Source organism: Shewanella sp. 10N.286.51.B7, assembly GCF_002873615.1.
GTDB classification, from domain to species: Bacteria; Pseudomonadota; Gammaproteobacteria; order Enterobacterales; family Shewanellaceae; genus Shewanella; species Shewanella electrodiphila.
Window position 1 is genome coordinate 57,672 of sequence record NZ_MCUF01000023.1, and the last position, 101,935, is coordinate 159,606.

Consider the following 101,935-nt stretch of genomic DNA (forward strand, 5'->3'; position numbering starts at 1 on the left):
CATCATGACCACAGGTCGTATCCACTCTATTGAATCTTTTGGCACCGTTGATGGTCCTGGTATCCGCTATGTCGCGTTTATGCAGGGATGTTTAATGAAATGCCAATACTGCCATAATCGCGACACTTGGGATTTAGACGGCGGTAAGGAAGTCACTGTTGATGAGCTCATGGGGCAAATCATCAGTTACAAACCTTTTCTACAATCTGGTGGCGTCACAGCAACAGGTGGAGAAGCCATTCTCCAAGCTGAATTTGTGACAGAACTTTTCAAAGCCTGCAAAGAAAATGATCTCCATACTTGCCTTGATACTAATGGTTTTGTACGTAAATACACTCCGGTGATTGACGAGTTACTCGATAATACCGATTTAGTGTTACTGGACATTAAACAAATGGATGATGCCAAGCACATCGATTTAACCAAGGTCAGCAATCAGCGTACGTTGCAATTCGCAGAATATTTAGCCAAACGTAACCAAAAGACCTGGGTAAGATATGTCGTTGTAGATGGCTTTACTGAAGATCTCGTTTCTGCGAAAGCATTAGCCGACTTTATTGAACCAATGAAGAATGTTGAAAAGGTAGAGTTACTGCCATACCACCAACTCGGCACCCACAAATGGGAAGCATTTGGTGAGACTTACTCATTAGCTGATACCAAACCACCTAGTAAAGAAACCATGGAAGCCATAAAGGCTGTATTCACTGAGCGCGGTATAAAAGCTGACTATTGATAAATTAACCGAAACAGCGATTAAAGCTGTTCCCAGTAACTTTTATCTAAACGTTCAAACGCCGTTTTTAAAATAAGCGCCATATCTAAATAACACGCTTTAGCCCCTAAAGGTTGGCAAGTTATGCCCATGGAACTCATTTTGGTGGTTAATTGGTTGGTCCAATCAAACAGTGTTATTGGTAATGGGTGTTTAGCTCGTAAACCTAACCATAACAAGCCTTGAATAGGCAAACTGATAAAGAATAACAGTATCGCAATCGCCTGAGGCAGAAACGCCCAGCCATTGACATACACTTGGCTAATTGCAGCCAAGATAGCGAAAAATGGCATCAACATAATGCCAAGATGGGTTGCCCTAACAACGCGGTATTCAGGGAAATAAAACCCAAGTTGTCGAACCATAGGCCAAGCTTTCATATAACGACGGCCGTCACCTATGATTTTGAACACTTTTACGCTCAACGTTACGCCCTATAAGATTTGAAATATATATGCACCATAGCACACAGCGATAATTAGCCCCAAATTTACGGTAAATTTATCGGTTGTTTAGTCATTAATTAACTATGATTGATAGTTGAAATAACACATTTCACGTCAATTTAAACTTTGCACGACTCAGACGAAAAGGTCTCAACATGTCACAAAAACTCGTACTAGTACTCAACTGCGGTAGCTCATCTTTAAAATTCGCTGTAATTGATGCTGTTTCAGGTGATGATCACATATCAGGACTTGCTGAATGCTTCGGTTTAGAAGATTCACGCATCAAATGGAAAGTTAACGGCGCAAAAAATGAAGCCAAACTTGGCGCATTTACCGCTCACCGTGAAGCTGTTGAATACATAGTTAACAATATTCTTGCTGACCAGCCAGAATTAGCGGCTCAAATTGAAGCAATCGGTCACCGTATCGTTCACGGTGGCGAGAAGTACTCTCGTTCTGTGATCATTAACGAAGACGTCATTACAGGTATTGAAGATTGTGCTTCATTAGCGCCACTTCATAACCCTGCGCATTTAATCGGTATTCGTGCTGCAATGGCTTCGTTCCCAGCTCTGCCGCAGGTCGCCGTGTTTGATACCGCATTCCACCAAACCATGCCTGAACATGCATACATTTATGCATTGCCATATAAGCTATACCGTGAACATGGTATTCGTCGCTACGGTATGCACGGTACAAGCCATTTATTTGTTAGCCGTGAAGCGGCTAAAGTACTTAACCAAGACACAGCTGATACTAATGTAATTGTTGCCCATTTAGGTAATGGCGCTTCTGTTACTGCAGTTAAAGGCGGTAAGAGTGTTGATACTTCTATGGGATTAACCCCACTAGAGGGTTTGGTTATGGGCACACGTTGTGGTGACATGGACCCTTCAATTATCTATCACTTAGTTAACCAACTCGGTTACACCATTGATGAAGTAAACAACCTATTAAACAAACAAAGTGGTTTGTTAGGTATATCTGAACTGACTAATGATTGTCGCGGCATTGAAGACGGCTATAAAGATGGCCATAAAGGCGCAACCTTAGCATTAGAAATCTTCTGCTACCGTTTAGCGAAATACATTGCTTCTTATACTGTGCCTTTAGGACGTTTAGATGCTGTGGTATTTACTGGTGGTATCGGTGAAAACTCTGACATTATTCGTGCAAAAGTATTAGAAATGCTAGCTATCTTTAACTTCAACGTGAACGAAGAGAAAAACCTAGCAGCACGTTTCGGTAAAGACGGCATTATTACAGAAGAAGGCAGCACAGTCGCGATGGTTATCCCAACTAATGAAGAGTGGGTTATCGCGGAAGATGCTATTAAGCTGATCACTGCTTAATCACCATTGCCAATTCGTAACAGCCTGCCAAGCAGGCTTTACTTACGCTAAATTTAGAGGTCTTTATGTCTCGTAATATTATGTTAATCCCAATTGGGACCGGTGTTGGTTTGACTTCACTGAGCCTTGGGATGGTGCGCGCGCTTGAACGCAAAGGTGTTAAAGTTCAGTTCTTCAAACCAATTGCACAAATTCGCAATGGTGATAACGGCCCAGAACGTTCAACCACTATTTTAAGCCATTCACCGACTGTTAATCCGCTTGAGCCATTTTCAATGGAACATGCTGAGAACTTAATTCGTTCTGAGCAAATCGACGTATTAATGGAGCAAATTATTGCTCGAGCAAGCGAATGTGCAGCCAACACTGAAACGATTGTGATTGAAGGTTTAGTACCGACTCGCACTCACCCTTTCTCTGACGATATCAATTTTGAAATAGCTAAAGCACTTGATGCCGATGTGATTTTCATTGCCACACCAGGTAACGACTCTCCTAACGGGCTAATGAACCGATTAGAGATCGCTTACAACTCATGGGGTGGTCACAAAAACAAACGTCTTATTGGTTCAATTATCAATAAAATTGGCGCACCTGTTGACGATGAAGGACGTGCTCGTCCTGATCTTTCTGAAGTCTTTGATCACGCTGAAGCATCAACTAATGATACGTCTGCAATGTTCCAGCTTCCAGGTAAAAGCCCACTGCGTATTCTAGGTAGTGTGCCATATAACCTCGATTTGGTTTCACCTCGCGCATCTGATTTAGCTAAGCATTTAAATGCTAAAATCATCAATGCTGGTGAAATGAATACTCGTCGTCTGCGTAAAGTGACCTTCTGTGCTCGTAGTATTCCAAACATGGTCACGCACATTCGAACAAACTCTTTACTGGTTACCTCTGGTGATCGTTCTGATGTGATTGTGTCAGCTTGTCTTGCTGCAATGAATGGCGTGAAAATTGGCGCTCTTTTATTAACCGGTGGTTACGAGCCTGAGCCTGAAATCATGGCCTTATGTGAACGCGCTTTTGAAACAGGTTTACCTGTATTCTTAATCGACAGTAACACTTGGCAAACCTCGCTTAATATTCAACGTTTTGATCATGAAGTACCTGTCGATGATGCTGTTCGCATTGATAGCGTTCAAGAATATGTCGCAAGTCATATTGACCAAAGCTGGATTGAAAGCGTGACTCAAAACTCACCACGCGAGCACCGTTTATCACCACCAGCATTTAGATATAAGTTAACTGAGCTTGCTCGCGCAGCAAAGAAAACCATTGTATTGCCTGAAGGTGAAGAACCTAGAACCATTAAAGCTGCATCTATTTGTGCTGAACGTGGCATTGCCCGTTGTGTACTGTTAGGTAACGTTGAAGAAATTTTACGTATCGCTTCATCTCAAGATGTCGTGTTAGGTGAAGGCGTACAAATTATCGATCCTCTAGAGGCTCGAGGTCGTTACGTTGAAGGTATGTTGGAGTTACGTCGCCACAAAGGGCTGACTGAAGTTGTTGCTAAAGAGCAATTAGAAGACAACATGGTACTAGGTACTATGATGCTTGCTCAAGACGAAGTTGATGGCATTGTCTCTGGCGCGGTAAACACCACGGCCAACACGATTCGTCCACCACTACAACTGATTAAAACCGCACCAGGTTCAAGCTTAGTATCATCAATTTTCTTCATGCTAATGCCTGATCAAGTTTTGGTTTACGGTGACTGTGCAATTAACCCAGATCCAAACCCAGATCAACTAGCCGATATTGCGATTCAATCAGCAGAATCTGCAGCGGCATTTGGTATTGAACCACGTGTTGCTATGATCAGTTACTCAACGGGTACTTCTGGTACGGGTTCTGATGTTGATAAAGTACGTGAAGCCACTCGAATCGCGAAAGAGAAGCGTCCTGACTTAATCATCGACGGCCCTTTGCAATACGATGCAGCTGTAATGGAGAATGTCGCTCGCTCTAAAGCACCAGACAGTCCTGTAGCAGGTAAAGCCACAGTATTTGTATTCCCAGACTTAAACACGGGTAACACAACTTACAAAGCGGTTCAGCGTAGTGCAGATCTCATCAGTATTGGCCCAATGCTGCAAGGTATGCGCAAGCCAGTAAACGATTTATCACGTGGCGCTTTAGTCGATGATATCGTTTATACGATTGCATTGACGGCTATTCAAGCCGCTCAAAATGAGCAATAAAAGCTAGTTAACTACCCAGCGCCATAAAATGGAAGCCTGGGAAGACAAAAAAGCACTCTCGTTAACACGTGAGTGCTTTTTTATTGTCTTTGATTCAAGCTGATTATAAAGAAGCTAAACCTAACAAGTTAAAGGCCAAAAACGAGAGTTAACAACTAGAGATTAGAGATTAGAGAATAGAGAATAGAGAATAGAGAGCTAACCTATTATGCAATTCACCAAATTGATTCTCATCTTAATAAACCACTTTCAATTCAAAAGAACACTTCTCATTCCTACAAACCAACAGTCATTTCAATAAGCTTTTATCAACAAATAGGCATTCAGCCGCAGAGTTTGGGTCAAAAAAGTTTCATCATACTTGGGATAAATATCACGTTATTAAACTGAGTTAATAATGGTATTTCAGTAAGTAGTTTTAATATAATTGCAAGGGAAAAAGAGGATAAAAAAGAAGAAATATTGAGATAATCTTAAAAACTTACACAAGTAAACTGAAGGGTGTTATTTTTTAACCACCCCTTAAAATTGTTAAATATTATAACCTTACAAACACGGCTAATAGTATTCAACAAAGTTGTCCACAGATTTTGTGGATAACCCAAAGTTATCCACCAAACTTTATCAGCAAGTCAGGAATGGATAATAATACTTATTTTATAACTACTCTTAAGGTATGACATGTCTCCTTTTATCAGTCAAGATATTTATACAAAATTTGCAAAATCTAGTTTGAAACTTGTTTCTAGCTTCTGAAATAGCGATACTGGCTTATCACGTAGAAACAGCAATAAAATCATGCATAAATATTTTGTCATCTTCAGCTTATTACTCATAACGGCTTGCTCTCCAGCAGAAGACAGTCAACAAGGCAGATTAGAAAAAGCCTTAAGTCCTGAACAGGTCTCCATTGGTTTTTTTACTGCAATCTATGTTGAGCGTGATATAGAGAAAGCCAAAGTCTATGTAAGCCAAGAACTCAAAGATATCATGTCTCATTACCATATCGCTTCTGCGGTACAGCGGCATGTACTCGGTTTGTCTATGACTGACGTCAATATGAGTATTGATGATATCGACATCGACTTCTTTCGAAAATTCACCGACGAGGTTGATGTAAAGGTAAAGATGGAGGGTTTACGTGGTGGTAGCCCTTGGGTAGATGACCGCACCATTAAGCTGGTAAAAAATGGCAAACGTTGGACGATAGTTGAAGTATTAACTGAGAAAGGTCGTATAGACCTATAACATGCACTAGCTTTCATATCGCGTTACTGTGACAACAAGAAGCATTAATAAATGTCATTATTTAGAAATCGTCACAGATAGAACACCGAAGGTTTTAACTGTAAATAATCAAATTTTAAGCATAAAAAAAGCAGCTAGGCTGCTTTTTTTATGCTTGAGAAAGAGCTAATAGTATTAGTTCAATCTACTTATTCTTCATCAGTAGGTAGTGACTCTAGAACGTCATCTTTTACTTGATAATAAGCATTTTCGTATTCATGAACTTCCATAGTAACTCCTATCAACCTAAGGTCGTTTTGTAGGGGGCAAGGAATGTCTATTATTTAGGGGGTGACATTTTCCTTTACAGAGAAGCAGTAGCCATCATTACTTCTTGGTTCTGATTATACCAAGCATATAGTTCCAATCCCACCAATAATTACAAAAAGCTTTCAGAAATGTATGTTCAATTTGTAAATAACTCGTTTTATAGTGCTTTTTAGTAGGGTGAAACTGTAAGTCTTACAAGAAAGATCACGAAAGCAGTATACTTATGTCACATTCAATCATCTCACCACACAATCTACTAACAACAGGTCTTTTTGTTTAAGATAATAAAAAGCGAATAATAGCGTACAGACTATTACTCGCTTAATTATCATTTAGGTGATAAATCTCTGAGTCGTTAAACTTGATTTATGTGCATCACAATCCGTTTTTCTGAAATAGGATAAGCAGTGCCAAGGACTTGGGCGAAACAAGATACGCGGTACTCTTCTATCATCCAACGAGCTTCTAATAAAGACTCAGGAATTGGCTGCATTTTAGGTACTTTAGCCAGCTGCGCTTTAAGCAAGTCGTCCACTTTAGCAATGCTTTGCATGTGCAATCTGTCACGAGTAGGATCAACGGGTAACTTATCTAAGCGGTTTTCAATCGCCTTTAAGTAACGAGCGACATCGGCTAATCGACTCCAGCCACAGTGCTCAACAAAGCCTTTAAATACCAATTTATCCAGCTGGTTATTAATATCACTCATTGCAAAAGCAATATCTAAACTGATCTTGCCTTTTAAACGCTTTTTAATCCGCTGATAAATCGTCAATACTTGCTCAACTTGCAGTGAAATTTGCTCTGCATAGCCGTTTAGCTCTTGTCTAACCCAATCTTTAGCTTGTTCAAATTGAGCTTCATTTCGAACATCTAATTTTTTCTCATCAAGTAGCTGCTGCACCGATGCAGAAATAATGTCGTCAATCAGCAATTGCACTTGCCCGAATGGATTGAAATACATCGCAAGTTTAGCTTTATTTGGCAGCGCCTTTTGTAAATGCTTAACAGGAGACGGTATATTGATCAGTAATAAGCGGCGTAAACCAATACGATGTTGACGCTCAGCTTCAAATTCATCATCAAACAACTTAATTGATACTTGGCTTTTCTCGTCAATTAAAGCCGGATAAGCTTTAACTTCATAATTACCTTTACGTTTTTGATATTGCTTAGGTAAATCACCAAATGACCAAGTGGTTATCTCTTTCTTTTCAATACCATCTTCAGCCACGTTACGAATCGCTTTTGCCACAACGCCTTGTAATTTATCTTTAAGGCTGTCTAAATCGCGCCCTTGATCCACAAGGCGATGCTTATCATCCTCAACTTTGAAGTTAACGGCTAAATGAGCGCTTAACTGAGTTAAATCGAAATCATCACCGCTGATACGAGTACCTGTCATACGAAGTAACTGCTTACACATCGCATCAAGCAAAGGCATCGAAAACGGCTCCATTGCTTGTACACATGCGCGGGCATAATCTGGCGCGGGTACGAAATTACGGCGTAGATTTTTCGGTAGTGACTTAATCAATGCGACAACTTTTTCTTCTCTAAGCCCTGGTACTAACCAATCAAAATCATCAGTGTCGATTTGGTTGATTAACGCCACCGGAATATGCACTGACACACCGTCATCAACAGCTGCTGGCTCAAAGTGATAACTCACTTGTAGCCCTAAATTGGCTTTGTGCCACACTTCAGGGAAATCCAATGCTGAAATATGATCTGCACTGCGCTGCATTAATAAATCTTGATTGAAATCTAATAACTCAGGGTTTTGCTTACGGGCTTCTTTCCACCACTTAAAGAATAATGGCGCGTTATAAATACCCTGCGGGACTAATGGATCATAAAAGTCCACCAACACTTGCTCATCAACCAAGATATCGCGGCGACGAGACTTATGCTCTAGAGACTCGATATCATTCAGCAGTTGCTGATTCTTGATAAAGAAAGGTTCTTTAGTCTGTAATTGCCCTTCAGCTAATGCACTGCGAATAAATATTTCACGTGATTCCACAGGATCGATTGGGCCATATTGCACTCTGCGGCGATTCACCACTGTCAGCCCATAAAGCACTTGATTTTCAAAGGCGATAACACTGGCTGGTTTGGCCTCAAAATGAGGTTCTAAATGGTTTTTCTTAATGAGATGCGCCGCTAATGGTTCTAACCATTCTGGCTGAATTTTGGCGCAGCAACGAGCGAAAAGACGAGACGTTTCGGTCATTTCAGCCGCCATAATCCACTTTGGCCCTTTTTTCGCCAAAGGAGAACCAGGGAATACAAAGAACTTACGATTACGCGCGCCTAAATATTCGTTATTCGCATCTTTAAAACCAATGTGGCTTAACAAACCTGATAATAAGGCTTTGTGCAGGTCGTCATAGCTAGCAGGAGTATCATTTAAACGCCACTTTAAATCATGAACCGCTTGTTTTATTTGAGTGTATAAATCCTGCCATTCACGTACACGCAAATAGGCTAGGTACTCTTCACGACATTGTTTTCTAAACTGGCTTGCTGATAGCTCGTGTTTTTGATCTTTAATATGATCCCAAAGGTTCACCCAACTGACAAAATCTGAGTCCTTGTCGGCATAACGGCGATGACACTCATCGGCGGCTTGCTTCTTTTCAATCGGTCTTTCGCGCGGATCTTGAATCGATAAACCTGAAGCAATCACCATTACCTCATGTAAACAATTCATATCTTTAGCTTCAAGCACCATACGTGCTAAGCGAGGATCTAACGGTATTTTCGCTAAATTACGCCCCAGATTAGTCAATACTAAATCTTTGCGCTTTTGCTTAACGGCTTGCAACTCTTCTAGAAGTAAAAAACCATCACGAATATGTTTTTGTTCTGGCGGCTGAATAAATGGGAAACCAGCAATATCTCCTAAGCCAATCGCGAGCATTTGCAAAATAACTGAAGCAAGATTGGTTCGCAAAATTTCAGGATCGGTAAATTCAGGACGTTGAATAAAGTCAGTTTCATCGTACAGACGAATACAAATACCTGGACCAACACGACCACAACGCCCCTGTCGCTGATTAGCACTGGCTTGTGAAATCGGCTCAATTGGTAAACGTTGTACCTTGGTGCGATAGCTATAACGGCTAATTCGGGCGGTACCTAGGTCAATCACATAGCGAATACCCGGCACGGTTAATGACGTTTCGGCGACGTTAGTTGCTAATACAATACGACGGCCTATGTGACTCTTAAAGACTTTTGATTGCTCGCCATAAGACAGACGCGCATAGAGCGGTAAAATTTCAGTATCGCGATATTTCTGCTTACGCAGCATTTCAGTGGTGTCACGAATTTCTCGCTCACCATTCATGAAAATCAAAATATCGCCTGGGCCTTCAGCAATCAACTCGTCAACCGCTGAGAAAATGCCATCACTGACATCTAAGTCAGCATCGGTATCGCGCACCAATGGACGATATCGGGTTTCTACAGGGAATGTACGGCCCGAGACTTCAATGACGGGCGCATTATTGAAGTGTTTTGAAAAACGTTCGACATCAATAGTTGCCGAAGTAATAATCACTTTTAAGTCGGGACGTTTTTTAAGAACTTGTTTTAGATACCCTAAAATAAAATCAATGTTTAAGCTACGCTCATGGGCTTCATCGATAATAATCGCATCGTACTGATTTAAGAATTTATCTGAGGTCAATTCTGCAAGCAAAATACCGTCAGTCATCAGTTTAACGTAGCTATCTTGACTAATAGAATCAGCAAAACGCACCTTAAAGCCAACAACCTCACCTAGCGGACTATTAATTTCTTCAGCAACGCGATTAGCGACGCTGCGGGCAGCAAGACGCCTAGGTTGGGTATGACCAATTAATCCACGGGTACCTAAGCCCAGCTCTAAACATATTTTTGGTAACTGGGTTGTTTTACCTGAGCCTGTTTCACCCGCAACAATCACCACTTGGTTATTGGCTATCGCATCGGCAATATCGCCGCGTTTTTGTGAAACAGGTAACGCATCTGGATAGGTCACTGCAGGGCTATTTTTAAGCCTTAACTGCGCCTTTTCATAAGCTTGAGTCGCTTGCTCGGTTAACTTTGCTAAGACTTGATCTTTCTTTTCAGACTGAGGCTCTTTATTTAATTGATACAAACGACGACGAATTCTTGCTGCATCGGTTTGATAACAAGAGTTTAGGTATGCTTTAGAGAGCGGGTGTTGGTCCGAATTCAAATCTAATTCCTAGCAAGTATTTCAAAAACTGCGATCCTAGCAAGGAACTAGACTGAATGGTATTAGTTTAAAAAAAACAGCGGCGTAAATACTTAGATTATGCAGGCGTTAAGTAACATTGCTGCATATAGATATTCATTGCTTTGAGTACATCGGTACGATTAATGGTACCGATAACTTTCGAGCCTTGTACTACAGGATAAATTTTCGGTTTAGCACCAAGCATTTGTTCTGCTAACTGTAAAATACTGCCATCAGGTGATGCGGTTAATACATCTGTCTTCATACAATCTTTCACTGTTTCTGTCATATCGCAGTGATAGCTACTTTTAAGCATCACAGATAAACAATCTTGCTGTGATAAAAAGCCCACCAAGGCGCCGTCATTATCAACCACTGCAGCACCTGCTTTATTCTTGCCTAATAAATGTTCCACCGCCGTAGCCAGTGACATATTGGCTTTTAATAAAACTGGCTGACGATCCATATATTCTGAGATTTTGATTGAATCCATAGTGATACCCCTTAAACCTTTACTTGCGCAAGCTACATGAGTTAACAACAAAAGCTAACAACACGCTCTAGTATTATTTTTAGTCTTCATATTGATTGTAGTCAAAATCCTAATAAAGCGATGATTGAATTAATAGATTGTGATATTCGATTAAACCTTTCTTTAACTAAAGCATCTTTGAATGGACAATAAAAAAGCACCAGATAATCTGATGCTTTTTCATTTAGCTAAGCCCAATCCATTCTAACCATTAACGACAGTATGAGCTCATTACTGGTCACGCCAAATCATAATGTTAGCTTGTTCGCCACTTTTTCGAGTCGCGCGGTACATGCCTTCGGTATTGAATGGCGTGGCAATATTACCGCGATGGTCAATAGCAATAACCCCGCCTGTTCCACCAGCTGTGATTAAGCGTTGGTTTATGACTTCATCAGCGGCTTGAATAATCGATTTTTGTTGGTATTTCACTTTAGCGCAAATATCACCTGCCACTTGGTAACGGATGAAATATTCACCATGTCCTGTGGCTGATACTGCACAAACACCATTTTCAGCATAGGTGCCAGCACCAATAACAGGGGCATCACCAATTCGGCCATAGCGTTTGTTTGTCATTCCCCCTGTTGAGGTACCTGCGCTAATGTTGCCTTGTTTATCTAATGCCACAGCGCCCACGGTGCCCACTTTGTATTCTGTGTCTAATTGTTGGTGCGCCGCTTGGTAATCAGCACTACTCTTGGCTTCGGCCATTTTAGCTTTAGCTCGCTGTAATCCTTCATAGCGTTTTTGAGTATTAAAGGTTTCATTAGCAACTAATGGCACTCCTTGGGTTAAAGCAAACTCTTCAGCACCTTGGCCGTACAACATAACGTGCACAGATTCATCCATAACTAATCTTGCCAAATCAATAGGATTTTTTATGTGCTTAACGCCCGCAACTGCGCCTGCATTCATGGTATTACCGTCCATGATAGACGCATCCATTTCATGCTCTTCATTATGGGTATAAACCGCACCTTTACCTGCATTGAAATACGGTGAATCTTCAAGCACATTAATGGCTGTTGTGACTGCTGTAAGGCTTGAACCACCCTTTTCTAGTACCGTGTAGCCAGCATCTACTGCCTCTTTTAATTTGGCACGATAGGCTTGTTCTTGTTCTGGCGTAAAACTGGATTTTTTGATCGTACCAGCCCCACCATGAATGGCTAATGCAAATGGCTTGTCATTATTAGCAAAAGATATACTGGAAAAAAGTGTCATTGAAATAGCGAAAGCGAGCGTTATTGTTTTCATTTTAAGCAAGTCCTTGATCGGTTTGTATCTTTGTAACCATTTCAGGCGGTAATTTCAATCATAACCTTGCCTGTTAGCAGTATTCTGGCGACAATAGGTTATAAGTAATTGGCCGTTGATAAGCATTCATTCATTGTTATCCAAATCGTTTAAGTATTGCCTAGTCATTTGCGTTGCTCTCGTTTCGATAGCATCGAATTTCGCTTGGGCAAAAGATGATTGGCTAAATATCAAATTAACAGGTGCCTCTGACAAGCTTAACAAGAATATTCGAGCTCATCTGGGTGAAAGTCCCAACTCTGCAGTACAACGCCGTGCCTTCTTATTTACCGTCGAAGACAATGTTAATGCCGCTTTAGAATCGATGGGGCATTATCACGCAAAAGTCGATATTGAAGTAACCGAAGCAGAAAAAGGCCCGTGGACATTAAATGTGTCGATTGATGAGGGCAAACCTACCATCATTGAATGGATAGACATAAAGTTCAGTGATGAGATGCTCGATGACAGCAGTTTTAATCGATGGATGAACCTGCTGACAATCAAACCTGGCGATGTATTAAATCATGGTGTTTACTCTGAGCTTAAATCTCAACTGGTTACCTTAGCGCTAGCTCGCGGCTATTTTGATGGTTCATTCACACGCTCAGACATTGAAGTCAATCGAGATTTGAATACCGCACGGATCCACCTCTATTTTGAATCTGGTAAACGCTATTCAATTGGTAATGTCGAATTTTCAGGTCAAACCGTTAACGACGATATTTTAGAAAACCTTATCCCGTTTGATCCCCATGCCAAATATTCAACTCAGCGGCTAAATCGTTTAAATCGAAACCTGATTGATACAGGGTATTTCGCTGGCATTAAAGTCTTACCGCAACTTGATGGAATGTCGAATACTGAAATACCCATTAAAGTAGAATTAGGCCCGCGCCCGACACATTCATTTGAAGTGGGTTTAGGTGCTGACATTGGTAATAACGCCGAGAAATCTTCGATTGATCCAAGAGTACGACTCACTTGGCGTATGCCGCAGATTAACAGCTATGGACATACTCAAGAAACCACCATGGAGTGGTCACCGGATAAACCTAAATTCTTAACCACCTACACTATTCCATTGACTCATCCTTTAGATGACCAACTGAAATTTCGAGTGGGTTTATTACGAGATAAATACGGGGTAACACAGGACTATAATCCTGATGACCGTAGTTACGATTACACGGGCCAGCTTGAGTCAGAAAAACGTTTAATAGGGGTGATCAGACAACAGAGGTTAGATAATGATTGGTTGTTTGGCTACTCGGTAGAATTTAACCAAGAGTTTTATAACCAGTCCGACACCGATTATGATCCAAAGTTTTTATTATTTGGCATCGGGATTGGTAAAACCACTCGAGGCGATAATACACTCGACCCTAAATCTGGTTTCAGGCAGGTCTACAGTATTGAATACGGTAACTCAAGTTTAGGCTCAGAAATTAATTTGACTAAAATTGAAGCTAAATTTAAGTGGATTGACACTTTTTTTGACCGTCACCGCATTGTCACTCGACTCGATATGGGTGCAAATATCGCTGATTCTGATGAGATTGCTCAAATTTCACCTTCTTTGCGATATTTTGCAGGTGGCGACCAAACCATTCGTGGTTATGGTTACCAAGAACTTGGTCCTTACATCGAATATATCAACTCTGAAGGCGGTGTATCACGTCAGGTTGTAGGTGGACGTTATCTCGTGGTGGGTAGTTTAGAATACCAGTACTATTTAACAGATACATGGCGAGTCGGCACTTTTGTTGATGCGGGTAATGCATTTGATACAGAGCAGTTTGAACCTGTTGTGTCAGTCGGCGGCGGGATCCATTGGATTTCACCTATTGGTCCGATCAAATTGGACGTCGGTGTCGGCCTAAAAGAAACCACCACGATTGATCGTTCTTGGCGAATTCACTTAACAATGGGGACAGATCTATAATGACTGAAAAATCTTCCCCAACGGCAGACAATACACGTTCAACGAATGGGACAATTCCTGCGGCGACACCGCCAAAGTCAGCTTTAAAAAGATGCTGGAGTGCTTTTAAACTGTCCACGCGTCTTTTTATCTACATTCCTTTACTGATACTTATCATTGTAGCCGTCTTACTTGGCACCCCTATCGGCGCTCGGATTAGTGTTTTGCTTGCCAATCAATTTGTTCCTAATCTTGAATTGGATATTCGTTCGGGCACCATTAACAAACACCTCGAGTTTGATTATGCCAGTTGGTCAATGAATGGGGTATCCGTTGAAGTTGAAGATTTATCTTTATCCTGGGTACCTACTTGTTTGTTCAATAAACAAATTTGTGTCGACAGCTTAACAGCGAACAAGGTCAATGTACGTGTTGCAACCGATGAATTTGATGAAGCACCTGAAGCACCTGAAGCACCTGAAGCACAATCAATTGATGCTGAACGTCTTAATGCTGTCAACATTACACAAGACGATAATCAGCAAAGCGTAAATGTACAAAACTTGGATGCAAATGTAATTGATGCAGCACTTAATACTGATGAAACTGATGAGCCCTCACCTCTTATTTTGCCAGTGATCATCGGACTTAACCATTTGGACTTGAATAACGTCAAAGTCAGTGTCAATGATATGCGTTACAACGCTGGACGTCTGCAGGGCAAAGCACTGTGGAATAAAAGTGGCCTTCGTGTCAGTTACCTTCACAGCAAAGATTTATTGGTAGATATTCCACTTGGCTCTGATGAGACTGATATTGATGCCAAATCTGAGCAAAGTAATGCGACAGACAAGCAGGATATAGAAGAATGGGCAATGGCAAATTTGCCGGCTGTTTACATGACCTTCCCTATCTATGTTGATGAATTAACGACCACAGATAGTGTGATGCTTTTAGGCGAACGTGAAGATACTTTTGCTCATATTGCTTTAAAAGGTAGCTACGTAGAATACTTAATCGATATTCAAGAGTTAGCAGTTACTCACCAATATGGCGATGCAACACTGATTGGCGATATCAGTTTAAATGATGATTACCCGATGACAATTGATGCTCAGTTCTCACTCAACAATGTCACAGAGCTTCCTGAGTTATCCAATCAAACCTTAAGCATTCAAGCTGAAAATGGCTTCGATGATTTAGCCGTAAAAGTCTCAGCATCTGGTGATATCAATATCGACTTTGAGGGTACTATTGCCTTAAGTCGTCCTGAAATGAATTATCAATTAGAAATAGCAAAGGCAGATCTGCAGTGGCCATTGGATATGCCTGACTATTTTGCCAAGATTGATAAGTTAACCAGTAAAGGCGATATCAACAGTCAATCAGCCATATTTGACGCCGAATTATTAAGCCCTTTTCATCCACTACTGGATGTGAACGCCAACATTAGTTTTGAAAGTGAACAACTCATTATCTCAAGCATTAATATCCTATCTGATGCAGGTAACATCAAAGGTAATGGTTTACTTAACTTCAAAGATGAATTTAGCTGGCAAGCAGAACTTGAAACTGAAACCTTACAATTAGAGAAAATCAGTTATTTATACGAACTCACCGAGTTGACCAGTAACATCAATGGTCAATTATCATCTGCCGGCACCATTGGCGATGAAACATGGCACATTGAAATCGCTGATGCCGCGCTCGATGGCTCGTTAAATGCGTTTCCATTAACTGTCAGTGGCAATATTGAGTTAAATGAGCAACTGGCGGTCAATGCCGATAACTTACATGCAACCGCACTAGGTGCTGAGCTTATTATTAATGGTCAAGCCAATAAAATTTGGGATGTCGACGCAGAGCTTACTGTGCCCGACCTTAGCCAGTGGTTGCCCCAATCTACTGGCGGCATTTACGCAAAAATTGATGTGACTGGTGATGATCAACAACCGATTGTCGATATCACAGGTAAGGTGTTTGATTTTGAATACCTAGATATGGAAGTTGAACTGTTAAATCTTAATGCTCACTACTTACCGTTAAGCCAGCATCAATTTAAACTTAATATCACTAATGACCAGTTTACTTGGCAAGAAATCGATTTATCACAGCTGTTAATCAACGCATCAGGAAACCTAAATCAACAACACCTTGAGTTTTCTACCGCTGGTGAATTCGCTATCAATACCATTATCGATAATAAATTCGATGAGAATAGCCAAGTATTTGATGCACAGATAAAGTCTTTATCAGTCACTCACTTTTTAGGTACATGGGCCACTGATAGAATTGTGGAGGTTATGTGGGATCAAAAAAATGGCCAAGGTAGCGTCAATCCTTTTTGTATTAACCACCCCAACAATCACTTATGCATAGAAACTCCTGCGACGTTTGGCAAAATCGGGGATATTCAATTAACTGCTCAAGGTACGCCAGGATTACTATTAAAGCCTATATTGCCCACTAAATTCTCTTGGACTGGGGATTCAGATATTTCAGTCTCAGCAACTTGGTCTGAGACAGAAAAGCTTCAAGCAAATGCTGATATCAATTTTTCAAAAGGTCAACTTGAACTTAGGCGCACCAGCAAAGATTTTATCAATTTACACTACGATATTATACAACTCACCGCAGCGCTAAACGAACAAGTACTGCAAGCAAAACTTACTGTAGAGGCTGAAGAAATTGCCACTATCAACAGCCAAGTTACCGTCAACACAGATCCAAGTCGGGCATTAAAAGGCAATATTAATGTTGATGCATTAAACCTATCTCACTTACAAGGTTTTTTCCCAAAACTTGAAACACTCGAAGGGATATTTGCCGCTGACTTAGCACTTGAAGGCAACCTTGAAAAGCCAATGGCTAAAGGCAGTATTTCATTATCTAAAGGTGCTATTGCAACCACCAGTAACCCAACGCTTATCAATGATATAAATCTCGCCATGGCGTTAAAGGGGCAAAAAGGCTTGCTTGATGGCAGTGTAGCGATGGGAGACGGCCAGGCACAAATCAATGGCACTTTATCTTGGCCTCAAGGCCGTTTCAGCGGTGACATTGATATTAACGGCGACAAACTGGCTGTTATCGAGCCGCCTATTGCTATTTTACAAGTATCCCCAGATATCAATCTCAAATTCAATAAAGAACAACTTGCTGTAACCGGTAAAGTTGACATTCCAACGGGTGAAATCGCCGTTGTGCAGCTTGCTGAAGGTGGTGTGGCGGTGTCATCTGACGTCGTATTTAAAGACTCTATCTCTGAACAAGAGCAAAGGGTTAGCCCTTATGCCATCGTCTCAGATTTAAACATTAACCTTGGCCCAGAAGTATCCATTGACGGTATGGGGCTTAGTGGAAAACTAAACGGAACCATACTGTTGCAACAACAAGCTTTTAAACCACCTTTACTGTTTGGGGACATTAGAGTTAGCCGAGGTACTTATAAGTTTATGGGGCAAACCTTAACCATAAGCACAGGTGATGTGCAGTTCTCAGGCCCTACTGAAGTGCCTAACTTAAATATTGAAGCGGTTCGTGAAATAAAAGAGGAAGATCTCACTGCAGGTGTCAGAGTCACAGGTACTGCAATGCGCCCTATCGTGACGTTATTTTCGAGCCCAGCTAAAGAACAAGCGGAAATTTTATCTTACATCGTGACTGGCGCTGGGTTTGGCAGTTCTACTAATGAACAAAACAGTGCTTTGATGATGGGAGCAGCACTGACATTAGGTTCGCAGTTTGGTGGTGGAGCAATCAATAACATTGGCTCTACTGCGACAGGCTTAATTGAAAAGTTTGGTTTTTCTAATGTTCAGCTCGATGCAAACGATGAGGGCCGCGTTGCAATTAGTGGTTATATTGGCGAAGACTTAATGGTGAAGTATGGTATCGGGGTATTTAACCCAGGTTACGAAATGACCGTACGATATTACATATTGTCGCAATTGTACTTAGAAACGGTATCGGGCACATTGAACCAATCACTCGATATTTATTATAGCTTCAACGTCGATTAGCGTCAGTTTGCTATTCTCTATTCTCATAATTAGAACTTTAATATTTAATCCCTTTACCTTTAATTTTCTCAGTAAAATTCAGACATAAAAAAAGCGCCGTTAGGCGCTTATTTCATTCAAATTAACGATTAAGCAAATTTGAAGTCAATATGTTCAACTAAAGTTTTGAACGCGTGGCGTTGCATAGCTTGAACACGTACTTTAACTTCTTTACCATCGATAACTAGAGTTAAATCTGTGTTGTAGAAATCGTCATTCAATTGAATGTTTACGATATCTTTTTGAGCCATTTTGATTGAGATAGGCTCTTTACCTGGACCGTAGATTACAGCAGGAACTAAATTCGCATGACGTAGGCGGCGGCTCGAACCTTTCCCGATTTCAGTACGGATTTCAGCTTGGATAGTGTAAGACATGTGTTTCTCACTTAATAAAAATAAATAAATTGATGTTGTTATTTTCGACCAATAACAACTCGTGCTTGTTTAATACATATGCTGGTTACACAAAAGTTGGTATTTGAACCAAATCGATTGATTAAACTAAAGCTAATTAAACCAAAGCGCGCGGATTCTAACACAGCTCATTAAGCTCAACAAGTTATTAGCATTGATTTCATACCATTCGCTCTGTTCACTAAGCCTAAAAAACGCATAGTTGCATGACTAATAGGTACTTTACTTAATACTTGAACCAATACTTTGATTATTAATGACAGAAATGAAATTTTACCAACTTCTGACCGGGCCACAATCCACATGGATAAAACCAGAACGTGGATAATAACCTACACCGCCGAGTTCTAAAGAGCGTGCAGCATCACGTAATGTTTTAAGCTCTACTCCAGGGATGGCAAGATCCATCGCCATGCCTTTCATATGATAGCTTTTTTTAGCCACTCCGTTACTTTTCGAAGCTAACATATTGTTAGTCACCGGAGAACGATAGCCTGAGATAACATGCACTTCATCAGTGTTGCCAATGGCTTGTTGTAAATTATAAACAAACTCATAAAGACGTTTATCCATAGGAGCTGATTGGTTTTGTCGATGATCACGAAGTACTTTACTAAATAAAGATAAAGTCTCCTGGTTGTATTCGCCTTCAGCCCAGAACTGTCCTTGTTCGCGCTCGCCAGTGTGACGATTATAAAAACTCAACTCCCTAAAACCTTGGGTTGAACGACTTGCTTGAGCTGGGGTTGAAAACATTGATGCGACTGCAACACCACTTAAACCTAATAATACTTGCCGACGGGCAGGACAAACTAAAGACATTAACTCACCACTTTCTAATAATATAAACCTGTGTGTTTTTTACACAACTGAAAGGGAAGTTAAACGGAAAGGAAGGCAATAGCAAGCGATCAAGTCGACAAAATCAGCTTAAATTTTGTACATGTTAGTAAGTTATAATCAGGTCAATCACTTATCGAGAGGCACTTTGAAGTCTAGATGTAGAATTATTCGCCACTATTGTTTGTTTGGTGTTGTTCAAATGATAAATATCATTACGGTACTGAGCGAGGTTAGCGTCATCTACCCAAGCATTCCAATAAACAAAATGAATCGGAACTGTTTGAGATAAAGAAAACCACTGGGTTTTGCTGGCATCTGTTTGCATGCGCTGCCAAGTTCGTTTATCGATAACGACGTTGCTTGCAAACCACTCCGCAAGCTCTTGGATTTTTTCAATCCTGACACAACCAGATGAAAGCGCTCTATCATCTTCTGCGAATAAATTTTTATCGGGCGTATCATGCAAATAGATATTCAAATCATTCTTGAAATGAAACTTATAGCGACCTAAAGCATTAATCTCCCCAGGTCGCTGCACTAAACGATAAGGAAATGGTTCAGTCCTTACAACTTCTTGCCATTCTTGTGGGGTTTTATTCACCTTAGTACCAGTGACATCAAATACATCAAACTGCCTATCGCTGATATAACTGCCGTCTTCGGCGACCTTAGGCAAGATGTCACGGCGCATGAGTTTTTTGGGTACTGTCCAAGTCGGGTTAATGACAATGTTCGATATCTGCCCTTTCATTACTGGGGTTCTTCGATACGAACGCCCCACTATGACTTTTGAAGTTAAGGCAACTTGACTGTCACTAACAAGTATCATTTCAAATGCAGGAATGTTGACTAATAGGTATTGCTCGCCTAAGTCACTTTGATAACTGGTTTTATCGACAAAATTAGCGGCAAGTAATTCAGCTCGTTGCATTGGTGTTTGATTCAACCAGTGCAAGGTTTGTGGGCCAATAACAGAATCAGGCTTTAGACCGTGACGCGACTGAAACTTTGCGACAGCTAGGGCAATAGTATTATCGAAAATATATTGCGTTTCTGAGCGAGAAGACAAATCGCCTAAAAGCCAAAGTCGCTGGGAAATAGCGCTAATCGTTTTATGGCTGTCACCTGGGCGCAATAACCCTCCGGGTTGGATGCTGGCCCATTCGTGCCTAGTATTAAGCCACATCAATCGTCGGATATGATTAAGCACACTTAAATAGTCTTCAGCATTGGGTTCCAAAGCAAAGGTTTTACGTTTTAACGAGGCATTATTCGTTAATTTATCATAAGAAAGAACAACCCCACGCTGATGCCAGAATTCAGCAATGTCAGCTTGAATAGCATCAATATACTCAAACTTCTCGGCCTCACTATGACCTTTTAAAATAGCCAAATACTGCTGTCTGTCAGCGGTAGGTTCAACTAACGAAATTAACATCACATGTTGGGCGAGTGTTTTATAGGTAGCTTGATTTTCAGAAGAGGCTTTAGCAGGCAAACTCAACAGAAGTGACATCATAAACAACATGGCGAAACCTAAACGCCAACAACGCAATACTTTCATTCAGCCCCTCCTCCTTCAAACTAATATATTCAGTATGGCAAAAAATTATCAACCTTGTGTTACAGACAGTGTTAAGTCGTTACAAGTTACTACGAAAGGTGGAGGAATTTAGCGCAACTACATAAACAAGGAGCCACTAAACATATAATTGTCCTTAAGAAACTAGGAATGCTTTAGCAGAACTGATATAAACGTGCCCCGCAAAAATATTTTATCTATTTATCGCAGTAGTTTTATGAATAAGAAACAACTTGTACAAACCATGGCATCTGACATGGGCATTTCACAATCTATAGCTAAACCACAATTAGAGCAGATCCTATTACAGCTTCATAAAGCCTTAACAGAAGGTGAGAAAGTGTATTTACCACAATTTGGCACCTTTGAACTTCGTTACCATTTAGCAAAAAATGGACGTAATCCAAAAACAGGTGAGAGCATAGAAATTCCAGGCTTCAATCAACCTAGCTTTAAACCTGCTCCTGCATTTAAAAAACACATCAACAGCTAATTTATTTTTATGTAAGCCTAAACAATTAAAACGTCGGGGCTTTTAGTTAAATCAGCTAAAAGCTTTGACAATTCAATGTTGTTTCAAATCTAAGTTCAACGAATAAAAGTTGAAAAAAGAAAGAGACTCAACTCCCACGACACTATAATATTACTTTAAAAACGGTTGTTAATTACACACAAGCTACATTAGTTAACCTCTTATTTAATGCTTAACCAAGTCAACAACCTCCTCTCGAGAACTTATCTTAAAATATTTTTTACTGGCTACTATCCGAAGTTTAAGCTGGATCTGCACACAAAAATTATAATGTTATTTATGTTACCATCGAGTAAACAAATGATTAAAAATCAAATTTATCTCATATATAATTGAGCAGAATAGAGAATATAATTAAAGGAGCTAAGTTTGAGTATTATTGAACAATATTTAAGCCAGGCAGAGTCACTATTCCAATCAAAAAATTTTTCATCTGCAAGAATTTATGCTCGCAAAGTGATAAAGCGCAATGATAAACATGTGGAAGCCACTGCATTACTTGGCCACATTCATTTGCAACAACAGCAATTCAATGAAGCAGAAAAATATTTTGCGAATGCTTCAGCTATTGAACCAAACTCTATCTCTACCTTAAACGGATTGTTAGCTATTGCCGAAATAAAAGAAGATTTCTTTCTTGCCAAAGCATATTTAGAACAATTGATTAATGTTCAGCCTTTGATGACAAAACACCATTATAAGATGGGGCTAATCGCATCGAAAACTGGCGACATGAGATTAGCTGAACAGAGTTTTAATTGGTGTAGAGAAAATGGGTTTTCTGAACCCGCTTTACAACTTAATTTAGGCCATATTTATAAAGCTAAAGGTGAAACGCTTCGTGCTGCAGATTTTTATCAGCTATATATTACACTTCGCCCACAACAAGCCGGAGTGGGTTATTGGAGTCTAGCTGACTTAAAGAAATATCGATTTAATCATATTGATATGGCTGAGTTACAAAAATTAGCAGTTGACAGCTCACTCAATGAACAAAATCAGGCTTTAGTGCATTTTGCTCTTTGTAAAGCATATGAACAAGCTCACCAAATTGATAAAGCAACTGAATCCATGTTGTTAGCTAACCACATCATGTCGACATATCGACCATTTAAACAACCTTTCCTCGCAAAAATAGTGCTGTCTTTACTTAAGCATACCCCTTCTCACCATATTGAAGAGTTGCCAACGACTAATCAAACCCCGATATTTATTGTAGGTATGCCTCGTTCTGGTACAACACTGATTGAACAGATATTAGCATGTCATACCGATGTTGGAGCTACAGATGAGCTGCCGTTCATGGAGCGGTTTGCTCTTAAAATGGACATTTCAGGCGGATATCAAGATAAACTAAGCCATCTTACTGCCAATGAAATAATTCAGTTGCGTCAACAGTATTTAAATGAAGTGAACAATTATTTTGTTGATATACCGACTTATTTTATTGATAAAAACCCAAACAACTTCTTACATATTGGATTGATTAAAACCCTATTTCCCCAAGCAAAAATCATCAATGTGGTTCGGAATACCGTCGATAATGGTTTGAGTGTGTTTAAACAGTTTTTCAGTTTTGGGCATGATTATTCATATACCTTTAATGGAATAAATAGTTATTGGCAATATTATTTAGATATCATGGAGTATTGGGATAAACTCTATCCAAATGAGATTCGTCATATTTGTTTTGAAAAATTAGTACTAGAACCTGAATCACAGATCCAAAAACTGCTTAACTACTGTGAATTACCGACTGAAGCACAATGCTTTACCTTTTATAACTCAGATCGTGTGGTATTGACACCTAGTGCAAGTCAGGTCAGACAACCTATGGATCCTAAAGCTATCGGGCAATCAGAGAAATATAAACCTTTTATTGCTAAAGAAATTGCTAAACTCGATGCCATTACGAAAAAAGCATCAAGGCTATTTTTTGGAAAATAATAGACGCCTATATGAAACCTATTTATTTTAATTAAAAGTGACATACATTTAGTTAAATAATGTTAATTCATTTTTCCATGGCATGTTTTATAACGCTTGCCACTGCCACATGGGCATGGGCTGTTTCTAGAATGTGGTACAACTAATGCCTTAACAGCACCTTTAGTGCCACCTTTAATTTTAGTTGCCAATTTATCAGTTTGAGGAACCCCATTACTCGCAATGCTAGGCGCCGAGAATGGCGTCTTTTTATTAGCAACTTGATTCAGTTCACTTAACTCAATATTCATACAAGAAATAATCACTAACTGTTCGAAAGCTTTTAAGGCCGATCCTGAGTGCAATAATTGCAGAGACTTACCGCAATTAATTGCTTTGAGCATCGTCTTTTCTCGTAGTGAATGATAGTGCGGCCAACCAGATTTAGTTGTTTCAAACTGTAGCCAAAGTATTCGCCAGTCAGCAATAAACTCACTTAATACCTGCGTAAACTCTGTCACCTCTTCTGAGACATTTTGCAAATTTAACTTTATTTCATTTAATAGCTCATTGGATAAATACTCTACTTCTGCAATTGACATTATTACTGGTGCATTAAACTTTTCAGTTTTTATAGATGTTGTTAAATTATCTGTAAAACTAATAAATTGACATTCAAGTTCCTTAGATTTGTCATCTAAAATTGAGCGAGAACGTTGGAAAATAGTTCGCCAAAACTCACTAGAACCTGCAAGATCTACCACTAAATGAACACGGTATTCGTCACTATTATTTTCAACTTTATGTTGTTTCCATGAATCGAAAATCCAACACTCTCCTGCTGCCATATGAACTTGCTTGTTATGGCAAAAAAAGTGGACATTTTCCGTTGTCGTTATAGGTATATGGACTCTCACACGTTTATACCAATGATAATTAATGTCTGTATGTAAAGGAACTTGAGCCCCCGGAGCTAGACGCATCAACCGCGAACGACTTAGTACTTCATTAAATGATGCTAGTACTTGCTTCATATATGGGCTTTTTTGTAATGCTGGAGTTGGCTTCATTACCCCCTTAAATTCATTATTAAAACCACCATCAACAGATATTAAAGGGATTGCCGAATTACCTTGAAAGCCTTCATGGTGGCTAACCCAGTCAGCTTCTTCAAACTGTTCAACTTCTTTGATTAATTGTCTTACATCAAAACTAAGCGGTAATTGATAAAACTCATGAGGTAACTTCATAATTTGATTTTCCTGTTCTTAATTCAATGCCCCATGGCATTGTTTGTACCGCTTACCAGAACCACATGGACAAGGACTGTTTCGAGCTACACTGTTATAGCTTGTGCCAGTTGTAGACGCTGATGATACTTCAGGCTTCTGAATATCAAACTTTTGCCAAGTTGTTTTAAATATTGGACATCCATGTGCACCTAAATGACGATTAACCTTATTCAGTGTCCCGGTTATATTAGGCCAAATTGTTTCAATACTGTGATAGTTTTCAAGCCATTTATTGGTACTAGGTGCTGAAATGGTATAACGAGAGTAAGGCAAAGGTTCGCGGCATACCGCAGCTAAAGAAGTATCAAACTCAGTTTCTGTAAATTTGCACAAGCGACTAATGGTTATTTCAGGTTCATTAATTAATTGCTCATAAGACAAAATACACCAACGAGAGCTATCGACTTTTTGTAAAGAGTTCATAATAGCCTCATTAGCCGATAACCATTGAAATGCAGCTATGGAATGCAAAGGTTTTTCATTCAATTTTTGCCAATCATCAGGTAACAATAGAGACCAATTACGATTATTCCATCCCGGTAAATTAGGATAAGTTACAAACTTATTTGAACGCCACGCCTGCATAATACTACTGATGTTATCTTTAGGGTCTCTAACCAAGTAAATGAATAAAGCATCAGGGAATAGTTCATTTAAAAACTCAACCCTTAAGCTATTCTTAGGGGTTTTTTCTAATAGCCGAATTGGTGCATTATCATTTTTATTCGGCTTGTTAGAGCGGTAATCTTGTAGTTTATCACTAAAACGTTGTAATAATTGTTGACGTAAACCGTCATCAAGATCCTGTTTATACAAAGCGTTAGAACTAAAATTACGATATGCAATATTGAGACTTGGAATCGTTTCAATTAAAGCATGGCTCTCACCACCGATAGTGTAAATTGCTTCACTTTTTGATAACACCTCAAACAACAAAGTACTCCCTGAACGAGGTGCTGATAAAATAATGATAGGACGGTCAAATGAGTGCATAGCAATATGATTGTTATTGTTTTTTAACATAATACGCACACTAGCCTGTTATGGCTATATTGATGTAAACTTATTGATTTAGATTTCCTTGATATTCAAACCAACAATACTAATGCTTATTTGCAAGAACATGATGACTCCAATGAATTAAAGCCTTCTCTGTTCTATTCATACTCACCGAAAAATTCAATGATGTCACCAACACAGAAATTATTTATTGTTGGCGTTAATCAATGCAATGAGCTAGGAGTATTTATTGTATATTCTTGATCTGACAATGAACTTTTAGTGTATTGAACTTTCTTTATCATCTCCGAGAAGTCGAGTAATGGTTCCAGTTCCTAATATCTGTATATCAGTTTGTTAGTTCGAAAAAGTCTTCTGCGGACGTTATTAATCTGCCAATATCAAAAGCCGGATAACTCACTAAAAGTGAATGTAAATACCAAATACGATTTCATTCACATCACTCCATTACATTGATAAGCATTGTATTCTTATTGCCAATGACTTTGGCTTGTTAAGCTGTGCGCTTAACCTTGGCTAAATAGCCCAAGAATACAATCACAAAAATAGAATCCAACGTGATAGTTAATAAAGATTTATCAATATATTGAGCGCCAAACAAAACGATTAGAGAAATAAATGCGACTTTACTTGTGCTAGCAAGCACTAACGCTAAATTTCGATATATGGGTCGAAATGCGCCATAAATGAGCAAGGCTCCGATCATAAAAATAAGAAAGCCCCAACTTCTAACAACAACCTGAGCTAAAGGTTCTGTTAGCGATTCTCCAAACATACTGATAAGCGCTTCTTGGGGAGCAAATACTGCAAAGATCATTGAACAAGTCAGCCCACCAGCAACAATCATTATCCATTTCATATAATCAATCGAGGTCAAATTAACTCCTTACAATCCATGTTAGTTAACGTTAACGCTTACTAAGAATATCAGCTTAAAGTCGATGCACGGTTATACCGTATCAACAATGCATAACCTGAGTCGCTGATAATACTCATGTAAATTATTTTTGATGTACATCAAAATGATGAGTTACTAGACTTCCTCAATGCGTATTTATCTCTACGCGTAACGTTATTATCAGTATTTATCTGCCTATGTTAATAAAAATGATAAAACCACTGAGTAACGTCTATGAGTTACGTCTAAATCAGCCTTAAATTCATATCTGGGTAATTTACGGGTTTTTCTTTAGCTCATTTGTTAGAATCCCCCATTATTTTGGCAACCGCATTGTTGCTACACTTTGAGTGACTACGCTAAACGCCCCTCAAAGCATGAAAGTTTGACTAAATTAAAGGCAGGATATGACCGTTCTTCTAATGACTCCACCGATGACTCAGCTAAATACGCCCTACCCGGCAACCGCGTATTTAACTGGTTTTTTACGTTCACGTGGCTATGAGGCGGTGCAGAGAGATCCTGCGATTGAACTTTTTTTAGAGATGATGACAGCTCCAGCCCTTGATATCATCCGCCAGCATGTAGAAGAAAACTACCAGCACTTTGAAGACGATGAACTGCCTGAAGTTATTTTTAATTTCCTCGCTGAATTTGACCGCTACCACTTAGCTGTTGAACCTGCGATTCGCTTTTTACAGGGTAAAGATCCAAGCCTTGCTATGCGGATTAATTCACGTCGATTTTTACCTGAAGGACCAGCTTTTGATACGATTGCACAGATGGAAGCCGTGTCTGGTGATGTATTACAAGCCGCTTTTGGTAACCTAGGGGTACAAGATAAAGCAAAGTATTTAGCCACGCTATTTATCAATGACTTATCAAACGTCATTACTCAAGGGGTAGATCCTTATTTTGAAGTCAGCCGTTATGGTGAGCAATTAGCCGCAGCTAACCCAAGTTTCGATAACCTCTACGATACTTTGATGGGTGAATCGAGCTTCAGCTCAGATATATTAGAACAATTAGTCGAGCAGTACTTAGAAGAAACTCAGCCTAGCGTTGTCGCGCTGACAGTGCCTTTCCCCGGCAATATGCTCGGCGCATTACGTATTGCGCAAACCTGTAAAAGTATTAACCCAAGTATTCCTATCGTCATTGGCGGCGGCTTTATCAACACAGAACTTCGCGCGCTAAAAGATCCTCGAGTATTTGAATTCATCGACTTTATCTGTCTTGATGATGGCGAGCGACCGTTAATCACCTTATTGGAATACTTCCAAGGGGAACGAGAGATTGACGACTTAGTGCGTACTTATTTCCTTGCTGAAGATGAAAATGGTACTCCCTACGTTCACTTTAATGAAAACAAAGAGCTGCACGATATACCGCAAACTGATGTTGGCGCGCCAATATACGATGGTTTGCCATTAGGCGAGTACTTATCTTTGTGTGAAATGCTTAACCCTATGCATCGCATTTGGAGTGATGGCCGTTGGAATAAACTCACTATCGCTCACGGTTGTTACTGGCGAAAATGCAGCTTCTGCGATGTCAGCTTAGATTATATCGACCGTTACGACGCCGCAGGCGCTGACGTTCTCGTTGACAGAATTGAGCAACTCATCGAAGAAACGGGGGAAACTGGTTTTCACTTTGTTGATGAAGCCCTGCCACCAAAAGTGTTGTTCTCATTGGCTAAGCGATTAATTGAACGTAATGTAGTGATTAGTTGGTGGGGTAATATTCGTTTTGAAAGAACCTTCAGCCAAGCGCGCTGTCAATTACTTGCAGACTCTGGTTGTATCGCTGTCAGCGGTGGCCTTGAGGTTGCATCCGATCGCTTATTAAAACTGATGAAAAAAGGCGTGAGCGTTGAGCGTGTGGCTCATGTGACTAAAGCCTTTAGTGATGCAGGTATTTTGGTACATGCTTACTTGATGTATGGTTTTCCAACGCAAACCGAGCAAGAAACCATTGATTCCCTTGAAATGGTACGCCAGATGATGGCTCAAGGCTGTTTCCAATCAGCTTACTGGCATCGCTTTGTTGCCACAGTACATAGTCCTATAGGCATGAACCCTGAACAGTTCGGTATTACTCTTGCTGAACGTCCTGACATTCTTTTCGCTGAAAACGATGTCGACTTTACCGATCCAACGGGTACCGACCACCCAATGCTTGGTGAAGGCCTTCGCAAAGCCATTTATAACTATATGCACGGCATTGGTTTTGAACAGCCGATGAGCTTTTGGTTTGATCAGCCAGTTAAACCGACACAAATGAATAAAGACCTAATACTAACTGCTATCAATAATTTCATTGCCAGTAATGAAGAGTAGCCACTTTTTAAGCCATCATTGACAGCTGCAGCACGCAAAGTGCTGCAATCTTCCTAGTTAATTTCTATACCTAAAAATCTACTTGTAATTTTATTCTTAAGATTCTCAAATTCCAAACATAAAAAGCCCCGACTAATGTTGAGGCTTATTACTCTCTTAATAAAAGCATGATAGTACCCGAGACCAGAATTGAACTGCCACGCCTGATTTTAAAACGACGAGGGGTTTTATCTTTCTTCAGTTACTCAAATTTTGGACACAAATAGCTCTGTTAACATCAAGAGTGTTGAGGCTTTTTCGCACCATACTCTTTAATAATAAAAGTCGTATGTAAGTTTCTTATAAAAGAATAATGCTACCCGAGGCCAGACTTGAACTGGCACGCCCTATTTTAAAACGACGAGGGATTTTTTCTTTCTTCAATTACTCAAATTTCAGATATAAAAAAGCCCCGACTAATGTCGAGGCTGTTTTATAATGGTACCCGAGGCCAGACTTGAACTGGCACGCCCGATTTTAAAACGACGAGGGATTTTTTCTTTCTTCAATTACTCAAATTTCAGATATAAAAAAGCCCCGACTAATGTCGAGGCTGTTTTATGATGGTACCCGAGGCCAGACTTGAACTGGCACGCCTATTAAGCGAGGGATTTTAAATCCCTTGTGTCTACCGATTCCACCACTCGGGCAAACTCTGGTAACTCGTCGTAACGCGTTACAAAATTTGATATTCAACGAAGCAATCGGTTGCCGCCGCTGATGTGGTGCATACTTTACTGATTTTTCAGATAGGATCAATAAAAAAATGAAACTTATTGTTTGAATGCCCATTTTACAATCAAATAGCACGAAAACACGGCATTAAAACACCATTTAACGCCAAGTCTTTATAACTAATCCTTTAAGGCGTCGTTAACTCGGCATTTAAGCTCAGGCAGTAATTGCTCCGAAAACCATGGATTTTTTGCTAACCAAATATTATTTCTCGGACTCGGATGCGGTAATGGTATCAATGACCGAGGATAATCAGCCCAGTTTCTAACGGTTTGCGTTAATGATTGTGTAGCTGTGCCTAAATGATAGTCTTGCGCATACTTTCCAATCACTATCGTAAGCTGTACTTGCTTAAGTTCGGCAAGCAGGCGTTCACGCCAAGTTGCGGCACAAATTTTTAATGGCGGCAAATCTCCACTTTTACCTTTTCCAGGGTAGCAAAAACCCATGGGAAGAATGGCCACTTGCTCAGGATTGTAAAAAACCGTTTTATCTATCCCAAGCCACTGTCTTAGGCGCTCACCACTGGCGTCATCAAATGGCACACCTGACTGATGGACCGCAAGACCAGGAGCTTGACCAGCTATCAGCAACTTAGCATTAGCGTGCAACTGTACAACAGGATTAACACCATGGTTAAGCGAAGACTGGCATAACTGGCATTGTTTAACCTTTGCAATTAAGACGTTCAATTCCGCTTGGCTCATTCGCTCTCCTTGTCCCAGTAAATTGCTCAGTGCTATTAGCTCAGTGCTATTTACACATTGCTTCTTTACAGGGTTCTATGTGCGCAGTACTTTCAGACAGTATTTTTACAGAGAACTATTTGCTAAGTACTATGCTTAAGCTTACTGACTCAGACTCTCTTCTAGTGCCTTTAACTGCTGATATATTAGGTCAAATCTTGGTCTTAATGCGCTGTTGTGTTCCAAGCATTGCTGAGACAATACAGAGAGTGCTTTAAAGCAATCTGACGCCGATGATTTACCAAGCTCAATTTGTTGGCCTAACAAGTCATCTAGCATATTACCAAAGGCTCTGACTTCAATACTTTGCATCATATTTGCTTGCCTAGAACTGAGCAACGACAAGTCAGTTGCTGCGCCAAAGTCACCAAATAGCATATTTCCTTCTATATCAATCATAGTGTTATGGGCATATATATCCCCATGACTGACTTTATTTTGATGTAAATGAGACAATGCTGCAGCCATGCTCCGCATCACTTTTACAATGTGTTCGAGCGATATGTCCATACCATCTGAAAAAGTATCTCTAGTACAAGTCACTAACGAAGGCGGTAAGCCTAGATTATAGAAATATGCCGGTATAAGCTCCATGACGAGACCCAAATGATCTGGCTCTGAGATTTGCGCTAGTACTTTAATCAAATTCGGGTGATGCCCCGCACTCAAACAGCAATGTAACTCGTCTTTTGGGTAGCCATCTGACGTCACATCCCCTCTGAACATTTTAACTGCGACGCTTGAATACTCTTTATCAATACTCTTTTTGTTTTCTATAACCTGCTGTTGTGTCGTTTGTTGCCAATTAGCTTGATAGATAACACCTGACGCCCCTTGCCCAAGCTGTTCACCTAGTTGCAGTTCAGTCATTTGGGCATATGGGAACGTATCATGAGACACATGACTATCGGTAACTGGGTTGCCACTAAAAGCTAGCCACGCTAAATTAGGTAGCGATAACAGCCAATCAGGAATTACGCTTAAATTATTGGCTGAAATTCGTAATAATTCTAGCTCTTTACAATTAGCCATTGTGGCAGGTAAAGCGTTAATTTTATTCCCAGCTAAGGCACATTTCTTTAAGCGATGTAAATCACCAATTGAGCTAGGTAACTGAGAAATCTTATTATCAGTTAAAATTAGCCAACGTGTATCAATCGGCAAACAGTTTTCGGCAACTGTATTGATCTGGTTAGCTTTAAAGCCAATCATCTCAAGTTTTGGGCACTGGGCAATGATTGCAGGCACTTCAGTAAAACAGTTAAACGAAAGAAATAAAATCTTCAATTCAGACAATTGTGCAAACTCATCTGGTAAACAACTTAAGCGGTTGTTAGAAAGGTCGAGCACTTCAAGGGTATCTGCAAAAGCCAACACTTCTAAAGGAAACTCGGTTAATTGTTCAGCTATTTGTATTCTTTTGAGTTGTGTATCGTTTAATTCGCCTGATGTTAGCTGTGCCAGTGTGTGCAAATGACCTTCCTGAATAGTTATTTGATGTAAATTTCGCACATGATAAGTCATCGCCAAGCACAAGTTAAGACAACATATTAACGCAAACCAAAAACTGACCTGTCGGCGTAAACAAAATCAACGTCATACTGTCATTTAAGCCAATCTTAGCGCAAAATATTATTATGAAGATCAAACGAACACCAAAGGCCATCAATGAGTGAATTAACCCCTATAAGCTTTTTCAGCCGCTTTGAAGACGATATTTTATCTGGCGCTAAAACAATTACTTTACGAGATGAATCAGAGTCTCATTTCAAAGTGGGTGAAACCTTGTCAGTTTCAACCTTTGAAGATGAGCGTTGGTTCTGCAATATCAAGGTCTTATCAGTCACTAAAGTCGCGTTTCATCACTTAACTGAAGACCATGCTGAACAAGAAAACATGTCATTGGAGTTTCTGAAATCATTGATTCAAGAAGTTTACCCAGGCGTCGAAGAGTTATTTGAAATCAAGTTCCAGTTGCTAAACTGATCTTAACATTGAGTTTCGTTTTTATTTGCTGATGAAACTACGGTTCAATTAGGATATAACTATCAGTAATTAAAAGAAAAGTAATTTAACGGAAAGGATTGCCGACATTGCATTATTTAAGCTTAATTTTTTTATGGCCAATTTACTTACTCCAGGCTATTTGGGTAAAAAAAACCACACTAAAACTGCCTGAACCTAAAGGGTTACGTGAAGGTATTGTCCGGCTAAATAATGCTGATGATTCACAATTAAGCATAGATACTGAAGTCGTTTCCAGTTCAGAGCCCAATACATTATCGATATTGGTTATTGGTGATTCTGCGGCCGCCGGGGTTGGGGTTGAAACTCAGCAACAAGCCCTAACAGGCCAAACGGTTCAATCCCTTACCGCGTTAACGAGTCAACAAACCACAATGACTAGTCTACAAACAGAGCCTGCAACGCAAGCTAGCTATCACAAACTCAAATGGCGATTAATTGCTAAAAGCGGATACAGCACTAAGAATTGCTTAAACAAGCTCAACCACATATTAAGTCAAGCTCATCAAATTAGCGCCGATACTGTGATTATTTCTTTAGGTGTGAACGACGTTTTAAGCCCGATTTCAGCCAAAACTTGGATTAGCCAACAGCAGCAATTATGTGAGCTGCTTTATATATCATTAGGCTGCAGCCAAATTATTATCACCAGTGTTCCACCTATGTCAGCCTTCCCCGCTTTACCTCAGCCTTTTAGGTGGTTTCTTGGTAGTAGAGCCAATGAGTTTAATCATGCTTTAACCCAGTGGATTGACCATAGCTCACTCCCATGTGAGCAATTAGATATGCGGGAATCATTGTCTAACGCAACCATGGCTGAAGATGGATTTCACCCCAGTGCAGAAATTTATCAACACTGGGGGAAAATGGCTGCCAGGTTAATTCAGTTGAATACACAAGCTATAGCTAATCAGACCTCAGCGAATACCGTTCAGAATAAAACTAGCGACCGATAAAGCGGCCTGTTTTTATCTAACCAATTACTCTATACAAGAGTTATTCTAGGCGACTGTTATTCTAAACAAGAGTTATTCTAGGCGACTGTTATTCTAAACAAGAGTTATTCTAAACAACAGTGAGTACAATCTTGCCTACATGATGCTTTTCCTGAAACACTTGCTGGGCAGTGGCAATGTCAGCTAAGGAAAATGTGTCAGCCACAATTGGTTTTATTTTTCCAGACTCAATCGTTGCCACTAAGTTCGAAAATACTTCAGGCTCTAAAACCGTGCATCCAAAGAAGCTCAAATCCTTTAAATAAAGGGTTCTTACATCAAGTTCAACTAGTGCGCCGCCAATGGCACCTGAAACAGCGTAGCGGCCACCAGGCTTTTAACACATCAATTAACAGCGGCCATTGCTTACCAGCAACTAAATAAATCACCACATTAACGCTATTTCCCCCAAAGGTTCCAACTAAGTTCGCATCTATTGGCAATACTTTGTTGGATGGGTAAATAAGTTGTGATTTGAGTCAAACTTCATTTGTATTATTATACGTCAAATGTAATATTTAGCGTTATATTGTCCATAAGCAATAACGATAATCACAGGTATTATTCATATAAGTGCACAGGTGCTCATAAGTGAAATGCCGACACCATTTACTAAAACTCTCACAGATAATAAGAAGTAGGAATGTAGTTACCATGAAAAAATTATCAGTAATTCCTTTAACGATCCTTGTGTCAGGCTTTTTGACGGCATGTGCATCGACCACTGAACCATCGATTAATCCATATCCTGACGCTACAGGCGAACGAACCCCACCAGCAGATTACGCACAATTCTCAAACATTCTGTCAGCATCAAAATTGCAAATTTCAACGCCTAACTCAAAACCTGGCAGCAAGTATGAACTTGCTAGAGACAGTAATTTTAGCGGTATCGTTAACGAACACTTCTATGTTGATAAAGGTTCTAGTGCACTCGTGATGAACATGGAAGGTTATAAATTACGTAATGAACTTCGCGTTATTGAAAACTTCAAATCTGATAGTCCAAACACTTTCTATCATCTTTCAGCTGAATTGATGCCAATTAACCCACGTGATTCTGTAAAAGACAGCCCATCTAAAAATGATGCTATGACCTTTTTACAAGTACACAATAAAGGCACATTTGATGACGGTAAGCACGGCGTTGGGTACATCCCTCACCCACTATTACGTTTAGTATATGAAGCTGATCGCAAAGGTGTTAAAGATCATTATTGGGCCATCATTAAAAACAATAATGTAAACTGCAGTAAAGATAGCGGTAACCGTGAATCTTCAGCCTGTAAAAATGCTTACGTTCGCTTTGATTTAGGCGCTTACGATCCTAACGCCCCAACCAAGTTCGATATTATTGTCGGTGATTCAAAATTAGTGATTAACAGAGACGGTGAAAATCAAGTCACACATGACATCACTTACTGGAAAGAAATGCTTAATTACTTCAAAGCGGGCGTTTATAACCAATTTGAGAATGGTAAGAGTGAGGCTCATTTCTATCAATTAGATTATAAAATTGAGACTAAATAACTTACAGGTTTCTATCTAGACTTTTATCAAAACTAGAACTTAATTAACGGGCGTTGATGGATTAAACCATCAACGCCCGTTTTTAAAACGACGAGGGATTTTATCTTTCTTCAATTACTCAAATTTTGGACACAAAAAAGCCCCAACTTTCGTTGAGGCTTTTATGCACCATACTTACGTATGTAAGTTTCTTGTAACAAGAATATGGTACCCGAGGCCAGACTTGAACTGGCACGCCTATTAAGCGAGGGATTTTAAATCCCTTGTGTCTACCGATTCCACCACTCGGGCATAAGTGTTGTTTTAACCGTCTAGTTTAAAGCACTAAACAATTAAACAAAAATTGTGGAGGCGCGACCCGGAGTCGAACCGAGGTCGACGGATTTGCAATCCGCAGCATAGCCATTCTGCCATCGCGCCGTATAGATAATGATTGGAGCGACATATCGGGTTCGAACCGATGACCTATACCTTGGCAAGGTATCGCTCTACCAACTGAGCTAATGTCGCATCTTTATGCTTAATTAATTCACTTAACAAGGTATCGTCTGATACAAGGCCAACTGAGCTAATGTCACATCTTTTATGCTTAACTAATTTAATTAACAATGTATCGTCTGATACAAAGCCAACTAAGCTAATCTTGCAATCATTTGCCTATCTTCGCAGATTAGGCCTCGATGTCATCAAGTTGCAACCTTTCGGTTATACGCTGAAGCATCACTGTCTACGGGGGTGCATTCTACCGATTTCAGTGTCGGTGTCAATTGCTGTTTTCAATAAAAATGACTGAATGCGCACTAAATAAACTCATTGAACTTTTATTGCACTACTCGGCAGTTAAGTCTTTCCAAGCTGCTGAAATATAACTCATCATTGACCAGAAAGTCAGCACTGCAGCAATATAGAATAGACCATAAGACACATTGGTCAAAAATTCATTCGGTTGCCAAATCAAACCTACTATCGCCACCATTTGTGCTGCGGTTTTATATTTGCCAATCCATGATACGGCGACAACCCCACGTTTACCTATTTCAGCCATCCATTCACGTAGCGCAGAAATGACGATTTCACGACCAATCATAAACAATGCAGCTAGAGTCAGGTAAATATTATCATTTTGCTGAACCAACAACACCAAAGCCGTAGTCACCATAATCTTGTCAGCAACGGGGTCTAAAAATGCGCCAAAACGCGTGGACTGTTTGAGTTTTCTTGCTGCATATCCATCTAATGCGTCTGTCACAGCCGCAAGCCAGAATATTAATGCCGACGCAAAAGGCGCCCAAGAATAAGGAAGATAAAAAACCACGACAAAAACCGGCAAAAGCAACAACCGGAATAATGTTAGCGCTATAGGTAAATTAAAAGGCATGAAAGAAACCAAATAGTCAGAAACAGCGCCAATCTTGCCTTAATTTTATCCCCCTCGCAATGCATCATGGATTGTTTGTGCCATTTCTAGGCTAATTCCGGGCACTTTTGTTAATTCTGCTACACTCGCCCCCTTTACTTCCTGTATTCCACCGAGATGTTGTAACAATAGTTTGCGACGTTTAGGGCCAACACCAGCAATTGATTCTAATGTCGAGGTGTTACGTGTCTTCTGTCGCTTATTCCTATGTCCTGTAATCGCAAATCGATGTGACTCATCACGTATGTGTAAAATTAAATGGAATGCAGGAGAGTCACTGGCAAGTTCAAAGGTTTGTTCATTGCCACCAAATACAAAGGTTTCTAAGCCGGCTTTGCGGCCTTCACCTTTTGTTACGCCAATTAGTAGAGGCGGCTTGTCTAAATGAACGCACTTTTCATCAACAATTTTTTGCGAAATACGTAGTTGACCAATACCGCCATCAATAAAGACGATATCAGGCACTTTGCCATTATTATCGATTTTATCGAATCGACGCTTTAATGCCTGCTCCATTGCCGCATAATCATCACCGCCGGTAATGCCATTGATGTTATAACGTCGGTAGTCAGCTTTGTGTGGGCCTTCTCGGTTGAATACCACACAAGAAGCCACGGTACTTTCGCCCATGGTATGACTGATATCAAAACATTCCATACGTGTAATTGGATGCCCTAACTCTAAGGCTTCTTCTAATAGCTGAAAACGTTGCTCAACGGTGTTTTTATGAGATAAACGGGTATTGACTGCATTTGTTGCATTAGTCAGTGCTAAGCGCAAGAAGTTAGCCCGCTCGCCTCGCACTTGAGTCTTAATTTCAAATTTACGATCTAACGCCTGTGAAATTGTATTTTCAAGTACTTTCTGTTCGCTAAAAGATTCGCTGATCAGCACTTCTTTCGGGATCGTTCTTTGAATGTCGGCATTTAAATAGAATTGGCCAATGAACGAGACTAACACTTCTTCAAGTTCAGTTTGTGGCGGCACTGTAGGGTAATAGCTACGGCTACCAAATATTTTACCATCTCGGATAAACAATAAGTGAAAACAGACGATACCAGAGGCGTAATGCACACCTATGACATCCATATCGCCTTTGTGGTTCGATACCTCTTGCTGCTCCGCCACTCGTCTTAATGCGGTAATTTGGTCACGAAATTGCGCAGCTGACTCATATTCCATCTCATTAGCTGCAGTGTCCATTTTAGCCACTAACTCAGTGATCACTTGCTTATCTTTGCCTTTTAAAAACAAGCTAGCTAATTTAACTTGCTCGGTATAATCGTCATCAGAAATCCGCCCAACACAGGGAGCACTGCAACGTTCTAACTGATATTGCAAACACGGACGAGAGCGAGACTTATAATACAAGTCATCACACTGGCGAATAGGAAATAGCTTTTGCATCAAGTTTAAGCTTTCACGCACCGCCCCACCATTTGGGTAAGGTCCAAAATAATGACCTTTCTCTCGCTTAGGGCCGCGATGGTAAGCTAAACGCGGATGCTTGTGACCGCTAAGTAATATATAGGGATAAGATTTATCATCACGAAGCAATACATTGTATTTCGGCATGTATTGCTTGATGTAATCATTTTCAAGCAAAAGCGCATCGGTCTCGCTGTGAGTCAGGGTGACATCAATATTGGCAATACGGGCAACAAGCGCTTGTGTTTTTACATTAGGCAGGTTCGCCCGAAAATAAGATGACAGGCGTTTTTTAAGATCTTTAGCTTTACCGACATAAATGACCTCGCCTTTTTCATCGTACATACGATAAACACCTGGCGAAGATGAGACGGTTTTTAAAAACAATTTTGAATTAAAGCAAGCAGGCATCAACTATCCTAAAAGTAGGCGTCAATACCTTTGTATGAACACCTAATGTCTAAAAAGAACTGGCATCGAGCATTTTGTAGCGAATAGCGAGACGGGTCAACTCAACATCGCCACCAATATCTAATTTGGCAAATAAACGATAGCGATAACTGTTCACTGTTTTTGGACTTAAGTTTAGCTTTTCTGAAATATCATTCACCTTCTCACCATTGGTGATCATTAGCATGATTTGCAGTTCTCGCTCAGATAAGCTGCTAAATGGATTTTCATCAGAATGACTAAATTGGCTCAACGCCATTTGCTGGGCAATTTCAGGGGATAAATAACGCTGTCCACGTGATACTTGCTGAATAGCACGTAATACTTCTGGCGAGGTCGAACCTTTGGTTAAATAACCTGACGCTCCTGCTTGCATTACTTTTGTAGGAAAAGGGTCTTCTGTTTGTACTGTAAGCACAATGATTTTAGCTTCTGGCTGATAGCGAAGTATTTTACGCGTGGCTTCTAATCCACCCATACCTGGCATATTCATGTCCATGAGAATGACATCGGCTTCGCTTTGTCGTGACCATTGTACAGCTGTTTCGCCGTCGGGCGCTTCGCCAACCACCTTAATACCCCGCTCGTCTTCTAACAAACGACGAATGCCGGTTCGTACTAATTCATGGTCATCAACTAAATATACTGAAATCAACTTCTATCCACCTTAAAAACACATTCATCCTGAACTTTATTCTTATGCTTACATGAGTAATTTAGCTTATTGCGCGACTGACTGAAAGAGAAATAAGCGTTTAAGCTTGTAGGAATGACTTAGTTAATGGTTTCTTTTGATAAAAGTGCCCAACAAATTTAATTATGATTAAAAAACAATCTTCTAACTTTATATGGCGTGATACGAATCAAACTATTTTTTATCACGAAATCAGCATAATCCACTAAAATACACGCTCAAAACTCAAATATAGAAATGTCAGTTTCAGATTACACATACCATCTGAATAACTAATAAAAAAACTTAATTGATTAAAAATTAGCAACTTGCCCTCCATTAAGGAGTGAAATTAGTCCATCATAAAAATAAAAAACCGCAATCGAATAATCAATTGCGGTTTACTATCTCATCTGATTTTAAGCTATCAATCTCATAGCTTAAAACCTTATAGCCTAAAAACGATTGAAAACACCGTTCTATTATTCGTCGTTTTCTACGAAGTCATCAGAAAAATCTGTTTCCCAATATTTATAACCTTGAACAGTTGCCTGAGCTGCAGCTCCCATTAGGTTAACTTGATAGGTTTTTACGCCACTGACATCTACAGACTGATTAGCAGAAGCCTGGTCACCGCTATCTTCATATTTAGCACTGGCTTCAGCTTGTGCTTGGCCTTCATAGCCAGACTCTTTAAATCGTGTCATGGCATCGTTATCCATAAAGGCTTGAACAAAAGCCATTTGTTTCCATCCGATACCAGCACCGACTCCACCTGTAGCGAAGCGATAATATGAGTTTCGTCCATTTGCAGTCAGTACACACACTCCGCCGCCAGTAGATAAAGCAAATAAGTAGCTGTTACTGCCAGTACAAACAACATAGCCTACTGATTGCGCCACAGCAGTTTTAGCCCCACTATGTTCAGCATAAATTTCTTGCAACGCTGATTGAGTTTCTTTACGTGCATTGGCTTTTTTAGACTCTGGGTTATCACCTGTCGCACAGCCTGTTAGTAAAGCTGGCACCATCACTGCTGCTAAAAGTAATTTTTTACTGATTAAAGTCTTAGACATGTAAGTTTCCTCTGTCAAAGTGGATATAAATTGGCCTTTATTGGCAAGTTACACAGATATATCATTCACTCATCAATATGAGTGGGTAATGCTTTCAGAAATAAGCCACCTAGTGGGCCACTGTGTCACTTAACCGCTTCTGAATACGCTCTATAGGTTATGCGCTCAACTCGATATAGGGCTATTATAATTGAACACCACCACATTAGTTACCATTTTACGCCACAAGCAACTATGCTTAATTACTGTCTTTAAATTTAGCCTTTATTTGTAAAATTTCATCTAATTTATCAATAAATAACGGCACTAATTTAGGATCAAAATAACTGCCTGCTTCACGCTCGATTAGTGCAAGAGCGTCTTCAACTGTCCAGGCTTTTTTATAGGGGCGTTCACTGGTAAGTGCGTCAAATACATCAGCAATGGCAACAATCCTGCCGTATAACGGAATACTTTCACCACTTAAGCCATTAGGGTAACCACTGCCATCCCATTTCTCATGGTGCGTAAGTGCCACTTCTTTAGCGACGGTCATTAACTCCGAATCTTTATCACCAAGGATTTCAGCACCAATTTCACAATGCTTCTTCATCTCTTCAAACTCTTCAAATTCAAGCTTGCCTGGTTTCTTTAAAATGGCGTCTGAGATACCAATTTTACCCACATCATGCATGGGCGCTGCATTCATCAATACTTCGGCATCTGCTTCATTAATCCCAGCAGCAAGCGCTAAAACATGAGTGTAATAACTCATGCGGATAACATGCATCCCTGTTTCATTATCTTTATATTCAGCTGCACGCCCCAAGCGACGAATAACATTCAATTGGTTTTGGGCAATTTCTGCAGTTTTTTGCTGTACTTTAATGGCAAGTAATCGGTTTTGATCGGTTAAAGCGAGTTGGGTATGAACACGTCGTTGCACAATGGGTGGATTGAATGGTTTAGTAATATAATCAGCAGCGCCTAACTCTAAGCCTTTTAACTCATCAGCAGCAGAGATTTTAGCCGTCACAAATATGACTGGGATATGACGAGTTCTTTCGTCTAGTTTTAACTGTCTACACACTTCAAAACCATCGATACCTGGCATCATAATATCTAATAAGATTAAATCCAGCTTGATACTACGGGCAATTTTTAACGCAAGCTCACCATTTTTAGCAATCTTAATATGATATTCAGACTTTAAAACACCAGCTAAAACATCAATGTTCTCAGGAGTATCATCCACGACTAAAATAGTCTGCTTTTCCATCGGTATTCCTTATCGTTGCTGAGCTTACTCGCATATTTTCGTAACGTATTTAATCAGAATTAATTAAGCGCCTTTAATTGCTCAATCATTTGCTTAGCTATTTCCATTGCTGTGTCCAGTTCATACTCGCTTAATTGTTTTTCAAGTAGCTTATAGTTATGTATTAATGGATCTATATTCAAACATTCGCCATGGGTGTCGAGGTATTCCGTGGCCTCCATGTCGAAACTTTCTAACATAGTCACTAATACTTCTAACGTCCTGATTGCTAATGGCTTATCTAATAATAGCTGAGTTTGTTGAATTTGTTCTTTTGGCGTCAGCAAGGTGATCTCTTCGCAAACGTGTGTTAGTTCAGCACCTACTTCAGATAATAGGTTAAGGTCACTCTCAGTTAATCCGTGCTCAAGTTGCGCAGCTAATTCAGCTAACTTCTCAGCACCGATGCTGCCCGCAACGCCTTTAAGGGTATGCACTAAACGTGCTGCCAATGACTCATCGTTAACAGCTGTTGCACGTGAAAACGCGCCAACAAATCCTGACTGACCGCTAACAAATTTAACCAATAATTTAAGGTATAACCCTTCATTACCTTGGGTGCGCATTAACCCCAGAGCTTTATTGATATGAACAGTATTGATAAATGTCCCGTTCTGAGCTTCACTGCGTCCTCCATCAGCGCTGATATTGTCAACTCGCGAAGATGTAGTATTAGATGTGTCAGCAGGAGTGGCCACTGGCGTTATTGGCTTGGCAGGTGTTATCCACTTTGCCATCGTAATAAACATCGCCTCGACATCAATCGGTTTTGGAATATGGTCATTCATGCCAGCATTTAACGCTTTCTCTCGGTCTCCCGCCATCGCATTCGCCGTCATCGCTAAAATTGGCAAATCGCTATTTTCTGGTATGCCACGTAATACTGATGTAGCGGTATATCCATCCATAACTGGCATTTGGCAGTCCATAAGAACGCCATCAAAATGTTCAAGGGCAAGCTTCTCTATTGCTTCCTGTCCATTATTAGCAATCGTTGTCTGAATATGTTTACTGTTAAGTAACTCTTCAACCAACTCTTGATTTAAATCATTATCTTCTGCAATCAAAATGTTTGCGCCAGCTAATTTGACTAACGCCTTGGAGAGTTCCGATTCATCACGTAAATGACTCAATGGATTGATAGACTCAGACATCACAAAAGACAGCGCTTTCATCAAACTCGATTGCGTCTGGGGCTTAGTTAAAATACTGTCAAAATGTACATCCGCTGCGCTAAAGAGTAAGTCCTCTTTGCCGTATGCAGTTATCATAATGAGCTTTGGTTTACGGTTAGCAGGGAGCTTGCCAATAAATCGAGCAACGTCAACACCAGTAACGTCAGGCATTTGCCAGTCAACAATAGCAACATCAGGACTGTCACCTTCCGCTAGAATATCTATCGCTTGTTGACCTCGTTCCAGCGCGTTAACTTTCATTCCGATACGACTGAGTAAATTCGATAAGATCTCTCTTGCGACCTGGTTATCATCAACCAGTAATACACTTTTGCCTTTAAGATCAGTTATATCTTCGTGATATATAGTCGAAGACGTAATTGGGCTTAAATCAAATGGTAAGTTGAAACTAAAGGTACTGCCCACGCCAGGTTCACTGGTTAAGCTAATTTGACCACCCATTAACTCTGCAAGGTTTTTACAAATCGCTAGGCCTAATCCCGTACCACCGTACTTACGAGTCGTTGAGGCGTCAGCTTGTGAGAACGCATTAAATAGTCGAGACTGCTGCTCCTCTGTCATACCTATTCCAGAGTCCGTCACTGAGAACGTAATGAACGCTTGCTCTGTGGTCAGTTTATCCAGTTTGACAGAAATGATGATGTTGCCTTTTTCGGTAAATTTAACCGCATTATTGGCTAAATTTATCAATACCTGACTAACTCGAAGTGAATCACCGAGTAAATTTTCAGGTATGGCATCGTCAATATCAAACAGCAGTTCAAGCCCTTTTTCGGACACCTTTATGCCAATTAGATTACTGACATTATTAAGCAGCTCATCAATACTGATGTCTATATTTTCAATATCTAACTTGCCCGCTTCAATTTTTGAAAAGTCGAGAATGTCATTAATAATCCCTAATAATGATTGCGCGGAAGCATTGGTTTTTTCGATATAGTTACGTTGCTGACGATTAAGGTCTGTTTCTAAGGCAAGATGAGACATGCCGATAATGGCATTCATTGGAGTGCGTATTTCATGACTCATATTGGCTAAAAAGTCACCTTTAGCCTTATTGGCACTATCAGCTTCTGAGATGGCTTTTGCTAGTTCACGTTCTAACTCTTTCGCCGCGTTCACATTGATATGAACACCACTGATCCGTTCCGGGGTGCCATCTTCGCGATACTGATAGGTTTGGCCAATGCTAAGGATCCAATCATAACCGCCATCTTTTCGCAGCATTCTGAATTCTTGGCGTAAAACTTTATTCTCACCTGTTGAAGCGGTCAACTGTTCATTGAGGAGCTCAGCTTTATCGTCAGGGTGGATCAAATTGGCAAATGTTTCAGCCCCATTGATAAGAGCAGACCATTTATCTGCGTTGATACATATATCAAGGCGGTCATAACCTAACATTTGATTGTACATTCGATTAACGACAACGCGGTTCTCATGGGGGTAGAAATCCCACATGCCCATTTGCGCACTTTTGGCGGCCACTTCGAGTTTTTCTTCCGAATCAAGCAATAAGTTTTCGGCTAACTTTTGTTCAGTGACATCAAATATAGTGCCATCAAAGTGGCCTTCGCCGTGATTCTCTCCTGCTTCAAATTGCGCCATAATTTGCACATATCGCAACTCACCGAATCGATTCAGAATGCGCATGTCTACAAGCACTTTTTCGCGATTTAATACGGCATTACGCACAACTTGAAAAAACTTATCCCCGTCACCACCAATAGCTAAATCAACAAACCGTCTTGAGGCACTTTTACCAATAAAATCACTTACAGGATAACCAGTAATATGCTCAAAATTAGGGCTTATATAGAATATAGTGAAATTATTAGTGTCTATATCAACATAATTACACCGAAATACAGCTCCCTGTATGTTCTCTACCAAGGTTTGATATTGTTGCTGATTTTTCAACATTTCAGCTCTAACAATTTCTTGATCGTTAATATCAAGCAGTGACAAGCGAATTTCAGTTAACTTGCCCTCTTCTGTAAACTCTGTGCGCACGGTTAACGAAACTGCCAATACTTTTCCTGATTGAGAGATTAAATCTAGTCGAGCATCAGAAGTATCAATACCTTTTATTGCAGCATCAAAAATCTGCTGACCTTCACCATCTTTGGCCCCTAACACATCATGCCAAGTTAAATCGGTAAAAGCGGTTCGGTCATAGCCAGTAATATCAGCAAATTGTTTATTATGTTTAGTAAATTTACCGTTAATATCTAAAGTGGCATAGGCCACTGCAGAGTTCTCGTATAAATCCCATAATCGATGCTCACGCTCTTGCAAATCTTTGGTGCGAATGGATATGGTTTTTTCTAACCTTTCATTACTCACTTGTAATCGAAGCAGCACGTGGCGACTCAGCCATAAAGTCGCCAAGGTAATTAAGATGCAGGACACAGCAATAACGCTTATCAGGATAAGAATAATCGCTTTAAAGTACTGATAATTACTGCTTGCTTCTTTAATAGACATTTCAGTGACAATGCCAAAACCATAACGGTTATCCCATTTCCAAGCGCCAATGACATCAACGCCTAAATAGTTTCTATAACGCTCGTTACTATTGCCATTCAACTGTAGAGTTACCTGCTTAGCGGCATAGGTCAGTGTCTTATCATCATGATTTTCATCTGCTGGTGACGCTAAGGTCAATTTTTTTAAGGGGTCTGTGACGCGAAAGTTTAATACTGACAATTGGCCTTGTTCAAGCAAGCCAAGGGGTACTAAGTCTTCCTCAAAACGGCTATGAGATAACATTCGGCCTTTAGAATCGACAAAATAAGATTCGCCCGTCTCCCCTACTATAGCGCTCTGAGTAAGTGTAGAAAACTCTAAATAAGGGTCAATTCTTAAAGCTAGTACTGCGCTGATAGAGCCATCATCTTGGGCAATAGGACTGAGTACAAACATGGTAGGTGTATCTTCACGCTCAACTCCATACGGGTTTTTTAATATAATGTCTGAACGCATTGGCGGTGTAATTACGATATTTCCGCTGACAGCTTCGGCAAACAAATTAGGATGTTCGCGCTTAACAATATTAGTTACGCCAAGGTTGCTATCTCGACTTGAAGCAATATTGTCTCCCTCTAGCGTGATGATAAAAAAACCTAACGAGCCAAAAGACAAGCTATAACGGTTATAAGCATCACGAGACCATTGGAGGTGCTCACTATTCAACAATAATTCGGAATCGGTACCAATTTCTATAAGTTCCTTTGTTCGTAATTGCAGCAAAGGATTTGTAGCAACCGTTCTGACTCTGTCTTCCCAGCCTTTAACCCAAGATGACAACGCGGCATCTGTCGTCAAGGCAACTGACTTTAATGCAAGTCCACTCCTTTGCAAATCTTGTTTATAAGCCACATTTAGCCCAATCGCAGAAATAGAGGATATCAATGCTAGAAAACAGAACACAATAGAACCGATATAAACTCGATTACGACCATTTTCAAAAAAACGAGAAATATCTTCATTCGCTTCAGAACGTAATCGAACGAATAACCAGAACAAGTAAAACAAGAGTCCCAGTGACAAAAATAATAACGTGCTATTCATATCCATCTGCAATCCTAAACCTGCTCATTCGACTTAACCCTATAAAATAAAATCAACTTGGTTAATGCGGTAAAAAAACTGAAATATTAGTGGTATTGTTTTCATCATCGACGCTCAGCGACACTTTACCTCGCTGAGCTTCTGCAAGGAGTTTAGCTGAGTAAGTACCTATGCCTGTGCCATTATCCTTTCCAGCTGAGGTATATTTTTGCCAAAAGGTGTCACGGATCTCTTTATCAACAACACCAAGGTTTTGAATGCTTATTCGCAGCATAGGTGCAGCGTTATCTTCATCTTCTGAGCGAGATAGAGAAATTGATACTCGAGTTTTATTTGGCGCAGCCTCGCAGGCATTTTTAAGCAAGTTAAATAACATCGAATAACTGAGGCTCTCATCCCCCATCACTTGATAATCTTCATCACCATTTTCTTCGCAATCTAGGTATATCAGTAGATGTTTTACTTGGAAGGTTTTCTTCAACACTGCAATCATTTTTTGCAGCAAGTTGATGATTGAAAATGGCTTTGCCTGCAAGTTAAATCGACCGGTTTCAATCTTGTAAAGCTCACTAGACATATTGATCATATTCAGTAATTGAAATGACATGTCTTCAGCAATATCAGCATTTTCATGGTTGCTTTTAGAAATATGGGGGTCATGTTTGATTTGCTCTATCAGTGCCATCAATCCAGCTATTGGACCTTTTAAATCATGCTGTAACACCTGTTGAACCTCTTGTTTCAACTTTTCGGTGGCCACCATATTGTCAAAGTCGGATTGCAGATTCTTATGCATCTGCACATAAGCCATGAGGTTTCTAACCCTCAATCTTAATAACTCTGGTTGTATCGGCTTACTAATAAAATCTACAGCGCCACCATCAAGTCCTTGCACTTGATACTTATCTTCTGTCAGTGCTGTTACAAAGATAACAGGAGTATGGGTGGATTGAGGGTGCTCACGAAGCCGTTTTAATACTTCGAAGCCGTCCATCTCTGGCATCATAATATCTAGTAAAATTAAATCAGGCGGATTATCAGATTGAGCAATCTCAATGGCTTTTTGACCATTTTTTGCCAGTTTAACTTGATAGTCATCTTTTAGTAGGCCGCCAATTAAAGTGAGGTTTTCAGTGGTATCGTCCACCACCAACACTGAAGACTTTTTGATTTTATTTGTCGGTGAGATGTCTTGTAGATGCTCATCTTGTTGTAAGCTGTCTAGCGGATTAGCAACTAACTCTTTTGCAGTAATTGAAGAAACTTTATTACTGATTTGACCTTGTAAGCATTGCAACACTCTTTGCTGCAAGGTAGCAGTAGTAAAAGGTTTAATCACAAGATCAGTAACCCCTTTACTAATGGCGGCGCTAACCCTTTCTCTTGCAGCTTCGGCCGTTATCATTAAAAAAGGCAGGTGTTGCCACTTAGGAGTCTGCCTTACTTCACAGAGCAATTCGATACCTGTCATCACCGGCATATTCCAATCAGAAATGATCAGGTCGATATGATAGTTTTGCAGTATTTTTAGTGCCTTGGCACCATTCTCTGCTTGATAAACATGACCAATACCAAAACGTTTGAGCTGATCGGAGCTGATTTTTCGGATGGCATCCATATCATCAACAATTAACACATTTTTCTTTGATAACTCCATGTGACCTCTTCTAAGCAGATTCAATCACTTTACTCAACGAAAGGTAAAGTTTGAGTCACTTATTATTCTTTTTCATTCTGAGACATTTTGGCACCCACTAAACTTGCAACAATAATCGCCATATAGAACTGGCCAAATATGGCTTCAAAGAATGCAAAAAAACGGGCTATTGGTATTGCAGGGGTTATCTCTCCATACCCCACGGTAGAAAGCGTGATATAGCTGTAATAAATCACCAAAGATAAATTATCAGTCCACTTTTTCACTTCTACGCCATTAAAGGCGACACCAAATATTTCAATAATCAGTAGGTAAATAAATGCCCAAATAAGCCCTAAAAGTAAAAATATACAGATAGAGCCAATAATTTGGTTTGATGAAATTTTGCCGCTAAAAATAACTTGTTTGGCCGCGCGCCAAGTTGCTGCAATTAAGAAAGATAATATGGTGAGTAAACCAAGAATATCGAGGTTTAATAATTCAAAAACTGAACCAATGCTGGCAAATAATAAGGTTGTTATCATTAAGCCAAAAGTTGAGCGTATCCATTTTTTGTTGGCGCCTAAGCCAATAACTGAAATGGATAAACTCATTACCGTTGTAGCAACAACGATCATTTGCCCCGAATCAAAAAACTGCTCGACTAGTGCCGCACTTAATAACACTAAAACTAAAGACCCCAGTAAATAACTAAAGTTGTCTTCTTGCGACATAGGGGTACCCATCAACTATTATCCTTCGGTTTTTTCAATTTCTGGAAGTAATGCTTCAGTATCCACTTCGGCAGTTTCGACCACTAACCATGCAGTAAATAACTTGTAACTCAATGCCAGTACAACAGCACCAACAAACAAGCCAACAATCCCTGACAAAATCATTCCGCCAATGGCACCTAATAAGATGACTAACATTGGAATATCAACACCACGCCCCATGAGCATAGGTTTCAAGAAGGCATCACTTGCGCTCACAAGAATACTCCAAATCATAAACAGAATTGCCGTTGTTGAAGACTCAACACTGAATACATAAGCAATGATAGGACCTAAAATTAAAATTGGCGGCAATTGAATAATGGCTAAAATAAGTACCATAAGCATCCAGATCCCAGTACCAGGGACACCTGCTAGCCCTAAGCCCACTCCCGCGAGAATAGATTGAATAAAGGCAACACCAATGACCCCTTGCACCACACTTCTGACTGTCGCAACAGCAAGAGCTGAAAACTCTTCGCCGTGTTCTCCAGCAAGGCGCACTGACACTTTGTGGAACATTTGATTTGAGCCTTCAGCTTTGCCCATAAATACGCCAGCAATAATAATGGATATTAAAAACTGTAATACGGTCATGCCAAAGCTACCAAAAGCACCCGCGGCCTTGGTTGAAAAAGCTTTTATCTCGTCAGCATAGGTTTTTACCAGCATCTCAATATCTGAATTGGCAGAAGACCAAAAGTTATATAACTTGTCACCGATTAACGGTAAGTCTGCGACAGACTCTTTTGGCGCTGGGATCTCCAAAGTGCCATCATGCACTTCAGCGACAAAATCTTGTGTACTTGACACTATTGCGCCAGAAAACAGTACAGTGGGTGCAATTAAAGAAGCTAAACATAGCAGCGTGATTAATAAACTAGACTTAACCACTGTCAGTTTAAGCTTGCGGCTAATAAGCTTAACGACTGGATATAAGGCAATCGCAATAATACCGCCCCACAGAATAGGCATAATAAAAGGCTGAACAATTTTAAAACACCACACCACCATGATAAAAATTAGTACAATTTTTATCGCGGCATCTACAGCTGCATGAGTAAACTCTGCAGAGGTCGAAATTGGTTTATCACTCATATATGTCTATCCCTGGTTTAGTGTCATTCCATTTAAAAGTAAATTTAACAACTCAAGATGTCAGCACTGCGTTGCTAAGCTATTTAAACAAAAGTAATTTCGAAACAATTCTGATTAAAAATATAGCGCAACTGAGGCAATAAAACATCCGCAACAACACAAAAACATTTCATTATCCATCAGTAGTTTAATAAAAGAACATTAAAATCTGCATATGTGTATTTTTACGATATAAAACGATGAGTTAATCCACTTAATTAAAGCGTTTAAATAAGGCGCCTTAGATCGCTATTGATCTATTGAGATGTTTTGACGAAACACTCTAGGAGAGTGCCCAGACATTCGCTTAAATGCCCTTGAGAAGTGAGCGACATCAGAATAACCTAATGTCGCAGAGATTTGAGTCACTGAAATGGCACCATCAGACAGCATTTCTTTTGCCTGTTTAAAACAGATGCCATCTACCATTTGCCTGTAACTCATTCCTTCTTCGCTTAATCTTCTTTGAAGTGTGCGGACACTGAGCCCAAGTAAATCGGCAGCCGTTGTAACGGGAATGCGCCCCAAAGACAAATAAGGCAATAAAGCAAATTGCAGGCTTTCAACAAAACCTTTAGGGCCTTCAACAACCGGGCTCATCACCTGTTGCCAGCCATTTTTCAGTTTCACTTTTCCAGCAAGTACCGAGTCAGAAATGCTCAATGCGGTAACTTGCCTACCATAAAACACCTGTGGCTGATTAAGTTTAAGGACGTTGAGGTAATCGACTTCAGTTGCTGACTGCAAAGCAATATCAGCAGGTTGCCATTGAGCCTGAGTGAGTGAACGTACAAGCTCCACCATCATGGTAAGCGCAAATTGCTCAGCCACACTACTTTCAATAGGATCATTTTTTAAGCGATGCCTAACAAACCAGACTTTACCCAAGCCTGTTTTAAGATGAACATTGGTTTGCTTTGACTCTAAATTAACCACATGGGTAAAATCGACAATAGCTTGTTTAACAGTGCCATTCAGCGTGATCTTAGCTAAGTGCTGAGGAACAAAAATAGTGCGAGCGACTTGAAATAACCACTCAGAAAAGCGCTTACTGCCAAGTTTAGCAGAGATTAATTTAAGTAAATTGAGTACAGCTTGTTCAGAAACATAATCATGATTAGAAGTTAATAAACTAGCAGGTAAACCAGCTTGCTCAATGAGTGGATAGACATTGTTATCAAAGTCTTTAAGTCTAGCGACAAAGGGCGCAATATACTCAGCTCTTAATAGCGGAATAAAAGCGCCTTCTAATCCCGCATCGACAGCAGCGATTGAAGTCTCAACTTTGTTTGAGCTCATAACGCCTGTTGAAGAGGTAAGCTTTTTAGCATGACGTTTTGACTGCACTTTTATGACCTCTCACTTAGCTGCGTTTACAACAAGGTTAAGCTTCCTTATTTCCATATTTATTTACTTATACAGCGCTTCTTTTAGTCAAAAACTTCCAATTACGAGTTTCTAAAAAGAAAGATGCAACAACCATATAAACTCCCACCATAAACAATTGCGCTATACGAATATAAAAGTTTGTCGCAACATCCGCATCGGTGGAGGATGCAGTCGAACCAACGACCACAAGCAACGCAGAAAATATACCGGCAAAGATAGGCGCTTTAGCGGGGTCGGAATATATTTTTTGACTGAAAAAAAGTGCGCATATCATCGCTAAGCCAACATAAAAAACTAACTCAGGCACGATAACAAGCAAGTTATAAAACACCACTGCCAATGCACCGCCAATGCCATTAGTTATCAATAAAAATAGGCTGACTTTTACACTTTTACTTCCAGCTGATTGCAACGATAAAATCGCAATAAAAATCATCGTTAACAGTGCACCTGTGATTTCAAAAAAATAGAAAAAGGTGATAACTGGAAATGCGATGATTAACGCCCTAACAGACTCATAAAGGCGTTGGTCATTGGTCAAACCTGCGGCAATATGCGTTTCACGATTGGGAGATAAATCAGGTAATAAAATATGCAGCAGAGTAAAAATCAATACCGACACTACACCAGAAAAACTCAACCCGACTCCAACAACAATCGCTGCACCTGGGTGCAATATACCTAAGTAAGGTAAAACCAAAGTTGAAACAATCAAAATAGTGGCAAAGAAATTCCACTTAGGATCAGAAAATAAGTAGTAAGCCCACAGCATCAATAACGCTAATAAAGGTAGCAAGACTAATGGATACTGCACCGGCCCAAAACTGACCAACCAAGCAATGGCAATCGTGACCACCATTGATATTAATAATTCATAGACTGTTTGTACCGTAGGCTCGGTTCTATCCACTAAAAACTTAGCCACAAGCACGGGAACAATAAAAGCCAGTTGCCAAGCAAATATCGCTGAAATAGTCACAGCTAAACCGATACCCAGAGTGAAGCGAAGCACTCGACGTGTAAAAATCGCTTCTTCTAGGACAGGATCAATTGTAGCTGCTGTACTATCTGACATAAGAGAACCAACTGACTAGACGGATCCAAAATTTGCCAAATAAATTCATCATTGAGCTTTCTTGGGTATATACCATTACATCAACTTGACCACCAACACGACGTAGCCCTTTGGCTTCATCTTCATCAAATACAATGGTCACAGGAAAACGTTGTGATTGTCTTAACCAGCCTGTTTGCCCTGTAGTTTGTGCAAGTTTACCTGTTTGTTCGTTCTGGCCCCAATCAACACCATAGTCAATATATGCCACTTTACCGCTAAATATTTTTCCTGGCGCATAGTCGAGTGCAAACTCAACTTTGTCGCCTGTTTTCATGTTACCTAGACTGTTTTCTCTAAAGTTGGCTTCAATCCACACATCTTCTGAAGATATAAAGGTCATCACAGGTTGACCAGCACTGGCATAAAACCCTTCTTTTAAACGAAAATTGGAAGCTACGCCATTAGTTGGCGCTTTGATTTCTGTCCGTGCAAGGTTAAGTTCTGCTTGCTCAAGTGCCAGTAACGCTGATTTGACTGCGGTATTATTTTCACCTTCTGAACCTAAACGTTCTTCTGCTTTAGCAAGGTCAGCATTTGCTGCAGCAACGCCTGCCTCTGCGCTAGCTAATTCAGCTCGGGCATTATCGGCATCCGCTTTTGACATAACATTTTGTTCAACCATGGTAAAAATACGTTTGGACTGAACTTTCGCATTTGTTAGGTTGGCCTCAGCATTGGCAACCTTGGCTTTTGCGGCTGTCACATTAGCCGTTAACGCCCCCATATTTTGCCCAGCTTGAGTTACATTTTGCTCAGCGGTATAAAGTGCAATTTCGTAATCCCTTGGGTTAATCCGTGCGAGGACTTCTCCTTCTAAAATGAGGGTATTTGGCGTTGTCAGAATTTCAATCACTTCACCTGAAACTTGCGGCGTAATCGGTACCACATAGCCACGCATACGTCCTAAATCGGTTGAAGGAATATAACGGTCTGCAAAAAGATGAAACACAAACAAAAAAGCAACCACAAGAAGGATCATGTTAGTCACTTTTCTAATTTTTTGATTTTTGGCTTTTTCAGCAGGCGTATCGGCCTCGGGAGCATTGTCGACTTGAGGCTGAGCTTCTTCTGCCTTAACAGCCACCTCAGTTGAAGAAACTTCTTTATTCTTATCAGTCATAACCTTCCCTTGAATCCATGCATTGAACGCAGCTAAATAACGTGACTAGCTCATCAAAATGTTAACAACAAATTGGTGAGTTGTTACTGTTAATGCAGTATAGAATTATTTCGATGTAGAACTCAAATATAACTATAAAATTAGCCAGTTATATTCATTGTCAATTGGGCTAATATGTTTCGCTAGTTGCGAAATGAATCAATAGCTATGTTAAGAAAGGTGATGACTAATCAGGGATGCTCTTTACTAAGCAGAAAAATTAAGCAGCAAACTCTTTTAATGCTTGCATGGCTAATGACGCTTTATCAGCTGGTACAAATATATGGTCATGATAGTAAGCCGCGATGACATTAGCGCTAATGCCATAATCCGTTAACTTGTGAGAAATTGCTGCTGTTAAGCCCACGGCCTCAAGGCTCGAATGTACGCTTAACGTAATTTGTTTAAACCGAACGTCAAATGCCAGATAGCCCTGAATAGCAGCTTCTACAGTTAATACTAACGTTAAGCCTTCTTGTTCTTTAAAACAGCAAAGCGGTTCTAAATGTGCATAATCTGCAATTTGTCCATTCACACTGCAAAACACAAACTCGCCAGCTTGTAACTCTGGCGACATGTCTGCCAGAAGTTGTGATAATTCTGTAATGCCCGATGTCATTGCATTCCCCTTAATTTCATACAATACCTTTAATCAGGTAACCAACAAACTTTAATCAGCTAACCAACAACTTCTATGATTTATTATTGGCTGTAATGTCTAATCACAGACACTTTTCCGTTTTCAATTTCAAGCACTTCGAACGATGAATTATCGTGCTGAAATACTTTGCCATTATCTGGATGTGTTCCTTTAGCAACGGTATCAAACTCAATCATAATGACATTGTGACCAAAAGCTGAGTTAGTCAGTGTGGCGGAATACTCATCGTGTGACGCAAGGTAATAGGTCATTCCTTTGCGAAGTGCAGCTTTGCCATCTGGCTGACGGCTATCATCATCACTCCACGGTAAATGTTGATAACCAATATCATCGGTTAATAGCGATAAGTAGTTTTCTAAGTCTTGCGCGGTAGCATTTGGCTGTTGTGTCCCCTTCCAAGCCTCAAAGTAAACTTGGGTAAATGCAGCGTAATCAAAATCAGATTTTTGCTTCACTTCATCTGCGATAGTAGACAATGGCATCAATATTATTACTGATAAAAAGCCTAATAAGACTCGGGTTGAAATCCTTGTTTTCATAACACTTCCTTTTACGTTATTCACAAATGATTGCACTAGTGACTCAACTAGCGACTTAATACTTAATACTTAATACTTAATACTTAATACTTAATACTTAATACTTAATACATTGGTAAATACACTTAACACATAAGCAATCACTAATTAAACATGTAACCTACTGAATTAAAGTTCAAATCGCAACTCATCAGGTCATATTCATTTTTGATTTACAGCCAAACTCCAATTACATAGTCTTCTGATATTCAAACAACCAAAAAGGCTCATTAATATCAGGCTGCACTTCACCCACTTTGACATAGCCGAGTTTTTCATAGAAATGGTGATTTCGAAATGCTTTAAAGGGAGTAACCAGTGACCAACAAGTCACTCTTGGGTAGTGACTCTCAAGTTGTTTAACCACTTGAGAACCAATGCGCTTATCTTGAAAATCTGGCGTAATAAAGAAGTATTTTATTTCAATTTCTTGATGGTTTTTAATCACAGCAAGAATGCCACCAGCAACTTCATCACCATATTTAATCAGGTAGTAATGCCCCGCTTCCACACTTTGTAAATGCCACGCTGTTGACTCAATATGCGGAGGGAAACTGCCATATTGTTCAAAATCGGCTTGAAAAGCATCTACAGCTAAATTCTTTAACTGTAACGCATCTTCAGCACTTGCTAACACTAACCTTGATTTGGGCATGCTTTCACTCATTTATATAAGAGAAACTCAACGGCAGCGATCAAAAAAACAATTAACCTCAAAGACCGCAGACGGATAAGCCTCTTACGTTGCCAAAGCTAAGTGATAAAATCAATGTTTGTAGTGGTCAATACCGTTTATAAATAGCTTATAAAGCGGGGAAATTTGAAATTAAATATCCCCGAGCCAAAAGATGACAACAGTTCAATATAAAGGGAGTAAAGAGAAAAACCAGAAGGAGTATAGAGGGTTTGTAATAGTCAATTAACCCCGTTCAACACTTGGGATAAGCACACAAATCCGCGCGGCCAGTCCTTATTAACTAAGAGATTTTTCTCGACATGTAAAAGAACCTATCTTCTTCTTTATTGACCTCAAAGTTATTCCTAATGTATAGATGATATGCAGGACTAATTTTAAGAACTCGTAACCTAAGTTGATTTACACCAGCTTTGATTGCTAACCGTTCACACTCTGCCAGGGCAGCTGCGCCAATACCTTTATTTTGAAATGTTTCACTAACCTGTAGATCTCGGATATAGCAGCCATCAGTATCAAAGGCTAAACGAATTGCACCCACCACCGATCCGTTGAAAAGAATGTCCCAGTTTTCTAGGTCAACAATTTGCTCATGTATCGTAGACTGTTCCCAATTTACAGAATGGTGTTCATAGTATGAACGCATGTTTTTAAATGTAATATCTGCCGATGCATAAAGATCGGCTGTTGATTGATATGAAATCATCACAAATCTCCTAATGCCGCAATAAGCCAACTAAAGCAGCGGGTTAACATGTGGAGTAAATCGCACCTTAAGCCACAGTTTCAGCTAAGTTAAACGACCTTTCCATGCTTTTAGGCTTATACGGAGTTAAGTCGGCTTTTCTTCTTTAACAAGCATGTCCATGAATTTTTTAAACCGCCTTTGTCTAGTCTCTGGTTTCTTCGCACTTGTTAAGCCGTAAGCGATAACATAGCGACTCGACTTATTGAGCTTTTCAAAAAACAATTTTGCCTTAGGCTGATTTTCCACAGCAGTTAAGAAATCTGCTGGGACTTCCATTTTACTCACTGTATAGGCATTCTCCCAACGACCATCCGCTTTCGCTGCATGAACATGCACAAACCCAGCTTCTTTCATTCGGTTTTCGCTTATTAAACGGTCAACATGTTCTGTGTTCCTTTTAGACCAGTTGCTTCGTACCGTCCTAGGAGTTATGCGCTGCAGATAAGCTTGCTCATCAATTGACTTTTTTATGCCATCAATCCAGCCATAGCATAAAACCTCTATCACTACATCATTCCAAGTAACACTCTGGGTTCCAGAATTTTTCTTGAATATTTTTACCCATAATTCACTTTCAGTTGCATGATGCTCAGCGAGCCACTCACTGAGGTCTTTTGATGTTACAAATGTCTTGATTCTCGACAAATCTGCTTCAGGCATCTAATTAGGTTCTCTTTGGCATAATATGCACTTAAACACCACTATACCCCATAAACTTTAGCCAAGAATTCCTCTCTGTTTTTAATTGTGCAGAAAGAAAACTATATGCCCATGCTCGTTTAGTGTTATTGGTATCTGAAAAATTTAAGTCTTCGCAAACCGCATTTCTTATTAACTCATGTAGTGCTTTATTACCATTTTGGTAATACTTATCTAAAAGGATAAGTGCTAATTTCGTCTGTTCCAGTGAGCTTGAGTCAATCTGGTTCTGCGTAAATTGAACAAAGACATCTACCTCAAAAGAAAGTAAACCATCTTGCTGGTTGAATTTATCTGTAACTTCAGGAAAGAATTTTTTAACCTCGTTCAAAAATTCGCTTCGATGCAGATTACTCATGCTTCTCCGTGCATATAACGCTCAATTCAGCTGCACCGTAGGCGTCAGTCGGAATTGTTTGTTCTGCCTAATTTTTTACACCCTTTACCATTGCTGTTTCTGAGATCGATTGACCATCAATTCTGTATTGATCTTGGAACTCGCCAACAACGGTAAAGCCTAATTTTAAATAAAGGTTTTTAGCAGGAGTATTTTCAGAAAGCACACACAAATCAAGCCAGTCAATAGCTGGAGCCTCATGACAAAAAGCAACCACTGTATCAATCAGTTTTTTGCCAACTCCCTGCTTACGGCAAGTGCTATCAACACCCATACCGAGTAAAACTCTATGCGTTATGTTTTCATCACTATGATTACGCAGATCAATATGACCTTTAATTGAACCGTCTTGACCTTTTGCAAGCCAGAGTTTTCTCCAACCAGACTCACCAAAACTCACATCAAAGCCTTTTTTGAACTTTTCTCTACTGGTTTTTGAAAGCTCATTTTCATATTTTGATATAGGCTGAAAAAGTGGATTTTCTCTACAACCATTTTCTGAGATCTGATTCTCAAGATACGAAAAGAATAACTCTAAATCTTCTTTTTCTGCTGGAACTACTTTCATACTCTGAACTCGATTAAATTGTTGGCTAAAATTAAGTGAGGCATGAACGAAAAGCCAACTGTTTTAAGTACAATTGAATGTCTTGTTAGCTTTAATTAAACCCAGATGTCGTTATCAGCAGTTAACTCGCCACCTGCCTCTCCAGTGTTTGTGACACCTTGGGGCTCAACAAGTAAAACCTGACAAAGTCCCTTAGCAAATGGTTTATGCTCAACACCTTTTGGTATTACGAACATTTCACCGTTTGTAAGAAGAACTTTACCATCTCTAAATTCAATTTCTAAAGTGCCATCAATAACAATAAAAACTTCGTCGGTATCGTCGTGCGAATGCCATACAAACTCGCCCTCACCTTTAGCTAATTTAAATTGATAATCATTCATTTCAGCAATGACTCTTGGAGACCATAACTCATCAAATTTCGAAAGTTTATTTTTAATATTTATCGGAGAATATTTCATATCGACCTTGCACCTAACGTTTTAGTATTTATGCGTTGCGCTGTTTGCAGGGCATAAATCGCTTGTTGGACTTGGCCGATGCCAGTCTAGGTTAATTTGGTATGCTTTATGCTAAAGAAATTTGCTTTTTTTGATACTGGCTCTGGGCTGTAGAGCTGTTTTGAATTGATGATATGGCTTGGTATGTACTTTTTTCATTGAAATTTCCTTATCATTGTTGTGTTCCATCACATCTTTTTAATTCTAGCTAATTCAATGAGGATAATATACTCGATTAAGTCCTCATTTGGCTCCGCGCAGCGGCTTAGTTCAACAGCTGTATAGTGCCATGTGCATTTATCACTTCAGGCCTGTGAAAATATGTAACACTAAATAATTGAATTTAATTACATTACTCAAAAAAACATCAATATACCAGCCATAAAAATGCGCATGTGTATTTATCTTGAACAATAATGCTGACATTAACTTTTAAAGTGTTGATTTTGTTTTTGTCAAAATAGCACTAAGAATGGGTGGCTATATAATTTATAGTTCCAAAAATAACCAATTCTATTTGTAGATAGGAATTAACCTCGGCAATTTTGTAGAAATTATATAGCCTCACACTTGCCTAACCGGCGTAAAATAGTTGGCTAAAATTAGCGGCGAAGGGGCTCAAGCCTGCTGTTTTACGTCCCTTGATTTAGGGATTTGTTAGGTATTGTATGCCATTTCAAACTCGCTGTTATTCGAATCTGTAACAGTAAAACCTAGCCTTTCATAGAGGCTTTTTGCAGGATTACTTTTTAAGACACTTAAACCTACAGATAAATTATCTCTTAGTGCTTGCTGACACAAATTAAATATTAATTTACGCCCAATACCAAAGCCTTGGTAACTAGGATGTATCTGAACTTGATAGATATACCACTGGGAATTGCTCGCAGTGTAGCTTGCCTTAAACAAACCCGCCTCAACTCCATTTACAAGTATAATCTTGGCATCTGCAAAATTGAACTTGATACGAAAGACATGTTCCTCATCACTAATATCAACACCATCCTGTGATAAATAATCATCCATAGTTAGACGGCGTAATTGCAATAAATAATCTAAGTCGCTGTCTTTCGCTTTACGCAAGGTGTAATCCATAATGATGCAATTCCTCCGTACTAGATTAGACGCCTAACGATTAGTGAAGGGCTTGACCGATAAAGTCGACCATTCAAGTTATTAATTTATATCATCCTACATTGATGCGCTACAAACCTATGTTGTTTTATTTATTAAATTCTAGATAGCAAAAAGCCCGCTAATAAATTAGCGGGCTTTTCTAAATATGGCGGAGAGATAGGGATTTAAACCCTAAATGGATTGCGCTACAAACCAATTTGCAATGTTCCAAAATTCAGACACAAAAAAGCCCGCTATTTTTCAATAACGGGCTCTTTCGATAAATATGGCGGAGAGATAGGGATTTGAACCCTAGATGGGCTACAAACCCATGCCGGTTTTCAAGACCGGTGCATTCGACCACTCTGCCATCTCTCCGAACGAGCGAGATAATAGCTATCTCCCTCGCTGCTGTAAAGTAGAAATTGAATAAATTTGTTCATTTGGCTATTTGAGCATCAATTGGGGTCCTAATGCTGAAAAATACACCTATTTATCCATTTTAACTGGCGTAAGGCCTTTAGCACGATCATCAATGGCATCATCTAATTTAAAACCTGCTTGTTTCCATGTTGCCGCTTCTTCAGGGTTAAACTTTTCTTTAGACCAATCCATAGCTGACTCAACATCAAAGCTAGCTTTACTCCACTGCTGAGACTGCTCAGCGTTAAAACCTTTCTTACTCCAAGTTTGTGCTTGAGCTGCATCGAAACCAATAGCCTTCCACTCAGCGATATCTCTCTCTGACATCCCTTTCCATGTTGGGGCTGACGCACAGCCATATAAAAGACAAGCTACCAATATGACGATTAACTTATTCATTAAATACTCCCTTATCTGTAAGTACACGCAAGTGATGAAAATATCATCAAATTAAATATAGTTAGCGATATACTCAGTTTCAAGAAACTCACTGATAAATGTGTAATTCCCACTAAATGACGGGCAATAAAAAAGGTCGCACTAGGCGACCTTTATTTAACTGACGATTGTCATCACTGTATGACTAACACTGTATAACTAACACTGTATAACTAACACTGTATATAACAATGTGGACTTAGCTGCGTTGACGTGTCGTTTTAGGACGTGCAGCGGCAGTTTTATGCTTACGTACTGCGCGGCGAATTTTAGCGCCTTTAACTTGAGCACGTGCAACACTGTGTTTATCGGTACCCAGTAATGTACGTGTTTCTGGCTCTAAACCAGCTAATTGACGCAAGTAGTTTACTTGCTCCATATCAAGCTCAGTCCAACCACCACGAGGTAGCGCTTTTGGCAATTCAACCATGCCGTAACGAACACGGATAAGACGGCTGACTTGTACTTCTTGCGACTCCCATAAACGACGAACCTCACGGTTACGTCCTTCTTTAAGTGTCACATGCCACCACTTATTCAGGCCTTCGCCACCCGCAGGTTTAATGCTATCAAAGTTAGCTGGGCCATCTTCTAAGGTCACGCCTTTACGCAGACGCTGCACAGCTGCTTCTGATACATCACCAAATGTACGGACCGCATATTCACGGTCAACTTCATTTGACGGATGCATTAAACGGTTTGCAAGCTCACCGTCTGATGTAAATAGTAATAAACCTGAAGTATTAATATCCAAACGACCTACCGCTACCCAACGTGAATCACGAATTTTTGGTAAACGTTCGAATACGGTAGTTCTTCCTTCAGGATCTTTTCGACTACAAATTTCGCCCTCTGGCTTGTGGTAAGCCAATACACGACAAATGATGTCTTCTTCAGTTTTGATCACGATGGCACGGCCATCAATGCGGATTTTGGCATCTGCTTCAACGCGATCACCTAAACTGGCAATTTCTCCGTCTACACTAATACGGCCTGCAGCAATCCATGCCTCCATCTCACGACGGGAGCCATGGCCTGCACGGGCCAAGACTTTCTGCAATTTTTCGCTCATCTAGTTCGACTCTTCTGTTTGTTGTGGCACCATTGAAACTTTCTCAAATAGTGCCTGCAATGACTCTTCATCCGTCAGCGACGGTAAATCCGCTAACGCTTTCAAGCCAAAATAGGATAAAAACTCTGTGGTAGTTGCATAGAGTGCAGGTCGCCCTGGCACTTCTTTATGACCTACTGTTTTTACCCAATGTCTATCAGCTAAACTCTTTATTATGTGGCTGCTGACGGCCACACCTCTTACATGTTCAATATCACCGCGCGTTACTGGTTGCTGATATGCAATCACCGCTAGGGTTTCTAACGTCGCCCGTGAATATTTAGGGGATTTTTCTTGCCACAAAGGTTGTAAGAATTCACTTAACAGCTCTTGGGTTTGAAAGCGATAACCGCTGGCCACTTCAACCAGTTGTACCCCTCGCTCTTGATAATCTTGTTGCAACTCATCCAAGCAAGCTTTAATTCTTACCCGTGAGACATCAAACTTAACTAATACGGTATCTTTTATCATTTTGATACTGAGCGGTTTTCCCATTACAAATAGACTGGCTTCGATTAATTGCTTTAATTGAATGTCATTTATTTGCATGATGTCCTTTCTCGTATCTTGTGAAAGCGGATTAAAACGCTTTGACATAAATCGGTGCTAACGGCTCATTTTGAACCAAATCGACTAACAGCTCTTTGACTAACTCCATCAAGGCTAAAAAGCTTACTACCACACCGGCTTTGCCTTCACTCACATCAAATAAGTCAGTAAAAGGAATAAAATGTTCTGTCGATAGTTTGGCTAAGATCTGACTCATACGTTCGCGAGTTGATAACAATTCACGTTTTACATGATGATGTTCGTTAGCATCAATTCGTTTTAACACCTCAGAAAACGCCTGAGCGATATCAACTAATGATACTTCAGGTGGCATGATCACAGGCTTAATATTCGGCGCAGCTTTAGCCTGTGCTAAATAAACATCTCGCTCTAATCTTGGCAAAGCGTCTATATCGGCCGCTGCCTGCTTGATCACTTCATAGGCTTTTAACTGACGAATGAGTACGACGCGAGGATCTTCTTCCTCTTCGTCTGCGGTGACTATTTTCGGTAACAATAGCCGAGACTTAATTTCCGCAAGTGTCGCTGCCATCACTAAATAATCTGCAGCTAGCTCAATACGTGCTTCAGTTAAAATATCAATATAAACTAAATATTGAGTAGTAATTTTCTCAATCGGCAAGTCAACAACATCAAGTTTTTGCTTACGAATTAAATATAATAATAAATCCAACGGCCCTTCAAATGTCTCTAAAAACACTTCAAGCGCTTCAGGTGGAATAAACAAATCCGTCGGCATTGCATCAATGGCTTCGCCGCGAACAACCGCGAGGGGTAAACTTTTTTGTATACCCTGCATTTGTTCATTCCTTAAATTAATGACTGAATATCAGAAGGTTAAAACAAGCATTAACACCCATTGAATGCCAAAGCGCTTTACCCTTTCTTCTGGCTACTACGTCAAAATTATAGCTAGAAATTACCGAACGCGCGATTATACGCACTATTGCTTAGGGTTGAAACAACTATCCCACAAACTTGCAGGTCAAAAGTTATACAGCTTCAATAAATGCCCAGTAATTTGATCAGAAGCCTTATTCAAATGAGCTGATATCACCAGCGCCTTCACGCACAATAACCATGTCCCCATCAGACATATCAATCACTGTCGTTTGGTTTTCAGCAAGGTAACCACCGTGAATAATCGCATCAACACTGTGCTCTAGTATATCGCGGATATGCTCAGGATCAGATTCTGCAAACTCTTCGTCTGGCATCACCAAACTGGTGGACATAATCGGCGCTTCTAATGCTTCTAATAGTGCTAAAGCAATCAGGTTATCAGGCACACGAATACCAATGGTTTTCTTTTTATCGCACTGTAATCTGCGCGGCACTTCTTTACTGGCCTTAAAAATAAACGTGTAAGGCCCAGGTGTGCAGCTTTTAAGTAAACGATAAGCTTGGTTATCTACGCGGGCAAAGTTCGCAAGCTCAGATAAATCACGACACATTAAAGAGAAGTTATTGTCGTTATCGATTTTACGAATGCGTGCCATGCGCGTCATGGCATCTTTTTCGCCAATCATGCAGCCCAGTGCGTAACCTGAGTCAGTCGGGTAAACAATAACCCCACCTTGTTTTAATATGTTTACCGCCTGGCTTATTAATCTTGCCTGCGGGTTTTCATCATGTATGTAGAAGAATTGGCTCATGTGCGCTCCGTCCAAGATTCTGATTGCCAAACCCACTGAATACCAGCAGGCTGGAATAAATTTTTTCCTAACTCAATCCAATTACTCGGAAAGTGAAAATCACTGCCGATTGAACCCATCAGGTTGTTCATATGGCTTAAAGCGACTAAGTTAGCGCGATCATCAATGCTTTGTTGGCCTAATACGACTTCCATCGCATCGCCGCCTGCTTCTTTGTATTCACGCACTAAACGCTTAAGCCATTTCGCTGACAACTTGTAGCCACTAGGGTGTGCTAAAACAGAAATGCCGCCAGATTGATGAATAATCTCAATAGCATTGGCCATGTCAGCCCAATTATTGGGAACATAACCGGTTTTACCGCGAGCTAAATAGCGCTTAAAAACACTGGGCATATCTTTCGCGTAGCCATTTTCAGCTAACCAGCGCGCGTAATGTCCGCGACTGATTGCTGCGCCATCAGCATAATGTTTTGCACCTTCGTAAGCCCCTTCAATTCCCGCTTTTTCAAGGCGTATCCCAATTTCTTGGGCACGTTCTTCTCGAAGCTCACGCTGGCGAGTCAAAAAATTGAGCAAAATTGGGTCTTGTTTATCCATATTTAGCCCCACAATATGAATATCGAAATTATTCCAGCGAGTAGATATTTCTACACCATCAATAAGTTTCAATGGGGTTGCGTGTTGGCGATTAAATTCATGTGCTTCAGCTAAACCGGCGACAGTGTCGTGATCGGTTATCGCTAACATTTCAACGCCCTTTGTAATCGCGCGTTCAACAAGTTCAGATGGAGTGAGTACGCCGTCAGATGCGGTCGTATGGCTATGCAGATCGGCCAAGAGAGTGTCTGTTATCATAACGTTATTGTACTTTAATCTTTGTTGAAATGCTTAACCAGTCTCGATTATTTGCTACATTTTCAGCAAATTGATGCAGCTTTTACCATCGTGGATAAAAAAATGCCAAATTTGAGAAATATTCAATTGACTTTAAAGGCCAGCTAAGGTCTTCTATAAGGCATACGTTAGCCAAACGCATTTTGCTAACCTTTTAGATATAAGACCTAAACTCAAGAGATTTAATTTAAATGACTAACTTTAACGCACGTAACATCAATTGGTGGTGGCACTTCCCAAATTAACGGGTGGTGTGAAGCGTTGTGGTTATTTAAATAACACAAGATTTTACTAGAAAGCCCGCAGAGATGTGGGCTTTCTTGCTATTTACGGCTTGCACTCTTCGAAACAACTAACGCAAACCGAATCAGAAATAGAGACCTTAGTATGAAAAATCAACATATTAGAGAGGCGCAATAAGCATTATGGAACATCAGTTCGCCCATGTAATCACTCAAAAACAATCATTAGCGTATCACGCTGATCCATTGAGCCTTTATCAGCATGTTACCGCGAATGCGCCGCATACTATGTTGCTTGAGTCAGCTGAAATTGACACCAAAGATCATTTAAAAAGCATCGTGCTCACCCATGCAGCCATGATGGTACGATGTGATGGGTATCAACTCACATTCGCAGCATTAACAGATAATGGCGCAAGCTTACTTTCTCCTATCAGTGAGTTCTTTAAATCGAGTCAGCAGCAACAGCAAGATAATGAATTAATTATTACCTTAGCTAAAGCCTGCGAGTTACAAGATGAAGATGCTCGTTTAAAGTCGACCTCGCCATTAGATGGTTTAAGAATGCTGATCCAGTACATTCAGACAGATCAGCAAGATGCGTTTGAAGATTTATTTTTAGGCGGCGTGTTAGCCTATGATTTAATCGATACTGTAGAGCCGCTACCAGCTGTGCCTAATGCTGATAACGACTGCCCTGACTATCTATTTTACCTCGCTGAAACCTTAATTTTGATTGATCACCAGCAGCAAGATGCTGAAATCATCACTCACCAATTCTCTCAAGACCCACTATTAGCAGATACGCTGGCAAAGCACGCAGCAAAAGTGAAACAACAATGCCAAACATTGGCCCCCGTTGCGGACCTTGTGCCGGTTGACGCTGAAACCCAAGTTAATATTAGTGATGCCACGTTTAAACAAACCGTGGTTGATTTAAAAGAGCACATTGTCGCCGGTGATATTTTCCAAGTTGTGCCTTCAAGAAGCTTTAGCTTACCTTGCCCAAATACACTCGGTGCTTATAGAGCACTGCGTTTAACTAATCCAAGTCCTTACATGTTTTACTTTCGCGGCCCAGATTTCACCTTATTTGGCGCTTCACCAGAAAGTGCATTGAAATACGACGCTGCCAGCAATCAAGTTGAGGTTTATCCTATTGCAGGTACCCGCAAGCGTGGTAAGACTGCTGATGGCGACATTGATTTTGATTTAGACAGTCGTATCGAACTTGAACTGCGTCTAGATAAAAAAGAGCTTTCAGAGCATTTAATGCTGGTTGATTTGGCCCGTAATGATATTGCCCGCATTAGCCAAAGTGGCAGTCGTAAAGTGGCTGAGTTATTAAAAGTTGACCGTTATTCTCACGTGATGCATTTAGTTAGTCGCGTGACAGGACAATTACGTGATGATTTAGATGCGCTCCATGCCTACCAAGCTTGTATGAATATGGGCACCTTAGTCGGCGCACCCAAAGTGCGAGCGTCACAATTAGTCAGACAAGCGGAACAAGCAAGGCGCGGCAGTTACGGCGGCGCAGTAGGTTACCTTAACGGTTTAGGTGATATGGATACCTGTATCGTTATCCGCTCTGCTTTCGTTAAAAATGATGTTGCCTTTATTCAAGCTGGCGCAGGTGTGGTATTTGATTCAGATCCGCAAGCCGAAGCGGATGAAACTCGCCAAAAAGCCCAAGCAGTGATATCTGCCATCAAAATGGGAGGTGGATTGTAATGACGACTTCTCAGAGCACCAATAACATGAAACTGTATTTACTAGATAACTTTGACTCATTCACCTATAACCTTGTGGATCAATTCCGCAGTTTAGGCTTTGAAGTACTCATTTACCGTAATGATGTGAGTGCAGAATATTTAGCTGAAAAACTTATCGAAGAAACAGGCCAAGCCGCATTAGTCCTATCACCAGGCCCAGGAGCCCCCCACGAAGCGGGTTGCATGATGGAATTAATAAGCAAAGTGGCAGGCAAAGTACCTATGCTAGGTATTTGTTTAGGTCATCAAGCTATGGTTGAGTATTACGGCGGTAAAGTCGAACGCGCTCCTTTTGTGGTGCACGGTAAAGCCAGCCCCACGATTCATAATGGCGAAGGCGTATTTGCTAACTTACCTTCTCCGCTTCCTGTAGCCCGTTACCACAGCCTAGTGGCTACTCGTGTACCTGAGTGTTTAGAGGTTATTGCTACCACTGAAGATATGCCAATGGCGGTAATTCACCCGCAAGATAAAGCGGTAGGATTTCAGTTTCATCCAGAGTCAATTTTGACCACGCTTGGCAGCACGCTATTAACCCAAACACTGACGTACCTAACTCAATCTGAATCAAATAAAGGCGCATTATAATGTCTCAATTACAACCTCTATTAGACTCTCTTTATCAAGGTAATGCGCTCACCCGAGCTCAAAGCGCCACATTATTTAGCGCGATTGTTGCAGGCGAAATGGATCCTGTGGCGATGGCAGGTATGTTAGTTGCACTAAAAATGCGCGGCGAAACGATTGAGGAAATCACAGGCGCTGCGGATGCGCTTCGTCAAGCTGCTAAGCCTTTTCCACGCAGCCCACAATCCTTAGCCACTGGCGTGGTTGATATTGTCGGTACTGGCGGCGATGGTCATAACACCATTAATATCTCAACCACTGCATCTTTTGTTGCCGCTGCTGCAGGCGCAAAAGTGGCTAAACACGGTAACCGCGGCGTATCCAGTAAATCAGGCGCATCTGATGTATTATCTCATTGTGGTATTGCTCTTGATATGAGCCCAGAAGCCGCCAGCCAATGCATTGAAGACTTTGGTTTATGTTTCTTATTTGCGCCGCATTATCATGCCGGCGTTCGCCACGCAGTACCTGTAAGACAAGCACTTAAAACCCGCACTATTTTTAATATCTTAGGCCCGCTGATTAACCCAGCAAAACCTGAAGCTATGCTACTAGGTGTGTATTCGCCAAAGCTGATTGCGCCTATCGTTAATGTGTTAAACGCATTAGGTGTTAAACGCGCCATGGTGGTTTACGGCAGCGGACTTGATGAAGTCGCCCTACACGGTGAAACTCAAGTGGCAGAGCTTAACGACGGCAACATTCGTTTTTATAAGTTAACCCCGCAAGAGTTAGGGGTAGAACCTGCTGACATTTCAGCCCTTGAAGGCGGCGAACCCAGTGATAACGCCCTTATTACTCAAGCCATTTTAAAAGGTGAAGGCAAACCTGCCCATCGCGATGCAGTTGCCATTAACGCAGGTTGCGCCCTTTATGTTAGCGGTGTGTGTGACACAGTGCAGCAAGGCACCAAACTTGCGCTTGAAACCATCAACAGTGGTAAAGCTTTTGACGTGTTGACTAAATTGGCTGATGCAAGCCAACAAGAGGATGCAAAATAATGGCAACTGTCACCAATAATACAGCTAAAGAATCGAACGTATTAACCAAAATTGTTGATACCAAAGTGGCTCATATTGCCTCGCTTAAATTGCGTTACCCAGAAGCGAGCTTACAACCTAAAATATCTGACCGCAGTTTATTTGATGCCCTCAAAGCCCCCAATGCCGGTTACATTTTTGAATGTAAAAAAGCCAGTCCATCAAAAGGGTTAATCCGCCCGGTATTTGATGTTGAAGCGATTGCTGATATCTACGGTAAATACGCATCGGGCATATCGGTATTAACCGACGAGCAGTTCTTTCAGGGTGATATTGATTACATTCCATTAGTGCGTGCACGTGTTAGTCAGCCAATCTTATGTAAAGACTTCTTTGTTGACCCATACCAAATCAAACTGGCCGCTCACCAAGGCGCAGATGCCGTATTGTTAATGCTTTCAGTACTCGATGATGATCAATATAAATTGTTGGCTACCGAAGCCGCTAAATACAATTTAGATGCGCTAACCGAAGTCAGTAACCAAGAAGAACTTGAACGCGCGATTGATCTTAATGCGCGCATTGTGGGTATTAACAACCGCAACTTACGTGACTTAAGTACCGATTTAGCCACCACAGAAGCGTTAGCGCCGCAAATACCCACTGACCGAGTGATTATCAGTGAATCTGGCATTTATAATAACCAGCAGGTTAAGCGTTTAAATCCTCTGGTAGATGGTTACCTCGTTGGAAGCTCTATCATGGCACAAGAGGACATTGACCTTGCTTGTCGTCAGTTAATTTTTGGCAATAACAAAGTGTGTGGCTTAACCCGCATTGAAGATATTAACGCTGTCGCTGAAGCAGGTGCTGTATTTGGTGGATTAATCTTCCACCCAAAATCACCACGTAACGTGAGTGTTGAGCAAGCGGCTGAATTGGTTAATAAAAGCAAACAAAACAACCTTGCTTTGAACTTTGTCGGCGTATTCGTCAACAAGTCCAATGCTGACATTGTTGCAACCGTAAAAGCGGTCGGTTTGTCTGTAGTGCAATTGCACGGCAGCGAAACCAGTGAAGATATTAGCGAGTTAACACAATTACTCACTGACGCTAACCTTGATTGCCAAATTTGGAAAGCGGTCAGCGTTGATAGCGGCACAAACTGTGTCGGTGATAAACCACAAGGCTGCGATCGTTACTTATTCGACAGTAAAAATAGCACCGGATTTGGCGGCACAGGTGAGAGCTTTAACTGGCAAGCGTTACTCGATGCTTCTGCAATAACAGCTGCAGAACGAGAAAACAGCATGCTTGCAGGTGGGCTAACACCTGAAAACGCATTTGATGCCAACCAACAAGGTTTTTATGGCTTAGATCTTAACTCAGGAGTTGAGTCACAGCCCGGCATAAAAGATGCGCAAAAGGTTGCTCAAGCTTTTACTGCAATCAGAAAGAATTAGTACATTACCCATTATTAAAACCAGACTTTTATACAGAATTAAGAAATAGCCAACATGGGTATTTCAGACAATATTGATAAGGAAAGATCCAATGACAAAGCTTAAGCTTGACCCTTATTTCGGCGAATATGGCGGCATGTATGTTCCGCAAATCCTTGTGCCAGCACTAAAGCAATTAGAAACTGCGTTTGTTGAAGCCCAAGAAGATGAAGCCTTTCAAAAAGAATTTACCGATTTACTAAAGAACTATGCAGGTCGCCCTACCGCATTAACCTTAACCCGTAACTTAAGCCCTAACCCTATGGTTAAAATCTATCTTAAACGTGAAGATTTACTCCATGGCGGCGCGCACAAAACTAACCAAGTGTTAGGTCAGGCGCTATTAGCAAAACGTATGGGCAAAAAAGAAATCATTGCTGAAACAGGCGCAGGTCAACACGGCGTAGCAACGGCATTAGCTTGTGCATTATTAGACCTTAAATGTAAGGTTTACATGGGCGCAAAAGATGTTGAACGTCAATCACCAAACGTATTCAGAATGAAACTAATGGGCGCAGAGGTTATCCCTGTGACATCGGGTTCAGCAACCCTTAAAGATGCTTGTAACGAAGCCATGCGTGACTGGTCTGCAAGTTATGACAAAGCGCATTACTTACTTGGCACTGCAGCAGGGCCACATCCATTCCCAACGATTGTACGTGAATTCCAGCGCATGATTGGTGAAGAAACCAAAAAGCAAATTCTTGAAAAAGAAGGTCGTTTACCTGATGCAGTTATCGCCTGTGTTGGTGGTGGCTCAAATGCTATTGGCATGTTCGCTGACTTTATCGATGAAAAAGACGTTGAATTAATTGGCGTTGAACCTGCAGGTAAAGGCATTGATACCCCAATGCACGGCGCACCACTTAAACATGGTAAAACTGGTATTTTCTTTGGTATGAAAGCGCCACTAATGCAAGACAGTGACGGTCAAATTGAAGAGTCATATTCAGTATCTGCGGGCCTAGATTTTCCATCTGTTGGGCCACAACATGCACACTTAAATGCCACAGGCCGCGCACGTTACGAGTCTGCAACCGATGATGAAGCTTTGGAGTGTTTCCAGCTGCTTGCGCGCACTGAAGGGATTATCCCAGCGCTAGAGTCAGCCCACGCTATTGCCTACGCGGTTCGATTAGCAAAAGAAGCAACTAAAGAAACCATTTTAGTGGTCAACTTATCAGGTCGTGGCGATAAAGATATCTTCACCGTATCTGACATTTTAGAACAAAAAGCTTCTGCTGAAGCTGCGAAATAAGGACTTATCATGACTAATCGTTATCAAGCAGCTTTTGACCAATTGGCTCAAAAACAGCAAGGCGCATTTGTGCCGTTCGTGACCCTTGGCGACCCAACGGTTGGGATCTCGTTAAAAATCATTAAAACCTTAGTGGACAATGGCGCTGATGCCCTGGAACTTGGCTTTCCATTTTCAGACCCGCTTGCTGATGGCCCTGTTATCCAAGGCGCGAATCTACGTGCATTAGATTCAGGCACCACTGTGGCTGATTGTTTCTCGCTACTAACTAAAGTACGTGAGTTATATCCTGATACACCCATTGGCTTATTGCTATACGCTAACTTGGTTTTCGCTAATGGTATTGATGAGTTCTATGCAAAAGCCAAACAAGCTGGCGTTGATTCAGTACTGATTGCTGATGTGCCAGTTGAAGAGTCGGCTCCATTTAGTGAAGCCGCCCATAAACATGGGGTTGCGCCGATTTTTATTGCGCCGCCAAATGCTGATACTGACACCATCAAAATGGTCAGTGAACATGGCCAAGGTTATACCTATTTGCTATCTCGTGCGGGTGTAACTGGCACAGAATCAAAAGCGGGTGCGCCAATTGGTGAAGTGCTCGCCAAACTGGCTGAGTTTGATGCCCCGCCGCCGTTATTAGGTTTCGGTATTGCTGAGCCTAAGCAAGTAAGCGAAGCCATTAACGCAGGTGCTGCAGGTGCTATTTCTGGTTCTGCTGTGGTGAAAATTATCGAGCGAAACAAAGACGACGAAAAAGCTTTGTTAAGTGAATTAGGCGAGTTTACCCGTAATATGAAAGCTGCGACTCAAAAAGCATAATACGCATTTAAATCATCTTATTAGGCTTAATAGTAACAATGCCGCTCATTTAAAATGAGCGGCATTTTTGTTAAGTACTAATTTAAATCTAATCCAGATGAATGTTTATATGGATAAAATTTATATCATTGCAGTGGCTGACGTATTAAAACGTTACTGCAACACCAACAAAGTGAATGCTTGAATCAAAGTAGCCATTCAATAGATTACCTGTTGGGTCAACACCCGGTATAAGCCCATCTTGACGAATTTCAACATTTCCTAAGTCAGCATACTCATAAAAAACATCTAACTTACTATCGCCAATATGAGTACTCACACCAACAGAGTAGCGCTTTTGCACACCTACTGGGATATCAGGGGTTTGTAAATAAGGATCATCTTGCGGTGATGTTTCATAAGAGAAACCGAGTTTTAGATTCCAATCTTTATTAATCGCATAATCTAAACCTACGCCATAATGCCAAACATCATCCCAATCTCGGTCTTGTGATAGATCAAAGCTGTGGTCTTGTCCCAACAATGAACCATTAAATGTAATTGGGCTGCTATCCCAATCACTCCATTGATGCCACTGAATGGTGGTCAATAACGCTAACTGCGGTGTGACTTGATAGCTAGCACTCAAATCAACCAGGGCAACTAAGCTACTGTCCATTGAAAAATCTGTCAGCTGCAGGTTATCTAGGCGGATATCTGAATTGAGGTTACCTTGAAAATCATGCTCAAGTTTTGAGCGATAACTAAGGCCTACCATTAACTGTTCGCTAGGTTGATAAACAACACCAGCGTTATAGCCCATGGTCCAGTCAGAGGCGCTTTCAATTTCAGTATTAGCCATCCTACCGTCAAGTACTGCGTAGTTTATTTGCAATCCCGCACCTACCGACCATTGGTCATTAATGCGATAACTTAAGGCTGGATTGACTTGCAGAGTCAGAAGGTTAATGTCTTCTAATTGTAACTGCCCAGCCCAGTTAGCACTGTAATCTAAGCCAGAACCACCTGCTGTACCAAGGCCTACGCCAAAATGCAGATCATCCGTTAATTGAACAACATGAAAGGCAGCTACCGAACCAAGATAGTTATTGCTACCACCACCAGAAACGCCATCAACATCATAAAAATCGACTCCCAAATCAAACGCTAGGCCATTTACAGTGGTTTTATTCTCCCCCATAAACGACATAATGGCGGGATTGACCCACATCGCAGCAGCTGATTCAGTATAAACACCATCACCCGCACCAGCAGTACCTTGGTTTGCGTAAACAGCTTCTTGTAAAAATAAACCGCTCGCATTTACAGGTAATGAAAATAAAAGGGCTAGTGGAGCCAGCTTTATAATGTTTTGAGTCATGTATATTGCTCTACAATAGAATTTACAAGAATAATACCATTACCTAATATTCCATATAGAATATCGTTTATTCTATTTGTCGCATTGCACTGTTGGTATATGAGCCGCCATTAAGCATAGTTCATCTTATCTCAAGCTGATCATCTTCATATCACTGACCGTTGCTGGTACAATTTGGCGCAATCATTCCTATTAGCAAATGGACTGCTAAACTCACCTTTAGGCTATAGCTTCTAATGAAACAACTGCTTGATTTTCTCCCTTTGGTAATCTTTTTTGCCATCTACAAATTTTATGATATCTACACTGCCACTGGCGCACTTATTGCGGCCACTGCATTGCAGTTAATTGTCACTTACATCTTATATAAGCAAGTCGAAAAGATGCACTTGATCACTTTTGCTATGGTGTCATTTTTCGGTACGTTAACTTTGGTCTTCCACGATGATGCCTTCATCAAGTGGAAAGTCACTATTGTTTACGCCTTCTTTGCTATCGCATTACTAGTAAGTCAGTTAATCAACAAACCTATTCTTAAAAGCATGTTGGGCAAAGAAATGAAATGCCCTGACAAGATATGGGCTCATGTCACTTGGTACTGGGTCACTTTCTTTGTTGCATGTGGTATTGCTAACATTTATGTTGCCTTTAGCTTGCCATTAGAAACCTGGGTGAACTTTAAAGTGTTTGGCTTAACAGCTCTTACCTTAGTCAATACTGTTATTACCGTTATGTACCTGTATAAACATATGGAACATGATGAATCGGAACAAATAAAATAATTCAAGGAACCTATCTATGTGGTACATGATTTCGTCACAAGATGTTGAAAAAAGCTTAGAAAAGCGCATGAGTGCCCGTCCTGCACATATTGCTCGACTTGAAGCACTTGCCGCTGAAGGTCGTTTATTAGTCGCTGGCCCACATCCTGCGATTGATAGTGAAAACCCTGCTGAAGCGGGTTTTACTGGCTCTTTAGTGGTTGCTGAATTTGATTCATTAGCTGCAGCGCAAGCATGGGCTGATGTCGACCCATACATTGAAGCTGGCGTATATGCTCACGTAATTGTTAAGCCATTCAAGCGAGTACTTGTCTAATGAAAATTGTCTCATTTAACATCAATGGTATTCGCGCTCGCTTGCACCAATTACAAGCGTTAATCGATAGCCATCAACCTGACGTCATCGGCCTACAAGAAACCAAGGTTCACGACGAAGCATTTCCAGTAGCAGACGTTGAAGCTATGGGTTACCACGTGCATTATCATGGTGGTAAAGCTCACTACGGTGTGGCTATGCTGTCAAAAGCTGAGCCTATTGAAATCATCAAAGGTTTTAAAGATGATGCAGAAGATGCGCAGCGCCGGATGATCATGGGTAAGTTCAAGCAAGATAATGGCCGTGTCATTACCGTCATGAATGGTTATTTCCCACAAGGTGAAAATATCACTCATGAAACTAAGTACCCTGCCAAGCGTAAGTTTTATCAAGACTTAATGCAGCACCTTGCTGACAACCACACACCGGATGAAGACATTGCCATTATTGGTGACATAAATATCTCGCCTGTTGATTTAGATATTGGCATTGGTGAAGTCAACGCCAAACGCTGGCTTAAAACCGGTAAATGTAGCTTCCAACCTGAAGAGCGCGAATGGTTGCAGCGATTGAAAGACTGGGGCTTGGTCGATAGCTTCCGTGAACTGCACCCAGAGCGCACTGAACGTTACTCGTGGTTCGATTACCGCAGTAAAGGCTTTGTCGATAACCGCGGCCTGCGTATTGATGTCGTTATGGTCACTAAGTCATTATTACCACGTCTGACTGAATCAGATGTAGATTACGATTTACGTGGTATAGAAAAGCCATCTGATCATGCGCCAATTTGGAGCACTTTTTCTGACTAATTGGTCCTGATTAGCTTATTTTTCTGGCAACTTTATTAGTGCCACAAAATGAATACTTAAAAGCTTAACGTGAATGCGTTAAGCTTTTTTATTCGCTTCGAGAAAGCTAATAGCCCTAATCAGCCGTTAAAATTGAAGACTGTATATTTCAACAACTTAAATTAAACATCTCTCAAAATCACTACTGCGTTTTATATTTTCTAGAACAATCAAAAAACGGTTCGCTCCCAATAAAGAGGTATAGAAGCTAGCTTATCTGTAGGCTAGACTTGAATATCAGTTACTCTGCCTTACTTTGTATTCAATATTTCTATTGCCTTGTGTGAAAGAGTAATCCAATTAGCTGGACGCTGAGTGACAACTTTAAAAGGATTTCTAGGTTGAAGCATATTAAATATTACAAGTATTCAAAAAGTAAATTGATGCCATTCAGCTTCTCTATCTGCCTGATTTTTCTACTCATCGAAAAGCCAGTTTCAGCTTCCCACGATAGAATAGTCAATTTTACCACCAGCAGCAGTATTAAACCTTTCTTCTTTGTTGACGAGCAGCGTGGGCTGCAATACGAATTATTACAAGCTGCGTTAGCAACAAGCCATGTAAAATTAGGCCAAGTCACTTTTGCCTCTAACCTGCGCGCTTTACGATTGGTTAAAACCAAAAAAATCGATTGTATAATCAACTCCCCCGCTAATAGCGAAGGGCTATTTTTAACCCAGAGCTTAATTGATTATCAAAATAGCGTGTTTTATCTGAGTAAAAACCAATTAGCCATCGATTCGGTACAAGATCTTAAAAACGTCTCCTTGGTTGGTTTTCAAAATGCGAGTCAGTATCTAGGCCAAGAATTTTTAAAAATAGCAAAAACACATAGCAATTATATTGAAGTTGCTAATCAAAAAAACCAAGTGTTAATGCTGTTTCGTGAACGTATTCAAGCTATTATTCTTGAAGAACGAATTTTTGATTATTATCGCAGCCAAATTGACAGCCAAATTAAATCACCTGTTGAAGTCACCAAGGTCAAATTATTCGGCCAAGCCCCGCGCTATATTGCTTGTCACGATCCAGAAACGGCTATTCTGGTTAATGAGGCTATTTCGCAATTAAAACAAACCAACTTATATCAAGATATCTTGCTTAAGGCTGAGCGCAGCTATAGTGGTGTTTCTGAGTTAACGAAGTAACTAGCCCATGTTGGGCTAATCGCAACAACACTGGTTGTAGCAATGGTTACAGTACAGGTTGCTGTAATGGTTGCAGTACATAGCCGCATAGCACTTGGACACTTGGACACTTGGACACTTGGCTAAATGATACTCCCTCACCCCCAAATACCGATGTTTTGTAACAAGCCCCGCCTATTGAAAAGTCACCGTATTAGATTCAAAACCTATTTTAGTATTTAATGATTTTAATTGATTGAGCCCGATAATCCCGATGACCTGGTGATTAAAGCTATCGTTAACAATAACCGAATCGAGGTCAGTAACAATAAAGCGGTTTTCAAATAGTGAAGCCTTACCATTAGAGACCGCGATAGAGTCACTCATGCTAATGGGGATCTGTTTGCCATTAATATCTTGGCCATAGGCATTAGGAATAAGTTCAGAAGAAATAGATAAGTCGACAGCATTCTTACGGTTAATTATCGAATATTGTGAGCCTGTATCTAAAATAAGTCCCACTTCCTGCTCGTTAATATTAACCACAACGTAAGGTATACCAAAGCCTGATGAAAATAAACTGAGGTTATTCTTGGTTTCATCAAGGGTATATTGGGCCAATAATTGAGTTTGTAGCTCAGAAAATTGCAGCCCTTTAGCGATTAATTGCAGCAGGTCAAAACCCAGCAAGCCTAAATACTTTCGATTAATACCCGACAAATTATGAGTATTTAAATTAACGCGAGAGAGTTCATACCCTGATACGGTAAAGCCTGATAGCTGTATTTTCTCACTGACCATCATCGCTTGCTCAGACCCAAAACCATAGCCTTTTTCAACATCCAAAGAAGTATAATCATCAATACTGGATAAATACCTGCGGTCTAAAACAGAGCTTGAAGAGCCTGTATCTATAATCATCCGACCTGACAAAGCCTGAATCATCACATCCAAATGCAGTTGACCATCTTCTGACTCAACAAGTAGTAAGTTTTGTTGTATTTGAGTCGCCCAAACTGTGGCTGTATAGAAAAACAAACTAAGTAATATAGCGCTTATTTTTATTACAAAAGGAATTTTTACTACAGAAGAAATATTTGTAATTGAAGAATAGCCCATAGCTTAAAAATCCTTTTCAGTATCATAAATCTAGCATGAATCTATCATTGCCTAAGATGTCGCTCAGGTGGCCTTTGACGATAACACTTATGGGCTACTTATTCTAAACATCGATGGAATGATGTTTTATCTTGGTGATTTCGGCGGGTAAACAACGCCAATAAATAATCTACACTGTAAAAGAATCTCAATCCCTGAATGCGTTTATTTATATGCCTTGCTAGCTGTACTTTAGCGGACTGCGGTAACGGTAATTTCAATTAACACTTCACCTTCAAGATCTACACCCAAGCAGGCTCTTTACGGCCAATCTTGAGGATTATCACCAAACCAATCACACCATACAGAGTCCATTGCCTGCTTAGAGTTCATATCTGCAATAAAGACTTGAGCAGATACTATTCGAGTTTTATCGCTACCAAGCTCAACAAGATTATCTTGAATTGTATCTAAGGCTAATCTAGTTTGCCCTTTAATATCTAAAGAGGTATCTGATGACGTAGCTACCGTCCATACTAGATCTTTGTATGCAGACGACTTATTACGTCCATTATAAATACCGCGCTTTCGTTCAATCACTTGATTATCCTGTACTGATAACGCCGCATTAAGCGGACTAAAATTGTTGGTTGCAATGTGTAGCGGAGCGAAACCTAACCAACTGTTTTAGTTCCGTTTAAGTGCATTTTTATGTCATTTTTTCACTGTAAATTGCAACTGGGTATCCAACAACATCATACCCTCTATATTGTATGCCTTTTAGCTTGTACATCTGTTCGTTCGACATATACCTTCTTCGATAAAGTGTAGATATAATTTTTTCACCTTGATCAATAGCTCCTAGATCTATTAGACATTTAATAGGGTCTCTATCGTCTGAGCGATAATGTTTATGCCAAACATTATCAGGTTTCTCAAAAGCATTTTTTACAACCCATTGAAATGCGGAGCAACCTGAGATCATTGCATGATAGTTATCATCCTCCCAAAAGCTTTCAATAAGAAATAAGTACGAACCTTTTTCTTCGAAGTTCTCATATGGTGTAATTTCATCAGGTTCGCAAACCCATACGATAAGATGATCTATGTCTTTTGCCCCTTCGATATTCACAGGGACAAAAAACTTTCTTGCTTTAATATTTTTTTCTAGAAAAAAATGTTTATTGTTAACATAAATATCGTCATAAGATGTTGCTCTAATCTCATTCAGAGCATCTGACTTTTTCAGCTTTTTGTGTAAGAGCTTTAATTTCCTGATCGTGTTTATTTCATCTAATCCTTCAGGATTAATAGTTTTTAAACTAATTAAGCCCAAGTTAATACCAATACTTATACCTAATCTTTTAAATAATGATTCATCTTGCTCTAAAAGCTGAAGGTAAGTACTTAGCCTCTTTTGATCGATTGATAATAATTCTGGGATGGTTGAGTCGAACATTAAACTTCCTTGTGACATAACAGCTTATTAGCGAGAATTCCGATAAACACCCGTAGGCTACTTACCAACACATAATCACTTTTCAGCTTAATTTATTAATAATTTTAATAACTTAACAGCCATCAAAATTTAAATCAATCGACTAAATAGTGGATAAAACCGAGAATTATTTTGGGTCGCTATGTAAACATCCATTTTAAAAATATCATTTATTTTCATAAACTTAACGCGTAATAATAATAGAAAGTGAGCATTTTCTTATTTACATAACGAGAAGCAAAGTTTGCATTTATGTGATACGGATATGTATTTGATAATAAACTATATTAATACACTGAAAAGCAGTAGATTCTAACAATATGCAGGTAACTTAAATGACCAATTTCGATACTCATTCTCAACTATTCATACCCACCTATTCATTTAATAAAAAAATGCCCAAGCTATAACCTAGCTTGGGCATTGATATCACTTTAAATGTTGGAACTAGATTTTCAGCACTTTACTCAGTGGTAAATCGCGATAACGTTTACCTGAGGCTGCAAATATGGCATTGGTTAAACTCGGTGCCACGGGTGGCACGCTGGGTTCACCCACTCCTGCAGGCTTTGCATCTGACTCGACAATAATGGTTTCGATTTCAGGTGACTGGCCGATGCGTAGCAGTGGATAGTTATGGAAATTAGATTGCTCGACTTTACCGTCTTTATAACTAATTTCGCCCATCATCGCCAAGCTTAAACCGAATATGATGGCGCCTTCGGTTTGCGAATGTACCCTATCTGGGTTGACCACAGTGCCTGCGTCAATCGCCGCAATGCTTTTTAATACAGTCAACTTATCGCCGTCCATTTCAACTAATGTGGCTACTGCAACATAACTGACAAAGCTACGATGTACTGCAAAGCCCCAACCTTGATTGGCTTGGATTTTAGGCTGTTTTGCCATGGCCTTTTCTACTGCGTCAATCACACTTAAATAGCGGCCGATATCAATAGGGAAATCCTCTAAGGTTTCACCATAGTTACCGTATTTCACCACTTGGTTTTCAAGCTTTTCATGTCGCGGTTTGCCCAGCAGCTCACGCCACATACTAATACAAGGTTTACCTGCATTTACTGCAAGCTCATCGACAAAGCTGCCGACACCAAAGCCATGCTGAATATTACACACTGAGCGCATCCAACCGATTCGTGAATGGGCAGTGGCTTTGACTGATTCAAGCTGAATTTGGCTTAAATTAAACGGCATATCAGAAAAGCCAAGGTCTAACTCCCCTGCTGATGGCATATCAACGCCTTCGGCAAAGGTTGAACTAATCGATGGGAAACCTGTGCGGGCAAGTAATGCCGTTGGCGCTTTATTGCCATCTAACTTAGCTTGGTAATGCTGCGCACTAATAGCATGGTAGTAACCGTTTTGAATTTCATCTTCGCGGCTCCATAACAATTTGACTGGTTTAGCGATTTTTTGTGATAACCACGCCGCCTCGGCGCTAAAGTCAGGTTTTGACTTGCGACCAAAACCACCACCTAGCAAGGTGACATTCACTTTCACTTGCTCATCTTTTAAGCCTAAAACCCCAGCAACATTTTTCTGGGTGCTTTGCGGTGTTTGAGTTGATGCCCAAATTTCGCAGCCGTCTTTAGTCACTGATGCAGCAGCCGCTGGCGGCTCCATCATGGCATGGGTCAAATACGGCACGGTATAAACTGCTGATAAACTATTATCGTCACTCCAATCACTGACTGATTCGCCCAATTGACGAATAACCGTACCTGACTCACCAACGCGTTTAACAAGCGCTGCTAAATCGGTATCCGAGTCATATTGACTGTTTGCAGAGTCTGTCCAGGTGATTTTTAGTGCTTTACGGCCTTGCAGCGCACTCCAGCTATTAGTTGCAATAACGGCAACACCACCAAGGGGCTGAAATAACGGCGCGCCTTTTGATATCGGAATTTGAATCACATCCAATACCCCTGCCACTTTGCGAGCAGCGCTATCATCTAAAGTCGCTACATCACTGCCCAATACTGGCGGTCGAGTAATTGAGGCGTGTACCATACCTGCTACTTTTACATCAAAACCATATTCAGCTTTGCCGTTAAGCATATCGTCCATATCTACGATGGTGGGCGATTTTCCGATATGAGTAAATTTCGACGCTGGCTTTAACGCCACGCTATCAAGTGCTGGTGTTGTAAGTGCTGAGGCTGCAATGGCAAGCTCGCCAAATGACAGACTTTTACCATTAGTTTTATGATGAATCTTACCTGCTTTGGCATACACATCTGTCGGTGACACTTGCCACTGGTTAGCGGCTGCTTGCTCTAGCATGCTTCTTGCTGTTGCGCCCATTTGACGCATTTTTTGATAATGCTTACGGATACTGCGGCTGCCATCGGTGTTTTGACTGCCATATTGCTCGTCAGCCAAACCTTGAACCACAACGATTTGATCCCACTCAGCTTCTAGCTCATCGGCTAAGACTTGTGGCACACCTGTTCTAATACCTTGCCCCATTTCAGAGCGGTGACAGGTTAAATACACCTTATTGTCTTCACCAATGGCGATAAAGATGTTCAGCTGCGCTTGCTTGCCTTGAGCGGTATCCCCTTGAGCAATAGCCCCTTGAGCAATTGCCATGGGACTCCACGCTAAGCCAGATGCGCCTAAGGCTAAGCCTCCGCCCACTGCGCCAAACAGTTTTAGCACGTTACGACGGCTAATGTTTTCAACTGCGGTAAATGTGGTCATGGTTATGCCTCCACTTTACTGTTTTCAGCAGCGGTATTAATTGCAGCTTTTATGCGAGGGTAAGTGCCACAGCGGCAAATATTACCCGACATGGCATCATCAATTTGCGCTTCAGACGGTTTGGCTGTGGTGTTAAGTAACGCAGCCGCTGACATAAGTTGTCCTGCTTGGCAGTAGCCGCATTGCGGTACGTTATGTTTCTCCCATGCGGCTTTTAGCTTATCGGCTTCAAGCCCTTCAATGGTCGTTACTGACTTACCCGCCGCTTGTTTTATGCTGGTTAAGCAGCCGCGAACTGGCGCACCATCAATGTGGACGGTACACGCGCCGCAAAGGCCTGCACCGCAACCATATTTGGTGCCTGTTAAGCCTAAAATATCTCGCAGCGCCCATAAAATTGGCATATTTGGATCTGCATCTAAGGTGAAGCTTTTACCGTTCACTTCAAGTGTTTGCGTTTGTTGCGTCATCACTTACTCCTTGTTGGCCAACCACCAGCTAAGATCGGCTTGGGTATCAATATCAATGGCGGCTTGCTCTAACGGAAGTACAGCCAAGGTTTGATTAGTTAAATGTTGTTTTAATAGCTTTTTAGCCCCAGCATCACCTTCGAGCTGCTGAAGGGCATCAAAGTCTTCAGCTACAAATATCGCAGGTACACCCGGGTTTTGTTGATAATAAGCCGCGGTGGTTTGACCAAAAAGGCAAAACACACGGTATAGACTTAAATAATGTAAATGGGAAACAGCCACTTGATCTGCAAGGCTTAATAGCAAAGCGTCGGCTTTTTCAGCCTGGGCATATTTTGCCGCCATGGCGACCGAACTGGCGATGCCCGATTGCCAGTCTTTATTGATGAGTATCGGTGTATTCATTGGCACTAATGGCGATAACACATCGATATGACCGCCTAGGATAACGCAAGGTTTACCAATATCTATTTGCTCAGCCGCCTGGGTTAATTCCAATAGACTGTGAGTCAGTAAACTGTGGGTTAAAGCTTGTGGATCTGGGTCATTCACATCTGGGCCTGATACTGTGGCAGCAAGCTTTGCACCATCAAATCGTGTGCTTTGACCTGCAGCCAACATCACGCTGACCACTTTAGGGGACTTAGATAAAAACGTCACTAGGACATCACCTTATCTAAACGACTCAATTCTGCCTGCTTGCTAATGCGGTGGTGTAACACGCCATGGCACTGAGATAAAATACTTAATGCCACAGAACTAGGCAGTTCACCGCCAAGTGCAAGCCCTGCAGGCGCTGAAAAGAAACCACTGAAATCTTGTTCTGTTAACTCAGCTAAGCCAAACACTTTATCCCGCCTATGCCCTGGACCTAACAATGCAATGTAATCAATATTGGTAGGCTGCAGCGCTTTAAGGGCGTCGCAGTCGAGGTCTAAGTTATGGTTCATCACCACTGCAGCATCGAGTTGAGTAAGCTCTTCTGTTTTCAATTGAGTAAGCGGTGTTTTATTGATTTTTGCAGCAGGAAAGTCATAGCTGCGCGCATAGGCGGAGCGACTATCGAATACGGTAATTTTCCAATCAAGCTCGGCAGCTATTGCGGCTAACGGCTGAGCATCTAACCCACCACCAAATATCCCCAGATGATAAGGCGCTCTCACAGGGACAGATAAATAATCTTGCCCATCTAATGTTACCCGCTTTGTTATCTGTTTAGTGACCTGTTTAGTGACCTGTTTCGTGACCTGCTTAGCGCTCTGTTTAGTGACCTGCTGCGTTTTTGAGGAGAGTTCGAAACTGTCATGTTTCGCAGCATTGGATGCAATGAATTTACCTGACATTTCTCCTGCATGGCTCTTGTTGTCATTGAGAGATAATTGATAATGCCCCTGATTACCGCGCGTAAGCTGCTGATGAAGTTCTGGCAAGCCAAGGTATTGGTTATCTGCCAGTAATGGCACCATCATGATATTAACAAGCCCACCACAACCGAGTTGGTAACTCGTATCGTTTTCATCAGTAGCATCGTATGTGATATGAGCAATACGTTGAGTTTGAATCGCATCTTGAGCATGACGACGTAAATCTGCCTCTAAACAGCCACCACTGAGCATTCCCAGCGTTTTACCGAGTGGGTCAAACAACATGATAGCGCCCGCTTTGCGATAAGATGAACCTTCAACTGACGTGATGACAGCTAACGCCCATTCCAATTGCGGTTTTTCAGCCCATGAGTCGAGTAATGAAAGTAAGTGATGCGCCATAGTCCCTGCCTGCTAAATCAGTCCATAATTCACTTCTGTAGCAGCAATTTGTCCAGAGGGAGCATCAAATCGTTACCCAGTCGTAGCCCTCACATTTCAGCGAGGCTCAACATAAGCTAACAAAGGATGTCAATAATGCAAAGATTACTGGGAATTTAATGCTGTAACTCGAGGTGATATATCAATATAACTTGCCAGCGAGTCAAGCTACTCGCTGGTTTGCTAATATACGAAGGAAAGGATAAAAAATGTAACTGTTTATGCGAAACTGACTCGGTTGAACAAACTGTCTTAAGCGACTTTAATGTAAGCGGCTTTAATATAAGCGACTTTAATAAAAGCCAGTTTAATGTAGGCGATTAGGCCAACAACTGATCAGCAACAAATGGATTATGTTGACGTTCTTCTTCAAATGTCGACATTGGGCCATGTCCGGGAATAAAGTTAACTTTTTCACCTAATGGCCACAATTTTTGAGTAATTGAATTAATCAGTTGCTTATGATCAGACTGCGGGAAATCAGTGCGACCTATTGAGCTTCTAAACAAAACATCCCCTACCCAAGCAATTTGTGACTCAGACGAATGAAATACAATGTGTCCTGGTGTGTGTCCTGGGCAATGCAGCACTGATAATGTTTGCTCACCGACAGTGACATTATCACCTTCATTTAAATATTGCGTCGGCTCAAACGAGTCAATGTGCGGAAATCCGAAGTTTTGGCTCTGTTTAGCCAAACCTTCTAACCAAAACTTGTCAGCCACATGAGGGCCGATAATAGGAATATTAAGTTGATTAGCGAGAGTTTTAGCTCCGCCAACATGGTCAATATGGCCATGGGTTAATAAAATCTTTTCTAATTTTAAGCCTAACTTACTGACTTCAGATACGATTCTGTCAATATCTCCGCCAGGATCAACCACTGCTGCAAGTTTGGTTTTGTCACACCAAATCACACTACAATTTTGCTGGAACGGGGTGACTGGAATGATTTGATATTTCATTGCTTATTTCCTTACAGTAGCAGGCGTTTGCTTTGAGCTTATTATGCTTCAAATAGCACAAAAAAGTTTGATCTATCTTTTAAATATTTATAAAAAACTCAGATTAGCCCTTACGTATGATGCAAAGTCGTAGCTTAAACTGCTAGTGCTGCGTTGCTAAAGGGAATATCAGCTTTAATTGACTCACGGTGAATAGACTTCTAGCTAGTGTAAATTTAAAGGAACATAAATTAGCTTTCGCTAACAAAACTTACACTGGTTGCGATAAGTTTTCATTGTGATCGATAGTTAAGCTTTCTACAATACCCCCTTTCTAAGACTCTATTCACATCACAGGTACAGCATGCAAATGGACAGCATTCTTTCAGGTATTGTTTCCAAGAAACATTTTTTCTCGGTTCCGCTCAACTATCAGCAGCCAGAAGGGGAAAAAATCACCGTCTTTGCCCGTGAAATTGTCAGCACAGAAAACCAGCAAAAAGATCTCCCCTTTCTGGTTTATTTTCAAGGTGGCCCAGGATTTGGGGCTGTTAGACCGATTGAAAGCTCAGGTTGGATTAAACGTGCGCTACAAGAATATCGAGTGATCTTGCTAGACCAACGCGGCACAGGGCTTTCAAGCCTTATCAACCACTCAACCCTTGAGCATTTATCTGTCGATGAACAAGTGGATTATGTCAGTCAATTTCGCGCTGATAATATCATTCGAGATGCTGAATTCATTCGCCTTAAATTAACCAACAATACCCAGTGGAGTATTTTAGGCCAAAGCTTTGGTGGTTTCTGCGTACTGCATTATCTATCTGCTGCACCTGATTCAATTAAAGAAGCCTTCATTACTGGTGGTATTCCGTCGTTAACCCGTCGAGCTGATGATGTTTATAAAGCCACTTATCAGCGAGTGATAAAAAAGAATAATGACTTTTATCACCGCTTTAAAGATGCTGAGCAATTAACCGCTGAGTTAGCTGAGTACGTCGATAATAATCAGGTCACATTAGCCACAGGCGAGCAACTCACCGTTGAGATGTTGCAATTACTGGGTGTGAATATCGGCATGGAGCAAGGGCCTGAAGCCGTTTACTATTTATTAGAACAAGCCTTGATTGAAACAGGCTCAGGTAAACAGATTAATCCGCTTTTCTTACATCAATTTAGTCAATTCTTAGACTATAACACCAACCCTATTTTCGCTTTAATGCATGAGTCGATTTACTGCCAACAGTTCCATCAGCAAGGTGCAAATTGGTCTGCCCATCGTGTTAGAGAACAGTTCCAACAGTTTAATTATCAGCGAGGACAACGCTTATTATTTACTGGCGAAATGATTTACCCGTGGATGTTTGAGCAATTTAATCAATTAAAGCCTCTTAAAGCATTAGCAAATGCCATTGCCGAAAAAGCTGATTGGAGCAATTTATATGATGTTGATGTGCTGATGCAAAACACTGTTCCTGTCAGTGCTGCCATCTATAGCGAAGACATGTATGTCGATATGAACTACAGCCTAGAAACGGTGCAATTAGTTGATAACTTGAAATATTGGCTCACATCAGAATATGAGCACAATGGTATTCGTATCGATGGCGAGCGGGTTTTAGATAAGCTAATCTCATTAAATCGCCAAAAGAGTCTTAGATAATATAATATTTAAGCTAAAACCTGCTTGTGATCACAATATGAAAGGCTAATTTAATTTTCAGTTAAGTAAGAACGGGCATGATCTAGCCTGTTCCGCCCTTTATGTTGTGAACTAGTGAATTTTTTATGAGTAATCCTTAATTGAATTACTCATTTTTTTTGCCTCAAATTCAGTGGTCAATATGCTTTATTTCAACCATTCACCAACAAAGCCAAATTCCCTCATCGCTAGCTGGCTGCGGCCGCACCTTCAGTTTCATCGTTAGGTTTGTCACGAAGCGAGAAATAAATTTTCGATACCATAAATTCTGCAATCAAAATACCAAACACTAAAACAAAGAAAGCAACGATGCCGTCAAATGGGCCAGTAAAGGTAATACTGTCGCCGAAGGCTAAGTTAATGGCTTCAAGCATGATGATTTTCGAAAAGAACAAAATCGCCCAAGTACTTAGCGCGCGATATACCTTAGGTGCAGTGCCAGGTTTACTCTTGAAGTAGTCAGCTAACTTATGTTCAAAGGCTATGGTTAGCTTTAACAGCAATTGCAACAGAATGGCGACTAATAATGAGATTGAGAAAGACGAGACACTAATATGTTGCCAGTACTCAGCAAGTAGATTTAACACCGTCAAATCGACTAAAACAGCGAGAGTATAACCAACAAAATAACGTTGGGGACTATTAAAACCATGCAAAGGTGTGGCAATACTGGTTGTTTCTGCTGACATTATAAACCTCTAATATATTGATACTTTATAAAAAAAGATTAATCACTCATTTATATTAACCACATTACAACAATACACAAACATATTACTACATGAAGTATCTGACAAACTCATTCGAATAGCTGTTCGTTTCAGCTATTCGTTTCAGCTGTACGTTTCAGTCATTCAATCCAGTGCTTAAGCCGCTATATTATTTTACCCGTTATTAAGCTAATAACTAAAAAGCGCCAAAGAAGCTTTTCAATGCTTTAAGCCTGAGTGTTGCGGCCCCTAACATATCAATCGGGCCTAGCAGTGAAAAAGGTTTCTCAGTAGAAATCCAGGCTGAGCCTCGTGCGCCAATCGGAATTTCAATGCCTTCTGGGTCGCTAAACTCAATCAGCACTGTTCGGCCAATATTTTTTGAGTTATTGACTAACTGCTGAGCGACGCCTTGTTCTTGACTGCCGTGACTGCCTCTTGCCTCCCCCGTAGCTAAAGATATTGAGTGAACTCGCCCTCTAAAAATGTGCCCAGGATATGCATCTACATAAAACTCGGCAAATTGACCTTGCTTTACTCGGTTCCATAGCTGATCGGGTATACGCATCTCAAGGATTTTAGTTTCAGTATTCCACAGTTGAATATTACCAATTCTTGACCCTGCTGCTGTATCAATACGTGTTACTGCGCCATCAAAAGGAGCGCGAATTTCTAGTTGGCTATTTTCAAACTCAGCTTGTTGTTGCTGGGCAACTAATGATTCACGATCAAATTTCATCGCATTTAACCTTGATTGATACTTATCAATGTCTCGTTTAGCCACGACATTTTTAACTTGAGTTAACCTTGCTAAATCCTGCTCAGTTTGCGCTATATCAGCGTCTAAGCTATTAATCTCAGCTTCAATCTGGCGAAGGCTATTGGTTTCTTCATTATTCACCAAAGTGTAGAGTAATTGGCCTTCTTTAACTTTCTGATTATGCTTAACATAATACTTATCGATTGACTCTGTAATCGGGCTTAAAACCGCTGTTTGTGCTCTCACAACCGATGAATCAGTTAAGTCCACAGGAGAATAGAATCGATGAGCAAAGAACACTGCAAGGTTAATCAGCACACCTACAACAATCATAGAAATATAATTAGCCGTCGTGCGTTTCACTAAGCCAGTTTTAATTAAAATCCAGCAAATAAGTACATATGGATACAATAGTTCTTTCATTATGCTTGTCTCCCTATAGGGCCTGTTGATTTTTCAAGGTTATTTTTGCAACGAATTGTTGGCCATTTATACAAAGCAGAGACTTTGTGGTGTAGTGCTCTACATAAAAAGTCGATAATGCAGTAAAAATAGCCAACAAACGCTGCCCAAAGGGTTCGACTAAAAGCGTTTTACTCTTTGTTGAATGAATTTTGCTTAGATGACTAGGCATCAATCCATTCGCCTCAATTAAAACGCTTATATTTCGAACAAAACTTAATCTGCAAAGATCAACAGGTCCTAATCACTGCAGAAATTTTCTTCCAGTCGGTTACAACAATTAAGATGGCAGCTATCCACAATTCATTGTAAAAAAAGCCGATAGTACATAACCAGAAAATCAATTTTGCTTGCCCCGTATGTTCAGCATGCTTTTTGGGTAGAGAATGAAGTTTCCAGTAACCCCAAATTGCTAAGCAAATAGTCACGACCAACATCATGGTTAATGCACCAATAAAGATTTCAGTGTCCAGCAACTTACCCTTTAACGCTGAAGTGGTGGTCCAATAATCCGCTGGAATATCTTTGTGATGAACGGTAAAACCATTTGCTAGTAATACCGAGCCACAAATGACCGCCAGCAGCGTCAATAAAATATAAAATTTTGTTTTATGGCGATTAAAAAAACCTGCTTTAGCATTAGCTGCAGTGGTATCAATAGACGAAGATATTTGTTCTGTCATAGCCTGCCTTATTTTGATGTTGTTGAATCATCTTGGTATGGCAGAAATTATAAGGAGAGAAGCTACGGCAAAGTTACCATTTTGCGCCACGCATTATTTAGTATCGAAATGAACAAAATCAGCCACAGTGACTCGAACTAGAAATGAGGAGTGAGGTATTTGTAGTAAGTAGTGCGTTATGCGTTATAAATAGTGAGTTATGAGTAGTGAGTTATGAGTAGTGAGCAGTGAGCAGTGAGCAGTGAGTAATGACTAACAGGAATTTAGCTAACGAGTCGTCATATAGAATATACAAGTATGAATGTTCGGTAATTAATCAGTCGATTAAAAATGGTCAACTTTCACGTTATCTAACCAAATAGATTCAACTCGGTCTGCACGTTCTCGTAGAATGCCTAACTGGATAAACATATTCTCATCGTGTGCCACAAGCGTTTGCAGGGTTAAATGTACTTGAGGCTGATTATTTATCGCCATCATTATGCGACCTTCAGTCATCGACCAGTATGTTTCTAATGTAACCGTATACCAAGTATTAGCTTTAATATCGTCAAGATACCACAAGGCTTGCTTAGTATTAGGTTGCGCAGCTTCGCCATCTATAACAACTGATTTTGCGATATTAGAAACCAAACTCATGCGTGAACCATTAAGCTGTAAACGATAGCTTTGCCGGTAGGTTTTATCTGACTCCCAGTAAGCAATCTGATGGGTATCTTCACTAAATAGTTGAGGTAGTAGAAATTGCCAGCTAACAGTGGTTGTTTGACCTGGGCGAGTATGGGTGGGTTTATGTTGTAGTTCTACTCGGTTAAGTGCTTCAATCCCACGCCATAGGTAAGATTGTTCACCTTTAATTGTTAATAATGCACCGTAATTTGAACTAGGTTCACTCGTAATATCTGAAATTGATTCTGAATTAATCAGATTTAACCCTGCAGGCTTAGGAAGAATGTTGATGCCTTGTGGGTGAAGCACGTATGACCAATTATCTAGATTCAATTCAGCAAATGTTTCTTGCCACCCCCCAGCCGACCAACAAATGTTACTCATCAATACACTTAAGATGACTAAAGTTGATTTAATAAAAAAGTGAACGCCTTGCTGCATGTAACTCATCCATAAATTTCATTTAAGCTCAGGAGTAATAATTTAACTAAGCACATACTTCCGATTGAATAAGTTAATTTAAGCTAATTAGCGGTTTTTTTCGATACTCGCTTAGTGGTATTTTTTATCGTTTTATTGCCTGAAGAGGAAGAAGACGTTTTTCTTTTATAACCACTGCTTTTTGTACTACTGCCTTTTGAACTACTGCCTCTTGAACTACTGCTGCGACGCTTTTTATAACCAGGGCCTGTGACACCTGATAGAGCACTAGGTAATTGATTCGCTGCTTGAGTAATCAAGTCATTCAACTGGTTTAGCAAAGGAGACATAAACGCATCGTAACGTAATTGCTTTTGACTAATGGCATCCAGACTACTTTCCCATAATGCGGTCATATCCGGTGTTGTGGCTGACTCAGGTAATGAGTTGACCAGACCAATACCCACAGGAGTTGCTACAATCGATTTGCCTTGGCGCTGCAAATAACCGCGTTTAAACAGTAACTCAATAATCCCCGCACGGGTGGCCTCTGTGCCTAAGCCATCAGTATCTTTAAGGATTTTTTTAACGTCTTTGTTGGTCACAAAGCGGTTGATACCCGTCATCGCACCCAATAACGTCGCATCAGTGAAATGTTTAGGCGGTTGAGTCACCTTTTCAAGAAGCTCACCCTGAGTGCAATGTAACAACTGACCTTGAGTGAGTGCTGGTAAGGTCGCCAGTTCATCATCATCCTTTTTAGTCGTATCGCTTGCAGCAAACAGCTGTTTCCAACCTAATGAGGTTTCTTGCTTGGCTTTGGTGGTAAACAAGCCACCTGCAATAGTCACTTCTACCTGAGTTTCATCGTATAAGTAAGCCTTATAGAACTGGGCTAAATATTGTCTGGCAATATGTGAATATAACTTGGCTTCTTTACTGGATAAATTGGCCAAATTAGTGACTTTTTCTGTTGGTACAATCGCGTGATGAGCATCGACTTTTTTGTCATCCCACGCTTTGGATTTAAGTTTGCTATTTGGTGAATCCGCTTTTGCAGTTAGTGACGGATTATTTTTGGATATTGCATTAATAACTTGCGGCGCTAAACCATGTTGCTCAACCGGCAAATAACGGCTATCAGAACGTGGGTAAGTAATCAGTTTATGGCGTTCATACAAGCTTTGACACGTATCTAACACGTCCTTGGCACTCATCCCAAAACGCTTTGCAGCGTCAATTTGCAACGCAGATAAACTGTAAGGTAATGGTGGGTTTTGACGTTTACTCTTAGCTTCCAGTTTTGTGACTTCAGCAGGTTGATTAGTGATACGGCCAACCACATTTTCAGCAAGCCCTTTAGCCAGCACTCGCCCTTCTTCATCCATGTAGGGCTGACAGGCTTCACTGGGTTTCCATTTAGCCGTAAAGGTTTGATTTTCTTGAGTGATAAGATGAGCTAACACATCGTAAAACGGTTTTGGCACAAAATGAGCAATTTCTTCGTCACGTCTAACAACTAAACCAAGCACTGGAGTCTGTACCCGACCGACCGACAAAACCCCTTGATAACCGACCTTTCTACCTTGAATGGTATATGCACGAGTCATATTCATGCCGTATAACCAATCAGCGCGACTACGCGCCAGCGCTGAAGTTGAGAGCGGCACAAACTCTTTATTGCTGCGCATTTGGTTTAATGCTCTTTTTACTGCAGAAGGGTTTAAATCACTGATGAGTAGCCGCTGAGTTTGGCTAATTTTATCGGCTTTAATACCAGAATGGGATATCACTTCATCAACCAGTAATTGCCCTTCTCTATCAGGATCGCCTGCGTTAACCAGACTTGATGCCTGTTTTATCAGTTTTTTTAATGTGCTTAGCTGAGAGCGTGTTTTTGATTTAGGTTTTAACTTCCATTGCTGTGGCACTATTGGCAAGTGAGCTAATTGCCACGACTTATAAGCGGGATCATAAGCATCGGGTTCTGCTTGTTCTAATAAATGTCCCACGCACCAAGACACGCAATCACCATTGGCTGTCATGATGTAACCATCACCTTTTTTGTGAGGCTTAGGTAATACATCGGCTATGGCACGACCTAAACTAGGTTTTTCGGCAATATAAAGGATCATTTAGTTCAAACCATCAAAAATCGTTAAAGCACTTTTAAGCAGGCTTTTTCATCAGAATTAGTTTACTGTATATAATTACAGTGCATTTTAATAGTCATTCAAGAAATAATTTATCGAAAACAATAAATGAATATAAATAACTCGTGTCGAACACCAGATAACATTTATAAAGCAAATCTAACTAACTCTCGCGCTAACGCGCGCCAATTATTGTAGTAAATTTTCATAATCGATTTATAAACAATATAAATTAGCTCCAATAGCCATACAATTGACTCATTTAGCCTCTTTAAACAATCAAATCATCTTTCCCTGCTTGATTAAAGCTGGAATAAAGTTGATCCAGATCATGATTGCGAACAAATTCTTGAGATAGTTTTAGTTAACGCAGAAAATGAGGTCAGGAGCCCGTTATGGAATTGAAGCAATGTGAGAAGTGCTATACCGACGTTTGTGTTAACGGTAAATGGTTTCACCATGACCACTTAACAACCAGTGCTTATATGCTAAATGGCGGTTCGCCTGAAATGATTGAGCTGGCTAAAATGCCCACAACTGAAACTGAACTTGTGGATATGCTCACCTGCGTATTTTAAATCTCGGTGATAGCTTAAAAGGTGTATTAACACGCATTACATCTATCAGGATTAAAAGACTTACGCCGTTGCGTTAACACTTAAGTCAATGGCATAAAAAAAAGCAGTGCTTGCACTGCTTTTTTATGTCTTGTCATCACCACATCTCAGTGAGCCATCAAGTGCGACTTAAGCCAATTCTTGATTAAAAAATGCAATGGTTCTGTCCCAAGCAAGCTTTGCATTCGCTTCATCAAAGCGTGATGTAGAGTCATTATGAAATCCATGCTTGGCATTCTTATACATGTGCATTTGGTATGGCACATTTAACCGCTTTAAGTCAGCTTCATAATCTGGCCAAGATTTATTAACCCGTTCATCTTCTTCACCAAGTTGTACCATCAATGAGGCTTTAATATTTTCTCGGAGTTCTTTCTTAGCGGGTGTTCCATAAAAAGGCACGCCTGCGGTAAGCAAATCAGATTCGACTGCAGCAAGATAATTGACGATATAGCCACCAAAACAAAAACCTACAGCGCCGAGTTTTCCATTACTGTTTTCATGAGATTTTAAAAACTTTGCTGCAGCGACAAAATCTTGTTGGATTTTATCGCGATCCATAGATTTTTGCATCGCTCGGCCTTCATCATCATTACCTGGGTATCCACCCAGTGGATAAAGTGCATCGGGGGCGAAGGCGATAAAGCCTGCTTTGGCTAAACGGCGTGCAACATCTTTAACGTAAGGGTTTAAGCCTCGGTTTTCGTGTATGACTAACACCACAGGTAAAGAAACTGCAGTTTTGCTTGAATCAACATTAGCGGGAACAACTAAATACCCTTGGCCTTTGCCGTATCCCTGTGGTGAGTCAAATGTCTCATAGGTGGCTTTGATATCTGCATCATTAAATGATACTTGCTCTGCTAGCGCATAATTGGGTAGTAATGCAGAAGTCAGTACAGCCATGGAGTAACCGACAGCGACTAAGGTACCTAGTTTCTTCATGAAGGTTCGACGATCCATGCCACCGTGGGCATATTCATCGTACCAATCAAATGCTTCTTGTGGGATATCATCTCGAAGTGGCTGAGACATTGTCTTTCCTCCATTTTGAATCATTTAAGATTGAGTTTCTTTGACTAACCTAGGGGAGGAAAAGCACAATGTAAATAGTTTGTCGTACAAATAGTAAATGATTGATTTACTTGAGAAGCTATTTTATATCTTTCTCAATACCGTATATATCTTCATCAATGGTCTCGATACGAGCTTCGAATATGGCTCGTGCATCATGTAAGCCACGGTTATAAAAGTGCGCACCAATATTACTGGCAAAGAAATCCAATAAAAATTCGGCATCGAACTGACCTAAATCTTGGTCTAGTTCATCTTCAAAATAGGTTTGAATTTTTTGCACCATCAGTTCGCGCTGTTCTGCAGTAAACTCAATTTTAGACATCTGCTTGGCTCTCCGTACATATCTTAATTATCAGCGTAAATTAACAAATTAAACTGCTTAGCCCTAGGGCCTGTTGAGCTTTGCTGGTTAAATTTTGTTCGAAGTAAAAGCGTTTTAATCGAGGCGGATGAGTTGATGCCTAGTCATCTAAGCAAAATTCATCCAACAAAGAGTAAAACGCTTTTAGTCGAACCCTTCGGGCAGCGTTTGTTGGTCATTTTTACTGCGTTATCGACTTTTTATGTAGAATAACTACACCACAAAGTCTCTGCCTTGTACAAATGGCCAACAACTCGCTGCAAAAACAACCTTGAAAGATCAACAGGCCCTAATTATTTACAATCAAGGGTCTGTTGTTTTTACATTATTCAAAAACAAAAAAGCCAGCTTTCGCTGGCTTTTAACACACAAACTGTCATAACAAATTAAGGATGACAGACGTTATGCATTTCTAAGTTAGTGCCGATGTCTTTGCTATTCGCTTTCGCGTCATCATTACGTAACTGCGTTAAGTGGTCTAAGTAAGCTTGGTCAACATCGTTTGTGATGTATTGGCCATCGAATACTGATGTTTCAAAACGCTTAATTTCAGGGTTTTCCATGCCTACTGCATCGACCAAGTCAGTTAAGTCCTGGAAGATAATGCCATCAGCGCCGATGATTTTTGCAATCTCGTCAGCATCACGGCCGTGAGCAATGAGCTCATTGGTCGTTGGCATATCAATACCGTACACGTTAGGGAAACGAATTTCAGGTGCTGCTGAAGCAAAGTACACTTTCTTCGCGCCAGCTTCACGTGCCATTTCAATAATCTGCTCTGAAGTGGTACCACGTACGATAGAGTCATCGACTAACAATACGTTTTTACCTTTAAACTCAGTATTAATGGCGTTGAGTTTACGACGTACTGACTTCTTACGCTCTTGTTGACCTGGCATGATGAACGTACGGCCAATGTAACGGTTCTTCACGAAACCTTGACGGTAAGGAAGTTCCATACAACGTGCGATTTCTAATGCGATATCACATGAAGTTTCAGGAATTGGAATAACCACGTCAATGTCATGATCTTCCCATTCTTTTTGAATTTTAGCGCCTAGTTTTGCGCCCATGTTTACGCGACTGCCGTAAACTGAAATTTTATCCATCGCAGAATCTGGACGAGCAAAATATACGAACTCGAAGATACACGGTGCATAGCTTGGGTCTACTGCACATTGGCGAGTAAATAGCTGACCATCTAATGAAATATAAATCGCTTCACCAGGTGCAACATCACGCATGACTTCAAAGCCAACAGCGTCTAATGCAACACTTTCTGATGCCACCATGTATTCAGTACCCGTTGGTGTTTCATGCTTACCTAACACTAACGGACGAATGCCAAATGGGTCGCGAAATGCCACTAAGCCTTGACCAATGATCATTGCAGCTACGGCGTAAGCACCACGAGTTTGCGCGTGCACTTTAGCAACAGCGTCAAATACTTCATCGGCACTTAAGGTTAAACTGCGAGTCTCTTGAAGCTCATCAGCAAGTAGGTTTAATAACACTTCAGAATCTGAGGTGGTGTTAACATGACGACGTTTTTTCACTAAGCTTTCAGCTAACTCAACTGTATTGGTTAAGTTACCGTTATGGGCTAATGAAATACCAAACGGTGAATTAACATAAAACGGCTGCGCTTCTGAAGCACTTGAGCTACCCGCAGTTGGATAACGAACGTGTCCAATACCTGCTTTGCCTTGCAGGCGCTGCATATGTTTCACTTCGAAAACGTCTTTAACTAATCCATTTGCCTTACGTAAACGAAACGCACTCTTGTCAACAGTCACAATACCTGCTGCATCTTGACCACGGTGCTGAAGCACGGTCAATGCATCATAAATGGTTTGATTAACCGATGACTGACCAACTATTCCGACGATACCACACATGGGTAAGCTTCCTCATTGTAAGATGTTTTATATTTATATTTTGGGTACAAAGCTAGATGTGTTTTCCAAGTAGTCAAAAAACCACTGAATAACGACACCAAATTGGGGTACAAGTTCTGACTCTTTCCACCAGTCTTGACTTGGTGAACCAGTAAAAGCATCCAGAAAAAATAAGATAGCGCTGACAATTAATGCCCCGCGAAGCGCACCGAAACACAAGCCTAAGACTCGATCGGTGCCTGATAAACCGGTTTTAGAAACCAGTTGACCTAATAAATAATTAACTAATGCGCCCAAGATAAGCGTGGCGACAAATAACACGGCGATGGCAACACCATTGCGGGTCATTTCATCGTTCATTTGGGTTAAATGAACGGCTAAGTCTTGATAGAATTGGCTGGCAATAAAGAAGGCAGCGAACCATACCACTAAAGACATGGCTTCTTTGGCAAATCCGCGGATCAAACTGATGACAGTTGATAAGCCGATGACGATGAGAATAGCGTAATCAATCCAAACCATTGAGATGGGGATCCGGTATAGATGTTAAGACGGCGCGATTCTAACAGAGACAGAAAACTTTCTCACCAACTGCTAGATAAATTGACTTTGCGCTGTACCAAACAATAGTGAATAGTTAGTTTTCTAGGGGATTGTATTGAACAATTTTGCCTTGAAGACCATTTAGTTTATTGATTTTTTTCTGGTATGTTTTGAGTTTTTCAGCAGAAAGTTCAGGCCCTACGAATACCTTTGTTAGCGAGCCATCTATCGGTTTAGCTGGCAAGGTATATGCGGTAAAACCATTTTGTCTGAGTTTTTTGACTAACTCTTCAACATTTTTAGCATTATTAAAGCCGCCAAGTTGTAAGGTATAACCCGCTTTAATAGGCTCGACTTTTTTAACTTCTGGCTTTGCTTTAGCGACTTGTACAGGTGTTGATGTCGCAGATGCTGCTTTGGCACTCGTTGATGCATTTTTATCTGAGGACGTTCTATCAGAGGCAGTAGTGGCAGCTGGAGTGACTTTTTCAGACGAATCTTCAGAGGCTCCTAAGTCTTGAGTTTGGGCAATTTCTTCCACTTCAAATGTTTCAGGTGTGTAGCCTTCGCCAATGACATCGCTGGTTTGCTCATTAATCACTGGGCGCAGCGGAATTTCGGTAAACTCTTCGATTTCACGTTGTTTTTTGCCATCGAGCAAGTCAGGTAAAAAAATCACCCCAAGCGCTACGATAACAACCGTTCCCACTAATCGGTTTTGAAATTGAGCAGACAAATGTTTATTTCCTTTATAAAATTTTGCTAAAGCCAGCCACAGTGTAAAATGAGCCAAAAACAATTACCACATCATCTGCAGTAATATTTGCACTGACACTTTGCCAAGCTTGATCTATCGAATCAAACTGAAATGCCTTCACAGCAGTTGTATTGGTTGCGTTATTAGCTGCAAGGCAACTTGCCAGTGTATTGGCATCTAAACCGCGCTCAACATCTAAGCTAGTAAAGTACCACTCATCCACAGTATCGTTAAGCTCTGTAAGCACTGCTGATGCATCTTTATCTTTTAGCATGCCGCACAAAGCAATAATGCGAGCCGGCTTATATTGTTGCAATTGAGACGCTAAATACTTTGCCGCATGGGGATTATGAGCAACGTCAACTAACACTCTTGGCGAATCTGACACTTGTTCTAATCGGCCTGATAACCTTGCTGTGGCAATGCCTGTAGTGATAGCTGCAGTACTGATTTCAGGCCAAGTTTGTTCTATCACAGCGATGGCCGTAGCAGCATTGGCTAATGGTAACTTAGGTAAAGTGAGTGAATTTATTGCGCCATTTTTACCGCTAAATTGCCATTTATCACCGTTAAGATGATAACTAAAGTCTTTATTCACCTGATAAACATTCGCGCTAATTTCAGCTGCGTAATCCAATACCGTATGCGGTACGTCGGGCTCGCCAATAACGGCTAAACGATGACGTCTAAAGACACCTGCTTTTTCACGGCCAACGAGTTCTCGGGTATCACCAAGGTACTCTTGATGGTCGATATCAATTGAGGTAATCACACAAGCATCGGCATCGATAATGTTAGTGGCGTCTAAACGTCCGCCTAAGCCAACTTCGAGTAACACCACATCAGGTTTCGTTTGTTTAAAAATATATAAACCTGCAAGTGTGGCGTATTCAAAAAAGCTTAATGAAATTTCTGTTTGTTGCGGCTGACTTCTAGCTTGTTCAATCGCTGTGAAAGCGGCAATTAACTGCTCATCTGATACATCTTTATGATTAAGACGTACTCGTTCATTGAAGTGAACTAAATGAGGCGAGCTATACACGCCAACCGTTTTACCAGCTTGCAATAACACTGACTCAATCATGGCACAAGTGGTGCCTTTGCCGTTTGTGCCTGCGACCGTGATTACCGTTGAGTTAAGGTGTAACAGGTCTAATCGTTGTGCCACTTCAGTGACGCGCGTTAAGCCCATTTCTATTTCAGTTGGATGAATAGAAAGTAAATAATCTAACCATTGAGACAAATTTGCCTCTTTTGCTGGGGCCGATATAGCTTGATTGCTATTCACTGAAACCATGTTATTCCTTAACGCAACAATGCTTATTTGTTCTATTTATATTCGAGCTAAGTATATTCGTGCTGGATATATTCGTGCTGGATATATTCGTGCAGCTGATTTTATTCGAGTGTTAATTTAGCAATAAACTCAATCGAGCATAAACAATGGACCCATTGGTGGTTTGGGTAGCCCATAATGCTCAGGGTAAGTCACATCAACTAAATAAAGGCCATTAGGCTTTGATGTTGGCGCAGCATACTTGCGGTCTTTTAATGCAAGCAGCTCATTAACCCATTCCACTTTTTGGTTTGATTGACCAATCTCAATCAAAGTACCAACAATATTACGCACCATGTGATGTAAAAAAGCATTGGCTTTAATATCAATCATGATGAACCTGCCTTGACGAGTTACATTAACGAACTCAATGGTTCTCACTGGGCTGTGGGCCTGACATTGAAGTGCACGGAAGCTGGTAAAGTCATGCTCACCCACAAATAACTGCGCGCCTTGATGCATTAACTCATGGTCAAGTTCATAGTGATAATGGCTTAAACCATTACGCAGAATGCCAGGTCTAAATTCACTGTTATCAATAATATAACGGTAACGACGTGCCGTAGCAGAAAAACGCGCATGAAAGGTATCATCCACCTCTTTTGCCCAGCGAATAGCAATGTCATCAGGCAGTTTGGCATTAACGCCTAGTGTCCATGCCGACATTTGACGCGTTGATTGCGTATCAAAGTGCACAACTTGACCTGTGCCGTGAACACCAGAGTCGGTTCTACCGGCACAAATTATCTCAATTGGTTCATTGGCTATTGATGATAAAGCCGCTTCGATTCTCGCTTGCACAGAAGTAACTTCTTTCTGTCGCTGCCAACCGAAATATTGACTACCATCGTATTCGACACCTAACGCCACACGCATTGAAATAACCCTCAAGTTTAAAGAGCGCGCATTTTAGCACAAAAAAAACGGCGCATGCATGCTGCGCCGTTTGATCATGTTTGTTGCCTACTTAACACACTACACTCGCTGAATATTAGCTCATATCGTTAAGTAATTTACCCGCTTCAGTTTGTTGGCGCTCATTACCATCAATTTGTACTTCTTTTAAAATGGCTTTAGCTGCATCTTCGTCTTCAATTTCAATATAAGCGCGAGCTAAGTCTAATTTGGCATTAACCGAATTTTCTTCATCGTCAACATCAATCATTTCGGCGTTGCCTATGAGTGCATTCACTTCACCCATATCTACATCAACATCTTTATATTGATCACTCAACTCAACATCTTCGTCTGCGTCATTAAGTAATTTGTCGATATCGATGAAACCATTTTCTTGCTCAAAGGTATTCAGCATGTCTTCTGAAGGCTCAGCTGCGTGACTGGTTTCAGGAGTTTGACCGACTAAGCCTTCGCTACCACCTTTCGCTTTAAGGCTTTCTTGAGCATCTAAAGCGGCCAATGCTTCATCGACAGTTAAGTTATCATCAACTAATTGATAGCTATCATCGTCGTTATTTATTGCTTCAGTTTGCTCAGCTGCTGGGTGATTAGAAGCTTGTTGGAATAAATCTGCTTCCCAATCAATACCTGGCGCACCGGTTTTTTTAGACTTTAGATCATCGAAGAAACCAGACTCTTTAGCGACGAGTTCACTGTCAGGTTGCTCTTCAACATTTAATTCGCTGTTAGTCGCATTTATGCTTTTGTCTTCAGTTGTATCAGATTCATTGGTGGTTGAAAGGTCAGCCAGCATGGTATCGAAATCTTGTTCTGAAATCGTTTCATCACCGTTTGAAAATAACGCCTCTTCATCAGCGATTTTATCAACGTCAAAATCTGCTAAAAGAGCATCGAGTTCATCGATATCAGAATCTTGTTCATCATGACTTTGCTGCGACAGTTGATCTTGTTGCTCAGCAGCTAATAACTCAGCCACTAACGGATCTTCATCAGTCTCTGCTTGCGTTGCTGCTTGAGTATCATCTTGAATATCTAATGCTGACTCATCGCCTGGGGCAAACTTAAGTTCTGTTGCATCTAATTCAAGTTCACTAGATTCAGTCGATGTTTCATCCTGTAGCTCTGTCTGCTCTAGATTACTAACATCTAAATCAGCCAGTAACTCATCTAAATCCGCATCAGCTATCGCAGGGCTCTGCGTAGATAAATCAAGTTGTTGCTCTGGCTCTGACTCTGACTCTGGCTCAAGTTCTGGTTCTGGTTCAGGTTCAAGTTCGGATTGTGAAGTATTCTCAAAAGAGCCTAATTCTGAATCTTCATCGATTGATTCTTTATTAACAGACTCTTTATTAACAGATTCATTATCAATAGGTTCACTAGCAATAGGTTCATTAACAACCGAAAGATGAGAGTCTTCTGCTTCGATATCGGCAATAATGTCGTCGATATCGGCATTAGAATCTGCTTCAGTTTCAGCCAGTTCAGCATCAAGGGTTGAGCTTTTAGCCTCTAACTCATCAACATCTGATTCATCAACAGCAACACTTTCTACTTCTGTGTTTTCACTAGAAGCGCTTTCAAGCTCAGAAAGTAGCGAGTCGATATCATCATTATCAGATTCAATATGAAGCTCTGATTCAATTTCCTCAAGTTCTGCACTCAGTACTTGCTCAACATCAAGCCCTTCGTTGCTCAGTGGAGCAAATTCTTTTTCTGGATCAACTTCAGCAATAAGTTCATCAATATTGGCGGTTTCATCTAGGCTAACTGAAACATCATCCTCTAACTCAGCTGCAATCTCTGCTGTGAAATCATGTTCTTCTTCAGTTGGTGCATCGATAGATGCTAATAAAGCGTCGAGATCATCTTCATCCGCTACTGCATTAGCATTAGCATTAGTATCAGTCTCAGTTACTGCTTCTGTTTCCACTGGCGCTTCACCAGGTACATCGTCTTCTGGCAAATCAAAATCAGCTAATAAGCTATCAAT

At 40.6% G+C, this 101,935-nt stretch carries 85 protein-coding genes, 5 tRNA genes and 2 pseudogenes; 24 read left to right on the forward strand and 68 right to left on the reverse strand.

Going from position 1 to position 101,935, the window contains the following annotated elements:
- The first annotated feature begins 1 nt into the window (after position 1).
- Entirely contained in the window at positions 2-736 is a 735-nt protein-coding gene (gene pflA, locus BCU84_RS05515) for a pyruvate formate lyase 1-activating protein (RefSeq protein ID WP_102527179.1), read from the forward strand.
- Between the two features lie 20 nt (positions 737-756).
- On the opposite strand, the gene yfbV is transcribed toward pflA, so the two are convergent.
- Positions 757-1,200 (reverse strand): terminus macrodomain insulation protein YfbV, encoded by a 444-nt coding sequence (yfbV, locus tag BCU84_RS05520; RefSeq protein WP_102527098.1) that lies wholly within the window; start codon positions 1,198-1,200, stop codon positions 757-759.
- Between the two features lie 176 nt (positions 1,201-1,376).
- Here yfbV and ackA point away from each other — a divergent pair, with 176 nt between their 5' ends.
- From ackA to BCU84_RS05535, 3 genes are all read left to right on the forward strand, one after another.
- Positions 1,377-2,576: an acetate kinase gene (gene ackA, locus BCU84_RS05525; RefSeq protein WP_102527099.1), complete on the forward strand. Its 1,200-nt coding sequence runs from the start codon at positions 1,377-1,379 to the stop codon at positions 2,574-2,576.
- A 65-nt stretch (positions 2,577-2,641) separates the two neighbouring features.
- Complete coding sequence (gene pta, locus BCU84_RS05530) at positions 2,642-4,786, forward strand: phosphate acetyltransferase (protein WP_102527100.1); 2,145 nt, start codon at positions 2,642-2,644, stop codon at positions 4,784-4,786.
- 798 nt (positions 4,787-5,584) lie between these two features.
- Entirely contained in the window at positions 5,585-6,034 is a 450-nt protein-coding gene (locus BCU84_RS05535) for a hypothetical protein (protein ID WP_102527101.1), read from the forward strand.
- A 664-nt stretch (positions 6,035-6,698) separates the two neighbouring features.
- On the opposite strand, the gene hrpA is transcribed toward BCU84_RS05535, so the two are convergent.
- The 3 genes from hrpA to BCU84_RS05555 form a co-directional block, all read right to left on the reverse strand.
- Positions 6,699-10,574: an ATP-dependent RNA helicase HrpA gene (gene hrpA / locus BCU84_RS05545; protein WP_102527103.1), complete on the reverse strand. Its 3,876-nt coding sequence runs from the start codon at positions 10,572-10,574 to the stop codon at positions 6,699-6,701.
- A 97-nt stretch (positions 10,575-10,671) separates the two neighbouring features.
- On the reverse strand, positions 10,672-11,088 hold the full coding sequence (locus BCU84_RS05550; RefSeq protein ID WP_102527104.1) for a CBS domain-containing protein: 417 nt from the start codon (positions 11,086-11,088) through the stop codon (positions 10,672-10,674).
- Between the two features lie 270 nt (positions 11,089-11,358).
- The gene (locus BCU84_RS05555; protein ID WP_229370000.1) at positions 11,359-12,354 is read right to left on the reverse strand and encodes an isoaspartyl peptidase/L-asparaginase; all 996 of its coding nucleotides are present in this window, start codon (positions 12,352-12,354) and stop codon (positions 11,359-11,361) included.
- Positions 12,355-12,520: 166 nt separating this feature from the next.
- Between BCU84_RS05555 and BCU84_RS05560 the strand changes: the two genes are divergently transcribed.
- On the forward strand, positions 12,521-14,371 hold the full coding sequence (locus BCU84_RS05560) for an autotransporter assembly complex family protein (RefSeq protein ID WP_241906363.1): 1,851 nt from the start codon (positions 12,521-12,523) through the stop codon (positions 14,369-14,371).
- Complete coding sequence (locus BCU84_RS05565; RefSeq protein WP_102527107.1) at positions 14,371-18,372, forward strand: translocation/assembly module TamB domain-containing protein; 4,002 nt, start codon at positions 14,371-14,373, stop codon at positions 18,370-18,372. The genes BCU84_RS05560 and BCU84_RS05565 overlap by 1 nt, the downstream gene beginning before the upstream one ends.
- A gap of 128 nt (positions 18,373-18,500) precedes the next feature.
- Here BCU84_RS05565 and rplY read toward each other — a convergent pair whose 3' ends face one another.
- From rplY to BCU84_RS05580, 3 genes are all read right to left on the reverse strand, one after another.
- Complete coding sequence (gene rplY, locus BCU84_RS05570; protein ID WP_102527108.1) at positions 18,501-18,788, reverse strand: 50S ribosomal protein L25; 288 nt, start codon at positions 18,786-18,788, stop codon at positions 18,501-18,503.
- 312 nt (positions 18,789-19,100) lie between these two features.
- The gene (locus BCU84_RS05575; protein ID WP_102527109.1) at positions 19,101-19,649 is read right to left on the reverse strand and encodes a DUF882 domain-containing protein; all 549 of its coding nucleotides are present in this window, start codon (positions 19,647-19,649) and stop codon (positions 19,101-19,103) included.
- Between the two features lie 151 nt (positions 19,650-19,800).
- On the reverse strand, positions 19,801-21,234 hold the full coding sequence (locus tag BCU84_RS05580) for a L,D-transpeptidase family protein (protein ID WP_102527110.1): 1,434 nt from the start codon (positions 21,232-21,234) through the stop codon (positions 19,801-19,803).
- A 235-nt stretch (positions 21,235-21,469) separates the two neighbouring features.
- Here BCU84_RS05580 and BCU84_RS05585 point away from each other — a divergent pair, with 235 nt between their 5' ends.
- Positions 21,470-21,745: an HU family DNA-binding protein gene (locus BCU84_RS05585; RefSeq protein ID WP_102527180.1), complete on the forward strand. Its 276-nt coding sequence runs from the start codon at positions 21,470-21,472 to the stop codon at positions 21,743-21,745.
- A 408-nt stretch (positions 21,746-22,153) separates the two neighbouring features.
- Complete coding sequence (locus tag BCU84_RS05590) at positions 22,154-23,731, forward strand: sulfotransferase (RefSeq protein WP_102527111.1); 1,578 nt, start codon at positions 22,154-22,156, stop codon at positions 23,729-23,731.
- A 62-nt stretch (positions 23,732-23,793) separates the two neighbouring features.
- Here the strand turns inward: BCU84_RS05590 and BCU84_RS05595 are convergent, their stop codons facing one another.
- The 3 genes from BCU84_RS05595 to BCU84_RS05605 form a co-directional block, all read right to left on the reverse strand.
- Positions 23,794-24,960, reverse strand: coding sequence for an aspartyl/asparaginyl beta-hydroxylase domain-containing protein (locus tag BCU84_RS05595; RefSeq protein ID WP_102527112.1), 1,167 nt, complete (start codon positions 24,958-24,960; stop codon positions 23,794-23,796).
- Between the two features lie 18 nt (positions 24,961-24,978).
- Positions 24,979-26,025, reverse strand: coding sequence for a sulfotransferase (locus BCU84_RS05600; protein WP_241906364.1), 1,047 nt, complete (start codon positions 26,023-26,025; stop codon positions 24,979-24,981).
- A gap of 490 nt (positions 26,026-26,515) precedes the next feature.
- The gene (locus BCU84_RS05605) at positions 26,516-26,899 is read right to left on the reverse strand and encodes a hypothetical protein (protein ID WP_241906365.1); all 384 of its coding nucleotides are present in this window, start codon (positions 26,897-26,899) and stop codon (positions 26,516-26,518) included.
- A gap of 428 nt (positions 26,900-27,327) precedes the next feature.
- On the opposite strand from BCU84_RS05605, the gene BCU84_RS05610 reads away from it, so the two are divergent.
- Positions 27,328-29,262: a B12-binding domain-containing radical SAM protein gene (locus BCU84_RS05610; protein WP_102527113.1), complete on the forward strand. Its 1,935-nt coding sequence runs from the start codon at positions 27,328-27,330 to the stop codon at positions 29,260-29,262.
- Between the two features lie 603 nt (positions 29,263-29,865).
- On the opposite strand, the gene BCU84_RS05615 is transcribed toward BCU84_RS05610, so the two are convergent.
- From BCU84_RS05615 to BCU84_RS05625, 3 genes are all read right to left on the reverse strand, one after another.
- Positions 29,866-29,951: transfer RNA gene (locus BCU84_RS05615), tRNA-Leu, on the reverse strand.
- Positions 29,952-30,155: 204 nt separating this feature from the next.
- Positions 30,156-30,743 (reverse strand): uracil-DNA glycosylase family protein, encoded by a 588-nt coding sequence (locus BCU84_RS05620; RefSeq protein ID WP_102527114.1) that lies wholly within the window; start codon positions 30,741-30,743, stop codon positions 30,156-30,158.
- A gap of 141 nt (positions 30,744-30,884) precedes the next feature.
- Entirely contained in the window at positions 30,885-32,255 is a 1,371-nt protein-coding gene (locus BCU84_RS05625) for a leucine-rich repeat-containing protein kinase family protein (protein ID WP_102527115.1), read from the reverse strand.
- Positions 32,256-32,450: 195 nt separating this feature from the next.
- Here BCU84_RS05625 and yqfB point away from each other — a divergent pair, with 195 nt between their 5' ends.
- Positions 32,451-32,768, forward strand: a complete 318-nt coding sequence (gene yqfB, locus BCU84_RS05630) for a N(4)-acetylcytidine aminohydrolase (RefSeq protein WP_102527116.1) — start codon at positions 32,451-32,453, stop codon at positions 32,766-32,768.
- 98 nt (positions 32,769-32,866) lie between these two features.
- Positions 32,867-33,763, forward strand: coding sequence for an SGNH/GDSL hydrolase family protein (locus tag BCU84_RS05635; RefSeq protein WP_241906366.1), 897 nt, complete (start codon positions 32,867-32,869; stop codon positions 33,761-33,763).
- A 109-nt stretch (positions 33,764-33,872) separates the two neighbouring features.
- Here BCU84_RS05635 and BCU84_RS05640 read toward each other — a convergent pair.
- A pseudogene (locus tag BCU84_RS05640) lies at positions 33,873-34,257 on the reverse strand (zinc-binding dehydrogenase); the annotation flags it as partial.
- Between the two features lie 199 nt (positions 34,258-34,456).
- On the opposite strand from BCU84_RS05640, the gene BCU84_RS05645 reads away from it, so the two are divergent.
- Positions 34,457-35,332 carry a polysaccharide lyase family 7 protein gene (locus BCU84_RS05645; RefSeq protein ID WP_102527118.1) on the forward strand — a complete coding sequence of 292 codons (876 nt, stop codon included), beginning with the start codon at positions 34,457-34,459 and terminating at the stop codon, positions 35,330-35,332.
- 205 nt (positions 35,333-35,537) lie between these two features.
- On the opposite strand, the gene BCU84_RS05650 is transcribed toward BCU84_RS05645, so the two are convergent.
- The 31 genes from BCU84_RS05650 to BCU84_RS05800 form a co-directional block, all read right to left on the reverse strand.
- Positions 35,538-35,623: transfer RNA gene (locus tag BCU84_RS05650), tRNA-Leu, on the reverse strand.
- Positions 35,624-35,678: 55 nt separating this feature from the next.
- Positions 35,679-35,752 (reverse strand) — tRNA-Cys (locus BCU84_RS05655).
- Positions 35,753-35,766: 14 nt separating this feature from the next.
- Positions 35,767-35,842, reverse strand: a tRNA-Gly gene (locus BCU84_RS05660).
- Between the two features lie 319 nt (positions 35,843-36,161).
- On the reverse strand, positions 36,162-36,710 hold the full coding sequence (pgsA, locus tag BCU84_RS05665; RefSeq protein ID WP_102527119.1) for a CDP-diacylglycerol--glycerol-3-phosphate 3-phosphatidyltransferase: 549 nt from the start codon (positions 36,708-36,710) through the stop codon (positions 36,162-36,164).
- Between the two features lie 45 nt (positions 36,711-36,755).
- Positions 36,756-38,588: an excinuclease ABC subunit UvrC gene (gene uvrC, locus BCU84_RS05670; RefSeq protein ID WP_102527120.1), complete on the reverse strand. Its 1,833-nt coding sequence runs from the start codon at positions 38,586-38,588 to the stop codon at positions 36,756-36,758.
- Between the two features lie 49 nt (positions 38,589-38,637).
- Positions 38,638-39,282: a UvrY/SirA/GacA family response regulator transcription factor gene (uvrY, locus tag BCU84_RS05675; RefSeq protein WP_102527121.1), complete on the reverse strand. Its 645-nt coding sequence runs from the start codon at positions 39,280-39,282 to the stop codon at positions 38,638-38,640.
- Between the two features lie 500 nt (positions 39,283-39,782).
- The gene (locus BCU84_RS05680) at positions 39,783-40,376 is read right to left on the reverse strand and encodes a hypothetical protein (RefSeq protein ID WP_102527122.1); all 594 of its coding nucleotides are present in this window, start codon (positions 40,374-40,376) and stop codon (positions 39,783-39,785) included.
- Between the two features lie 238 nt (positions 40,377-40,614).
- On the reverse strand, positions 40,615-41,634 hold the full coding sequence (locus tag BCU84_RS05685; protein ID WP_102527123.1) for a two-component system response regulator: 1,020 nt from the start codon (positions 41,632-41,634) through the stop codon (positions 40,615-40,617).
- Between the two features lie 59 nt (positions 41,635-41,693).
- A complete protein-coding gene (locus BCU84_RS05690; protein WP_102527124.1) occupies positions 41,694-46,445 on the reverse strand; it encodes a response regulator in 4,752 nt (1,583 codons plus the stop codon).
- A 55-nt stretch (positions 46,446-46,500) separates the two neighbouring features.
- On the reverse strand, positions 46,501-48,096 hold the full coding sequence (locus BCU84_RS05695) for a response regulator (protein WP_102527125.1): 1,596 nt from the start codon (positions 48,094-48,096) through the stop codon (positions 46,501-46,503).
- 62 nt (positions 48,097-48,158) lie between these two features.
- Positions 48,159-48,821 (reverse strand): ion channel, encoded by a 663-nt coding sequence (locus tag BCU84_RS05700; protein ID WP_102527126.1) that lies wholly within the window; start codon positions 48,819-48,821, stop codon positions 48,159-48,161.
- Between the two features lie 6 nt (positions 48,822-48,827).
- Positions 48,828-49,946 (reverse strand): AI-2E family transporter, encoded by a 1,119-nt coding sequence (locus BCU84_RS05705; protein WP_102527127.1) that lies wholly within the window; start codon positions 49,944-49,946, stop codon positions 48,828-48,830.
- Between the two features lie 288 nt (positions 49,947-50,234).
- Positions 50,235-51,332 (reverse strand): AraC family transcriptional regulator, encoded by a 1,098-nt coding sequence (locus tag BCU84_RS05710; protein ID WP_102527128.1) that lies wholly within the window; start codon positions 51,330-51,332, stop codon positions 50,235-50,237.
- Between the two features lie 67 nt (positions 51,333-51,399).
- Positions 51,400-52,449 (reverse strand): DUF2955 domain-containing protein, encoded by a 1,050-nt coding sequence (locus tag BCU84_RS05715; protein ID WP_102527129.1) that lies wholly within the window; start codon positions 52,447-52,449, stop codon positions 51,400-51,402.
- The gene (locus BCU84_RS05720; protein WP_102527130.1) at positions 52,439-53,611 is read right to left on the reverse strand and encodes an HlyD family secretion protein; all 1,173 of its coding nucleotides are present in this window, start codon (positions 53,609-53,611) and stop codon (positions 52,439-52,441) included. Before BCU84_RS05720 ends, BCU84_RS05715 begins: the two co-directional genes overlap by 11 nt.
- Positions 53,612-53,870: 259 nt before the next feature.
- A complete protein-coding gene (locus BCU84_RS05725) occupies positions 53,871-54,269 on the reverse strand; it encodes an ACT domain-containing protein (protein WP_102527131.1) in 399 nt (132 codons plus the stop codon).
- Positions 54,270-54,352: 83 nt separating this feature from the next.
- Positions 54,353-54,850 carry a nuclear transport factor 2 family protein gene (locus BCU84_RS05730; protein ID WP_198589531.1) on the reverse strand — a complete coding sequence of 166 codons (498 nt, stop codon included), beginning with the start codon at positions 54,848-54,850 and terminating at the stop codon, positions 54,353-54,355.
- A gap of 229 nt (positions 54,851-55,079) precedes the next feature.
- On the reverse strand, positions 55,080-55,544 hold the full coding sequence (locus tag BCU84_RS05735; protein WP_157936197.1) for a GNAT family N-acetyltransferase: 465 nt from the start codon (positions 55,542-55,544) through the stop codon (positions 55,080-55,082).
- Between the two features lie 322 nt (positions 55,545-55,866).
- Positions 55,867-56,289: a GNAT family N-acetyltransferase gene (locus tag BCU84_RS05740; RefSeq protein WP_102527133.1), complete on the reverse strand. Its 423-nt coding sequence runs from the start codon at positions 56,287-56,289 to the stop codon at positions 55,867-55,869.
- Between the two features lie 126 nt (positions 56,290-56,415).
- Positions 56,416-56,991, reverse strand: coding sequence for a YdeI/OmpD-associated family protein (locus BCU84_RS05745; RefSeq protein WP_102527134.1), 576 nt, complete (start codon positions 56,989-56,991; stop codon positions 56,416-56,418).
- A gap of 31 nt (positions 56,992-57,022) precedes the next feature.
- The gene (locus BCU84_RS05750; RefSeq protein ID WP_102527135.1) at positions 57,023-57,388 is read right to left on the reverse strand and encodes a hypothetical protein; all 366 of its coding nucleotides are present in this window, start codon (positions 57,386-57,388) and stop codon (positions 57,023-57,025) included.
- 67 nt (positions 57,389-57,455) lie between these two features.
- Positions 57,456-57,995 (reverse strand): GNAT family N-acetyltransferase, encoded by a 540-nt coding sequence (locus tag BCU84_RS05755; RefSeq protein ID WP_102527136.1) that lies wholly within the window; start codon positions 57,993-57,995, stop codon positions 57,456-57,458.
- Positions 57,996-58,090: 95 nt separating this feature from the next.
- The gene (locus BCU84_RS05760; RefSeq protein WP_102527137.1) at positions 58,091-58,456 is read right to left on the reverse strand and encodes a cupin domain-containing protein; all 366 of its coding nucleotides are present in this window, start codon (positions 58,454-58,456) and stop codon (positions 58,091-58,093) included.
- Positions 58,457-59,152: 696 nt separating this feature from the next.
- Positions 59,153-59,590, reverse strand: a complete 438-nt coding sequence (locus BCU84_RS05765) for an N-acetyltransferase (RefSeq protein ID WP_102527138.1) — start codon at positions 59,588-59,590, stop codon at positions 59,153-59,155.
- Positions 59,591-59,898: 308 nt separating this feature from the next.
- Positions 59,899-59,989 (reverse strand) — tRNA-Ser (locus BCU84_RS05770).
- A 111-nt stretch (positions 59,990-60,100) separates the two neighbouring features.
- Positions 60,101-60,433, reverse strand: coding sequence for a hypothetical protein (locus BCU84_RS05775; protein ID WP_102527139.1), 333 nt, complete (start codon positions 60,431-60,433; stop codon positions 60,101-60,103).
- Between the two features lie 238 nt (positions 60,434-60,671).
- Positions 60,672-61,544, reverse strand: a complete 873-nt coding sequence (gene rluB, locus BCU84_RS05780) for a 23S rRNA pseudouridine(2605) synthase RluB (RefSeq protein ID WP_102527140.1) — start codon at positions 61,542-61,544, stop codon at positions 60,672-60,674.
- Positions 61,545-62,132, reverse strand: a complete 588-nt coding sequence (gene scpB / locus BCU84_RS05785; protein WP_102527184.1) for an SMC-Scp complex subunit ScpB — start codon at positions 62,130-62,132, stop codon at positions 61,545-61,547. It abuts the gene before it with no gap.
- A 31-nt stretch (positions 62,133-62,163) separates the two neighbouring features.
- On the reverse strand, positions 62,164-62,952 hold the full coding sequence (locus tag BCU84_RS05790) for a ScpA family protein (RefSeq protein WP_102527141.1): 789 nt from the start codon (positions 62,950-62,952) through the stop codon (positions 62,164-62,166).
- Positions 62,953-63,187: 235 nt separating this feature from the next.
- Positions 63,188-63,808 (reverse strand): L-threonylcarbamoyladenylate synthase, encoded by a 621-nt coding sequence (locus BCU84_RS05795; protein ID WP_102527142.1) that lies wholly within the window; start codon positions 63,806-63,808, stop codon positions 63,188-63,190.
- Positions 63,805-64,665: a PHP domain-containing protein gene (locus BCU84_RS05800; protein ID WP_102527143.1), complete on the reverse strand. Its 861-nt coding sequence runs from the start codon at positions 64,663-64,665 to the stop codon at positions 63,805-63,807. Before BCU84_RS05800 ends, BCU84_RS05795 begins: the two co-directional genes overlap by 4 nt.
- A 464-nt stretch (positions 64,666-65,129) precedes the next feature.
- Here BCU84_RS05800 and BCU84_RS05805 point away from each other — a divergent pair, with 464 nt between their 5' ends.
- From BCU84_RS05805 to trpA, 6 genes are all read left to right on the forward strand, one after another.
- Positions 65,130-66,680 (forward strand): anthranilate synthase component 1, encoded by a 1,551-nt coding sequence (locus BCU84_RS05805; RefSeq protein WP_102527144.1) that lies wholly within the window; start codon positions 65,130-65,132, stop codon positions 66,678-66,680.
- A 26-nt stretch (positions 66,681-66,706) separates the two neighbouring features.
- A complete protein-coding gene (locus tag BCU84_RS05810) occupies positions 66,707-67,309 on the forward strand; it encodes an aminodeoxychorismate/anthranilate synthase component II (protein ID WP_102527185.1) in 603 nt (200 codons plus the stop codon).
- Entirely contained in the window at positions 67,303-68,349 is a 1,047-nt protein-coding gene (gene trpD, locus BCU84_RS05815) for an anthranilate phosphoribosyltransferase (protein WP_198589535.1), read from the forward strand. Before BCU84_RS05810 ends, trpD begins: the two co-directional genes overlap by 7 nt.
- A complete protein-coding gene (trpCF, locus tag BCU84_RS05820) occupies positions 68,349-69,791 on the forward strand; it encodes a bifunctional indole-3-glycerol-phosphate synthase TrpC/phosphoribosylanthranilate isomerase TrpF (RefSeq protein WP_102527146.1) in 1,443 nt (480 codons plus the stop codon). The genes trpD and trpCF overlap by 1 nt, the downstream gene beginning before the upstream one ends.
- A gap of 91 nt (positions 69,792-69,882) precedes the next feature.
- Positions 69,883-71,088, forward strand: a complete 1,206-nt coding sequence (trpB, locus tag BCU84_RS05825) for a tryptophan synthase subunit beta (protein WP_102527147.1) — start codon at positions 69,883-69,885, stop codon at positions 71,086-71,088.
- A 9-nt stretch (positions 71,089-71,097) separates the two neighbouring features.
- The gene (gene trpA / locus BCU84_RS05830; protein ID WP_102527148.1) at positions 71,098-71,910 is read left to right on the forward strand and encodes a tryptophan synthase subunit alpha; all 813 of its coding nucleotides are present in this window, start codon (positions 71,098-71,100) and stop codon (positions 71,908-71,910) included.
- A 145-nt stretch (positions 71,911-72,055) separates the two neighbouring features.
- On the opposite strand, the gene BCU84_RS05835 is transcribed toward trpA, so the two are convergent.
- Complete coding sequence (locus BCU84_RS05835; protein WP_102527149.1) at positions 72,056-73,270, reverse strand: outer membrane protein transport protein; 1,215 nt, start codon at positions 73,268-73,270, stop codon at positions 72,056-72,058.
- A 236-nt stretch (positions 73,271-73,506) separates the two neighbouring features.
- Here BCU84_RS05835 and BCU84_RS05840 point away from each other — a divergent pair, with 236 nt between their 5' ends.
- From BCU84_RS05840 to BCU84_RS05855, 4 genes are all read left to right on the forward strand, one after another.
- The gene (locus tag BCU84_RS05840) at positions 73,507-74,052 is read left to right on the forward strand and encodes a septation protein A (protein WP_102527150.1); all 546 of its coding nucleotides are present in this window, start codon (positions 73,507-73,509) and stop codon (positions 74,050-74,052) included.
- 16 nt (positions 74,053-74,068) lie between these two features.
- A complete protein-coding gene (locus BCU84_RS05845) occupies positions 74,069-74,368 on the forward strand; it encodes a YciI family protein (RefSeq protein WP_102527151.1) in 300 nt (99 codons plus the stop codon).
- Complete coding sequence (xthA, locus tag BCU84_RS05850) at positions 74,368-75,177, forward strand: exodeoxyribonuclease III (RefSeq protein ID WP_102527152.1); 810 nt, start codon at positions 74,368-74,370, stop codon at positions 75,175-75,177. The genes BCU84_RS05845 and xthA overlap by 1 nt, the downstream gene beginning before the upstream one ends.
- Positions 75,178-75,557: 380 nt before the next feature.
- Positions 75,558-76,364, forward strand: coding sequence for a transporter substrate-binding domain-containing protein (locus tag BCU84_RS05855; RefSeq protein ID WP_102527153.1), 807 nt, complete (start codon positions 75,558-75,560; stop codon positions 76,362-76,364).
- A gap of 174 nt (positions 76,365-76,538) precedes the next feature.
- Here BCU84_RS05855 and BCU84_RS05860 read toward each other — a convergent pair whose 3' ends face one another.
- From BCU84_RS05860 to BCU84_RS05895, 8 genes are all read right to left on the reverse strand, one after another.
- Positions 76,539-77,462, reverse strand: coding sequence for an aspartyl protease family protein (locus BCU84_RS05860; RefSeq protein WP_102527154.1), 924 nt, complete (start codon positions 77,460-77,462; stop codon positions 76,539-76,541).
- 300 nt (positions 77,463-77,762) lie between these two features.
- Complete coding sequence (locus tag BCU84_RS05865; protein ID WP_198589533.1) at positions 77,763-78,041, reverse strand: Rid family hydrolase; 279 nt, start codon at positions 78,039-78,041, stop codon at positions 77,763-77,765.
- A gap of 109 nt (positions 78,042-78,150) precedes the next feature.
- On the reverse strand, positions 78,151-78,900 hold the full coding sequence (locus BCU84_RS05870) for a hypothetical protein (protein WP_102527155.1): 750 nt from the start codon (positions 78,898-78,900) through the stop codon (positions 78,151-78,153).
- A 486-nt stretch (positions 78,901-79,386) separates the two neighbouring features.
- Positions 79,387-81,660: a molybdopterin cofactor-binding domain-containing protein gene (locus tag BCU84_RS05875; protein WP_102527156.1), complete on the reverse strand. Its 2,274-nt coding sequence runs from the start codon at positions 81,658-81,660 to the stop codon at positions 79,387-79,389.
- Between the two features lie 2 nt (positions 81,661-81,662).
- Positions 81,663-82,130, reverse strand: coding sequence for a (2Fe-2S)-binding protein (locus BCU84_RS05880; protein WP_102527157.1), 468 nt, complete (start codon positions 82,128-82,130; stop codon positions 81,663-81,665).
- A 3-nt stretch (positions 82,131-82,133) separates the two neighbouring features.
- Complete coding sequence (locus tag BCU84_RS05885; protein ID WP_102527158.1) at positions 82,134-82,790, reverse strand: nucleotidyltransferase family protein; 657 nt, start codon at positions 82,788-82,790, stop codon at positions 82,134-82,136.
- On the reverse strand, positions 82,790-83,896 hold the full coding sequence (locus BCU84_RS05890; RefSeq protein ID WP_102527159.1) for an XdhC/CoxI family protein: 1,107 nt from the start codon (positions 83,894-83,896) through the stop codon (positions 82,790-82,792). The genes BCU84_RS05885 and BCU84_RS05890 overlap by 1 nt, the downstream gene beginning before the upstream one ends.
- A gap of 359 nt (positions 83,897-84,255) precedes the next feature.
- A complete protein-coding gene (locus tag BCU84_RS05895) occupies positions 84,256-84,900 on the reverse strand; it encodes an MBL fold metallo-hydrolase (protein ID WP_102527160.1) in 645 nt (214 codons plus the stop codon).
- Between the two features lie 343 nt (positions 84,901-85,243).
- Here BCU84_RS05895 and BCU84_RS05900 point away from each other — a divergent pair, with 343 nt between their 5' ends.
- Complete coding sequence (locus BCU84_RS05900; RefSeq protein ID WP_102527161.1) at positions 85,244-86,542, forward strand: alpha/beta fold hydrolase; 1,299 nt, start codon at positions 85,244-85,246, stop codon at positions 86,540-86,542.
- 227 nt (positions 86,543-86,769) lie between these two features.
- On the opposite strand, the gene BCU84_RS05905 is transcribed toward BCU84_RS05900, so the two are convergent.
- The 6 genes and pseudogenes from BCU84_RS05905 to BCU84_RS05930 form a co-directional block, all read right to left on the reverse strand.
- On the reverse strand, positions 86,770-87,270 hold the full coding sequence (locus BCU84_RS05905) for a hypothetical protein (RefSeq protein ID WP_102527162.1): 501 nt from the start codon (positions 87,268-87,270) through the stop codon (positions 86,770-86,772).
- A gap of 217 nt (positions 87,271-87,487) precedes the next feature.
- On the reverse strand, positions 87,488-88,474 hold the full coding sequence (locus BCU84_RS05910) for an efflux RND transporter periplasmic adaptor subunit (RefSeq protein WP_102527163.1): 987 nt from the start codon (positions 88,472-88,474) through the stop codon (positions 87,488-87,490).
- Positions 88,474-88,685, reverse strand: a pseudogene (locus tag BCU84_RS20960) (hypothetical protein). Before BCU84_RS20960 ends, BCU84_RS05910 begins: the two are co-directional and overlap by 1 nt.
- Before the next feature lie 58 nt (positions 88,686-88,743).
- Positions 88,744-89,196 carry a hypothetical protein gene (locus tag BCU84_RS05920; RefSeq protein WP_102527164.1) on the reverse strand — a complete coding sequence of 151 codons (453 nt, stop codon included), beginning with the start codon at positions 89,194-89,196 and terminating at the stop codon, positions 88,744-88,746.
- 324 nt (positions 89,197-89,520) lie between these two features.
- Positions 89,521-90,306, reverse strand: a complete 786-nt coding sequence (locus tag BCU84_RS05925; protein ID WP_157936198.1) for a heparin lyase I family protein — start codon at positions 90,304-90,306, stop codon at positions 89,521-89,523.
- 83 nt (positions 90,307-90,389) lie between these two features.
- The gene (locus BCU84_RS05930; protein WP_102527166.1) at positions 90,390-92,420 is read right to left on the reverse strand and encodes a DNA topoisomerase III; all 2,031 of its coding nucleotides are present in this window, start codon (positions 92,418-92,420) and stop codon (positions 90,390-90,392) included.
- Positions 92,421-92,833: 413 nt separating this feature from the next.
- Here BCU84_RS05930 and BCU84_RS05935 point away from each other — a divergent pair, with 413 nt between their 5' ends.
- Entirely contained in the window at positions 92,834-93,016 is a 183-nt protein-coding gene (locus BCU84_RS05935) for a hypothetical protein (RefSeq protein ID WP_102527167.1), read from the forward strand.
- Between the two features lie 168 nt (positions 93,017-93,184).
- Here BCU84_RS05935 and BCU84_RS05940 read toward each other — a convergent pair whose 3' ends face one another.
- From BCU84_RS05940 to BCU84_RS05975, 8 genes are all read right to left on the reverse strand, one after another.
- Positions 93,185-94,090, reverse strand: a complete 906-nt coding sequence (locus BCU84_RS05940; protein ID WP_102527168.1) for a dienelactone hydrolase family protein — start codon at positions 94,088-94,090, stop codon at positions 93,185-93,187.
- A 118-nt stretch (positions 94,091-94,208) separates the two neighbouring features.
- Positions 94,209-94,454, reverse strand: coding sequence for a DUF2164 domain-containing protein (locus BCU84_RS05945; protein WP_102527169.1), 246 nt, complete (start codon positions 94,452-94,454; stop codon positions 94,209-94,211).
- A 425-nt stretch (positions 94,455-94,879) separates the two neighbouring features.
- Positions 94,880-96,391: an amidophosphoribosyltransferase gene (gene purF / locus BCU84_RS05950; RefSeq protein ID WP_102527170.1), complete on the reverse strand. Its 1,512-nt coding sequence runs from the start codon at positions 96,389-96,391 to the stop codon at positions 94,880-94,882.
- A 33-nt stretch (positions 96,392-96,424) separates the two neighbouring features.
- Positions 96,425-96,913: a CvpA family protein gene (locus BCU84_RS05955; RefSeq protein ID WP_102527171.1), complete on the reverse strand. Its 489-nt coding sequence runs from the start codon at positions 96,911-96,913 to the stop codon at positions 96,425-96,427.
- Positions 96,914-97,028: 115 nt separating this feature from the next.
- Positions 97,029-97,670 (reverse strand): cell division protein DedD, encoded by a 642-nt coding sequence (gene dedD, locus BCU84_RS05960; RefSeq protein WP_102527172.1) that lies wholly within the window; start codon positions 97,668-97,670, stop codon positions 97,029-97,031.
- A gap of 13 nt (positions 97,671-97,683) precedes the next feature.
- Positions 97,684-98,988: a bifunctional tetrahydrofolate synthase/dihydrofolate synthase gene (gene folC / locus BCU84_RS05965; protein WP_102527173.1), complete on the reverse strand. Its 1,305-nt coding sequence runs from the start codon at positions 98,986-98,988 to the stop codon at positions 97,684-97,686.
- Between the two features lie 129 nt (positions 98,989-99,117).
- Positions 99,118-99,903: a tRNA pseudouridine(38-40) synthase TruA gene (gene truA, locus BCU84_RS05970; protein ID WP_102527174.1), complete on the reverse strand. Its 786-nt coding sequence runs from the start codon at positions 99,901-99,903 to the stop codon at positions 99,118-99,120.
- Positions 99,904-100,018: 115 nt separating this feature from the next.
- On the reverse strand, positions 100,019-101,935 hold a 1,917-nt coding region (locus BCU84_RS05975), incomplete at its 5' end, for a FimV/HubP family polar landmark protein (protein WP_277868757.1).

Coding starts and splice junctions, on each gene's coding strand:
- ackA (WP_102527099.1), top strand. CDS start 1,377: ATGTCACAAAAACTCGTACTAGTACTCAACTGCGGTAGCTCATCTTTA.
- pta (WP_102527100.1), top strand. CDS start 2,642: ATGTCTCGTAATATTATGTTAATCCCAATTGGGACCGGTGTTGGTTTG.
- BCU84_RS05535 (WP_102527101.1), top strand. CDS start 5,585: ATGCATAAATATTTTGTCATCTTCAGCTTATTACTCATAACGGCTTGC.
- BCU84_RS05550 (WP_102527104.1), bottom strand. CDS start 11,088: ATGGATTCAATCAAAATCTCAGAATATATGGATCGTCAGCCAGTTTTA.
- BCU84_RS05555 (WP_229370000.1), bottom strand. CDS start 12,354: ATGACACTTTTTTCCAGTATATCTTTTGCTAATAATGACAAGCCATTT.
- BCU84_RS05565 (WP_102527107.1), top strand. CDS start 14,371: ATGACTGAAAAATCTTCCCCAACGGCAGACAATACACGTTCAACGAAT.
- rplY (WP_102527108.1), bottom strand. CDS start 18,788: ATGTCTTACACTATCCAAGCTGAAATCCGTACTGAAATCGGGAAAGGT.
- BCU84_RS05575 (WP_102527109.1), bottom strand. CDS start 19,649: ATGTCTTTAGTTTGTCCTGCCCGTCGGCAAGTATTATTAGGTTTAAGT.
- BCU84_RS05580 (WP_102527110.1), bottom strand. CDS start 21,234: ATGAAAGTATTGCGTTGTTGGCGTTTAGGTTTCGCCATGTTGTTTATG.
- BCU84_RS05585 (WP_102527180.1), top strand. CDS start 21,470: ATGAATAAGAAACAACTTGTACAAACCATGGCATCTGACATGGGCATT.
- BCU84_RS05595 (WP_102527112.1), bottom strand. CDS start 24,960: ATGAAGTTACCTCATGAGTTTTATCAATTACCGCTTAGTTTTGATGTA.
- BCU84_RS05600 (WP_241906364.1), bottom strand. CDS start 26,025: ATGTTAAAAAACAATAACAATCATATTGCTATGCACTCATTTGACCGT.
- BCU84_RS05610 (WP_102527113.1), top strand. CDS start 27,328: ATGACCGTTCTTCTAATGACTCCACCGATGACTCAGCTAAATACGCCC.
- BCU84_RS05620 (WP_102527114.1), bottom strand. CDS start 30,743: ATGAGCCAAGCGGAATTGAACGTCTTAATTGCAAAGGTTAAACAATGC.
- yqfB (WP_102527116.1), top strand. CDS start 32,451: ATGAGTGAATTAACCCCTATAAGCTTTTTCAGCCGCTTTGAAGACGAT.
- BCU84_RS05645 (WP_102527118.1), top strand. CDS start 34,457: ATGAAAAAATTATCAGTAATTCCTTTAACGATCCTTGTGTCAGGCTTT.
- pgsA (WP_102527119.1), bottom strand. CDS start 36,710: ATGCCTTTTAATTTACCTATAGCGCTAACATTATTCCGGTTGTTGCTT.
- uvrC (WP_102527120.1), bottom strand. CDS start 38,588: ATGCCTGCTTGCTTTAATTCAAAATTGTTTTTAAAAACCGTCTCATCT.
- BCU84_RS05680 (WP_102527122.1), bottom strand. CDS start 40,376: ATGTCTAAGACTTTAATCAGTAAAAAATTACTTTTAGCAGCAGTGATG.
- BCU84_RS05685 (WP_102527123.1), bottom strand. CDS start 41,634: ATGGAAAAGCAGACTATTTTAGTCGTGGATGATACTCCTGAGAACATT.
- BCU84_RS05690 (WP_102527124.1), bottom strand. CDS start 46,445: ATGGATATGAATAGCACGTTATTATTTTTGTCACTGGGACTCTTGTTT.
- BCU84_RS05695 (WP_102527125.1), bottom strand. CDS start 48,096: ATGGAGTTATCAAAGAAAAATGTGTTAATTGTTGATGATATGGATGCC.
- BCU84_RS05700 (WP_102527126.1), bottom strand. CDS start 48,821: ATGGGTACCCCTATGTCGCAAGAAGACAACTTTAGTTATTTACTGGGG.
- BCU84_RS05705 (WP_102527127.1), bottom strand. CDS start 49,946: ATGAGTGATAAACCAATTTCGACCTCTGCAGAGTTTACTCATGCAGCT.
- BCU84_RS05715 (WP_102527129.1), bottom strand. CDS start 52,449: ATGTCAGATAGTACAGCAGCTACAATTGATCCTGTCCTAGAAGAAGCG.
- BCU84_RS05720 (WP_102527130.1), bottom strand. CDS start 53,611: ATGACTGATAAGAATAAAGAAGTTTCTTCAACTGAGGTGGCTGTTAAG.
- BCU84_RS05725 (WP_102527131.1), bottom strand. CDS start 54,269: ATGACATCGGGCATTACAGAATTATCACAACTTCTGGCAGACATGTCG.
- BCU84_RS05730 (WP_198589531.1), bottom strand. CDS start 54,850: ATGAAAACAAGGATTTCAACCCGAGTCTTATTAGGCTTTTTATCAGTA.
- BCU84_RS05735 (WP_157936197.1), bottom strand. CDS start 55,544: ATGCCCAAATCAAGGTTAGTGTTAGCAAGTGCTGAAGATGCGTTACAG.
- BCU84_RS05740 (WP_102527133.1), bottom strand. CDS start 56,289: ATGATTTCATATCAATCAACAGCCGATCTTTATGCATCGGCAGATATT.
- BCU84_RS05745 (WP_102527134.1), bottom strand. CDS start 56,991: ATGCCTGAAGCAGATTTGTCGAGAATCAAGACATTTGTAACATCAAAA.
- BCU84_RS05750 (WP_102527135.1), bottom strand. CDS start 57,388: ATGAGTAATCTGCATCGAAGCGAATTTTTGAACGAGGTTAAAAAATTC.
- BCU84_RS05755 (WP_102527136.1), bottom strand. CDS start 57,995: ATGAAAGTAGTTCCAGCAGAAAAAGAAGATTTAGAGTTATTCTTTTCG.
- BCU84_RS05760 (WP_102527137.1), bottom strand. CDS start 58,456: ATGAAATATTCTCCGATAAATATTAAAAATAAACTTTCGAAATTTGAT.
- BCU84_RS05765 (WP_102527138.1), bottom strand. CDS start 59,590: ATGGATTACACCTTGCGTAAAGCGAAAGACAGCGACTTAGATTATTTA.
- BCU84_RS05775 (WP_102527139.1), bottom strand. CDS start 60,433: ATGAATAAGTTAATCGTCATATTGGTAGCTTGTCTTTTATATGGCTGT.
- rluB (WP_102527140.1), bottom strand. CDS start 61,544: ATGAGCGAAAAATTGCAGAAAGTCTTGGCCCGTGCAGGCCATGGCTCC.
- scpB (WP_102527184.1), bottom strand. CDS start 62,132: ATGCAAATAAATGACATTCAATTAAAGCAATTAATCGAAGCCAGTCTA.
- BCU84_RS05790 (WP_102527141.1), bottom strand. CDS start 62,952: ATGCAGGGTATACAAAAAAGTTTACCCCTCGCGGTTGTTCGCGGCGAA.
- BCU84_RS05795 (WP_102527142.1), bottom strand. CDS start 63,808: ATGAGCCAATTCTTCTACATACATGATGAAAACCCGCAGGCAAGATTA.
- BCU84_RS05800 (WP_102527143.1), bottom strand. CDS start 64,665: ATGATAACAGACACTCTCTTGGCCGATCTGCATAGCCATACGACCGCA.
- BCU84_RS05805 (WP_102527144.1), top strand. CDS start 65,130: ATGGAACATCAGTTCGCCCATGTAATCACTCAAAAACAATCATTAGCG.
- BCU84_RS05810 (WP_102527185.1), top strand. CDS start 66,707: ATGAAACTGTATTTACTAGATAACTTTGACTCATTCACCTATAACCTT.
- trpCF (WP_102527146.1), top strand. CDS start 68,349: ATGGCAACTGTCACCAATAATACAGCTAAAGAATCGAACGTATTAACC.
- trpB (WP_102527147.1), top strand. CDS start 69,883: ATGACAAAGCTTAAGCTTGACCCTTATTTCGGCGAATATGGCGGCATG.
- trpA (WP_102527148.1), top strand. CDS start 71,098: ATGACTAATCGTTATCAAGCAGCTTTTGACCAATTGGCTCAAAAACAG.
- BCU84_RS05835 (WP_102527149.1), bottom strand. CDS start 73,270: ATGACTCAAAACATTATAAAGCTGGCTCCACTAGCCCTTTTATTTTCA.
- BCU84_RS05840 (WP_102527150.1), top strand. CDS start 73,507: ATGAAACAACTGCTTGATTTTCTCCCTTTGGTAATCTTTTTTGCCATC.
- BCU84_RS05845 (WP_102527151.1), top strand. CDS start 74,069: ATGTGGTACATGATTTCGTCACAAGATGTTGAAAAAAGCTTAGAAAAG.
- xthA (WP_102527152.1), top strand. CDS start 74,368: ATGAAAATTGTCTCATTTAACATCAATGGTATTCGCGCTCGCTTGCAC.
- BCU84_RS05860 (WP_102527154.1), bottom strand. CDS start 77,462: ATGGGCTATTCTTCAATTACAAATATTTCTTCTGTAGTAAAAATTCCT.
- BCU84_RS05870 (WP_102527155.1), bottom strand. CDS start 78,900: ATGTTCGACTCAACCATCCCAGAATTATTATCAATCGATCAAAAGAGG.
- BCU84_RS05875 (WP_102527156.1), bottom strand. CDS start 81,660: ATGACCACATTTACCGCAGTTGAAAACATTAGCCGTCGTAACGTGCTA.
- BCU84_RS05880 (WP_102527157.1), bottom strand. CDS start 82,130: ATGACGCAACAAACGCAAACACTTGAAGTGAACGGTAAAAGCTTCACC.
- BCU84_RS05890 (WP_102527159.1), bottom strand. CDS start 83,896: ATGGCGCATCACTTACTTTCATTACTCGACTCATGGGCTGAAAAACCG.
- BCU84_RS05895 (WP_102527160.1), bottom strand. CDS start 84,900: ATGAAATATCAAATCATTCCAGTCACCCCGTTCCAGCAAAATTGTAGT.
- BCU84_RS05900 (WP_102527161.1), top strand. CDS start 85,244: ATGCAAATGGACAGCATTCTTTCAGGTATTGTTTCCAAGAAACATTTT.
- BCU84_RS05905 (WP_102527162.1), bottom strand. CDS start 87,270: ATGTCAGCAGAAACAACCAGTATTGCCACACCTTTGCATGGTTTTAAT.
- BCU84_RS05910 (WP_102527163.1), bottom strand. CDS start 88,474: ATGAAAGAACTATTGTATCCATATGTACTTATTTGCTGGATTTTAATT.
- BCU84_RS05920 (WP_102527164.1), bottom strand. CDS start 89,196: ATGACAGAACAAATATCTTCGTCTATTGATACCACTGCAGCTAATGCT.
- BCU84_RS05925 (WP_157936198.1), bottom strand. CDS start 90,306: ATGCAGCAAGGCGTTCACTTTTTTATTAAATCAACTTTAGTCATCTTA.
- BCU84_RS05930 (WP_102527166.1), bottom strand. CDS start 92,420: ATGATCCTTTATATTGCCGAAAAACCTAGTTTAGGTCGTGCCATAGCC.
- BCU84_RS05935 (WP_102527167.1), top strand. CDS start 92,834: ATGGAATTGAAGCAATGTGAGAAGTGCTATACCGACGTTTGTGTTAAC.
- BCU84_RS05940 (WP_102527168.1), bottom strand. CDS start 94,090: ATGTCTCAGCCACTTCGAGATGATATCCCACAAGAAGCATTTGATTGG.
- BCU84_RS05945 (WP_102527169.1), bottom strand. CDS start 94,454: ATGTCTAAAATTGAGTTTACTGCAGAACAGCGCGAACTGATGGTGCAA.
- purF (WP_102527170.1), bottom strand. CDS start 96,391: ATGTGTGGTATCGTCGGAATAGTTGGTCAGTCATCGGTTAATCAAACC.
- BCU84_RS05955 (WP_102527171.1), bottom strand. CDS start 96,913: ATGGTTTGGATTGATTACGCTATTCTCATCGTCATCGGCTTATCAACT.
- folC (WP_102527173.1), bottom strand. CDS start 98,988: ATGGTTTCAGTGAATAGCAATCAAGCTATATCGGCCCCAGCAAAAGAG.
- truA (WP_102527174.1), bottom strand. CDS start 99,903: ATGCGTGTGGCGTTAGGTGTCGAATACGATGGTAGTCAATATTTCGGT.